The organism is Mycobacterium sp. IEC1808 (assembly GCF_002101935.1).
Classification (GTDB): Bacteria; Actinomycetota; Actinomycetes; order Mycobacteriales; family Mycobacteriaceae; genus Mycobacterium.
Genome location: NZ_LQPV01000028.1, coordinates 57,672 through 168,439, shown reverse-complemented (window position 1 = coordinate 168,439; position 110,768 = coordinate 57,672). Strand labels below are relative to the sequence as shown.

The window sequence follows — 110,768 nt, the reverse complement described above, 5'->3', positions numbered from 1 at the left end:
CCGACGTCCGCGTTTCCGCCTCGGTGGATCGGACGCCGGGCTTCGAGCGCACCTTCCTGGGGCGGGCGCTCGACTTCTGGAACGAAGAGGTCTACGAGCTGCGCGGCACGGAGTTGATCCGCATCGACGCGCCCACCGACGCGGGCCTGTCGATGCACCGCGAGTGGATCCTGATCGAGCTGCGCACCGACTGGTACCTCGGCGACGCGACATACGCCGCGGGTTCGCTGCTGGCCGCCGACTACGACGAATTCCTCGCGGGCACGGCGGAATTGCGCGTGGTGTTCGAGCCCGACGAGCACACCGCCCTGAACCACTACGCGTGGACGAAGGACCACCTGCTGATGGTCACGCTGGCCGACGTCGCCAGCCGGGTGGAGATCGTCACCCCGCCCGCGTCACGGGGCGAGTGGCGCCGCGAGCCGGTCGCGGGCATCCCGCCCGCGACCAATACCGTCGTCGCCGCCGCCGACGACAAGGGTGACGAGTTCTTCCTCGATTCCAGCGGATTCGTCACGCCGTCGCGCCTGATGCGGGGTACCGCCGACTCGCCGCTCGAGCCGATCAAATCTGCCCCGGCGTTCTTCGACGCCGAAAACCTCTCAGTTTCACAACATTTCGTCGCGTCCAAGGACGGCACGTCTATCCCGTACTTCGTCGTGCGGCGCGCGGGCTCAGACGGCCCCGGGCCCACGCTGCTGAGCGGATACGGCGGATTCGAAACCGCCAACACGCCTGCCTACAGCGGCGTGCTGGGCCGGCTGTGGCTGGCCCGCGGGGGCACCTACGCCTTGGCCAACATCCGCGGCGGCGGCGAGTACGGACCCGGTTGGCACACTCAGGCGATGCGCGAGAACCGGCACAAGGTCGCCGAGGACTTCGCCGCGGTGGCAACCGATTTGGTGGACCGCGGCATCACCACGGTCGGGCAGCTGGGCGCGCGGGGCGGCAGCAACGGGGGCCTGCTGATGGGCATCATGCTGACCCAGTACCCGGAGAAGTTCGGCGCGCTGGTGTGCGACGTGCCGCTGCTGGACATGAAGCGCTACCACCTGCTGCTGGCCGGGGCGTCGTGGATGGCCGAATACGGCGACCCGGACAATCCCGAGGACTGGGAGTTCATCTCCGAGTACTCCCCGTACCAAAACATTTCGGACACCCCCGACTATCCGCCCGTGCTGATGACCACGTCCACCCGCGACGACCGGGTGCATCCGGGCCACGCCCGCAAGATGACGGCCGCGCTCGAGGCCGCCGGCCACCAGGTCGCCTACTACGAGAACATCGAGGGCGGGCATGCCGGCGCGGCCGACAACGAGCAGGTCGCCTTCAAGTCCGCGCTCAGCTTCTCCTTCCTGTGGCGGATGCTGAGCAACGGTTAAGCTCGAAGGCGATCTAACTAATGTTGTCGAGGAGGGCGTGGATCATGGGAGCACTGAGGTTCATCGGCTTGGCGACAGTGACGGCGATCGCCCCGATCGCGATCGTCCTCGGAGCCGGCCCCGCGCACGCCGACACCGACCTCGGGAAGCCGTGCTCGCCGGCGGGAGCGAAGGTCTGGGGGGTCCCCGGCCCGATCTACTGCGAGCCACAGCCCGACGGGCAGGCGCACTGGGTGTCCATTCCCGTCGACGCCATGTGCGTGGCGTTCTGCGTCAATCATCCGTAGCGGCCTCATCCTCGCTCCGGTTGCGGCGCCCGATCAGCCAGGCGACCACGACCACGGCGATCGCGAGCCCGCCGTACCGCAGCGCCGAAGGCCACCAGGGTTCGGAGTGCGGGGCGGGCTGCTTGAGGGCGGCCAGCGCCGCGAGATAGCTGCCGTTGTCGGTCGGCCCCGCGGCCGGTAGCGACTGGGTCTTGGTGACCCTGATCTGGGCGGGGTTGCTGGGATCGTTCACCTGTCCCCAGGCCAGGGTGGTGTCGTCGAGCAGGAAGGTGTCCTGGCTGCCCGCGGGTTGGCCGGCGTCGTGCCCCAGGACCACGACCTGACCGACTTCGACGGTCTGGTTGTCCGCGGCGATATTGGCGGCGACGTGTTCGTACACCTCCGGGGGCGCCGGTGGGTTGTAGTTCGGCGGCGGCGGCCCGCTCGAGTCCGGCGGCGGTATCCACGCCCCGCCGTAGAAGCTGCCCGCCACCACGTGGCTGTAACCGACCCCGGTGAACGGGAACACGCCGGCGGCGGCGGCGTCGAGCACGATGCGGCCCCCGGCCGGCACGAACGCCTCCCGATAGGCGCCGTCGTAGAAGTAGCGGAACGTCATCGCCTCGCTGAGCGGGTTGAACAGGGCCGGACGGTGATTGTCGTCGTAGTCGACGTACTCCCAGTGCCGGGGGCGCACCAGTTCCTGGTTGTCCGCCTTCACCACGTCGACGTTGCCGTTATGCGCGTCGACCACGTTGCGCACCTGCTGATTGAAGTCGTACACCTGGCTCGGCGGCTCGAGTGGCCTGGCGGGGTTGATCCGCGTCGCCGGAGCGGCCTTGGCGTCCGCAACCTCGTTCGGCGGCACGTCCAGTCCCTTCGGCGGTGCCACCTCCGGGGCGCTTCCTCGCGCACTGGGCGGCAGTTTCGAGGTCTGCACCGGAATCGGGGTAGGGGACGTCGGACTCGGCGGAACGGCGCGGGGCGGCTGCACCGGCGGCGCCGGCTCCAGCGGAACAGGCTCCGGCTCGGGCACCGGCACTCGGGTCGGGGGCGGCTGGGCGGGCCGGGGCGGCGCGGCGCTGTAGCAGACGTTCGCGGTGTGGTACATCTCCACGTAAGACAGGCAGTTCTGGCAGGACACCGGGTTCGACCCATCGCCGGCGCACGGCGCCGCCTGAGCCACACCGGTTGTGGCGGCCGGCACGCCGAGGGGGGCCAGCGCTATCACGGCCGCGGCCACCGCCGGGATAACCTTGCCCATTGCGCACTGCCCGATCAGCCTCGGCAGACCTTCCGACACCCCCACCTGCTGGACATGCTAGCGGCCATAGGATCGTCGCGTGGCAGCCACCGAACGCATCGAACTCACCCTGCTGGCTACCGGTTTGATCTTCGTCGTGGCCGGGGCGGCGCAAGCGCGCTACCGGTTCATCAAAGAACGCCGCCCGGGTCGGCGGTTCTACTGGGCCACCTCGATCATCGGGATCGTCTCGTTCGCGGCCGGGGTGGGCAAGCTCTGGCCTAACGCCGTCGTCGTGGCGGCCATCTTCTCCGCCGTCGTCGCCTTCTCGGCCTACCTGACGACGCCCTATCTGAAGATCGGCGGCCGAATCTACGCGTCGTCGCCGGAAAACCGGCAGCCTGACCCCTAAGGAAGCCATGCCCGACTTCGAGACCCTGCTGTACGCGACGGCCGGCCCGGTCGCCACCATCACGCTGAACCGCCCCGAGCACCTCAACACCATCGTCCCGCCCATGCCCGACGAGATCGAGGCCGCCATCGGGCTGGCCGAGCGGGACCAGGGCGTCAAGGTCATCGTGTTGCGGGGCGCCGGCCGCGCGTTCTGCGCCGGCTACGACTTCGGCGGCGGCTTCCAGCGTTGGGGGGACGCCATGACGACCGACGGCAAATGGGACCCCGGAAAGGACTTCGCGGTGATCACGGCCCGCGAGACCGGACCGCATCAGAAGTTCATGGCCATCTGGCGGGCAACCAAACCGGTGATCGCGCAGGTGCACGGCTGGTGCGTCGGCGGGGGCAGCGACTACGCGCTGTGCGCCGACATCGTGATCGCCAGCGAGGACGCCGTGATCGGCACCCCGTACAGCCGGATGTGGGGCGCGTATCTGACCGGCATGTGGCTGTACCGGCTGAGCCTGGCCAAGGTCAAGTGGCACGCGCTGACCGGGCGGCCGCTGACGGGCGTCCAGGCCGCCGAGGTCGAGCTGATCAACGAGGCGGTGCCGTTCGAGCGGCTCGAGGCGCGCGTCGCCGAGATCGCCGCCGAGCTGGCGCGAATCCCGTTGTCGCAGTTGCGGGCGCAGAAGCTGGTCGTCAATCAGGCCTACGAGAACATGGGCCTGGCCTCGACTCAGCTGCTGGGCGGCATCCTCGACGGCCTGATGCGCAACACCCCCGAAGCGCTCGACTTCATCGAGACGTCCCAGACCCAGGGCGTGCGCGCGGCGGTCGAGCGTCGCGACGGCCCGTTCGGCGATTACAGCCAGGCCCCGCCGGAGCTGCGGCCCGATCCCCGCCACGTCATCGTGCCTGATCGCGATGGATAGTGAGCTCAACTACGAATTTGCCCCGGGCGCCCCATCGAGGCCGGAGAAAGTGCTACCGTAACGACTATGTCTCGGCTGAGTTCCGGCCTGCGCGCAGGCGTCGTTTTTGTTGCTTTCCTGGTAGCCATGAGCATCGCGGCTGCGACCTTCCCGAAGACGGCCGCGGCCGACTCCACGGAAGACTTCCCCGTCCCGCGCAGGCAGATCGAGACCACCTGCGACGCCGAGCAGTACCTGGCCGCCGTCCGGGACACCAGCCCGGTGTACTACCAGCGGTACATGATCGACTTCAACAACCACGCCAACCTTCAGCAGGCGACGATCGATAAGGCGCACTGGTTTTACTCGCTGTCGCCGGCGGACCGCAGGACTTATTCGGAAAACTTCTACAACGGCGATCCGCTGACCTTCGCCTGGGTCAATCACATGAAGATCTTCTTCAACAACAAGGGCGTCGTCGCCAAGGCCACCGACGTGTGCAACCAATACCCGCCCGGCGACATGTCGGTGTGGAACTGGTCCTAGATCCACTCTGGTCTTTATTCACGAGCCGGTTTAAGATCGGCGACTGTCGGGAATCGTTTATTTCCCCGCTTTAGGGGACAAATCAATAGTTCTTGACTGGCATTCCGTGCAATTGGGGATACCGGTCCGCTCGACCACCTTCTACAGGACTGACATGATGCTCATGCCGGGATGCCGCGGCCCCGTGGGGACGCGATGAGCGCGGTAGATCCGCAGTCGGACGCGCTGGCGACCCTCGACTGGCAGGACATCACGTGCCAATCCGAGGGCGGCTGCACCAACCGCGCGACGCACATCGTGTACCGGCACGCCGTGGACCAATGCAACCGGCCGAACCTCGACCCGTCCGGCAACATCGTCGAGATCCTGTGCATCGGCTGCCTGCGCCGCCTCAAGACCCAGGTGTTGGCGCAGGTCGACCGGATCAACCGCTGCCCGGGCGGCTACTGCCTGACGTGCGGCGCGCCGGTGCACAAGCTGAGCGACGTCATGCGCAAGATGGTGCAGCTCCGCACCTACGCCTGAGCGCGAATTCGGCACCGTGCCAACGATTGTGACCGCGGCGGTGCCGGCCGGCTAGTTCCCTGAGGCTGTCCCAGGTCACAGCTCGCAGACGATTTCGGGTTACGCACGTGATATGCGTTACACTCCAGGGCGCGAGGGGAAGGAGTCAACGGTCCCAGGGCGGGCGACACACCTGGCCGTGATTTACTTAGGTAAGCCTTGGCTGTTTTCCTACCGGGATCGGCGGACGGGCGCAGCGCGGCGATCCGTAGTTGCCACGTTCGGCGGCGACGGACCGCATGCAGAACTACCGACCGCTGAAAGGGATTCCAATTTTCAAGGTGCTGTCCCGAACGTGGATTCCACTGGTCATCCTGGCGGTCGTCATGGTCGGTGGCTTCATCGTGTATCGGGTCCACGGCTACTTCGGCTCGGAAAAACGGGAATCGTATGCCGACAGCAACCTGCAGAATCCCAAGCCGTTCAACCCGAAACGAATTGTCTACGAGGTCTTCGGGCCGCCCGGAACCCTCGCCGACATCAGCTATTTCGACGTGAACGCCGACCCGCAACGCGTCGACGGCGCACCGTTGCCGTGGACGCTGCGCGTCACCACCGACAAGGCGGCCATGATGGGAAACCTCACGGCGCGGGGCGATAGCGACAGCATCGGCTGCCGCATCACGGTGGACGACGTGGTCAAGGCCGAGCGCATTTCCAACGGCGTCCACGCCTTCACCTTCTGCGTGGTGAAGTCCGCGTGACCAGTCGATTCGCCGAATTCGCGCGCGACGCCCACCCCGAGCGGCCGTTCATCGCGCGGATGATTCACACCCTCGCGGTGCCCATCATCCTGTTCTGGGTGGGCGTGGCCATCGTCCTCAGCCTGTTCGTCCCGTCGCTGGAAGTGGTCGGGCAGGAGCGGTCGGTGTCGTTGAGCCCAAAGGACGCACCGTCATTCGTGGCGATGAAGCAGATCGGCCATGCGTTCAACGAGGGCGAGACCGACAGCTCGGCGATGATCGTGCTGGAGGGCAACCAGCCCCTCGGCGACGACGCCCACCGGTACTACGACACCGTGATCCGCAAGTTGCGCGAGGACAAGGCGCACGTGCTGAGCATCCAGGACTTCTGGGGCGATCCGCTCACGGCGGCGGGCGCGCAGAGCAACGACGGCAAGGCCGTGACCGTTCAGGTCAACCTCGCCGGTAATCAGGGCGAGCCGTTGGCCAACGAATCCGTCGAGTCCGTCCGCAACATCGTGAACAGTGTGCCCGCACCGCCCGGGGTCAAGGCGTACGTCACCGGGGTCTCGGCGATGGCCGCGGACTTGCACCACAGCGGCGACAAGTCCATGGTCAGGATCACGCTGACGACGGTCGCGGTGATCCTCATCGTGTTGCTGTTCGTCTACCGGTCGATCCTCACCGTGATCCTGTTGCTGATCACGGTGGGCTTCGAATTGACCGCGGCGCGCGGAGCCGTCGCGGTGATAGGGCACTTCGGGCTCATCGGGCTTTCCACCTTCGCGGTCAGCCTGCTCACCTCGCTGGCGATCGCGGCCGGGACGGACTACGGCATCTTCATCGTCGGCCGCTATCAGGAGGCCCGCCACGCCGGCGAAGACAAGGAATCGGCCTTCTACACCATGTACCGCGGGACGGCGCACGTCATCCTGGGCTCCGGCCTGACGATCGCCGGCGCCATGTTCTGCCTCAGCTTTGCGCGGATGCCGTACTTCCAGACCCTCGGTATTCCGTGCGCGGTGGGGATGCTGCTCGCGGTGCTGGTCGCGCTCACGCTGGGCCCCGCGATCCTCACCGTCGGCAGCCGGTTCGGCGTCTTCGACCCAAAGCGCAAGCTCGGGGTCCGCGGCTGGCGCCGGGTCGGCACCGCGGTGGTCCGCTGGCCGCTTCCGATCCTTGCCGTCACGTGTGCGGTCGCCCTGGTCGGCCTGCTGACGCTGCCCGGCTACCGGGCCAACTACAACGACCGCGAGTACCTGCCCAGCACCATCCCCGCCAACGCGGGGCTGACCGCGGCGGATCGCCACTTCTCCCAGGCGCGGATGAAGCCGGAGATCTTGATGATCCAGGCCAACCACGACATGCGTAACCCGACCGACTTCCTGGTCCTGGACAGGTTGGCAAAGGGCATCTTTCGGGTCCCGGGAATCTCCCGCGTGCAGGCGATCACCCGGCCGGACGGGACGACGATGGACCACACGTCGATCCCGTTCCAGATGAGCATGCAGAACGCCGCTCAGACGCAGACCATGAAATACCAGCGCGATCAGATGGACAACATGGTCAAGCAGGCCGACGAGATGACCAAGACGATCGCCAACATGCAGCGGATGTACGACTTGATGACGCAGCTCGTCGGCACCACACACCGCATGGTGGGCGACACCGAACAGATGCAGCAGATCACCAACGAGCTGCGGGACCGCATCTCGGACTTCGACGACTTCTGGCGGCCGATCCGCAGCTACTTCTATTGGGAGAGGCACTGTTTCGACATCCCGATCTGCTGGTCGATTCGCTCGATATTCGACGCGCTCGACGGCCTGGACCAGATCGACGAGAAACTCAACACGCTGGTCGGTGACATCAAGGATCTGGATCGGCTGATGCCGCAGATGGTCGCCCAGTTCCCGCCGATGATCCAGACCATGGTGAACATGCGGACCATGATGCTGGACATGCACAGCACGATGTCCGGGATCTTCGACCAGATGAACGAGATGAGCGACAACGCGACGGCGATGGGCCACGCCTTCGACGCCTCCAAGAACGACGACTCGTTCTATCTGCCGCCGGAAGTGTTCAAGAACAAAGACTTTCAGCGCGCCATGAAGAATTTCCTCTCCCCCGACGGGCACGCGGCGCGCATGATCATCCTGCATCGCGGCGATCCCGCGTCGGCCGAGGGCATCGCCAGCATTGACAAGATCCGCACCGCGGCCGAGGAGTCGCTCAAGGGCACCCCGCTGGAGGACGCGAAGATCTACGTGGCCGGCACGGGGGCCGTCTTCAAGGACATCGCCGAGGGCGCCAAGTGGGACCTGGTGATCGCCGGGGTTTCGTCGCTGTGCCTGATTTTCATCATCATGTTGATCCTGACCCGCGCGCTGGTCGCCGCCGCGGTCATCGTTGGCACGGTGGCGGTTTCGCTGGGCGCTTCGTTTGGGCTGTCAGTGCTCGTCTGGCAGCACATCCTCGGAATCGATTTGCACTGGATGGTGCTGGCCATGTCGGTGATCGTGTTGTTGGCCGTGGGCTCCGACTACAACCTGTTGCTGGTCTCCCGGTTCAAGCAGGAAATTCATGCCGGCCTGAACACCGGCATCATCCGGTCGATGGGCGGCACCGGCAAGGTGGTGACCAACGCGGGCCTGGTGTTCGCGTTCACGATGGCGTCCATGGTCGTCAGCGACGTGCGGATCGTCGGGCAGGTGGGCACCACGATCGGGCTGGGCCTGATGTTCGACACGCTGATCATCCGCGCGTTCATGACCCCGTCCATCGCCGCGCTGCTGGGCCGCTGGTTCTGGTGGCCGATGCGGGTGCGCTCGCGGCCCCTGCGGGTTCCGTCGCAGCCGGTGCAGCCCCAGCCGCCGGACCGCTCCCTGGCCTACAGCGACTGATCCGTAACTGCCGCGGCTCCGAATAACAACCATGCCCACAGTCGCGTTGATCGGATTCCTCGGCGGCCTGATCACCGGCGTCTCGCCGTGCATCCTGCCGGTGCTTCCGGTGGTGTTCTTCTCCGGGGCCGGCAACTCACGCGACGCCGCCCCGGCGGCCCGGCCGTACCTGGTGATCGCCGGGCTGGTCTTTAGCTTCAGCGTGGTCACCCTGGCCGGCTCGGCCCTGCTGTCGGCGCTGCATCTGCCGCAGGACGCGATCCGCTGGGCCGCGCTCGTGACGCTGACGCTCATCGGCCTCGGCTTGATCTTCCCGCCGCTGGCGCACCTGATCGAGCGCCCGTTCGCCCGCATCCCGCTGCCCCAGCTCGGCCCGAAGCGCTTGAGCGGCAACGGTTTCGGGCTGGGTCTGACGTTGGGCGCGCTGTATGTGCCGTGCGCGGGACCGGTGTTGGCCGCGATCGTCGTCGCGGGCGGCACCGCCTCCATCGGCCCGCCGGTGCTGGTGTTGACGGCGGCGTTCGCGATCGGCACCGCGCTGCCACTCCTGGTTTTCGCGCTGGCCGGGCGGCGCCTCACCGAGCAAGTCTCGGCATTCCGCCGCCGGCAACATGTGATCCGGGTCGCCGGCGGAATCACGATGATCGTGCTGGCCGCGGCGCTGGTCTTCAACCTGCCCGCCACCCTGCAGCGCGCCGTCCCCGACTACACCACCGCGATGCAAAAAGGGATCGGGGCCAACCAAATTCGCCATCAGCTGGGCGGCGCGGTGTCGGGCCAGCTGGCCGACTGCGTTGATGGTTCCAACCAATTGCAGCAGTGCGGCCCGGCCCCCGCCCTCACCGGGATCACCGGGTGGCTCAACACCCCGGGCGGCGCGCCGATCGACCTGGCTTCGCTGCGCGGCAAGGTGGTCCTGATCGACTTTTGGGCCTACTCCTGCATCAACTGCCAGCGCGCCATCCCGCACGCGGTGGGCTGGTACAACCGCTATCGCGACGACGGTTTGGTCGTCATCGGGGTGCACACCCCCGAGTACGCGTTCGAACGGGTTCCCGCCAACGTGGCCAGCGGTGCCGCCGCGTTGCACATCACCTATCCCGTTGCGCTGGACAACGACTACGCGACCTGGAACGGCTACCAGAACCTGTATTGGCCGGCCGAGTACCTCATCGACGCCAACGGCGCGATCCGCCACACCAAGTTCGGCGAGGGCGACTACGACACGACCGAACAGCTCATCCGCGACTTGCTGGTCGCCGCCAACCCGGACGTCAAGTTGCCCGCCGCGACGAACGCGGTGGACGACACCCCGCACGGCAGGCTCACGCCGGAGACCTATCTGGGCGCCGGCAAGGCCGTCAACTACGGCGGCGCCGGCGAATACAAGCCGGGCACCGCCACGTTCGCATACCCGGCGGCCTTGCCCGACGACCGGTTCGCGCTGCGCGGGCGCTGGACACTGGACGACCAGGGCGCCACCGCGGACAGCGATGACGCCGCCATCCGGCTGAACTACACCGGCAAAAGCGTCTACGTCGTCGTCGGCGGCACCGGCACGATCACGGTGACCAGGGGCGGCAAGACCACCGTGACAACGATCGGCGGGCCGCCCACCCTGCACCAGATCGCCTCCGATGACACCGCGCACCGCGACCAGCTCGACATGCAGGTCGGCGAAGGCCTGCAAGTGTTTTCGTTCACATTCGGTTGAGCCCATCCACTCGACCGGCGGCTCCGAATCACCGGTGTGGATCAGCCTGGTGCACGTGCTGCCGGAATACCGGGAGCGGGCGGCGTATTTCTTTCCCCGCCACCGGCATAGGCGCACCGATGACGGACGCTAGGCTACCGATCGATGAGCAACGAGCTCGACACCTTGCTGCGCCAGGTCGCGCGCGGGGACAGCGCCGCCTTCGCCACGATCTACGACCTCACCAAGGCTCGGGTGTATGGACTGGTGACGCGGGTGGTGCGTGATCCCGGCTACAGCGAAGAAACCACCCAGGAGGTCTATCTCGAGGTGTGGCGCTCGGCGTCGCAGTACGACCCGGCCAAAGGTTCGGCCCTGGCGTGGCTGCTGACCATGGCGCACCGGCGGGCCGTGGACCGGGTGCGCGCCGAACAGGCCGGCAGCAGGCGCGAATCCCGCTACGGCGCGGCCAATGTCGAAAGCGCAGCGGGTGCCGCGCACGATCCAGTCGCCGACTCGGCGATTTCCGGCGACGAGCGTCGCCGGGTGGCACAGTGCCTCGACGGGTTGAGCGACGCGCAGCGACAGTGCATCGAGCTGGCCTACTACCAGGGGCTGACGTACAGCGAGGTGTCGCAGCGGCTGGCTGCCAACTTGTCGACGATCAAATCGCGCATCCGCGACGCGCTGCGCGGCCTGCGTAACTGCCTGGACGTGCCATGATCGCGCCGGCGACGATGCAGAGCACAGCGATGCTGAGGAGCGGCGCTGATGACTGAGCCGACCGAATTCGAACTCCTCGAGCTGGCCACGCCGTATGCCCTGCACGCGGTGTCGGACGCGGAGCGCGCCGAGATCGAGCGCCTGCGCGCCGCGGCGCCGTCGTCGGTGGCGGCGGCCTTCGATGACGAGGTCCGTGCCGTCCGCGAGACGATGGCGGTCGTGTCGGCGGCCACCGCGAGCGAACCGCCGGCGCAGCTGCGGGACGCCACGCTGTCGGCCGTAAAGCCGAACAATGTCCGCCAAATACCTTGGCGCAGAGCCGTGTTGGCTTCCGCCGCGGCGGCGGTCGTGGTGGGCGCCGCGGCGTTCGGCGCCGGCGTGCTGATGCGCCCCCCGGCGAAGCCCACGGTCGCCGAACAGATCATGTCAGCCCCGGACGTCCAGACGGTCTCTCGTCCCCTGGCCAACGGGACAGCGACGGTGATGTTCTCCCGTGACCGCAACGCGGCGCTGCTGGTGATGAACAACGTGCCGCCCCCGTCCCCCGGCACCGTCTATCAGATGTGGCTGATCGGGGCCAACGGTCCGACCTCGGCCGGAACGATGGACGCGGCCGCGGTGTCGCCGTCGACCAAAGACACGCTCACCAACATCGGCGCCTCCACCGAGCTCGCGTTCACCGTCGAGCCCGGCAAGGGATCGCCGCAGCCGACCACCCCGATCCTGGCCGAGCTGCCGCTCAGCTAGGGCTTTTCCTCAGCCCGCCCAGGACCGCCGCGAGCACCCCAGCGGCGACCAGCGCTACCCCGGCGACCAGGGTCAGGTCGAGCCAGCCGCGCAGGCCGGCCTCGGCATGGGCGACCATCACCTCGGCGATCTGGCGGACGTTACCGGTGGTGCGGTTTAGCGCGTCATTGACGTAGCGGCCGCTCGCCTCGATGCAGGCCCAGCCCGCCCCGCCGACGAGCAGCGCGGAGACGCCCAGGCTGGTCAGCGCCTTGCCGCGGCCGCGCGCGGCGGCCAGCGTCAGGAGCGCACACAGACCGCTCAGGGCCGCCGCGCCGACGCTGATCCACGGCCCCCACCTGGCCAGCGCGCTCAGCCGCCCCGGCCGCACCGACGACGGCATCGACACCGTGAGCGGCACCGTCAGGTTCGCCGGCACGGTCACGTGGTGCCGGGCCAGCACCTGCTGCATAGCGGCGTCGTTGAGCATCGGGGCCACGTCGATCGCCCATTCCGCGGATCCGTCGGCGGTGAACAGGTAGCGGTGTGCTGCCCGATTCGCGCGGGCGAACAGCGGCGGGAACCCCGGCCCGGCCGTGAAGGCGGCGGCGACGTCGTGCACCTCCGAGCCGTCCACGGGATAACGCCCCCCGCCGTGCGCCGCGATCAGCGCCATGGCCCGGGTGGTGAGCTCGGCCGCCATCGCCGACTGCAGGGCGGGATCGCCGGCCGCGCGCTGCGCCAGCGCGGCGTAGCCGTCCTCGCTGACGAGGTTGCGCTGCGCCCACGACGCCGGGATCGCTACGGCCAGGGCGAGCGTGACGGCCAGCCACAGCAGCACGGTCGCGGCGAATCGCACGCCCTAGAACCTACTGAATGCCCCGCACATAGGCGGCCTGCCCGAGGTGCTGGGCGCAGTCGTCGATGATGCTCACCAGCCGGGCGCTGGCCGTCACCGGCGGGTCCCAATTGGTGTCGACGACGCGGGACAGCTCGCCGGCGGTCACGCTGGCGATGTATTCGAGGGTCAGCTTGTGCACCGCGTGGTAGTAGCCGGCCAGCAGCTCCGCCGGCGCCTTGACCTTCGCCACCTCGTCGGGGCCGTGCCCGTAGCCGGTGTCGTTGCGCGGCAGGTCCAGCCCGAAGCGGTCCACCCAGCCGTCGCGGGTCCACACCTGCTCGACGCCGGCCACGTGGGCCAGCTGAATGTCCTGCACCCGCGCGCTGTGCCAGATCAGCCAGGCGATGCTGTTGGCGTTCGGCGTCGGGCGGTAGTCGGCCACCTCGTCGGTCAGCCCGTCGACCAGTTCGTCGACGTGCTCGATCAACCGGGTGAACGCGTCGCGAAGCAGTTCCTGTGTGGCGGCGTCACTTTCAGCTCCCATACGGCCGACACTACGCGCCGTGCCAGACCGCCTCGAGGTTGTTGCCGTCGGGATCGCGCACGAAAGCGCCGAAATAGCCGGGGTGATATTCGGGCCACAGCCGCGGCTCGTGCAACGACTCGGCGCCCCGTTCCACGGCCGCCCGGTGAAAAGCACGCACCGCGTCCTCGTCGGCGGCCGCGAAGGCCAGGTGCACCTCCCGAGCCGGACCCATCCCCGCCCCGTCGGAGATCCAGAACGTGGGCTTGCCGTCGCGGCCGTACCCGATGGCCCGACCGAAATCCATTTGCCGCGAGAACCCGAGCACTCCCAGCACGCTGTCGTAAAAATCCTGCGATTTCGGATAATCGGCGCAATTGATTCCGACGTGATCGATCACGGAAGAGATCCTGGCACGACCCACCGGCGCGGTCGTAGATTATTTAGGGGTACGGCTATCCAGTTTGACCTGCGCTGCAGATGATCTAGACACACCACTGGACACGAGAACCGTGGTATCGTCCCTGGTCGTGGCATCCATCGCATCACAACCAAGCAAGCGTTTCCCGGATGGGCAAAAGGTCCGCTACCGGCACCCTGACGGCAGTGCGGGAGCAACCACTTTCCCCGACCTTCGCAGCGCCGAGAAGTTCGTCAGCCTGATTGACGCGCTCGGCGTGACTGAAGCCTTGGAGCGTGTCGGCAGGACTGCGCCGCAGCCGGTAGCACCGACCTCGCCTACGGTGGCCGACACGCTGGAACGCTACGCCGCGACACGCCCATCTCTGGACACTGCCAACAAGTACCGCATCATCGCAAAGCACACCATCAACCCCGTACTAGGCGAGGTGCCCATCGCCGAGCTAACGGTGGATGTTGTGCAGTCGTGGCTTAACGGATTGACCATCGCGGGCCGGTCAATCCAGCAGGCTCACATGGTCCTCAAGGCGTCACTGTCGGCCGCCATCGATCGCGGCGAGATCATCGTCAACCCGGCACGGAAAGCATCGCGCTCGGGCGGCTCAGGTGTGCGCCTCCCTCGCCGTCAGCCCGGCAAGCAAGCGGTGTTCCTGTCACGCGATGAAGCGGGCCTAGTACTGGCAGCCGTGCCCGTGCAGCATCGCGTGCTGATTGAGTTCCTGCTAGCCACCGGATGCCGGATCGGCGAAGCCTTGGCACTCACCCCTGCCGACATTGGTGCTGGGACGGTGACGTTCAACAAGTCCTACAGCAGGCGTGCCGACGCCAACGGTAACCGCCCGTTCGAACTCGGAGCCGCCAAGACGGCGGCCAGTGAGCGCACGATAGCGGTGCCGCGTGACGTGCTGGACAAGCTGAACCTGTCCGGCGCGTTGGTGTTCACCAACGACACGGGCGGCCCGATCAACGCCGACAGCTTCCGCAAGAACGTGTGGCTTCCGGCGATGGTCAAGAGCGGGCTGCCGAAGCACCGCCGTCCTGGGTTGCACGACCTGCGGCACACGCACGCCTCCCGGCTCATCGACGCAGGGATACCGATTGTTGCCGTCTCAAAGCGCCTGGGGCACTCGAACGTGTCGATCACCTTGTCGACCTACGCGCACGTTGCCAGTGACGCCGACGAGCGGATACTTGCGGCGCTGGCTTGACGTGGGCACCGGCAGGTCGTTACCCCCGGCGACTGTGCACGCCCCGATGATGTTCTCAATGTCGTCCACAGAGAAACGCAAATGACGGCAGACACGGCGGGCCGGAAACGCCCCGGAGCGCACACGGTCGACTAGCCAGTCTTCGCTGTCGCATTGGAGCAGTTCGCAGACTTCGGCAACGCTGTAGAGCCGAGGCGCTCCAACGGGTACTGCTGTCATGCCTGTAGCGTCGCGCTTCCCGGTTGACGGTCTAGAAGTTTGTTTTCCCGGTTGACGGTCGGATCACTATGCGAACATCCAATGTAAGCGGATCGCACTTCAACGACGCTCGGCGAAAACCATGAGATAATTGAGGTGTAGGAACCGAGACGCTCTGTCTCCCTGGCGAATCCGCCACTTGTATTTCCACTTCCGTTGGGGCAGACCAATGATTGACGAACTGTACGACCTGGACGGCGCTGCCGAGTACGTGAGCCGGACCGTGCCGGTCAAGCCGCGCACTCTGTACGCCTGGCGCTACCTGAACAAGGGGCCACGTTCCCACAAGATCGCGGGCCGCGTGTTCTGGTCACGGTTTGAGCTGGACCGCTGGCTAGCCTCCGAGCTGCTGGCCAGCTCGCGCGGTGGCGTGCAGTGAGTGTCCCCAACCCGTGGACCCGGCACTACCAGATCGCCTGGGAGGAACGCGCCAACGACCGCAACCTACCGCTGTGGCTCCGCGTGGCCTGCCTGGCCTATGCGCGTCACGAGGCCAACGGCCACGCCAACTTCCGACGCGGTCAACTGTCGTGGATACTCGGCACGCCGCCGCAGGGTGACGAGCCATTCAAGCGCGTAGACAGCTCCACTGTTGGCGACGCGATCAAGCGGGCCGCCAAGTACGGATGGCTATCCGACGAGTCGTGCGCCGAGTGTCTCGTGGTCCCCGGCCATGCCATTGAAGGACCGCAGGGCAATCCCCACAGGTCGTGCGCGGTCCATGAGCGGAAGTTGGCCCTAAAGCGCAGTAGGACAACGCGATTGCGTGTCGTGTCATGAGCATGAGAGAGACTCATAAGGGCGGAATCAAAGCCGCAGGTCAACGAGTTGGATGTACGTGCTCAGCACGTACCAGGTACGTGTCCAGCACGTACATTGAGCCCACTCGTACGTGCTCAGGACGTACATCGTGACGGACTGGCAGTATGGCGAAGCCCGAGTCATCGACGTACGCGGACGCTGGCTGGTGGTCCGCTGCTGCCACTGCGGCGCAACCCACTGTCACGACCGCACCAGCGCCGGATCACGCGAAGTTCTCGCCGTGTGCAGCGCACCAAACCGGCCACGCACCTACGCAATTCCGTCAACAGGAGAACACAGTGAGCGCACCAAGCCGCATCGAACATGTCAACATCCATCAGGTTTACGACCACGCCGCGGACGAGTCGTACCAAGTCGAGCTGCTGCGCCTACAGGACGGTAGCCAGCTCGCCTATCGCGTCGTCCCCGACGAGACAGGTGGGTATACGTTCGTGCCCGCAGAAGCCTGGCTCGTCGCGACACTCGCTCAGAACGCGTGAGGTCCAACGAGCTAACGCGGTTTGGCAATCTAACCGACCCCGCCACGTTCGTGGCCTACGGACCAATCTGGAGCCACTAGGGATGGTTTCCAAGCCGTGCCTTGCTTGCGGCGACGACGCCGAGCCGGGACAGTCCCGTTGTCGTGACTGCCGACCAGCACGCGACCGAAGCAACGAACCATCGGCAAGCCAACGCGGATACGACTCGCGGTATCGGACCGTCCGCGCCCGTGCGCTGCGGATGCAGCCCTGGTGTGAATGCGGAGCCACAACCAACTTGACTGTGGACCATTCGCCGGAAAGCTGGCGACTCATCCGAGAAGGTAACCGGCCAACACTCGAATGGTTCGCCAACGGACTGCTCACCGTGTGCTGTCAGCCCTGCAATCAGCACCGTGGAGCCGCCCGAGGTGCCAACGTCGCCCGCCAAGACTGACCGACCGACCAGCGGAAACGCGACCATCCCGACGCGAGTCGCGTCGTCGCAGGTCAAAGGGCCGACGCTGCAACACATTCCGACCAGGGGTCGGCCACCAGCCTGCCCCGACGCCGGGACGGATCGGGCAAAGCGCAGGGCCGATTACTCTGCGGTGCGTTCTTCGGCGGCACTGTGGATGCGGATGTCGAGCATCCGCTGGACCCAGGCCCAGTGCGGTTTGTAGTACCAACGGCGCAGCAATTTGCGTTTCATGATCTGTGATACCACGACGATTGTTCGGTCGGTGAGGTCTCGCGTATTACGCAGCTCAGTTTCAAGGAATCCGAAGGTCCAACCTAGCGACTGCTCAGTTTGGCCGTCGAGATTGCGAGTCCTGGCATCGTACGCATCGCTCCACTTTTTGTTTAATGCTTCGGCGGCGGCGATTACGCGGTCAATTCTCCACGCGCTCGGAGATACCAACGTTGTCTTTGACACGCGTAGCCTCGCAATCGCTTCGACGAGTTCGGGCGGTACGTCGGGCGGCACGGGAAAAAGTCCCTTACTCGCGTAGTGCGCGTTCGACACAATCCTGTCCAGATTTAATTCTGAATAAAGCGAGTCGGCGTGTTTCTTGATAGTCCACAAACCGTCATAGGTCTCCTGAAGTGGTAGCGCTTGGGCTTCTCGAACTGCTTTATCTCGGGCATACCAAACCGCGCCCGCACTAACTACCAGGCTCAACCCCGGTGCGATGTCCCTATAAATCTGTCCAAGCGACATGGAAAGGATCATAACTTGGCGGCGGGACCAAAACCGGCAGTCGATCAGTCACTGCTGCCATGGCGTTCAGACTCCACAGGAGCCCTTGGGTTTGCCGCCTTTTGCCGGAAGTTCATCCGCGTACCCAAGGGCACTGGTGCGCTATCGCCATTCAGGTTGCGGGACTGGCAGATCGGCCTGGTCGGCAGTGTCCTCGACGCTGATCCGACTCCACGCATTGCGGGCTGGTGCCTGCCGCGAGGCCAGGGAAAGAGCACTCTCGTTGCCGCACTTGGCTTGTACGAGCTGATGACCGGGGGCGAGGGGGCCACGGTCATCGTCGCGGCAGTGGACGAGCGCCAAGCGGGAATCGTGTTCCGCATCGCCTGCCGCATGGTCGAGCTGAACGACGAACTGAACTCGCGCGTCCAGGTCTTCAAGGATCGGCTCGTGGTGCCATGCCGTGGGGCCTCGTTCACCTGCCTACCTGCCTCCCCGGCGTCGTTGGAGGGCTTGGACTACAGCCTGGCCATCTGCGACGAGATCGGGCGAATTGACCCGGAGACGTGGCAGGTTATCGCCCTGGCGTCCGGCAAGCGTGAGCGCTCGACGCTGATCGGTATCGGAACACCTGGGCCGCGCGAGGACAACGTCCTGGCGCAGTTGCGGGAGTATGCGGCTGGGCATCCAGAGGACACATCTCAGGTCTACGTAGAGTTCAGCGCCGCAGGCTTCGAGGATCACCCCGTCGACTGCGAGCACTGTTGGGCCCTAGCCAATCCGGCACTCGGCGACTTTCTCTATGCCGACGCGCTCCGAGCCCTTCTGCCGCCTAAGACGACGGAGGGCAACTTCAGGCGGGCGCGGCTGTGCCAGTTCGTCAACACGAACGAGAACCCGTTCATTGCGCCAGAAATCTGGGAATCGCTGAACACGCACCATCCGGTGCCGGACGGGGCCGAGGTCGTAATCGCGCTTGATGGATCATGGGGTGGCGCGGATGCGGACGCCACCGCCCTCGTGGTCGGGACCATCAGCCCCACACCTCATTTCGACGTACTAGGTGTGTGGCAAAACGATGGATCGCCCGAGTGGCGAGTTCCGGTGCTAGAGGTGGAGGACAAGATCCGCCAGGCCCGCAATCGGTTCAAGGTGTGCGAGCTGGTTGCCGATCCGTTCCGGTGGGGCCGTTCGTTGCAGGTGCTGGCCGCAGAGGGATTGGGCGTCACGGAGTTCCCGTGGTCACCAGCGCGGACCACACGGGCCACCACCGATCTGTTCAGCGCGGCTACGGCGGGCAAGTTCACCCATAGCGGCGACGAGACCCTGACACGACACGTACTTTCCGCGACGGTCATTGAGTCCAACGGCGGCCTTCGTATCGGCAAGGCCAGCCGACGACGTAGCGCGGCCAAGATTGACTGCGCCGCCGCCCTTCTCATGTGCCATAGCCGCTGCGCTTGGCACGCCACTAAACCCGTAAAACGAAATGAAGCTTGGAGTTTCGCGTGAGTTCACCTCTCCTGGTCGAGATGCAGCAGCGACTTACGGCTGGCTTGCACCGCCGCACTGAGAACCGGGCGTATTGGGATGGGCGGCAGCCTCTCGCATACCTGGCGCCGGAAGCCGTTACGGCCCTGGGTAACCGGTTCGGCGTCCTCTCGGTTAACTACGCGCGAGTGGCTATCACTGCGCTCACAGAGCGCCTGAGGTTGAACGGGTTTGACGGTGCGCCCGTGTGGGACACGCTGCTGTCCCTCGACTATGACACCCTGGCCGACACGCTGCACCGCGAGGCCCTGCTGCAGGGCGAATCGTTCTGCCTCGTGTGGGCCGACGACCAAGGCAACCCCACGGTGACAATCGAATCCGGCGAGACCATGGCCGTGAAGCGTGACGATGTGACCCGCCAGGTTGTTGCCGCAATCAAGCAGGTCACCGTCAAGGAGTCGCCAGCCACCAAGGGCTACACCGACGTGTGGCTCTACCAGCCCGACACGGTCGAGCACTGGCGATCCACCACACCGAACAGCGGCGGCGAGTACGAGCTGATCGAGACACAGCCCAACAGCCTCGGAGTCGTCCCCGTCGTCTCATTCGTCAACGCCGACCTACTGCCATCGGCATGGCGAGGCCTGACCTACCTCGAATACGCGGGCGAGTCAGAGATTCAGCCCATCAAGTGCCTGATCGATGCCCTGTCGAAGACGACGGCAGACCTTCTCGTCGCCCAGGAGTTCACCGCTCGCCCACGCAGGTACGCGACCGGCATTGAGCCGATCTACCAGCCCGTCCTGGACGACGACGGCAACCCGGTTGTGGACGAAAACGGCGACCCGGTAACGCAGGCCGTCAACCCGATACCGGAAGGCAATCGGGCGATGCTGGCCAAGTCCGAACAGGCCCGCTTCGGCCAGCTTGAGGGCGCAAACCTGCAGGGCTTCAAGACATCGGTGGACATCCTGGTCCAGGCCATCATGACCGTGTCGGCGCTACCGGCACACATGTGCGGGATCACCACCGCGAACCCGAGCACCTCGGAGGCAATGCAGAGCGCCGAAGCGGGGCTGACTTCCCGCGCCGAGGCCAAGGCCAAGCTCTTCTCCAAGGCCCACGAACAGGTCGCCCGATTGGTCTACGCCATCGCGAACGCCATGGACCCGGCAAGCGTGAGTGTCCGCGCTCTGTGGGGACCGTTCGACGTGCGCAGCGAAGCGGCTGCCGCCGACGCCGCCACGAAGCTGTACAGCAGTGGTCTGCTATCACGTCGGGGAATGCTTGAGCGGCTTGGGCTCTCGCAAGACCAGATCGACCGAGAGATGTCGGCGATCAATCAGGATGCCGCCGTCGCCCGTGACATCACCGTGGGCCGCTACATGAGCGCCACGAAGGTTCCCTAGCCCATCTAGCTATCCCGACCCTAAAAGTCCGCGAGCGTGGCTCTCAGGCCCGCGAATCGCTATCACCAGGAGAACACCATGGCAGACGAGAACGCACCCGACGTGACCGAGCAGACCGACCAGCCCGACACCCCCGAGACGACCGAACCGACACAGGACGAGCCGAAGACTTTCGGGGCCGAGTACGTGAGCGAACTTCGTAACGAGGCCAAGGGCCACCGCGAAAAGGCGCAGGCCCTCGCCACCCGGCTACACACCGAGCTGGTGCGTCAGACTGGACGACTCGCCGATCCGACAGAGCTTGCCTTCGACGCCGCGCACCTGGAGGACCCCGAGGCGCTCAAGACGGCGATCGATGAATTGCTCACCCGCAAGCCGCATTACGCGGCACGCACCCCCCAGGGCAGCGTCGGGCAGGGAGTCAAGGACCAGGGCCAGCCAGGTGACTGGCTGTCGCAGCTCAAAACGCTGGTCTAGAGGTACAATTGAGATGGGCGGCGGATAGATTCCGCGCCACACTCTTTCGAGCTGATGCTCATTCTATCGGACCGATGTCCGCCGCAATGCAGGGCTTGATGCCCTAGTCGCTTGCGCTGTAAACGCTTGTTTCAGAGAGACATTCAACCATGGCTATTGCCATTCCATCGGCCAATCTGGCCGCGATCAACTCTCAGCTATCGGACGCTGTCCAGGCCCCACTGCAGCAGAAGTCCACATTTCTCAGCCTGCCCGGAATCACCGTCGTTGACACCGCCGCACCACTGCGCATTCCGAAGGCTGGCACCAGCTCCCCGGCAGCCGCGTTCACCGCACCGGGGGCACTGATCGCCGACCAGGACGTGGACCTGGACGAACTGACGCTAATGCCTACCGAGCGACTTTCGCTTAAGGGAATTACCAAGGTCAGCAACGAGCTGATCCGTATGGCGCAGTTGAACATTCAGTCGGTGCTGCAGCAGCGCATCGCCGAGGACCAGGCCGTCGTTCTGGATGCGAACCTGTGGAATGGGGCTGGCACCTCGAATTCCGTGACCGGCATCCTCAAGGCCGCCGGCATCACCATCTCCACGAGCGCCGACCTGCTGACCGACCCTGACGTGCTGATCGACGCGCTTGCGGCGATGGCCGAAGAGTACGTGACGCCATCCGTTCTCGTCATGCGTCCCACCACGTTTGCGGCCCTCCGCAAGATCAAGGTATCGACCACTGACAACCGTTACGTGTTCGATCCATCCGCCGCGTTCGCCGCTGGCACGCAGCAGCTCTTTGAATACCCCGTGGTCACCACCACAGCCGTCCCGGCGAACGCTGTCGCCATCCTGGACACTTCGAAGATCTGGGTCGGTCGCGACATCTCAGCGCAGGTGACCGTACTTACCGAGACGTTCGGCGACTACGACACAATCGGGATCCGCTGCGTCAGCCGCTACGACGTGGTGCTTACCACCCCGCTGGCCGTCAACCTGATCACCCAGTCGAGCTAACCATGGCCGCACCAACAGCGGCTGACTTGCAGACACTGTTGGGCAGCAACGTCAATGCGGAGCAGGCAGAAGCGGTGCTGTCCCTCATCGGTGCGTTCGTCGCCGCGTACACCAGGGGCCAAGGTTTCACCGCTGGCGCACCTGGACCTGCGGCGCGATCGGTGATCCTGTCGGCTAGCGCTCGACTCCTATCCAATGTGACAGGATTGAGCTACACCGAAACCGAAGGGCCCAGCACGATTTCGTACGCGAGCGCGTTCACCGGCTTCACTGTCGGCGAGACACTGGTCCTCGATTCGCTCCGCGTTACGGCGCTGTGATGCTGAGCGCCAACGTCTTTCGGGCCGCAGCGTTCAACGATGACGGCGACCCCATCGATGGGGATGGGAATGTCGTGCGAGACGATGCGGTCTCAATCGGCACCATTCGTGTCATCATCGGCGGCGACAGCGGATCAACCCGCAGCGTGGCTCAGGATAGCGGTCTACGCGGCGACGTGGTCAGCACGGCAGGCATGGTGGGCTACCCCATCGCCAGCGGTATCACGCTGCAGCCCAACGACATTCTGCAGGTTGGCGGTATGCGCCTAAGGGTGATCGGCCCGAGCCTGTGGCCTGACGCTCACAGCCTGTCAGGACGACCGCTGCGTTTCCGTTGGGTTGAGTACCAAGCCAACTAAAAACCTGCCCTCGTGGTTGTCGCCAAGCGAGGGCACCAAGCAACACCGCTGAGTGCGCCACTGGCGCAAGGAAGTAAGGCCCCTGCCATGCCCAGCGGTCGGCGAGGGGAGTCATTAACCCGCGCCACGGCCCCGCCGCCTTTGTGAGAGAGGGCGGACGGGGCCACCCAAACTTGCCGAGCCGTCTTCCTCGGCAACCAGTGCGCAGTTCCCTCGGAACGGTGGCTGCAGCACCAAAGACCCTCACGGTTGTCTCCTGACCTTGGGGGTCTTTGTCGTTAGTAAATAATGGTTTCGGGTGTCACAGCCACCGGACGCGTACCTATCTACGACTAGGTTGCGGGCGGTGCCGCTTCGCCCGACGGCTGAAGAGATGGGTACATGCCGAGGTAGGCGTCGATAAGGGGATGATTCGGGCCGTCACCGCCCATAGGCGCGGGGCCAAGCCCGCACTTGGCGCGATGTCGGTTCATAACAATCTGGGCGTATACCAATATCGCGGTCACGTACTCGTTAACCTGGTCGAAAGTGATCGAGACCAAATCCCCTTGAACATAACCGAGGTGGGGGGCCTCACTAACAAATTTGCGGTCTGCGATCCCCGCCTTGTGCGCCCAGACATTCCTGACCATCTGCGCCGCGTAGAAGCTGCTTTTGATCTCCTTTGCGATCTGCCCACCAAGTCCCAACAGTCCCAAAAGCTCCTCAAACCGATTAGTACCTGCTTTCCTACCCACGTGAACGTCCATGGCTTGGTAGACGTTGTCGAGCATTTCTTCCTGCGGTGCAACAAGTTCCGCGACCGGGATCTTGATTTTTTCAAATCTTTCATTGCCGACTATCGACATGTCGGCCTGCAAGACGCCCTTGCAGAAGTCTTCGATGCAAGCCTCGAAGGCACTCCATGAAGCGATCAGGACCAGTGCGTTGCGGAGCGAATCCTCACGGAGTGGGTCTAGGACCGATGAGATTCTTTCGGGCGTTGCGCCAGCACTCTCGGCCTTCTTTTTGGCCAACCAGCTCAATCCCTTGGTAACCAGTCCTCCCAGTGCACCACCAATGATGTTCATCACGACGCTCATCATGAAGTTGGTGTACGTAAGAACAGCCTGCGCGGCGGGTGTCTGATTCCATTCTTCTTCTGTCATGCGAATTCAGTATCTCCGGGCCTTCGAGGTTCGTTGGACCTTCGTCTCGGGTGGCGGCTCCATCGTGGCAGGCACGTATGAGTGAACGCGGTAGGACGCGCGGCGGGCGGTCAATGCCGCCCCGGATCGGCTTGATGCGGTATAAGCAATGCGCTGGGTGCACCGACACTGACATGGGTGACTCCAACGCCAGAACCCCCGCGCCTACCACGACGAGGCACGGGGGTTCTGGCGTTGGATGTCACGCAAAAGGGATCTGGAACGGTTTCTTCTTGCCCTCAACGGCTACCCAGGTGTTCTCCCGGTAGAGCTTGGTGTTCCCATCGCCCTGGTCGACCTCCAGCTTGCCGTCGCGCCTCTCGTCGTAGTTGGCGTCTTCGTGGTCGAACTTCTCCACCTTGTTGCCCACCAACGTGACCTTTACTGCCATAACATTTTCCTTCCTGCTTTCGACCGTACGTTCGAACGATCCGCTCCAGCTTGCCAGCCTTGGCCGACGGAATGCGGTAGGACACGCCGGGCGTTCAATGCCGCCCTTGTCCGGATTGATGCTGTATAAGCCAGGAGGTTGGCATGTGCGCGGAGTTAGGCTCCAGTGGTGGGCGCTAATTTCGGACCCTGGACGTTGTGTCCAATGGACACGTCCAAACCCATTTTCCCAGTTCATTGGCCCTACCTTCGCGGTACTCTCGGGCACACAACATGCGTTTGACCTGCTCAAACGGTTAAAGTAGGAGATTATTTAGATGACCTACGACCTGATCATCCGCAACGGCAGCATCGTCGACGGGCTGGGCGGTGAGCCGTACGTCGGCGACGTGGCGGTGAAAGACGGCGTCATCGCGGCCGTCGGGTCCGTGAACGGGGATGGCGCCACGCGGGAGATCGACGCGACCGGCCTGCTGGTCACGCCCGGCTTCGTCGACCTGCACACCCACTACGACGGCCAGTCCATCTGGTCGGAGCGGCTGACGCCGTCCTCCGCGCACGGGGTGACCACGGTGGTGATGGGCAACTGCGGGGTCGGGTTCGCGCCGTGCCGCCGCGAGGACCACGACGTGCTGGTCGACGTGATGGCCGGGGTCGAGGACATTCCCGGCGTCGTCATGACCGACGGCTTGCCGTGGAATTGGGAGACCTTCCCCGAATACATGGACGCGCTCGACGCGGGCAAGCGCGATATCGACGTGGCCGCCTATCTGCCGCACTCGCCGCTGCGCGTGTACGTGATGGGTCAGCGCGGCGCCGACCGCGATCCGGCCACGGCCGAAGACCTGGCCAAGATGCGGGCGCTGGCCAAGGAGGCGATCGAGGTCGGCGCGCTGGGCTTCGCGTCGTCGCGGCTGACGATCCACAAGACCGAAAGCGGTTCTCCCATACCGAGTTACGACGCCGCCCGCGAGGAGATCGAAGAGATCGCCCGGGGCGTGGTCGACGGCGGCGGCGGCCTGCTCCAGTTCGTGCCGGACATCCCGGCCGGCGGCTACCAGCCCGTCCTGCAGACGGTATTCGACGTGGCCGAGGACGTCGGGCTGCCGGTCACGTTCACGCTGGTCGTCGCCAACGCGGGCGACCCGACGTGGCCCGACGCCATCACCATGATCGAGAAGGCCAACTCGAGGACGGCCGGGGACGAGCCGCAGGTCACCGCGCAGCTGCTGCCCCGCCCGATCGGGTTGATCATCGGGCTGCAACTGTCCGCCAACCCGTTCGTGCTCTACCCCAGCTACCGCGAGATCGCGCACCTGCCGCTGGCCGAGCGGGTCGCCGAGATGCGCAAGCCGGAGGTCCGGGCCCGCATCCTCGCGGACAAGCCCGGCGTCGGCCACCCCATCCTGTACGTGGCCCAGATGTGGGACTGGATCTTCCCGTTGGGCGACAACCCCGACTATGAGCCCGACCCGTCGACCAGCGTCGGGGCCCGCGCCCGCGCCCGCGGGGTGGACCCGATGGAGGAGGCCTACGACCGGCTGCTCGACGACGACGGCCGCGCCATGCTGCTGGTCGCGACCAGCAACCTGCAGGGCAACACGCTGGACACCGTCGGCGAACTGCTGCACCGCGACGACGTCGTGCTCGGACTCGGCGACGGCGGCGCGCACTACGGGATGATCTGCGACGCAAGCTACACGACGTACTTCCTGGCCCACTGGGCCCGCGACCGCAAGTCCGGGCGGTTCACGGTGCCGGAGGCCGTGCGCGAGCTGACCTCCGTGCCGGCCCGCGTCGCAGGGCTGGGCGACCGCGGCCGGATTGCCGTCGGCTACAAGGCCGATCTCAACGTCATCGATCACGCCGCTCTGCGGCTGCACAAACCCGTAATCCGGCACGACCTACCCGCCGGGGGGCGGAGACTGGACCAGACCGCTGAAGGATATGTGACAACGGTGGTTTCCGGTGAAATAATTGCCGAAAATGGCGTTCCGACCGCCGCGCGGCCAGGGAAGTTGGTCCGGGGCCGAAAGCCTATTCCGGTACCTGGTCGATAACGCCACGAAGGGCGGCCCTTCCCGGTTAAGTTGGGTTAGTGACAAGCCCGCATTTTGCGTGGTTGCCGCCAGAAATCAACTCGGCACTTATCTTCGCCGGTCCCGGGGCGGCGCCGCTGCTTGCTGCGGCCGCCGCATGGGATGGGTTGGCCGAGGATCTGGCGTCTTCGGCTTCGTCATTCTTCTCGGTGACAAACGATCTGGCCAACGGTTCGTGGCAGGGCGCGTCGGCGGCCGCGATGATGACCGTGGCGACGCAGTATGTGAGCTGGCTCAGCGCCGCGGCCGCGCAGGCCGAGGCGGCATCGAGCCAGGCCGCGGCCATTGCGGCCGCGTTCGAGACGGCGGTCGCGGCCACTGTGCAGCCCGCGGTGGTGGCGGCCAACCGCGCCCTGGTGCAGGCCTTGGCGGCCACGGACTGGTTCGGTTTCAACATCCCCGCGATCATGGACACCGAGGCGGCCTACGAGGCGATGTGGGCAACCGACGTCGCCGCGATGTTCGGCTACCACGCCGACGCGTCCTCGGCCGTCGCACAATTGGCGCCGTGGCAGCAGGTCCTGCAGAAGCTCGGTTTCAGCTTCGCCAACGGCCGAATGAGTTTTGGCCCCATAACGATGGGCAATTCGAACATCGGTTTCGGAAACAGCGGCAGCCTGAATGTCGGTTCCGGCAATTCGGGTAACAACAACTTCGGCTTGGGCAACCTCGGAAATAACAACTTCGGCTTCGGCAACAGCGGCACCAACGACTTCGGGATCGGGCTGACCGGGAGCAATCAGATCGGCTTCGGCGGCTTCAACTCGGGCAGCGGCAACATCGGGTTGTTCAACTCGGGCACCGGCAACATCGGCTTTTTCAACTCCGGCAGCGGCAACTTCGGCATCGGGAATTCGGGCGTCTCGAATACCGGCTTGCTGAATTCCGGGTCGGTCAATGCCGGCGTTTTGAACACCGGCACCGCCAACACCGGTTTCTTCCAGGAGAACGGGCTGGGCAGCGCGGAGGCGCTCAACTCCAGCCACTACATGACGGGCGGCGTCAGCGCGGCCAACCTCAGCTCGGGTCTGCTCAACTCGGTCAGCGCGTCGACCGGCGGCCTGGCCCCGGTCGCCGGATCGAGCCTGCTCAGCAACGCGAGCTTCGCGGCGCCGGCCGACGCCAGCGCCCTCGCCAGCGGCCTCGAAGCCGGCCACGCGAATTCCTCGGTCAGCGCGGCGGGTGGTCCCACGCCCACCCCGCCGGCCCTGCGGACCACGACTGGCGCGACCGCACCGTCGGGCTTCTTCGCCGCCGGCAACGCCGACCCGGGTGTGCGGACGCTGACCGGCCGGGAGTCCAACATCCCCAGCTCCGGGTTCTTCAACAAGGGCGAGCGCGGTCCCGACGTCCCCGACCCCGGGACCAGGGAACCGCTCCTAACCGACTAGCGGCCTATCCTCGAAGCCATGCGCACGAAGAAAAAGGTCGACGTCAAGCGGCTGGCCGCGGCGCTCCCGGACTTCCCGTTCGCCTATCTGATCACCGTCGGCGAGGACTATCGCGTGCACACCGTGACGGTCGAGCCGCGGCTGCATGACGGCGCGGTCCTCGACGTCGGGCTCATCGGCGGCCGCACGCGCACCAACCTGGCCCACCGCCGCGACGTCACCCTGCTGTGGCCCCCGCGCGAGCCCGGGGGCTACTCGCTGATCGTCGACGGCAGCGCCGAGGTGACCGAGTCGGACGACGACACGGTCCGCCTGGGCGTCGTCCCGGAGCGCGCGCTGCTGCACCGCGAGGCCGACTCCCCCAGCGTCGCCAAGGGCTGCCTGCACGACTGCGTGGTGTTCTCGCTGCCGGCCTGATTCGCGCGCCGCGGCGTCGAGTGTGTGCTCAGGGCGTTGAGGGTGAAACCACGGCGGAAAAATCGCCGGAATCCCGCCATGGGTTCACACTGAAAGCCGTAGCTTCACAATCACCGGACACGAAAAAAGCCCGGCCCCCTCGGGTTTTCGAGGGACCGGGCTTTTTCGTTGACTTACTAGAAGTCCATGCCGCCCATGCCGCCGGTCGGGTCGCCCGCGGGAGCGGCCGCCTTCTCCGGCTTGTCGGCCACGACGGCCTCGGTCGTCAGGAACAGCCCCGCGATGGACGCCGCGTTCTGCAGCGCCGAACGGGTCACCTTCACCGGGTCGGCAACGCCGGCCTTGAGCAGGTCCTCGTACTCGCCGGTGGCGGCGTTCAAGCCGGTGCCGGCCTTCGAGTTGCGGACCTTCTCGGCGACAACGCCGGGCTCCAGCCCGGAGTTGAAGGCGATCTGCTTCAGCGGAGCCTCCAACGCCACCTTGACGATGTTGGCGCCGGTCGCCTCGTCGCCCTTGAGCTTGAGCTCGTCCAGGGCCGGTGCCGCCTGCAGCAGGGCCACACCGCCACCGGCGACGATGCCCTCCTCGACGGCCGCCTTGGCGTTGCGGACCGCGTCCTCGATGCGGTGCTTGCGCTCCTTGAGCTCCACCTCGGTGGCGGCGCCGGCCTTGATCACCGCAACACCGCCGGCCAGCTTGGCCAGGCGCTCCTGCAGCTTCTCGCGGTCGTAGTCGGAGTCGCTGTTCTCGATCTCGGTGCGGATCTGGGCCACCCGGCCGGCGATGGCGTCCGGGTCACCGGCGCCCTCGACGATGGTGGTCTCGTCCTTGGTGATGACCACCTTGCGGGCCTTGCCCAGCAGCGAGATGTCGGCGGTCTCGAGGGACAGGCCGACCTCTTCGCTGATGACCTGACCACCGGTGAGGATGGCCATGTCCTGCAGCATCGCCTTGCGCCGGTCACCGAAGCCGGGAGCCTTGACGGCCACCGACTTGAAGGTGCCGCGGATCTTGTTGACGACCAGGGTGCTCAACGCCTCGCCCTCGACGTCCTCGGCGATGATCAGCAGCGGCTTACCACCCTGAATGACCTTCTCCAGCAGCGGCAGCAAGTCCTTGACCGTCGACACCTTGGAGCTGACCAGCAGGATGTAGGGGTCCTCCAGGACCGCTTCCTGACGCTCGGCGTCGGTGACGAAGTAGCCCGAGATGTAGCCCTTGTCGAACCGCATGCCCTCGGTGAGCTCGAGCTGCAGGCCGAAGGTGTTGGACTCCTCGACGGTGATGACGCCCTCGTTGCCGACCTTGTCCATCGCCTCGGCGATCAGGTCGCCGATCGACTGGTCGCCCGCGGAGATGGCCGCGGTGGCCGCGATCTGCTCCTTGGTCTCGACGTCCTTGGCCGACTTCAGCAGGGTCTCGGTGATCTTCTCGACGGCCTTCTCGATGCCGCGCTTGAGGCCGAGCGGGTTGGCGCCCGCCGCGACGTTGCGCAGGCCCTCTTTCACCAGGGCCTGGGCCAGCACCGTGGCCGTCGTCGTGCCGTCACCGGCGACGTCGTCGGTCTTCTTGGCAACTTCCTTGACCAGCTCGGCGCCGATCTTCTCGTACGGGTCCTCCAGCTCGATCTCCTTGGCGATGGACACACCATCGTTGGTGATCGTGGGGGCACCCCACTTCTTCTCCAGGACGACGTTGCGGCCCTTGGGTCCCAACGTCACCTTTACCGCGTCGGCAAGGCTGTTCAGGCCTCGCTCGAGGCCGCGACGGGCCTCTTCGTCGTACGCAATTGTCTTGGCCATTGCGAAGTGATTCCTCCGGATAGGGGATGACACGTCCTGGCCGGGTGCAGTGCCCGCGACGGACGACCTAGCTGGTCTCACCGTCCCGACCTAGCACTCACCGGTGGCGAGTGCCAACGTCATTCTTAGCACTCGCCTATGCCGAGTGCAAGAACGGCCCGGCGTTATCGCTGCGCGCGTAAACCGTCGACGACGACGTCGGTCACCCGCCCGGCCAGCGCGGAGTCGTACGCCTCCATCGCCTGGCAGCCGACCAGGATCGCCTTCACATCCCGCATGTCGACGTCGCGCCGCGCGGTGCCCGCTTGCTGCGCGGCACGCAGCAGCTCGCCGAGCAGGGCCTTGAACGCGTCCTCGGCCTCGGGGGCGGCGCAGGCGATGTCGATTCCGTAGCCGGCCAGCGCATCGGCCAGGCCACGGTCCGCCGCGCCCCACTGCAACACCATGGAGCGCAGGAAGGTGAAGAGCGCTTCCCCCGGCCCCTCGGACTCCAGCAGGGCGCGCCCGTCGTCGACGAGGCGCTGCATCCGGTTTTCGATCACGGCCAGAAACAGCGCCTCCTTGGTCGGGAAGTGCCGGTAGACCGTGCCGGCCCCGACCCCGGCACGCCGGGCGATCTCGTCGATCGGCACCGCCAGGCCCTCGGCCGCGAACGTCTCGTAGGCGACTTCCAACACGCGCGCCCGGTTGCGCGCCGCGTCGGCGCGCAGCGGTCGCGCGGGTTGCGCCATAAGTTCACCTCGAGTCGGTTGACAAAGCGGGGCGCGCGTTCCGTATAGTAAAGAACAACCGGAGCGCTCGCCCCGTTTACCTTACTAGTTTAGGAGCTTTCCCATGGCCAAGTGGACCGCCGCGGACATTCCCGACCAGACCGGTCGCGTCGCCGTCATCACTGGAGCGAACACCGGACTGGGCTACGAGACCGCCCTGGCCCTCGCCGCCCACGGCGCGCATGTGGTGCTGGCCGTTCGGAACCTGGAGAAGGGCAAGGACGCCGCCGCCCGGATCGCCGCCACGAGCCCGCAGGCCGATGTGGCGCTGCAGGAGCTGGACCTGACGTCGCTGGAATCGGTCCGCGCCGCGGCCGAGCAGCTGCGCTCCGCGCACGACCGCATCGACCTGCTGATCAACAACGCGGGTGTGATGTGGACGCCGAAGTCCACTACGAAGGACGGCTTCGAGCTTCAGTTCGGCACCAACCACCTCGGCCACTTCGCGCTCACCGGCCTGCTGCTGGACCGGCTGCTGCCCGTCGCCGGATCGCGGGTGGTCACCGTCAGCAGCATGGGCCACCGCATCCTGGCCGACATCCACTTCGACGACCTGCAGTGGGAGCGCAGCTACAACCGCGTGGCAGCCTACGGGCAGGCCAAGCTGGCCAACCTGCTCTTCACCTACGAGCTGCAGCGGCGGCTCGCGCCGCACGGGACGACGATCGCCGCCGCCGCCCACCCCGGCGGGTCGCGGACCGAATTGACGCGCAACATTCCCCCGCTCGCCGAGCGCATCGTGACTCCGCTGTTCAGCCTCATCTCGCAGGACGCCGCCACGGGCGCCCTTCCGACGCTGCGCGCCGCGACCGACCCGGGTGTGCTCGGCGGCCAGTACTACGGGCCCGACGGCTTCGGCGAGATGCGCGGCTACCCCAAGCTGGTGGGCTCCAGCGCGAAGTCGCACGACGTCGACACGCAGCGGCGGCTGTGGGCCGTCTCCGAGGAGCTCACCGGGGTCGTCTATCCGCTGGATTAGACATCGAGCAGCTGCTCGTAGAACCCGCCGAAGCCGCGAACCCGATCGACCAGATGGATTTCGAGGATCCAGTGGCAAAGGCGGCCGGTCGGGTCCGTGCGCCGCATCGGCTTGCCCGAGCCGGGCTTGATGTACCACTCGACCCCGTCGCCGGCGATCTTCTTGTGCGGGAACTCGCCCAGCAGGTGGCCCGCGATGTGGCTGCCCCACTCGAAGCCCGCCGCGCGGGCCGCCCCTACGACATAGTCGAACAGCTGGGCGCCGGTGACATCCGGGTGGTCGTCGAAATAGCGACGCCCGGCGTCCCACACCCGCGGCAGCGCATCGCGGACGGCTACCTTCTGCGGATCGTCGCCCAACACGAACGTGCGCCCGAAGTCGGCCTCCCACTCCTCGAAGATGGGTCCCAGATCGAGGAAGACGATGTCGTCCTCGGCGATCGCGCGGTCCGGCGGGTGTTCCTTGAAGGGCTGCAACGTGTTCGGGCCGGCCCGCACGATCCGGCGATGCCAGTGCCGGGTCACGCCGAGCATGTCCTCGGCGAGGCGGGCGATGTCGTCGGACAACTCCTGTTCGCCGACGCCCGGGCGGATCATGCTGCGCCGTTCGATCTCGTCGAACAGTTGCGATGCCTTCGCCTGGGCGTCGAGAAGCCGTTCCACGCGCCGTTGTTCGTCGTCGGTCCGCCCCTCCACACCGGCGATGCTAACTGGCAAGCTGGAAAACGTGTCCCTCGTCGTGCCCCCATATCCGCCGCCCCGCTACACCAAGGACGAACCGGAGATCAGCGCCTGGCTCAGGCGAGCCGACTCGCCACCGGACTACGAGACCTCCGGGACGAAGTACCACTACCTGGCCAATCAGCAGGCCACCGACGGCGACTACGGCCTGTACCGGGTCGACATCGCGCCGGCCGGCGGCGGCCCCCCGGCGCACTATCACCGCGCGATGTCCGAGGCGTTCTTCGTCCTGTCCGGGACGATGAAGCTCTTCGACGGCAACGAGTGGGTCGACGGCCACCAGGGCGACTTCCTCTACGTCCCGCCCGGCGGCGTCCACGGTTTCCGCAACGAGGCGGACGCGCCGGCCTCGGTCCTGATGTTGTTCGCGCCCGGCGCGCCGCGCGAGGCCTACTTCGAGGGCCTCGCGGCGCTGGCCGACATGACCGACGACGAACGCCGGGAGTGGTTCATTCGCCACGACAACTACTGGGTGCAGTAGCCGGGTTAATGGTGGGCGAACATTCGGTGCCGGGCCGCGATGCGGGCCCCGGCTGCGACGTAGGGTTTGGCCGTGCAGGCTAAGAAGCCGCAGTCGAAGCGGGAAGCGGCGTGGGCGCGGACCAAGATCGAGATGGCGCGCAGCGCCCCGATCAGGGCAGCGGAGCGGGTCAAGCGGCTAAGGCAGGGCAGCCGGCCGGCATCGCCGGCGCCAAGCGCCTTGGGGCAGGCCGGAATTGGAGCGCCGGCCCGGCACCGGGGCGAGCGCGGGGTGCGCCGGGTTCACCGCCATCGGGACGCGCCGGCCGCTAGCAGGCGAATCGGTAATCGCCGTCGACCAGCTCGCGGGTCCGCTCGAAGAACGTCCGGCCGCTGTAGGGCAACTGGGTGACGACCTTGCCGCTGGGGTGCCGGAAGTAGTTGGTGCAGGCGAGCCAGACCTTGCCGACCATGGCGGCCTGGATCTCGTCGTTGTAGCGCCGCTGAACCGCGGATGTGACCTCGATCGTGCGCGCGCCGCGATCACCCATGACGTCGAGGATGTGGCGGACGAACGTCGTCTGCGCCTCGTGGATGTACAGGATCGAGTTGACGCCGTTGGTATTCGGGCCGTACAGCGTGAAGAAGTTCGGATACCCGGCGATCAGCGTGCCGAGGTAGGCCTCCGCGCCCCCGCTCCACTCGTCGCGCAGGTGGCGCCCGCCCGACCCGTACACGTCGATGCTCGACAGGTAGTCGGCCGCCTTGAACCCGGTGCCGTAGATGACCGTGTCGACGCGGTGCTCGACGCCGTCAACGGTGCGCACCCCGCGCTCGGTCAGCTCGGCGATGGCCGTCGTCTCCAGGCTGACGTTGGGCAAGGCGAACGTCGGGTACCAATCGCGCGACATCAGCGGCCGCTTGCAGCCGACGGGGTAGTCGGGCGTCAGCTTCGCGCGCAGCTCGGGGTCGGCGACCTTGCGCATCAGATAACTGCGGGCCAGCTCTGTCGCCTCGCGCGTCTGCGCGGCGTCGACGCCGAAGTCGGATGACTCGTAGGCGTCGAAGGCCTCGTCGCGCAGCTTGCGCGCCGTCTCGGGGTGGCGCTCGAACTCCGCGTGCTGCTCGGGGGTGAACGGGAAGTCGAACCGCGGCGCGATCCAGATCGGTGTCCGCTGAAACACGGTGAGGTGCGCGGTGTCTCGCGCGATCGCGGGCACATACTGGATGGCGCTGGCGCCCGTTCCGATGGACGCGACCCGCTCCCCGGCCGTCGGCTTGCTGTGATCCCAACGCGCCGAATGGAATTGGCGCCCGCGGAAGCGTCGCGCGCCGGGGATGTCGGGGATGTTGGGCACGTCGAGCATCCCGACGGCACTGACCACGACGTCGAAGTGGTGTTCGGCGCCGTCCTCGGTGCCCAGCGTCCAGCGCCGCTCCCGGTCGGACCAGCGCACCGTGGTGATCTCGGTGTGCGGGCGCAGATGCGAGGCCAGCCCGTGGTCGACGGCGACCTTCTCCAGGTACGCCAGGATCTCGGGTTGATTGGCGTAGGTCTTGCTCCACCGCGGGTTGGGCGCGAACGAATACGAGTACAGGTGCGAGGGCACGTCGCAGGCCGCGCCCGGAAACGTGTTGTGCCGCCAGGTTCCGCCGAATCCGTCGGCGCGGTCGAAGATGGTGAAGTCATAGCCACCGTCGGCCAGCTGGATGCCCATCGCGATGCCGCCGGCACCCGCGCCGATGATCCCGACTGTGATTTTTCGGGGCATCACGCCCCGTATTGCGCGAAGTACGGTCGCTCGGCCCGGCTTTTTTCCACCAGGATGAACACCACGCCCCAGGGGTCGACGAACCAGGTGGTACGCACCCGGGCGACGTCGGCGATCCCGCTGACCAGGAAGCGCACCCCCTTGCGCTCCAGCTCGGCGCGGGTGGCGTCGAGGTCCTCGCAGATCAGGCCCACGTGCGAAAGACCGTGATCGGTCAGGAGCCGCTCGGCAGGCAGGCCGTCGGCGTTGAGGTATTCGATCACCTCGAGCACCCGATCGCCGTCGCCCGGAAACCCGACGATGGCCGCCTTCATGCTCGGGTCGGCGACCAGCTCGCCCATGTCCTCGCGAATGGCATTACCGCTCATGACGTACGGCGGCGAGAGCACACGCAGGCCCAATACGTCTCGGTAGAAGGCCACCGCGGCCTCGCAGTCGGGCACGCACACCCCGGCGTGGGCCAACCCGGTAATCACGTTCTCAACCTTACGTCGGCGGCCGCCGATCGGGGAGGGCCGATAATGGCCGGGTGCGGTCTGTCGAGGAGCATCAGCGAGTCGTAGCGGAGATGATCCGCGCCCGCCCGGCGGTCGCGGTCGGGCTGGCCGAGGCCCAGGGGCTGGTGCTGGCCGACGACGTGGTCTCGTCGCTGGCGCTGCCGGTCTTCGACAACTCCGCGATGGACGGATACGCGGTGCGCGCCGAGGACGTCGCGGGCGCCACGCTTGAGCACCCCGTGCTGTTGGAAGTCGCCGAGGACATTCCGGCCGGGCGCATCGACGAGCTGACGCTGCAACCGAAAACGGCGCACCGCATCATGACGGGCGCGCCGCTGCCGGCCGGGGCGACGGCCGTGGTGCCGGTCGAGGACACCGACGGCGGCGTGCAGGCGGTGGCGATCCGGGCGCCGCGTCCGGAGGGCGCGCACATCCGGCGGGCCGGCGAGGACGTCGCGCCCGGCACCACCGTGCTGCGCCGGGGACAGGTGGTCACGCCGGCGGTGCTCGGCCTGGCGTCGGCGCTGGGCATGGCGGATCTCAAAGTGGTTCCGCGTCAACGTGTTCTGGTGATGTCGACGGGGTCCGAGCTGGTGGCGCCGGGAACGCCGCTGCGGCCGGGACAGATCTACGAGTCCAACTCGATCATGCTGGCCGGGGCCGCCCGAGAGGCCGGCGCCGAGGTGATCGCCGTCGCGACCGCCGAAGACGATGTCGCACAGTTCAGTTCGATCCTCGATCGCTACGCGGGCGACTGCGACCTGATCATCACCAGCGGCGGCGTCAGCGCAGGCGCCTACGAGGTAGTCAAGGACGCGTTCGGGCGGGACGGCGACCAGGGGGTGGAGTTCGTCAAGGTGGCGATGCAGCCGGGCATGCCGCAGGGCATCGGGCGGGTGGCCGGCACGACGATCGTCACGCTGCCGGGCAACCCGGTCAGCGCGCTGGTGTCCTTCGAGGTGTTCATCCGCCCCGCGCTGCGCCGGGCGATGGGCCTGCCCGACCCCGAGCGGCCGCACCGACCCGCAGTCCTCGCCGAATCGCTGACCTCGCCGCGCGGCAAACGTCAGTTCCGGCGGGCGATCCTCGACAGCGAAGCGGGGACCGTCACCAGCTACGGGCCGCCGGCCTCCCACCATTTGCGGTGGCTGGCGTCGGCGAACGGGCTGCTGGACATCCCGGAGGACGTCGTCGAGGTATCCGAGGGGACCAAGCTGGCGGTCTGGGACCTGACGTAGTCCGTAAGATGGCCGCCGTGGCAAGACGCCCCCAAACCGTCGGCCCGACCGCCGAGGACCCGGCCTTCAGCCCCCAGCACGCCCTCGAGTTGGTGCGTTCCGCCATTCCGCCGGTGCACCCGGCCGGGCGGCCGTTCATCGCCGCCGGCCTGGGCGTGGCGCTGGCCGGGCGAAACCACCGCTGGCTGCGCCGGGCGGGCCTGCTGGCCGCCGGCGCCTGCGCCGGATTCTTCCGCCATCCCCCGCGGGTGCCGCCCTCGCGGCCCGGCGCCGTCGTCGCCCCCGCCGACGGCGAAATCTGCGTGATCGACGAGGCGGCCCCGCCGGCCGAGCTCGGCATGGGCGAGGCGCCGCTGCCGCGGGTCAGCATCTTCCTGTCGCTCCTGGACGCCCACGTGCAGCGGGCCCCGGTGAGCGGCGAGGTGATCGACGTGCAGCACCGGCCGGGCCGGTTCGGGTCGGCCGACCTGCCCGCGGCGAGTACCGAGAACGAGCGCACCAGCCTGCGCATCCGCACCGACACCGGCGCCGACGTGGTGGCCGTGCAGGTCGCGGGACTGCTCGCGCGCCGCATCGTCTGCGACGCCCGCTCCGGGGACAAGCTGTCGATCGGCGACACCTACGGCCTGATCCGATTCGGCTCCCGGCTGGACACCTACCTCCCGGCCGGGACGGAGCCGCTGGTGAAGGTGGGCCAGCGGGCGGTGGCCGGCGAGACCGTTCTGGCCGAACTGCGATGACGGACAAGCGCCGCGATCGGCGAACCGCGAGCCTGCAACTGTTGCCCAGCGCGATGACGGTGCTGTCCATCTGCGCGGGCATGACGTCGATCAAGTTCGCCCTCGACGGCAAGCCGATTCCCGCGATGGCGCTGATCGCCGCGGCGGCGATCCTGGACGCGCTGGACGGACGGGTCGCCCGCATCCTGGGCGCCCAGTCGCGGCTCGGCGCCGAAATCGACTCCCTGGCCGACGCGGTGAACTTCGGGGTGACACCCGCCCTGGTGGTCTACGTGATGTTGCTGTCGAAGTGGCCGGTCGGCTGGGCGGTGGTGCTGCTGTACGCGGTGTGCGTCGTGCTACGCCTGGCCCGGTACAACGCGCAGCAGGACGACGAAACCCAGCACGCCTACCAGCATGAATTCTTCGTCGGGATGCCCGCCCCGGCGGGCGCGGTCTCCATGATCGGCACGATCGCCCTGAAGTTGCAGTTCGGCGAGGGCTGGTGGACGTCGGTGTGGTTCCTCGCGGTTTGGATCACCGGGACGTCGATGCTGATGGTCAGCGCGATCCCGATGAAGAAGCTGCACACCGTGGCGATTCCGCCTAACTGGGCGGTTCCCCTGCTGGCGGTGCTCGCGGCCGTCGCGGCGGCCGCGGTGCTACAGCCCTACATCCTGATCTGGGTGATCATCATCGCCTACCTGTGCCACGTGCCGTTCGCGGTGCGCACCAAGAGCTGGCTGGCCAAACACCCCGAGGTATGGGACGACAAGCCCAAGGAACGCCGCGCGGTGCGGCGCGCGGACCGCCGGGCGCAGCCGAGCCGCCGGTCGATGACGCGGCTGGGGCTGCGCAAGCCGGGCGGGCGCCTGCGATGATCCCGGCCTCCGGCAGTCAGCTCACGCTCACCGCCAGGCTGAACACCTCCGCCGTAGACTCCCGCCGCGGCGTCGTCCGTATCCACCCCAATGCCGTTGCCGCCCTTGGCATCCGGGAGTGGGACGCGGTGTCACTGACCGGATCGCGGACGACGGCGGCCGTCGTCGGGCTGGCCGGCCCGGACACCCCGGTCGGCATCGTGCTGCTCGACGACGTGACGCTGTCCAACGCCGGGCTGCGCGAGGGCACCGCGGTGATCGTCAGCGCGGTCACCGTCTACGGCGCGCGGTCGGTGACGCTGTCCGGCTCGTCGATGGCCACCACCTCGATCACGCCGGTGACGCTGCGACAGGCGTTGCTGGGCAAGGTGATGACCGTCGGCGACGCCGTGTCGCTGCTGCCGCGCGACCTGGGTCCCGGGACGTCGACGTCGGCCGCCACCCGCGCGCTGGCCTCGGCCGTCGGGATCAGCTGGACCTCGGAGCTATTGACCGTCACCGAGGTCGACCCGGAGGGGCCGGTCAGCGTGCAGCCGAACTCGTTGGTCAGCTGGGGAACCGGGGTCCCGGCCGCCGGGGGCCCGCACGAGCAGCTGCCCACCGGCACCCCGGAGATCCTCGTCGAGGAGCTCAAGGGCTCACAGCCGCAGGCCGCCAAACTCGCCGAGTGGCTCAAGCTCTCGCTCGACGAGCCGCACCTGCTCAAGAGCCTGGGCGCCGGCACCAACCTCGGTGTGCTGGTGTCGGGCCCGGCCGGCGTGGGCAAGGTGACGCTGGTGCGCGCGGTGTGCGACGGCCGCCGACTGGTCGAGCTCGACGGCCCGGAGGTGGGCGCGCTGGCCGCCGACGACCGGCTGAAAACCGTTGCCGCGGCGGTGAAGAAGGTTCGCGACGGCGGCGGCGTGCTGCTGATCGCCGACGTCGACGCGCTGCTGCCGGCCACCGCCGAGCCGGTGGCCGCCCTGATCCTCGGCGAGCTGCGCGCCGCCGTCGCCACCGGGGGCGTCGCGCTGATCGCCACCTCCGCCCACCCGGACCAGCTCGACGCCCGGCTGCGCGCCCCCGACCTGTGCGACCGGGAACTGGGCCTGCCGCTGCCCGACGCCGCCACCCGCAAGGCGCTGCTGGAGGCGCTGCTCAAACCGGTGCCCACCGGCGATCTCGATCTCGACGAGATCGCCCGGCGGACACCGGGTTTCGTCGTCGCCGACCTCGCCGCGCTGGTGCGCGAGGCCGCGCTGCGGGCGGCGTCGCGGGCCAGCGCCGACGGGCAGCCACCGAAGCTGAATCAGGACGACCTCGTCGGGGCGCTGACCGTCATCCGGCCGCTGTCCCGCTCGGCCACTGAGGAATTGACCGTCGGTAACGTCACGCTCGACGACGTCGGCGACATGGCCGAGGCCCGCCAGGCCCTGACTGAAGCGGTGTTGTGGCCGCTGCAGCACCCCGACACCTTCGCCCGGCTGGGCGTCGATCCCCCGCGCGGCGTGCTGCTGTACGGCCCGCCCGGCTGCGGCAAGACGTTCATCGTCCGCGCCCTGGCCAGCACGGGACAGCTGTCCGTGCACGCGGTCAAGGGCTCCGAGCTGATGGACAAGTGGGTGGGCAGCTCGGAAAAGGCTGTGCGGGAACTCTTTCGGAGGGCTCGCGATTCGGCGCCGTCACTGGTGTTCCTCGACGAGGTGGACGCGCTGGCGCCGCGGCGCGGGCAGAGCTTCGACTCCGGCGTCACCGACCGGGTGGTGGCCGCGCTGCTGACCGAGCTCGACGGCATCGACCCGCTGCGCGACGTTGTCGTGCTGGGCGCCACCAACCGGCCCGACCTGATCGACCCGGCGCTACTGCGCCCGGGCCGGCTGGAGCGGCTGGTATTCGTCGAACCGCCCGACGCCGCGGCCCGCGGCGAAATCCTGCGCACCGCAGGCAAGTCCATCCCGCTGAGCGACGACGTCGACCTCGACGCGGTGGCCGCCTCGCTCGACGGCTACAGCGCCGCCGACTGCGTCGCGCTGCTGCGGGAGGCCGCGCTGACCGCCATGCGACGCTCCCTGGACGCCTCCGACGTGACGGCCGCCGACCTCGACGCCGCGCGCAAGACCGTCCGCCCGTCGCTGGACCCCGCGCAGGTGGAGTCCCTACGCGCGTTCGGCAAAACGCTCTAACACCGCGCGGGCCGACGCCGCGACGTCGGCCTCCAGCCAGGGTGGCATCGGCTCGTCGTGCGCGTGGCGGCGGACGACGGCATACGGCAGGTCGGCCACCGCGCGCGCGACGGCGTCGACCGATCGCCGGTCGCGTCTTCCGTACAGCTGCTTCGCCAGATCCGAAAGCCGTTGGGTCAGGGGCGCATTCATCGTGGCGAGCGTCTCCCGGAACGCCGCGTCGGGCTCGTCGTCGAGCAGGTCGGTGGGCCGGATAGTCAACAACAGTCGGGCGTCCTCGGGGAGCTCGCGGGCGAATCCGACGGCGGCCACGGCCATCGCCACCGCCGTGTCGATGGCCGTCTCGCCCTCGGCGGCCAGCGCCCGCGCCTGGAAACGTTCGAGCGCCCGCAGCCACGCCGCCGTCAGGATGCCGTCGCGATTGCCGAACCGGTGATACAGCGTGCCGGCGGGCGCGCCGCTCGCCTCGGAGATCGCCGCGACGCTCGCCGCCCGCGGTCCCCCGTCGAGCACCAGCGCCCGGGCTGCGTCCAGGATCACATCGGTTTCGTGCTTCCGCGGAGGCGCCATGATCTAGTACATTCCTTCTATATGGAACGATTACCCTATATCGATGAGCATGCCATAACCGTGCCCGCGAATCGCGCCGACACGTGGTCGGCGCTGCTGCGGGTGATGTGCCGCGACCCGCTCGACCCGTCGACCGTGCCGACGGGCTTCGTGTTGGACGAGGCGCGGCGCCCGGAGCTGTTCGCGCTCAAGGGCCGCCACCCGTTCGCGATCTACCGGTGGGTGTTCGAGTTGGACGACGTGGCACCCGGCACCCGGGTGCGCTCCGCGACCTGGGCGGCCTTCCCCGGCATCCACGGCAAGGCCTATCGCGCGCTCGTCATCGGAACCGGCGCACACCGAATCGTGGTGCGCAGGGTGCTGAAACGCATCGCGGCGGCGGCGCTCGGCGGGAGCGAGGCCGACTATGCCGACGTCTTCGAGGCCCCTATCCCGCAAGGTGATTCACGCACCGCCGAACAGACGCTCCGCGACGCGGTGGGGCGCAGGCCGGGTGCGGGCGGTAACCTCGTGCGCTGCATCCACCGCCACGTGCTGAGGCTTCGCCTGGGTCCGTACTCCTCGCCGGACCACATCATCGGCTGGCCGATCACGCGTTCGGATCGCGAGGAGATCGTGCTGACGTCGGGCGGGCCGCTCATCCGCGGCCGGTTGACGCTGCGGCGCCGGGACGGCCGGGTGATGCTCATCACCGGCGTGCATTACAACCGCCTCGCCGCCCGAGCGGTGTGGGCCGCGGTCGGCCCGCTGCATCGGGCCGTGGCGCCGGGGCTCGTGAAACGCGTTGCGGCACACACCTGAACCGTTTGGCCCCTTCGTTCGTCCGAATTGGTGTAACCCGGATGCCTACAAACAGGCATCCGACAACCTCACCAGAAGAGCAGGACCGGTTTCGTGAAGTTCCCTGATGTCGCCCCGACGACGCGGGTCATGACGGTGGCGATCATGGTCTCGGCGGTCGTATTCCTCGACGGCACCGTCGTGAACCTGGCCCTGCCGGCCATGGGGCGCGACGTCGGCGGGGGCATGTGCACCCAACAGTGGGTGGTGGACGGCTACCTGCTGGCCGTGGCGGCCATGGTCCTGCCCGGCGGTGCCATCTCCGACCTGTTCGGTCGGATACGGGTGATGCGCTTGGCGCTGGCGGCCTTCGGGGTCGGCTCGGTGATGGCGGCGACCGCGGGCACCCCGTCGATGCTGATCGCCGGGCGCCTCGTCCAGGGACTGGGCGGCGCGTTTCTGGTGCCCGGCTCGCTGGCCCTGATCAACTCGACGTTCGAGCCGGCCGACCGGCCGGCCGCGATCGGATCGTGGACGGCCTGGACCGGAACCGCCTTCGCGGTGGGGCCGCTGCTCGGCGGGCTGGCCGTGGACTTTCTGGGCTGGCGCTGGATCTACGTCTTGTCGGCGGTTCCCGTGGCCGTCGGCTTTGCGTTGACGTACTGGCTGCGCGGGATTCCCGGACCGTCCGGACGCGCGCCCCTCGACATGGTCGGCGCAGCGCTGTCGGCGGTCGGGCTGGCCGCCACGGTGTACGCGCTGATCGAACAGGGCCGGCGGGGCTGGGCCGACGCACTGGTCAGGGCGGCGTTGGCGGTGGGCATCGCGGCACTGCTGGCGTTCGTGGCGTGGCAGCGCCGCACGCCCCACCCGATGGTGCCGTTGAGCCTGTTCGCCGCCCGCAACTTCGCCGGGGCCAACCTGGTCACCGCGTTCGTCTACGGCGGCATCACGATGGGTTCGTTGGCGATCGCGCTGTACCTGCAGGAGGTCGCGGGGTATTCGGCCACCGCCTCGGGCCTGATCACGCTGCCCAGCCCGATCATGTCGTTGCTGTTCGCCCGCGGCGTCGGCGGCATGGCCGCCTGGATCGGACCGCGCATCTTCCTGATGGCGGGCCCCGCGCTGGCCGGGCTCGGGCTGCTGCTCATTCGCCCCACCGCGCACGGATTGCACGCCCTCACCGACGTGCTGCCGGGCCGGATCGTGCTGGCCGTCGGCATGGTCCTTGCCGTCACCCCCCTGACCGTGGTCAATTTGTCCGCCGTCAAGTCCGCGCACAGCGGAATCGCCGCCGCGATACAGAACGCGACGGGGCGTACCTCCGCGCTGATCGCGGTGGCCTGCGTGGGAGTGATCACCGCCAACCGGCTCACCGACGCCAGCTTCGCCCGGCTCATGGGCGTCAGCGCGGCGTTGTTCTTCGTCGGCGCCGCGGTCGGCGGCCTCGCCATCCGCAACGGACACGCGGCGGCCGAGCCCGCCACCGACCTCCCGTTGGAGCTCAACCCCGCGCGCTAGCAGCTACTGTCATCGGGCATGAGCGAACGCCGCACCGCCCTGCAGGTCGTCGACGGAATCGAGTTGTCCGGCAAGACATGTGTGATCACGGGCGCGTCGTCCGGGCTGGGCCGCGAATCCGCACGCGCGCTCGCCTCCGCCGGCGCGCACGTCGTCCTGGCGGCGCGCAACCCCGGCGCCCTGGCGCAGACGGCCCGATGGGTGGAGGCCGAGGTGCCCGGCGCCCGGGCCTCGACGGTGGCGCTCGACCTCACGGCGCTGGCCAGCGTCCGCGCGGCGGCGGGCGCGATCCGCGACATCGCGCCGGTGATAGACGTGTTGATGAACAACGCCGGCGTCATGTTCACCCCGTTCGGCCGGACCGCCGACGGTTTCGAAACACAAATCGGCACAAACCATTTCGGGCACTTCGAACTCACCCGACTGCTGATCCCTCAACTGGCCGCCGCCGGGAGCGCGCGAATCGTCATCCTGTCCTCGGGCGGGCACGTCATGGGAGACGTCGACTTCGACGACCCAAACTGGGAGCGACGGGATTACGACAAGTTCGTCGCGTACGGCGCGTCCAAGACGGCGAACATCCTGCACGCGATCGAAGCGGACCGGCGGCTGCGGGGCTCGCGCATCCGCGCCTACGCCGTCCACCCCGGCACCGTGGCCACCTCCCTGGCGCGCTACATGTCCCGCGCCGACTTCTCCGAGTTACGCACGATGGTCGCCGCCCGCGCCGCCGCCCGCGGCGAATCGAGCGACGGCTCCCTGGAGCTCGCCACGCCCGAACAGGGCGCGGCCACCCAGGTGTGGGCCGTCGTCAGCCCCGAGCTTGCGGACAAAGGCGCGCTGTACCTGGAAGATTGCCGGATCAGCGACGCGGTCGCGCCCTACGCGCGCGACGAACGGCGCGCGGCGGACTGGTGGCTCCTGTCCGAAAAGCTATGTGACAGGGCCTGATTCACGGCTCGGGCAGCGGCGTCCAGTCGGCCGAGAGCCGCGAGCTGAATCGGGGCGGCCGCCGGTCCAGGAACGCGGTGACGCCCTCGCGGGCGTCGGCGGTGCCCATCACGCGGTGGTGCAGCTGGGTTTCCAGCGACGCGACCTCTCGCGGGCTGTAGTTGTGGATGGCGCTGTCCCACAGCAGCCGCTTGCACAACGCCGCGGACATCGGCGCCACGTGGGCCGCGATGTCGCGGGCCATCTCCACCGCGGACTCGAGCACTCGCTCGGACGGCAGCGCCCGGTTCGCGACGCCCAGCGCCACCGCCTCGGCGCCGGTGAAGGTGCGCCCGGTGAGCAGGACCTCGGCGGCCACCCCCAGGGTGGCCAGGTGCGCGAGCGTCCAGTGCGACATGCAGTCGGGGATCACGCCCCGGCGCACCTGCACCACACCGTATTTCGCGTCCTCGGCGACCAGACGGATGTCGGCCTGCAGCGCGATCGTCAGGCCGATCCCGATCGCGTGACCGTTGAGCGCGGCGATCACCGGCTTGCGCAACTCGAAGGCGGCCGGGTCGATCGGTGACGCCGAGAACGCGTCGCGGTCCGACGGGGCGTCGAACGGCGAGATGTTGCCCGAGAAATCCGCGCCGACGCAAAACGCCCTGCCCGCACCGGTCACCACGATGGCGCGGACGTCGTCGTCGGCGTCGCAGTCGCGGTAGGCCCGGCTCAGCAGCGCGCCCATCTCGGCGGTGTAGGCGTTGAGATGTTCGGGGCGGTTCAGCGTCAGCACCGCCACGCCCGCCTCGATGTCGATCGTCATGTCGGCGCTCATCGCCTTGCCCCCTACTCTGACAGCTGGAACTCCACCATGTCGGCAAGCGCGTCCACGGCCTCGCTGAGCGCGGCGAAGCGATCGGCGGCCGACGGCGCCGACAGCACGGCATAGCGATCGGCGGCGCCGATCGGGATGCGAGATGCCAACGCGAGCAGGCGTTGTCCGGCGTCGGCGGCGTCGCCCTCCCGGTAGCCCAGCAGCACCTCGCGGCCCGGCAGCCGGGCGTCGCGGGCCTCCGCGATCCGTTCGAACAGAGCGATCACCCGATCCTCGAGCTCGTGTAGCTGCGCGCCGGACACCGGGTCGCCCGGTTCGTCGGGCCAGCGCGTCACTATCGCGCGCGGATACGGGTCGTCGGGCAGCCACTGGCGCACCCGGATCCGCTCACCGGTCCGGCAGCGCAGCGCGTACCGGCCGGTGCCGTGGTCGGCGTGTTCGTCGATGCGCGACAGGACCCCGACGTCACAGCGCGCCTCGCCGCCGCCGACCTCGCGGCCCTGCGCGATCAGCACGACGCCGAACGGTTCGTCGCGGTCGAGGCAGCGCCGCACCAACGCGCCGTAACGGGGCTCGAAGATGCGCAGCGGCAACTCCTGGTCGGGTAGCAGCGCCGACTCCAGCGGAAACATCGCCAGCTCAAGGGTTTCGGGATCCGCCATGATGTTAAATGTCCAGCTCGGCCACCAGCGCGTCGACGACCGCGCGCAGGTCGCCGTCGTGCTCCTCAGCCACCCGCCGCTGCCGCTGGTATGACGCCCCGCTTTGGCAAATGTCGGAGACCGCGGCCAGTTCGTCGGCGCAATGCAGCGACTTCGCAATCGGTTCCAGCCGGGTCAGCACATCGTCGAGGTCCTCGGTGACCAGCCGCTCGTTGCTCTCGGCGTCCAGGATGATCACCGCGTCCAGGCCGTATCGCGCCGCGCGCCACTTGTTCTCCTGGACATGCCACGGCGGCATGATCGGCAACGAGTCGCCGGCGTCCAGCCGGCGGTCCAGGTCCACCACCAGGCAGTGCGTCAACGCGACCAGCGCACCGAGCTCACGCAGGTTGGGCACGCCGTCGCACACCCGCACCTCGAGTGTGCCCAGGTGCGGCGAAGGCCTGATGTCCCAACGGATTTCGTCCATGTGGTCGATGATGCCGGTCTTCTTCTGGTCGTAGACGAAGCCTTCGAACTCGGCCCAGGTCTGAAAGTGGAACGGCAAACCGGCCGTCGGCAGCTGCTGGAACATCATCGCGCGATTGCTCGCATACCCGGTGTCCTCCCCGGCCCACCACGGCGACGACGCCGACAGCGCGAGCAGGTGCGGGTAGTAGTTGAGCAGCGACGTCATGATCGGCATCACCTTGTTGGCCGACGAGATCCCAACGTGCACATGAACTCCCCAGATCAGCATCTGCCGGCCCCACCACTGGGTGCGCTTGATCAGCTCGGCGTAGCGCGGCGCGTCGGTGAGCTTCTGCGCGGACCACTTGGCGAACGGGTGGGTGCCCGCGCAGAACAGCTCCATGCCGCGGTCGCGGACGATCTTGCGGGCCGGGCCCAAGGTATCGCGCAGGTCCTGCATCGCCTCCGCGGAACATTCACAGATGCCGCTGACCACCTCGACGGTGTTGCGCAGCAATTCCTTGTGCACGCGCGGGTTTTGGCCGATCTCGGCGATCACGGCGGGGGCTTCGTTGCTCAGGTCGCGGGTCTGCGCGTCGATGAGCGCGAATTCCCATTCCACGCCGATGGTCGGCCGCGGTGAGCGGGCGAAATCGATGTGAGCGCGGGACCTGCTAGCCGGCACCGATGACACCGCACGCCACCCGCTTGCCGGCGTCACCGGTCGTCATCGTCATCTGGTCGGGGCCCGGCGTTCCGTTGGTCTGGTTGTAGCGATCCGATGGGATGTTCGCGAAATTGTCGGCGCCCGCGTGGATCACGATCGCGGTCTTCTCGCCGGTCAGCAGGTCCTCCATGGCGAAGGCGTCGGTGGTCGTCACCAACATCCCGACCCCGTCCTTGCGGACCTGCAGCGAGGTCAGGTCGCCGCTCTCCGGTGACCCGGAATGCCCCGGCGCCTGGAAATGCCCGCCGGCGGACAGGAAGTCGCCGGGCGCGCCGCCGGTCGGGGCCGTCGAATTGGCCTCGCACTTGCCGACCTTGTGGATGTGTACGCCGTGGAACCCCGGCGCGAGGTGGCCGGCGCCGCTCGTCGCGATCGTGATGGTGGCGTAGCCGTTGCTGAAATCGAACTTCGCGGTCGCCACCTCGACCCCGTCGGGTCCCTTCAGCCGGGTGATGATGCTGCGGCCCGCGGGCTGCTGTTGCTGATCGCCCTCGGCGCCCGCACTGGCCGTCGGCGCGCTCGACCCGGTCCACACCGCCGGAGTGGTGCCGGGGACCGACGAGGCGTGCTGGGGCGATGCGCACGCGCCCACCAAGGCGACGCAACCCACCGCGAATAGGGCGGGTATGGCGGCGGCGCTGCGGTGCTTAGGCATAGCGAGAGCCTATCCCGAGCACCCCCGAATTTCCGAGCAGCGACCCTCAGCCCGTCACCAGGACGATGACGCCGGGCGGCTGGTCCTTGAGCGCCGGAATCCGCGGCTGGACGGGCGCTCCCAACTTCTGGCCCACCGCGTCCGCGGTGGCGTGCTCGCCTTCGGCGTCGGTGTAGTACACCGTCGTCGCCGTGACGTCGGGGATCGTCAGGTTGCCGACGTCGGTCACCTTGAACCCGGCGGACGTGAGCTGATCCTTGGTCTTTGCGGCGACACCCTCTTTGGACGAGATGTTGTAGACGTGCACCTCGGCCTGGTTCGCGGGGGCGCTGCTGGTGGCGGCCGACGAGGTGGTGGTGCTGGTGACGCTGGACGCCGCCGAGGCCGACTCGTCATCGGACTTCCCGGAGGAACTGAGCGCCTGCCAGCCGAGCAGCAGGAAGATGACGCCCAGGAACAACAGCACCATCACCATGGCCCGAAGGGGAAGGCCCGTGGAGTCGGGCACGCGCTCTTTCATCGTGCCCCACTGTAGCGAGTTAGGTCACCTCGAAGCCGAGGCGGCGCGCGGCCCGCGCCTTCTGCCGGCTGGCGCGCAGCCGCCGCAGCCGCTTCACCAGCATCGGGTCGGCGGCGAGCGCCTCGGGCCGATCGACCAGCGCGTTGAGCACCTGGTAGTAACGCGTCGCCGACATCGAGAACAGCTCCTTGATGGCGTCCTCTTTCACCCCGGCGTACTTCCACCATTGGCGCTCGAACGCCAGGATGTCGTGCTCGCGACGGGTGAGGCCATCGGCGATTTCAGCGTCGTCCCCCGATCGATTTGCCCGCGCCATGGCGCTGTCCATATCCGCTTCCCCTGGACCCTTCCGGCGATTCTCGACGTGCTCGAATGACTTGACTTACGTAGGCGTTTCAAGGGCATGTTCGCGCGAATATTGAACCACGCCGCGAACCCTCAAGCCGTAATCCAGACCCGCGAGTCGGCCGATTCGCTGTGATTGCCCGGCTCCCCCGGAGGCCGCGGTGGCCCTTGAATAAGCTGACCGATCATGGCAGTCGTACCCATACGCATCGTCGGAGACCCGGTCCTGCACGCCCCGACGACGCCGGTGGCCGTCGCCGCCGACGGTTCGCTGCCGGCCGAGCTGCCCGAGCTGATCGCCACCATGTACGACACCATGGACGCCGCGCACGGCGTCGGGCTCGCCGCCAACCAGATCGGATACGGTCTGCGGCTCTTCGTCTACGACTGCTCCGAGGACCGCGGGCTGACCGACCGCCGGCGCGGCGTCGTCATCAACCCGGTCCTGGAGACCTCCGAGATTCCCGAGACCATGCCGGACCCGGGTGACGACGACGAGGGCTGCCTGTCGGTGCCGGGCGAGTCGTTCCCCACCGGCCGGGCGAAGTGGGCGCGGGTGACCGGGCTCGACGCCGACGGCAGCCCGATCGCCATCGAGGGCACCGGCCTGTTCGCGCGGATGCTGCAACACGAGACCGGGCACCTGGACGGCTTCCTGTACCTGGACCGCCTCATCGGCCGGCACGCGCGCGCCGCGAAACGCGCCGTGAAGTCACACGGTTGGGGCGTTCCGGGACTGTCGTGGCTGCCGGGCGAGGGGCCGGACCCGTTCGGTCACTGATGGTCGCGTGGCCGGACCTGGGAACGCGGGTGACGGTTCGCTATCGGCTCCCCGCCGGATCCGTTCCGCCGCTGACCGATGCGGTCGGACACCTGCTGGCGGTCGATCCGCTGGTACGGGTACGGACGAAAACCGGCGCGGTGGTGCAGTTCGCGCCCACCGACGTCGTCGCGCTCCGGGCGCTGACCGACGCGCCGGTGCGCACCTCCGACATCCGGGCGGTCGAGCACGCGGCCGCCGCGGCGTGGCCCGGCGCCGAACAGGCCTGGGTCGACGGCTGGCTGCTGCGCGCCGGGCCCGGGTCCTTCGCCAATTCGGCTTTACCACTTGATATCTCGGCCCAAATGACCGCCGTCCCGGCGATCGTCGACTGGTATCGACGCCGACACCTGACACCGCGGCTGGCCATCCCCGACCGCTTGCTCCCCATCCCGACCGGCGTGCCGAGTGAACGCACCGAACAGATCCTGGTGCGCGATCTCTCGGGCGTCACGCCGGGACAACGGCGCGACGGGGGCTGGCGCGCGGCGGTCACCGAAGCGCCCGACGGGACCCGGTGGCTGTGCCTGGCGGCCGACGGCCCGGCGCCTCCCGAGTGCGAGACGCTGTTGGCCTGGGGCGCCGGCCAAGGGGCGACCCGCGGTTGCCTGCAAGTCGGTGACGACGACGCCGACAACCTCGCCCTGGCCGCGGCACTCGGCTTCCGGCTACACCACCGCCGCCGCTATATCCGGGCGATCGATACCGTCTAGCCATGCCCGACGGCGCGATTCGCTTGGCCACCTGGAACGTGAATTCGATTCGCACGCGCCTCGACCGCGTCCTCGACTGGCTGGCCCGCGCCGACGTCGACGTGCTTGCCATGCAGGAGACCAAGTGCGCCGACGGCCAGTTCCCCACCCTGCCGTTCTTCGAACTGGGCTACGAGGTCGCACACGTCGGCTTCAACCAATGGAACGGCGTGGCCATCGCCTCACGCGTCGGCCTCGACGACGTCGCGATCGGCTTCGAGGGCCAGCCCACCTGGACGTCCAAGCCGGAGGTGGCCGCCACGGCGGAGGCCCGCGCGCTGGGCGCCACCTGCGCCGGGGTGCGGGTGTGGAGCCTGTACGTGCCCAACGGCCGCGCCGTCGGCGACCCGCACTACACGTACAAGCTGAATTGGCTTGCAGCGCTGCGGGATACGGCCGCGGGTTGGCTGCGCGACGACCCCGCGGCGCCGATCGCGCTGGTCGGCGACTGGAACATCGCCCCGACGGACGAGGACGTGTGGAGCACCGAATACTATGCCGGCGCGACCCACGTGTCCGAGCCCGAGCGGCGCGCGTTCGACGCCATCGTCGACGCGCAATTCACCGACGTGGTAAGGCCTTTCACGCCTGGCCCCGGCGTCTACACCTACTGGGACTACACCCAGCTGCGGTTCCCGAAGAACCGGGGCATGCGCATCGATTTCATCCTCGCGTCACCGGCGTTGGCCGGCCGCGTCACCGGCGCCCAGATCGCCCGCGACGAGCGCAAGGGCAAGGCCCCGAGCGATCACGCGCCGGTGCTGGTCGATGTGAGCCCGGTTTAAGCTCCATGTGAGCCCGGTTTAAGAAGTTGCTCGTTGTACGCGCGTTTGTAACGTGGCAGGCTTTCGCCCTATAGATGCAGAGAACTATTTCGTTGTTGCTGTTAACCTCGCGTTCAACGGGTATACGGGTTGCCACGCGGTTCCCAGTGAGAGCGATGAGATACCAGGGAGTGATCATGGGTGTCGTCGGCGGGGCAGTACGCAACGTGGGCAAGACGGTGGGACGCGCCGCGGACGCGACCACGGCGGCCGCCGGAGCCGTGGGCGGGGCCGCCGTCAACGGAGTCGTCGGCGGTGTCACGGGAGCCGCCGAGGGCATCAAGCGCGGGATCAACAGCGGCAGTCACTCGACGCCCGCGGCCGCGTTGGCGCTCGGCGCGATCGGCGTGGCCGGACTGGTCGAGTGGCCGGTGCTGCTGGCCGTCGGGGGCGGGGCGCTCCTGTTGCACAAGATGAATCGCAAACCGCAGAACGGCGCCGCGCCGAAGGCCAACCTCAAGCCGGTACCCTCCGAGCCGTCGAAGAAGGCGGCGCCGCAGAAGGCCGCCAGCAAGCCGGCGGCCAAGAAGGCGGCCGGGCGCCGCGCCGGTGCCGCCGAGCTGCGCAGCACCAACTAAGAATCGTCCGGGGAGCCCTTGAGCATTGTCACGTCGCTACCACGATCGACGCCGCTGCGGGGTCTCACCGGACTGGCACAAGAGGCCCTTCACATCGCGGCGATTCCGCTGCGCGAAGGCGCCAGGGCGCTCACCGGCGACCTCCCCGCCGAAACGCTGAGCCGGCGCTGTTGGCGCGGCGAGCAGCGCGCCTGGATCGAGGTGCGCGGCCTCGAAGACGCGAATGACGGCGGATTGGGCCGCGCCGTGCTCGACGGGCTGGGCGACCACCCCGGCGTCACGTCGGCCAGCCTGAACCACCCACTGTCCCGCGTCGTCGTCACCCTCGCCGATCCGGACATTTCGCTGCGTGACCTGTGCCGCGTTGTCGAGGACGCCGAAAAACGTTGCCGCGCAACCAACAAGGCGCCCGCGACGGCTTTGCCGGGCGACGGCGTGGTGGCGGCGACCCGGGCCGTGACCGTGGCCGCCAACGCGGCCGGGCTGGGCATCGCGCTGGCCGGGCGTGCGCTGCGCTGGCCACGACTGCCGATCGGGATCCAGGCGCCCGTCGTGGCGATCGACTACCAGCCCTGGCTACGACGCCTGCTCGAGGACCGCATCGGCGGACCCGCGACCGACACCGTGCTGACACTGGCCATGACGGCCGCCGAAACCGTCACGCTCGCGCCGGCGTCGCTGTCGGTGGGCCTGCTGATGCAGTCGCTGAAGGCCGCCGAATGCCGCGCCGAGGCACGCGCCTGGCGACGGCACGAACCTGAGCTGGCCCGCCACGCCGACCAGCCGCCCGGCGACGCGCCGTCGCCGCGGCCGCCGCGGGCCCGGGTGGTGGAACGCGGCGCAGCCGGCCGCTTCGCGCTCATCCAGGCGCTCGGCGCGGGCCTGGTCGGCGCCACCACCCGCAACCCGAACATGACCGCCACCGCCGTGCTGGTGACCGCCCCCAAGGCCAGCCGGACCACGCCGGAGGCTTTCGCCGCCGCCCTGGGACGCGGGTTGGCCGACCGGCACGCCGTCCTGTCGCTGCGGCCCGACGCGCTGCGCCGCCTGGACCGCGTCGACGCGATCGTCATCGACCCGCGGGTGCTGTGCACCACCGGCATGCGGGTGGCGCGCATCCGCGGCGCCGACGAGCGTGAACTGTCCGCCGCCTGGAACCGCGCCCAGCTGGTGCTGCAGAACAACGGCCAACGGCCGGGCTGGCACCGGGTGCCCGGGATGTCCGCCAGCGAGCCGCACGCGGCGGTCGAGGCGCTCTTCCGCCCCTCCCACGACCCGCTGGCGTCGGCCGTGGTCGCCGAGGCGCACCGCACGGGAGCGGAGCTGGTGTCGGTCGACGTCGATTCCCTGGGCGAGCTGCGCCCCGCGTTCGACGAGATCATCCCGCTCGCCAACGGCTCGATGGACGACGCGCTCGCGCGCGCCGTCGCGGACCTGCAACAGCAGGGCAGAACCGTCGCACTGCTGTCATCGTCCGGCGCACAAGCGCTTTCGTCGGCAGACGTGGGGCTGGGCGTGCTACCGCAGCCCGGCGGCGGCCCGCCGCCCTGGTGCGCGGACCTGCTGCTGCCCGACCTCGCGGCCGCCTGGCGGGTGCTGCACGCGCTTCCCGCGGCCAAGGCCGCCACCCAGCGCGGGGTCGGGATATCGGCCGGCGCGACGGCCATGGGATCGCTGCTGATGATTCCGGGCGTGCGCGGCCTGGGCCCCGGACCGGTGACCACCGGCGCCGCGGCGGGCGCGCTGTCCGGCTACCTGCTGGCCCGCGGGATCATGACGGCGGACGCGCCGCGGCCGGCGGCCGTTCACGAGTGGCACGCGATGTCCGTCGAGCAGGTGCGCAAGGCCCTGCCGCCGCCCGAGCCGGACGCGCAGGCCGAGCCCGAAGGGCGGGTCGAAGCGCCGCCGAACGCCGTGTGGCAACTCCTCAAGGCCGTGCGTGCCGAGCTGACCGACCCGCTGACCCCGGTGCTGGCGCTCGGGTCGGCGGCCAGCGCGGTGCTCGGTTCCCCCGTCGATGCCGTCCTGGTGTTCTCGGTCTTGACCGGCAACTCGATCCTGGCGGCCAGCCAGCGGCTGCGCGCCGAGAACCGCCTCGATCGCCTGCTGGCACAGCAGATCCCGCCGGCCCGCAGGGTCGACACCGGCCCGGACGGCGAGCGCAGCTACACCGACGTCATCGCGGCGCAGCTGCGGCCCGGCGACATCATCGAGATCCGGACGCACGAGGTGGTGCCCGCCGACGCGCGGATCCTCGAGGAGGTCGACGTCGAGGTCGACGAGTCGACGCTGACCGGCGAGTCGCTGTCGGTGGAGAAGCAGGTCGACGCCACGCCGGGCGCCGACCTCGCCGAGCGTCGCTGCATGCTGTACGCCGGGACCACCGTCGTGGCGGGCACCGCGGTCGCCGTGGTGACCGCGGTCGGCGCCGACACCCAGGAGCGCCGCGCCGCCGAGCTGGTGTCCGGCGACACCGCGTCCGACATCGGCCTGCAGCACCAGCTCAGCCAGCTCACCAACCGGGCGTTCCCCGTCAGCGTCACCGGCGGCGCGCTGGTCGGCGGGTTGGGGATGTTGCGCGGAACGGGCCTGCGCCAGGCGGTGGCCAGCGGCATCGCCATCGCCGTCGCCGCGGTCCCCGAAGGGATGCCCCTGGTGGCGACGCTGGCGCAGTCGGCCTCCGCGCGACGGTTGACCAAGTTCGGCGCGCTGGTCCGCGTTCCGCGCTCGGTGGAGGCGCTCGGCCGCATCGACGTCGTCTGCTTCGACAAGACGGGCACGCTGAGCGAGAACCGCCTGCGGGTGGCGGAGGTCCGTCCGGCGCCGGGGCACTCGCCGGAGGAGGTGCTGCGCCACGCGGCGCACGCCGCCCCCGCCGCCAACGGCAGCCCCCAGGCGCACGCCACCGACGCCGCGATCGTCGAGGCGGCGCAGCGTTCGCTCGACGGCTCGGCGCCGACCGGGGAAGCGGACGCGCACCTGCCCTTCCGCTCCGGGCGGTCGTTCTCCGCCTCGGTCACCGGCACGGAGCTGACCGTCAAGGGGGCGCCCGAAGTGGTGCTGGCCGCCTGTGAGAACACCGGCCCGAAGATCCAGAAAGCGGTCGGCGAACTGGCCGCCGGCGGTCTGCGGGTGATCGCGGTGGCGCAGCGCCGGCTGACGGCGCAACAGGCCGAGGCGATCCGCGACGACCCGGACGACATCGCGGACTTCTGCCGCGACGGGCTGACCCTGACCGGGTTCCTCGGCCTGTCCGACACCCCGCGCCCCGAGGCGGTCGACCTCCTGGCGAACCTGCGCCGCCAGGGCGTGGGCATCAAGCTGATCACCGGCGACCACCCCATCACCGCGCTGGCCATCGCCCGGGAGCTGGGCCTATCGGTGACCGACGAGCAGGTGATCAGCGGTTCCGAGTGGGACGCGTTGTCGCGCAAGGACCAAGAGCGCGTCGTGACCGAGCGGGTGATCTTCGCGCGGATGACGCCCGAGAACAAGGTGCAGGTGGTCCAGACACTGGAGGGCGCCGGCGTGCTGTGCGCGATGGTCGGCGACGGCTCCAACGACGCCGCCGCCATCCGGGCCGCCACCGTCGGCATCGGCGTGGTCGCGGGCGGCAGCGACCCGGCCCACATGGCGGCCGACGTGGTGCTGGTGGACGCCCGAATCGAGGCGCTGGTGCAGGCCATCGAGGAGGGGCGCCAGCTCTGGCAGCGGGTGCAGGCGGCGGTGTCGGTGCTGCTCGGCGGCAACGCCGGCGAGGTGCTGTTCGCCGTCATCGGCAGCGCGATCACCGGCACGTCGCCGCTGAACACCCGGCAGCTGCTGCTTGTGAACATGATGACCGACGCGCTGCCGGCCGCCGCCCTGGCGGTCAGCGAGCCCAGCACCCCGATGGACCCGGGCATTCGGGGCCCCGACCAGCCCGCGCTGTGGCGCGCGGTGGCCATCCGCGGCGTCACCACGGCCGCCGCGACGACGGTGGCGTGGGCGATGGCGAGCGTCACGGGACGCCCGCAGCGGGCCTCCACCGTGGCGCTGGTGGCGCTGGTGGGCGCCGAGCTCGGCCAGACGCTGCTGGACTCTCACGCCCCGCTGGTGGTGCTCACGGCGGTGGGTTCGCTCGGCGCGATGGGGACGCTGATCAGCATCCCGGTGGTCAGCCAGTTGCTCGGCTGCACACCGCTTGGTCCGGTCGGCTGGGGACAAGCTCTGGGCGCCGCCGCCGGGGCGACTGTCGCGATAGCGGTTCTGAACCGGTTTTCGGACGGTTGGGGCAGCCCGCACACGCTGCCACCAGGACCTGACGCGACGACCGATGCGCCGTCCGATCGGAATGGCGAATCTCAACCACCCCGGCCCGCCAAAGCAGCGCATAAAGTTGCACCAGAGGCACCTTCAGCACCAAAGCGATCGACGAAACCAGCGGATCGGACACGGAGTCGGTCGTCGACATAAGTCCGACGGTGGTCGGAGTACTCGGCGGGGCGGCAAACCCTTCGTTACCGAAAGGCGAATCATGGCCGAAAAGAAATCGCGCAAGGGGACCTCGCAGAGCGAAGCGGTGCAGAAGATCCGCGAGGGCGAAACGTTCGTGGTGAACGTGCCGGTGGTGGGTCAGGTGGAGATTCCGCGACCCGAGCAGCTGGCCTACTACGGCGGCCTGGCGGCCCTGGCGGCGTTCGAACTCATCGACTGGCCCGTCGCCCTGGTCATCGCCGCCGGCCACGTGCTCGCGAGCAACCACCACAACCGGCTCCTCGAGGAGCTGGGCGAGGCGATGGAAGAGGCTTAGCCGCTCACCGCGTTATCGAACTCCAGCGTGACCCGGGTGCCGCCCGGGGTGCGGTCGGTGGCGACGCGGTCGGCCAGCCCACCGATCAGGGTGAGCCCGCGCCCGCGCCGTCGGCTGCGCAGGCTGGCGGACGAATCGCCAGCCCAGCTCCCCGTGTCGCTGACGGTGACCGCGACGGTCTCCCCGTTTAGGAAGGCCTCGACGGAGACGGTACGGCGCGCCTCGCAGCGGCTGCCGTGCTCGATGGCGTTGGTGACCGCCTCGCCCGTCGCCAGCAGGACGTCCTCTTCGCGGTGCGGCGCCGCCGCGATGCTGTCCAGCCAGCCGCGCAGCTGGCGGCGCGCGACTGGGATCTGCGCCGGCACCGCCGGCAGCACGGTGGCGAAGCTGCGCGCGGCCGCGTGGCTCGGGCGCAGCGCGAGCACCACCACGTCGTCGCGGTAACCCCCCGGCGGGGCCATGCACGCCAGCAGCTCGGCACACACCGATTCGACCGGCAAGCCGGCGCAATCGGCGGCCGCGGCCTTCAGGCGGGCGAATCCCCGGTCCAGCGTCTCCCCGGCCCGCTCGATCAGTCCGTCGGTATAGAGCAGGAGCAGGCTTCCCGGTGCCAGCTCGGCCGTCGCGGTGACGTTGTCTGGGCCGTTATCCGGGCCGCTCTCCCAGACCGCCACCGGGGGCCGCCGACCCGACTCGAGGTAGACGGGGTCCCCGTCGGCTGGAACGACTAGCGGGTAGGGATGCCCGGCGCAGCTGTAGCTGACGGTGGCGCCGCCGCCATCCGTGGCCCCGATGTCGACGAGGGCGTAAGCCACCGTCGCGCAGCGGGCGCCCGTGACGCTGGCGGCGTACCGGTCCAACGCGCCCAGCACTGCGGCCGGCTCGGCCGCGCTGAGCGCCGAGGCGGCCACCGCGGCGCGCAGCCTGCTCATCACGATCGCGGCGGCCAAGCCGTGCCCGACGACGTCGCCGACCGAAATGCCGATCTGGCCGGCGCGCCCCAGCGGGGTGACCGAGTACCAGTCGCCGCCGACGCGCATCGCCTCCCCGGCCGGCTGGTACACGGCCGCCACGACGGCCGCGGTCGAGCCGCGATCCAAGTCGAGCAGGTGCTCCTGGAAGTCGACGGCGATCCGGTGCTCGCGCGCCATGATGCGCACCCGGTCCACCGCCGACTGAGTGAGGGCCGCCATCCGGCGGAACCTGTCGAGTTCGGCGGCGCCGAACCGGCGCGGCGTGGGCCACAGCAGCGCCAGCACGCCGACGACGCGACCACCGTTGTCCCGCAACGGATGAGCGACACAGGCGCGGACGCTCGCCGCGGTGTCACGCACCGCGTGCTCGTAGCGCGGGGGCAGGTCGAAGGTGTCGCCGACGACCATCGGCTCGCCGCTGTTCACGACGTCGACCCCGACCAGCGGGGCGTCGAGCGCGGCGACGTGGTAGCGGTCCCGCACCTCCGCGGGCACGTCGCCGGCGTACTCGAACCGGAGGTGGCGCTCGCCGTCGAACAACCCGATTGTCACGGCGGCGGCATCCCCCGGGCCCGAGCAGGTGTCGATCAGCGCGCGCAGTATTCCGGCCACCGAGTCGGTGGCCTGCAGAGCGGAGTCGAGCTGCACCAGGTCGAGCTGGGCCTCGCGGAACTGGCGGTCCCGCTCGCGGCCGACCGCGGACAACCGGGACGCCACCCGGTCGACCAGCTCCTGCGACCGGAAGGGTTTGGGCAGGTAGTCGTCGGCCCCGCCGGCGAAGCCCTCGTCGACGGCCTCCGGGCCGGCCCGCGCCGACAGCATCAGCACCGGCGTGGCCGCGAGCGCAGGGTCCGCGCGAATCGCCGCGACCAGGTCGAAGCCGCTGAGGCCCGGCATCATGACGTCGGTCACGATCGCGTCCGGGCGCAGCTCCCTCGTTGCGGCCAGTGCCGACTCCCCGTCGGCCACCAAAACCGTTTGCCAATGGGGCGATAGCACCCGCTCCAGGTGGGCTCGCATGTCGGCGTTGTCGTCGGCCACCAACACCAATTGGCGCGGCCGGTCCTGGGCGGCGGCGGCCGGATCCGCAACGGCCGTCAGCCACTGCTGCGCCTCGGCCACGTACGGGTTGCTCACGTCCGGCGTGCCCGCGGGGATCTGCTCGACCGGTGCGTCGGCGACCGACCGCGGCAGCCGGATGGTGACCGTGGTTCCGCGATCCGGTTCGCTCTCGATCTCCACCGTTCCGCGTTGCAGCTCGACGAGCCCACGCACCAGCGACAGCCCGATGCCGGCGCCCTCCACACTGCGGCCGCGGATGTTGTCGGCCCGGTAGAAGCGTTCGAACAGGCGGTCCAGGTCCTCCGGCGAGATGCCCACCCCGGTGTCCCGCAATGCGATTCGACAACCGTCGCCCTCGGCGCGCACCTCGATCGTGATCGATCCGCGCAGCGTGTACTTGACGGCGTTGGAGAGCAGGTTGAGCACGATGGTTTCCCACATGGCCGGATCGACGTCGGCAAGCACCGGGCCGCAGTCCAACACGAGCTCCAGGCCCGCCCGCCGGCACAGCTCGGTGAACGACGACGCGATGTGCTCGGTGAGCGCGCCGACGTCGGTGCAGACCAGGTTCGCGTTCGCCCGGCCCGCCTCGATGCGGGAGAAATCGAGCAACGAGTCCACCAGGCGCTGCAGGCGCCGCGCGTTACGCCCGGCGGTGGTCAGGCGATCCGCCAGTACGCTTTCGGGCGGCGCGTCGGACAGCGCGTCCTCGATCGGCCCCAGCAAAAGGGTTAGCGGCGTGCGGAATTCGTGGCTGACGTTGGTCAGAAAAGCCGTCTTGGCGCGGTCCAGCTCGGCCAGCGCGTCGGCCCGCAGCCGCTGCTGTTCGTAGGACGCTATCCGCGCGAACGTCGACGACAGCTGGTCGGCCAACAGCTGACAGAAGCCGCGGTACTGGTCGTCGAGCGGGCAGCGCGGATTGACGCCGACGACCAATGCCCCGGCGGCGGAGCCCTCGCCCAGCGGCAACACCAGCGCCCGCTCCGGACAGTCCGCACCGAGGATCGCATCGAGCCCCGACAGCGCCGCCCCGACGTCATCGGTGAACGCCCGAAGCGATCGCGGCAGGACCGGCAGCACCGACGCCGTCGCGCCGCGCAGCACGACGTCGGCGTCGGCGCCGTAGACGGCGATGAATGGCAGGTCCGCGGGCTGGGCCGCACACACCGTGACGGCCGCGCCGACGGCGTCATCGATGCTCTGAGTTCCGATGACGGCGGCGGCCAGGTCGTTGAGCAGGCGCAGGCGCCGCTCCCCCAGCACCCGCTCGGTCGTTTCGTTCACCGCGCAGAAAATCCCGGAGACGTCGCCGCCGTCGCCGATCAACGGGCCGTAGGTGAAGGTGAAATACCGATCCAGCCGCCGGCCTTCGACCACCATCGTCAGCAGCAGGTCGTCGGACCAGGTGGCCTTGCCCGTCTCGACGACGCTCGCCAGCATGGGCGAGATCGATTCCCAGATGTCCCACCACACTTCCCGGCCGGGCCGGCCGAGCGCGGACGGGTGCTTGTCGGCCAGCGCCGATATGTAGGCGTCGTTGTAGACCAGGAACAACTCTTGCGCCCCCAGCCACAGCACGATCGGGAATCGCGACGTCAGCGCCGTCACCGCCGCCGCGCGGAATTCGGCCGGCCACCGCTGCGGCGGACCCAAAGGGTGCGCGTCCCAGTCGAACTCGGCAAACCGGCGGCCCATCTCGCCGCCCAGGGCGACCGCGGCCGCGAGGTCGGCCGGCAGCGGGTTCATTGCCGGCGGTCGCGTTGCAGGGCGTCGGAAAGCGTCGGGTAGATCTCGAGGATGCGATCGAGCTCGGTCACCTGGATCGGTCGAAGAACCTGGTCGTTGTCCGCGACCAGCCGCACCGACGTGCCGGTTTCCTTGCCACCTTCGTGGCAGTCGAGGACCGCGTTCAACGCCGCGCTGCCGAAGAAGGTCACCGGTTGCAGGTCGACGATCACCAACCGGGCCGGGTGCTTCGCGGCCACCTGCAGCGCGGCGACCAGGTGGGGCGTGAGCTGGTCGACGGTGCTGGAATCGACATCGCCTTTGACCCGAACGAGTACAGCGTCCTCGCGGGCCTCGTGGTCAACCGCCAACAATTCCATGCCTTTCACCGCCTCGAACACTCCGAATCCCTTCCCTGGGCGTCACTGCGGCGCCCCGAATATGCAGCATGCCCAGGAAAGAATGTTTCGAAGCCTAGCGATTTACCCGGACGGCTCCGCGGGAATGCGTTCGTGCACCGTCAGCAGCAAATGGTCGAACTGATTTTGGGCCGAGGCGGTCGGTACGGGCAGCGTCACGACCTCGGTCAGCAATTGCTTCGCCAGGGAGCGCAGCTTCACATTCGTCTCCTGCGAGCGCCACTGCAGCACGCGAAATGCCTGCTCGGCGCTGACCCGGTAGACGTACATCAGCACGCCCTTGGCCTGTTCGATGGCCGCGCGATTCTCGAACAGGTCCGGCAGCGCCTCGTCGAGCACTTCCTGCCGCGCCTCGTCGAAGGTGTTGGCGAGGTCGATGTAATACCCCGCCGTGCCCAGCACCGCGCCGGAGTCGTCCAGCATGCGGTCGGCCACCACGATCGCGTCGTGCACGTTGCCCGCGGTGTCGAGGAACCGGTGGCGGCTCGAAAACGACTCCTCGGACTGCAGCGCGAAGTCCAGCAGGTCCTGGACGTGGGCACGGTCATCGGGATGCTTGTGCGACAGCAGCAGTTTGGTCGTCGGCTCCACTTGCCCGGGTTCGTAACCGTGCATCCTGGCGACCTCGTCGGACCATTCCCAGCGCTGGCCGACGAACCAGAAGCGGAAGGCCCCGACGTTCAGGTACCTGCTCGCGGCCGCGGCCGCTCCGACCGGCTGCGTCGGGCTCTCGGCGGGTTGCACGTTTTGCATCCTCCCACCCGGTGGGTACTCCCGGCTACCGCTCAGGGGGTAACGTCGCGGGCGGACCCATCCACAACACGCGGGAGCGCACGCCGAGTGCGCTGAGAGGACGGCTCGGGGCCGTCGACCGTACGAACCTGACCGGGTAATGCCGGCGTAGGGAGCACAGAATGACCGACACCCTGTCAACAGCGGCGCCGTCCGTCACCACCGGACCCATCGCGGGCAGCAGCAAGGCCTATCGCGAGCTGGAGGGGGTGCCCGGCGCGCGCGTGCCTTTCCGGCGGGTCAACCTCTCCACCGGGGACCACTTCGACCTCTACGACACCTCCGGGCCCTACACCGACCCGGACGCGGTGATCGACCTGACGGCCGGGCTGCCGGCGCGGCCCGGCGTGGTCCGCGACCGCGGCACCCAGCTGCAGCGGGCCCGGGCCGGCGAGATCACGGCCGAGATGGCGTTCATCGCCGCCCGCGAGGGCGTGGCCGCCGAACTGGTGCGCGACGAGGTCGCCCGCGGCCGCGCGGTGATCCCGGCCAACCACAACCACCCCGAGAGCGAGCCGATGATCATCGGCAAGGCGTTCGCGGTCAAGGTCAATGCCAACATCGGCAATTCGGCGGTGACGTCGTCGATCGCCGAAGAGGTCGACAAGATGGTGTGGGCCACCCGCTGGGGCGCCGACACCATCATGGACCTGTCCACGGGCAAGAACATTCACGAGACCCGCGAGTGGATCCTGCGCAATTCGCCGGTGCCGGTGGGCACCGTGCCGATCTATCAGGCGCTGGAGAAGGTCACCGGCGATCCGACCCGGTTGACCTGGGAGATTTACCGCGACACCGTGATCGAGCAGTGCGAGCAGGGCGTGGACTACATGACCGTGCACGCCGGCGTGCTGCTGCGGTACGTGCCGCTGACCGCCAAGCGGGTCACCGGGATCGTGTCGCGCGGCGGCTCGATCATGGCGGCCTGGTGTCTGGCCCATCACCAGGAGTCGTTCCTGTACACGAACTTTGCCGAATTGTGTGAGATCTTCGCGCGCTACGACGTCACCTTCTCGCTCGGAGACGGGTTGCGGCCCGGTTCGATCGCCGACGCCAACGACGCCGCCCAGTTCGCCGAGCTGCGCACCCTGGGCGAGCTGACCAAGATCGCGAAAGCCCATGGCGCACAGGTGATGATCGAGGGCCCCGGGCACATCCCGATGCACAAGATCGTCGAGAACGTGCGGCTGGAAGAGGAGCTGTGCGAGGAGGCCCCGTTCTACACGCTGGGTCCCCTGGCGACCGACATCGCGCCGGCCTACGACCACATCACGTCGGCGATCGGCGCGGCGATCATCGCCCAGGCCGGCACCGCGATGCTGTGCTACGTGACGCCCAAGGAACACCTGGGGCTGCCGGACCGCAAGGACGTCAAGGACGGCGTGATCGCCTACAAGATCGCCGCCCACTCCGCCGACCTGGCCAAGGGACACCCGCGCGCGCAGGAGCGCGACGACGAGCTGTCCAAGGCGCGCTTCGAGTTCCGCTGGCACGACCAATTCGCACTGTCGCTGGACCCCGACACCGCGCGCGAATACCACGACGAGACCCTGCCCGCCGAACCCGCCAAGACCGCGCACTTCTGCTCGATGTGCGGCCCGAAGTTCTGCTCGATGCGCATCACGCAGGACGTCCGCGACTATGCCGCCGCGCACGGCCTCGACAGCGAGGAGGCGATCGAGGCCGCGATGGCCGAGAAGTCGCAGGAGTTCGCCGAGCACGGCAATCGGGTGTATCTGCCGATCACGCAGTGAATTTCCTGCCCCTAGCCGCGCCCGGCGCCACGCCGTTGCGCGTGCTGACCATCGCCGGCTCGGACTCGGGGGGCGGCGCGGGCATCCAGGCCGACATGCGCACCATGGCGCTGCTGGGCGTGCACGCCTGCGTGGCGGTCACCGCGGTCACCGTGCAGAACACGTTGGGAGTCAAGAGCTTCCACGAGGTGCCCGACGACGTCGTCGCCGATCAGATCGAGGCCGTGGTCACCGACATCGGCATCCAGGCCGCCAAGACCGGGATGCTGGCGTCCTCGGCCATCATCGCGGCGGTGGCCGCCACCTGGCGCCGGCTGGGGCTGACGGTGCCACTCGTCGTCGACCCGGTGTGCGCGTCCATGCACGGCGACGCGCTGCTCGCGGCGTCGGCCCTGGATTCACTGCGCGGCCAACTGTTTCCGCTCGCCACGCTGGTGACGCCGAACCTGGACGAAGTGCGGCTGCTGGTGGACGTCGACGTAGTGGATGCGGGGTCCCAGCGGGAGGCGGCCAAGGCGCTGCACGCGCTGGGCCCGCGCTGGGTGCTGGTCAAGGGCGGCCACCTGCGCTCCTCGGACCGCAGTTGCGACTTGCTCTATGACGGCGCCGAGTTCCACGAGTTCGACTCGCAGCGGCTGCCCACCGGCAACGACCACGGCGGCGGCGACACGCTGGCGACCGCGGTCGCGTGCGCGCTGGCGCACGGCTTCACCGTGCCCGAGGCGGTCGGGTTCGGCAAGCGCTGGGTCACCGAATCCCTGCGCGCCGCCTACCCGTTGGGCGCCGGCCACGGACCCGTCTCACCGCTGTTTCGGCTGTCATGAACCTGGAGGCGATCGCGGGCGTCGCTCACGAACCCGACGGAGCACCGGCCGGTGTCGTGGTGTTGACACACGGCGCCGGCGGTGACCGGGAATCGCCTCTGCTGCAACAGGTCTGCGACGAGTGGGCGCGGCGCGGCTGGCTCGCGGTGCGCTACAACCTGCCCTACCGCCGGCGCCGGCCCATGGGGCCGCCGTCCGGGTCCGCGGCCGGTGACCGCGAGGGCATCGTCGAGGCGATCACGTTGTGCCGCAGCCTATCCGGCGGCCCGCTGATTGCCGGCGGTCACTCCTACGGCGGGCGGCAGACGTCCATGGTCGTGGCCGAGGGTGACGTTCCGGTGGACGTGCTGACGCTGTTCTCGTATCCGGTTCATCCCCCGGGCAAGCCGGACCGTCCCCGCACCGAGCACCTTCCCGACATCCGGGTGCCCACCGTGTTCACCCACGGGACGTCCGACCCGTTCGGCACGCCCGACGAACTGCGCGCCGCCGCAGCGCTGATCACCGCGCCGACCGAGGTCGTCGAGATCACCGGCGCGCGCCACGACCTGCGCTCCAAAACCCTCGACGTGCCCGCCCTCGCGATCGAGGCCGCGCTGCGGCTGGTTCGATTAGCATAATCGGCAACAATGTTGGAAAAACTTCGCCGAGTGCTCGAATACCGGCTGAGCATCGCCCAGCTGATGGCCATCGCGCTCATCCTCGGCACCCCCTACCTGCTGGTGGGAACCATCTGGTCGACGACCCACACCGAGCATCTGCATCAGATGCACGGCATCGACCTGGCGGTGTCGTTCCTGGGGTCGATCGTGTCGTGGCCCGTCCTGCTCTTCGCCAACGTCTGCATGACGTGACGCCTTAGTCAGTTGAAACTGGACAGTTTCAACTGACTAATTTAGGGTGGTGTCATGGACGGCATCAGTGACTCGGCCGTGGCGGCCGCCCGCGATCTGCGGGTGCTGTTCAGCCGGCTGCGACGCCGGCTGCGGAGTCTGGGGGTCGACGAGGACCTCACGCCGTCCCAGACCGCGGTGCTCACCCGGCTCTGGAAAGAGGGCGCGTCGTCGGCCAGCGCGCTGGCCGGCGCCGAAGGGGTGCGACCGCAGTCGATGGCCACGATCGTGGCCGCGCTCGAGCAACGCGGGCTCATCCAACGCACGCCGGACCCCGAAGACGGTCGGCGCCAGGTGATTTCGTTGACCGCCGCGGGCCGGCGGCGCGCCGAGAGCGACCGCCGGGTGCGGGAGGAGTGGCTGGCGCGCGCCATCCAGGAGCGGTATTCCGAACGGGAACGCCGCGTCATCCTCGATGCGCTGTCGCTGCTCGAGCGTCTGACCGACTGACGAAAAAGAGGGGAAACTGCAATGGAATACGCCGTTCACTTCATCGACTTCCTGCCGGGCGATCCGGCGAGGCTGGGTCCGACGCTGGCCGACGCGGCCAAGGCCGCCGAGCAGGGCGGCGCCACGCTGTTCACCCTGGCCGACCATTTCTTTCAGATGGAAAACGTTGGGCGAGCTGAGGATCCATTCCTCGAGGGCTACACCTCGCTAGGCTTCCTGGCCGGGCAGACCACGACGATCGAGCTGGCCCTGCTGGTCACCGGGGTCACCTATCGCTACCCGGGCGTGCTGGCCAAGACGGTGACGACCCTGGACGTGCTGTCGGCGGGCCGGTCGATGCTGGGCCTGGGCGCGGCGTGGTACGACCGCGAACACATCGCCCTCGGCGTCCCGTATCCGCCGCTGAGCACACGGTTCGAGATGCTGGAAGAGACGTTGCAGATCTGCCTGCAGATGTGGAGCGACAACGACGGCCCGTACGCCGGCACCCACTACCAGTTGGCCGAGACAATCTGTGTGCCGCAACCGATTCGGCGGCCCCCGATCCTGATCGGCGGCGACGGCGAGAAGAAGACGCTGCGGCTGGTGGCACAGTACGCCGACGTCTGGAACAGCACGACGAGCGATGTCGAGGCACTCAAGCACAAGGTCGACGTGCTGAACCGCCACTGCGACGCGGCCGGCAGAGATCCCGGCGAGATCCGCAAAACGGTCGGATTTTTCGACGACCCCTTCGCGGACACCGACGCGTACCTGAAGACGGTCGAGCGGTGCGCCGAGCTTGGCTTCGAGATGATCAACACGGGTCCCGTGCCCGGCAACCCCGACCCCGTCGGCTTCATCCGCCGGTTCGGCGACGAGGTGGCGCCCAGGATCGCCGAAATCGCCTGAGCCTAGCCAGGATAGCGCGAGTAGCAGGCGTCCATGTTGCCGGCGACGCCGCCGCGGAAGGCCGCGATCCGGGTGAACCCGGCCGGCACGCTGGTGCCATCGGCGTCGCTGGCGACCAGGTGGTTGATCAGCAGGCCGGAGACGGCTTCGTCGAGATCACCGGCCGTCAGCACGAGTTGCTTCTGGGACGCCAGCTCGATCGGTTCGGCCATCTTGCGATGCACGACACCGGTCAGGCACGCGGTGCGCAGCGCGGTCCAGGGACTCTGCATCGCCAGGCCGCGTTCGTGCTGCACCGCCAGGGCGTACCTGGACATCACCATCGACAGCGCGGTGTCGTCGCCCTGCGGCAGCGTGCGCTCGCTCTCGGCTGAAACCTTGCCGGCCTGCGCTAGCCCGGGCAGGTCGACGACGATCGTGTTGGTGGCCGGGCAGTAAGACGCGGGCGGGCTGGGCTTAGCGTCGGGGCAGTCGGCCGGCTTGTACGACAGCGTCGGTGGACTCTTGGGGGAGAAGATCTTCCCCAGGAGTTCCATCAGCGTCGACAACGTGTCTTCGTTGATCGGGACCTCACCGGTCTCGGGATCCCCGCTGGAGTCGGTCCGAAGGGCGGTCGGCAGGTCGCCGCGACGCTGGGCGATTTCCTGCTTGTTGATCGCCGCGCACGCCGAGGCGCCGTTGATGAAGCCCATCTGGAAGGCGCTGATCCGGTCCAGCGCCGACCCGTGTTCGTCGTCGTTGGTGGTGTCGGCGTCCAGGACCGGGTCCCGTGTGGTGATGATCCCGGCCAGCACGTGGTCGAGCCCGTCGGCGGTGCTCAGCGTGAAACGCGGCGACTTGCCGTCGGCCACCCAGTACATGTAGACGCCGGCGAAGCAATCGGCCTGCTGTTCGCGGACGATGGTTGGGTCCGTACGGGTCACCAATTTCGCCATCTGCTGCAATGCATGGCCGAATTCGTGTGCCAACACACCGTTCACGGACATGTCACCGAAATAGCGTTGCGCGACGGCCATGAACACCCCGCGGTCCCAGGCGATGAGGTTGCAGCGGGACGTGAAAAAGGCGTTGACGAGCTTATAGGTTTCGCTATGGCAAACGATCGGGCTATTCGGATTGTCGGAGTCGTAGGACACCATCTTGGCGACCGGGATGAAAGTACCTTTCAACGATTCGCTGTACACCGACTTCCAGTAGTCCTCGATGTCGTTGATGGACAGCAGGGACAGCTTGTCGATCGGCCCGTTGTCGGTGTTGATCACCGTGCCGGTGGGGTCCGGTGCGTTCGCGCGGATCCCGCTGGGACCGCTGGTCGCGGGCAGGCCGCCCACCCGGAAGGGGTCGTTGAGCATCGACAGCGCCCGCCCGTCGACCATCGTGGTGCAGCCCGCCACCACGAGCACGACGCCTGCGCAGGCGATTGCCGCCTTCAGACGTCGTCTCCGCCCGCGCACATTCATGACAAACCTCATCCCGACCGGGCTGCAAGGCAGCATCAAAGGGATCTCATTCTAGATGCCCTGGCTAACTCTGACAGCCCAAATTTCTTCGGGCCGGGCGGTATTCACCCGGTAAATTGCCGGTGCCCCGATGATCCCTTAAAAGGGCGGCGGTTCTTCGTCGTCGGCCGGTGGGGCTGGCCCGACGTAACTCCAGGCTTCGGGTGGGCGAGCTTCGCGGGCTTGGCGGTTGTGTCGGCGTTCGGTAGCTATGCGCGCGGCGTGGTTTTGGGCGCGAGTCTTGGAGCGCAACGGCATCCTCGCGGTGCGCTCCCCGCGGCGCTCGGCCGGGGTGACCCGGTGGCATGACCGGGTCGGTGCGCACAGGCTGGGGAACAGCAGGGCGCTGCCCGGGGTGGTCACATAGGTGTGCCCGCCGGGAAGCCGCCAGATGACCGTGCCGTCGGGCAGCTGTGTGTCCTCCCAGCCCCAAAAGGTCTTCAGCAGATGATGCAGGCGGCAAAGGCATTTGAGGTTCGACGCGTGGGTTGCCCCGCCGTCGGCGTAGGGGATGGTGTGGTCGATGTCGCAGTGGGTGGCGGGCCGGTCACAGCCCGGGGCCCGGCAGGTCAAATCCCGGCACCGCACAAAGTCGGCCAGCTTGGTCGACGGGGTGTAGCCGGGCTCCGGATCGGTCGGCGCGAAAAGTGGCCTCAGTGTGGCGGTTTTGGCCAGTTCGGCGACAAGCTCGGCGGGAATCAGCTCCTCCGCGCCCAGGAGGGCCGCCGGAGTTGTCCCACGACCCTCGACGGTGGCCTGCGCGGCGACGACACGGATAACCACCGGCCCCGGCACACGCCCACCCGCGGCGCAGTCGGGCGTGCCGCACCGGCACCCCAGCCGAACGGCCCCGGTGGCCAGCGCCCCCAGCGCGTCGGCGCGCCGCTGATCACGAGTGCGCGGATCGGCCTCGCACACGGTGGCGGCCAGTGCCTCTAGACGCTGCTCGAGCGCGTTGGCGTCGGTGCTGAACAATCGGCCATAAACCTCCGACATCCCGGGCTCGGTCTCCCAGATCGTCACCTCGCGCCGCTGGACGCGGTCCTTGTTGCGGCGCACGGCATCCGGGTCTGCCGCCGCGACAAGCCGATCAATCTCGCCGGCCAGCCGACCCCGGGTCATCGACGGCCACCGCGCAGCGCGCACCGCCAATTCGGCATCCACTCGGGACAGCACCTCGGGATCGGTGATCAAGTCGGTGCGATACACCAATGTCTGAAACAACCGGTAATCGATGTCGCCTGCGCGAAATGCAGCCGCCGTCATCGGCAGCCGCTCCCGCATCGCCAACGCGTAGCGTAGATAACTGCCCGCCATCGCAAGGCTGGTCCGGAACGCGGCAGCCACCTCCGCGCCCACCGCCGCCCAGGTGTCCACGGCCCAATCGGCCTCCTCCCCACGCTGGGCGCGACGCAGCTCGAACAGCTCCCCGATCGCGTCCAACCGATCCGCCGCCGCGCGGGCCTCCGCCCGCCACGACGCGCACATGCGCCCGATCAGCGCGGCAGAGCGCTCGGTCTGCGGGGGCTCCCAGTACTCATGAAGCCGAGTATCGAACATACGTTCGAGTATGCCACGGCCGTCCGACACCCGATGAACAGCTAGGGCACCCGGGTGCGATGCCGCTTGTCGTGCGGCGGGACGCCGTTGACGCCGCCGATCGACTCCGCGTAGGTGCCCACCGCGAACGCCGCGCCAGAACCCATGACCGCCAACGCGTCTCGATTGACGGTGTCGACGGTGTCGCGGGGGCTCTGGAAGTTGGGGTCGAACGGGACGCCCGCCTGACCGCCCCACAGCCGCGCCTGCACCGTGGTCTTGATCTGCGAAGCACCGGCGGTCAGGCCCCCGACCGGCACGCCCGCGACCATGAACGGGTGGTAGTCGGCCATGGTGGCCAACGGCATGTCGGCGGGCCGCTTGCCGGCCAGGTTCAGGTAGCCGCCGAGGGTGCGCTCGATGCCGGCCGAACCCTCGGGCACGTCGCCGAATGCGATTCCCGGCGTGGGCGGACCGGACTGGTCGCCGTCGTCGGTGAAGAAGCCGGCGTTCGGCGAACCGAGCATGGTGAAGTCGAGGTACATCGCGATGTCGTTGAGCTGATCGCGGTCCATGCCGAAGACGTAATCCATCACGCCGCCCCGGCCGTCCTCGTCGGCGCCCCAGAACGCGAACCGCACCGCGTTGTTCACCGCCGCCAACGGTCCCAGCTGCAGCGCCGTTTCCAGCACCGCCGCCACGCCGGTGCCGTCGTCGTTGATGCCCGGACCGTCGCGCGGACTGTCCAGATGCGCGCCGACCACGATCGTCTCGTGCGGGGAGCCGGTTTCGGTCTGCGCCAACACGTTTCGTGACGAGATCGTGCGGTTCTCGGCGTCCAGCACCAGACGGACCGGCGCGGTGTCGTGCGCGAGCGCCGCGGCGCCGTTGGCCCCGACTACGGCGACCGGCACGGTCAGCTGCTTGAAATAGCCGGGGCCGAACAGCGTCGGCGGAGCGCCCTGCCCGTTGGGTGCGCTGAGCACGATCAGCCCCGCGGCGCCCCGGGCCACGGCGCTGTTCTGCTTGTCGACAACCGAGCAGCCCGCGTCGTCGACGACGGCGATCGCGCCCGCGGGCAGCGCGGCCGGGTAATCGCCGGAGGTGCAGCCCGACGGCCGCGCGGGGTGAACCGCCGGTCCGGTCAGGCCGCCGGGCGCCGTGCGAACCAGCATCGACGCCTGGTCGACCTGATACGTGCGTCCGGCCACCGTCAGCGCGGGTTTACCGGGCGAGACATTGTAGAGCCGGTCGAACTGCGGGGTCGAGACCTTAAAGCCCCTGTCGCGCAACGCCTTCGCCACGTAGTCGACGCTGGCGTCGTAGCCCGGCGTGCCGTCGGCGCGGCTGCCGCGGTTGGCGTTGGCGATGCCCTGCAGCGCGCGCAGGTGCGCGACCATCCGGTCGGCGGTCACTTTCGCCGCCAGTCCCCGGGCCAGATCCGGCGCCGCCGACGACGGGGGCGCCGGCCGCGGTGACGAGCACCCCGCCACCAACCCGATCAGCGCCAGCGCCGCGGCCAGCCGACGGATCATGGCTTGTTGAGCACGTGACGCGTGCGATCGGCCAACACGGGCACGCCATTTCGGCCGCCGAGGTCCTGCGCGTAGAGGGCCACCGCGTAGGCCACGCCGCCGCCGTTGATGCCCAGTGAGATGCGATCGATGTGGTCGAGCGTGTCGGTCTTCTGATGATAGTTGGGGTCGAAGGGCGCGTCGGCGGTGCCGCCCCAGAGCTTGGCCTGATCGGCGGACATCTTGGTCTCGGCGCCCGAGAACAGCCCACCCGCCGGGATGCCGGCCAGCGTGAATCCGTCGTAGTCCGAACGCCCGTCGAACGAGGTGTCCTGCGCGATCTTGCCCGCAGACTTCAAATAGGCGACCAGGGTGCGCTCGATGCCGGCCGAGCCTTCCGGCACCACCGGCTGACCGCGGGCGTCCGCGGGCAGCGATTGGTCCCCGTCATAGGTGAAGTAGCCCGGGTTCGGCGATGCGAGCATGTCGAAGTTCAGGTACAGCGCAATGTCTTTGAGCGCTTCGAGGTTCAGCGATTCCACATAGTTGCGCGAGCCGATCAGCCCGAGTTCCTCCGCGCCCCAAAAGCCGAACCGCACCGCGTTGTGCACCGGCGGCGAATTCCCCAGCTGCGCCGCGGTTTCCAGGACGGCGGCCACTCCGGACCCGTTGTCGTTGATGCCGGGGCCCTCGGGCACGCTGTCCAGGTGCGCGCCCGCCATCACCACGTCGGTAGTCGACCCGGTCTTGGTCTGCGCAATGACGTTGCGGGCCTTGAAGGTTTGGACGCTGGCGTTGAGCTTGATCGTGGTCGGTCCCGGCTGCCCGCGTAGTTGCAGCCCGGTGGACTTGGTGACGCTGACCACCGGGATCTTCACGTCGGTGTCGGGCCCGAGGGTGCCGCCCATCTGCTGCTCGTCGACGTTGTCGGCGATGATCATCGCCACGGCGCCGCGCTGCACCGCCGCGTCCTCCTTCTGGGCGAACGGGCAGGTGCCGCGGTCGACCAGCACCACTGCGCCCCGCGCCCCGTCGAAGTCGGAGGGATGGCAGCCCGGGTCGGCCCCTGCCGGCACCGCCACCAGCGGCCCGCTCACCCCGTCGGGCGGGGTGCCGAGGCTGAAGTCCAGTGGCCGCGCCTCCACGGCCACCCCGCCGACCGTCACCGTCGGCTTGTCGCCGTGAAAGACCCGGGCCGAGAATTCGGGCGTCTGAACGTCAAAGCCGCTGTGGCGCAGCGTGTTCACCACGTAGTCGACGCTGGCGTCGTAGCCGGGGGTGCCCACCGCGCGGGTGCCATTGTTGGCGTTGGCGATGTCCTGGAGTTTCGACAGGTGCGCCATCATGGCGTCGGTAGTGACCTTGTCGTGCACCGAGGTCGCGAACTCGGCCGCGTCACCGGCGGCCGGCTGCGAGCCGTTGCGGCCATGCGAGCAACCCGCCAGAAACGCGGTCAGGGCGACCACGGCGAGCAGGGGCCTGAGGCTAAACATAAAGCGCGGTGAATGGCGCAAAGGGCAGATTGCGCACCACGAACCAGGCCGCCACCAGCACCAGCGTCACCGCGGCCGCCCAGCGCTGGTGCTGCCAGCCCCGGACCGGCCGGCCCGTCACCCGGCCGAAGGTCCACGCGCCGTACGCCCACACCAGCAACACCAGCGCCACCAGGCCCAGCGCGTTGAACCTGGCGGCCGCCAACACGTTGCCGTGCATCAGCGAATACAACATCCGGGCACTGCCACACCCCGGGCAGTCGATGCCCAACAGGGCCTTGGTGGGACACACCGGCAGAGGCCCACCCGGGGTCGTCGGATCACCCACCCAGGTCGCGGCGCAGACCAGGGTGGTGGACGCCGCAACCAGGAGCGGCGCACCCAAACTCAGGCGCACCGACCCTGGGCGGGTCACCATGATCGCGACGCCGGCTTAGAACATCGCGGCAAGCGCCGCATTCGTGTTGGTGTTCAGCGCACCAACCGCCATCAAGATGGCGTAGATGACACCCACGACCACACCGATGACGGCGGACCAGATCACCCATTTCTTGGCGCTGTCGGCGGACGCCTGAGCCTCTGCGTACCGGCCCTGTGCCCACAAACCATTGACCTGGCTGGACTTGACGATCGCCACGATCCCGAACGGCAGACAGCAGAAGAGCGTCACCAGAATCGACCACACCAAGTAGTTGTTCGGCGCTTGCCCCGCAGGTTGCTGTGGCGGGTATCCGGGCGGAGGGGGCGGCTGTGTCATGGATTCTCCAGTCGAGGCGAGTTAGCTGGCGTCGAGCGGTGCTTACCATACCGGAGCGGCGCCGCGAGGGCACTATCTCGGCGAAATTCGCCGTTTCCGCCGGCCGCGCGCCCGTTCCGCCGGGGCCGCTCGCGTTGCCGCCCATCGGGCGAGTAGCCCCGGACGAACCCGAAAGTCGCTGGCTGGCAACCGGTTTGCTGACCCGATAACTTTCGTCGCCGAATCCGACAATAATGCCCAGACAGATAATTTCCAGCGGAATGTGTTGCATGGACAGGACATAGCCCTACGATCCCTTTAGCGGATGCACTATTTCCGGTGAGCGACGCACCGTTAGGAGCCAATGATGCCTCAACTCAGCAGGGCGCTGCGCGCCGCGGCGGCCACCGTGGCCGCGGGCAGTTGCGCGTTCGCCGGTGCCAGCACGGCGGCCGCGGACCCCACCAATACCGGTAGCTCGGCGGACATCAACACGCTGGCCGCCAATCTGTCGAAAGGCTACGGGCTCAACAACTGCACGGCCGGAAACCTCGACGCCGGTGAACTCGCCGTGCTCACCTGCGGGCAGAGCCCCGACCCGAGCGGCCCGATTCAGGCCAGGTACATCCTGTTCAACAACACCGACAACCTGACCGGTTCGTTCAAGACCAGCATCAAGGACGACGTGCTCACCGCGTGCGGGGACGCCGGCCAGTCGCCCACCACCTGGCACCAGGGCAGCAACAACGCCAACTCCGGATCGGTGGCGTGCGGGACATACCAGAATGCCGCGGAGATCATCTGGACCACGGACGCCAAGAACATCTTGAGCCTCATCCGTGGGTCGAACAACGACGTCCCCGCGCTCTACCAGTGGTGGCGTGCGAACGGCTGAGGCCCGAAAGACGCTCGGTCGCTTGGTTTTCCAACACAACAAAGGAGTTCAGAATGTCCCCTCTCACCAAGGCGTTGCGGGCGGCGTCGGCCGCGGCGCTCATGGGCGCTTCGGTCATCGTCGGCACCGCCACGGCGACCGCGGATCCCGGCACGGGTAGCTCGGCGGACATCAACACGCTGGCCGCCAATCTGTCGAAGGGCTACGGCCTCAACACTTGCCAGCCGGCCCCGCTGTCCGGCCCGATCCTGGCCGAGCTCGACTGCGGGCAGAGCCCCGACCCCAACGGCCCGGCCGCCGGCGTCTACCAGCTCTACAGCAACGGCAGCGACCTGGCCGCCGCGTTCACCGGCGGCATCAACGGCGTATCGCTGAGCCCGTGCGGGGACAACGGCCAGTCACCGGGCACCTGGCACACGGGCAGCACCGGCGCGACGGCGGGCCAGGTGGCGTGCGGGACCTATAAGAACGCGGCGGTCATCACCTGGACCACCGACGCCAAGAACGTGTTGAGCCACATCCGCGCGTCCAACACCGACGTCAACGCGCTCTACCAGTGGTGGCGCACCAACGGCTGAGCTTTTACAGTTGCGCGGCAAGTAAATCCGCGACGGCGCGCATCCCGGCGTCGTTGGGATGCAGCGGGGCGGGGCGCCCGGGCAGGGACACGCCGTAGCGCGCCGGGGTGGTCGTCCACGGCTCGGCGGACCAGGCGTGGTGGTCCCGGCTGGCCGCGGCGGCGCCGACGATCTCGCACCCGGTCGCCGCGGCCGCGTCGGCGGTGCGGCGTTCGAGGGTCGCGGCCACGTGCCGCCCGAGGTCGGCGTCCGCCTGACGCAGCGGCGGGGCCGGAGCGTCGGCGGGCGGCAGGATGGTCAGGTAGTCGACGAAGACGACCCGGGCCTTCGGGGAGCGCTGCCGCACCGCCGCCCCGACCGCGCACAACGAATCGAACACGTCGGCCAGCGCCCGATCGCGCGTTTCACGGTCCAGCAGTTCGGATATCAGCCCGCCCAGCAGCGGCAGGCGCCGCGCGGCGTGCGGCAGCGACGCGGCCATCAAGAGCGGAACGTAGCCGACGTCGTTGCCGCCGATGGTCACCGTGACCACGGCCTCCGAGCCGTCCAGCGCGGTGATCTGCGGCGGCCAGCCGCGCTGGTGATCGGCGAGCACGTGGGCGGTGGTCGCGCCGGAAAAGGTGACGTCGACCAGCTTGAGGCTCAGCCGTTCGGCGACCAGGTGCGGGTAGTTGCGGGCGGATCGGCCCGACCAGAGCGGGGCGCCCTCGGCGCGGGGCCGGATGCCGGGGCCGGCGGCCATCGAACTGCCCAGCGCGACATAACGTTTCATGGCTCGGGGGACGACGCCTGGGCCCAGAACCGTTTGGGGATCCGCCCGGCCCGCCGCGCCAGGTATCCCGCGGTGACGGCCGCGGCCATGGCGGCGGCCATAGCGGGCGGGTCCGCGGCGCGGGTCACCGCGGTCGCCAACAGCACCGCGTCGCAACCCAATTCCATCGCCAGCGCGGCGTCGCTCGCGGTGCCGATGCCGGCGTCGAGCACCACCGGGACGCCGGCCCGCGCGACGATCATCTCGATGTTGTGCGGGTTCGTGATGCCCAGGCCGGTGCCGATGGGCGCGCCCAGTGGCATCACCGCCGCGCACCCGGCGTCTTCGAGCCGGCGGGCGAGCGCCGGGTCATCGTTGGTGTACGGCAGCACGACGAACCCGTCGTCCACCAATTGCTCTGCCGCGCGGACCAATTCGACGGCGTCCGGCAGCAGCGTGCGTTCGTCGGCGATCACCTCGAGCTTGACCCAGTTGGTGTCCAGCGCCTCGCGGGCCAGCTGGGCGGTGAGCACGGCCTCGGCGGCGCCGCGGCAGCCCGCGGTGTTGGGCAGCGGCGTGATGCCCAGCCGGTTGAGCAGGTCCAGCAGCCCGGTCCCGCCCTCGGCGTCGACGCGGCGGATCGCCACGGTGGTCAGCTCGGTGCCCGACGCGATCAGCGCCTCTTCGAGCACCGCCAGGTTCGTCGCTCCCCCGGTGCCCATGATGAGCCGCGAGGCGAAGCTGCGATCCGCGATCGTCAGTTTCGCTTCCGTGCCCTGAGGATGCGGGCCAGGTTGGCCCGAGGAGGAAGGGGACAATTCGCCTCTAGCCACCCTGCACCGCCGTCACCACCTCGAGTCGGGCACCATCAAAAAGTATTGCCGTCCAGTCGGATCGCGGGAGTACGGCGTCGTCCATCGCCACTGCGATGCCGCGGGCGGGGAACCCCAGCGACTCCAGCAGCGCGGCCACGGTGGTCTGCTCGTCGACCTCGACCGTTTTCTCGTTGACCGTGACGATCATGACCGCGCCCCGACCGGAACCAGCTCGGCGACAACCTGTTCGGCGGTCCACGGCGCTAGCAGGAACCCGGACCGGCCGTGGCCCGCCGCGACCAGGGTTCGCTCGTCGACGCGCTGCACGAGGGGCAGGTTATCGGGCGTCATCGGGCGCAGCCCGGCCGCGCACTCAGCCAGCTCGTACTCGCCGAGCGCCGGCAGCACCGCGCACGCGTCGTCAAGCAGGTCCCGCACCCCCGACACCACCGGGGCCGTGTCGCGGCCGTGCTCGTATTGGGTGGCGCCGACGACCACCCCGTCCCCGCGCGGCACCAGGTACACCTGTCGCCCGTGCACGCGGGCGCGAATCACCCGCTGCAGCAACGGCATACATCCCTTTCGCCAGCGCAGGCGCAGCACCTCGCCCTTCACCGGCCGCACCGGCAGCCCCGGCCACAACGCAGGCGCGTCGATGCCGTTGGCGATCACCACCGCGTCCGCCTCGACCCGCTTGAGGTCGTTCACCGGCCCGGCCCACCGCACCCCGAGGCTCTCGCAGTCCCGGCCCAGCGCGCCCAGCACGGCGCGGTTGTCCACCGCCAGCTCGGTGGGCGCGCGAAAGCCGTGCCGGATCCCTTGCGCCAGCAGCGGTTCGACCTCGCGGGCGGCCGGCTCCCACACCACCGGATGGCCCTGCTCGGACAACCAGTCGGCGACGGTGCGCAGGTCCGCGACATCGGCGCGGTCGACGGCCACCACCAGCGACTCGCGGGCGGTGATCACCCCCGGCGGCCAGCCGTCGGTGAAGCCGCCCTCGCGCCACAGCCGCAACGACTCCAGGCCCAGCCGCAGCAACCGCTCTTCGCCGGGCCAACCCTCGCTGTGCGGGGCGAGCATCCCGCCCGCCACCCATGACGCACCCGGTTCCCCGGTGTGGTGCACGACGACCGACCATCCGGCCCGCGCCGCGCGGCGCGCCACCGACAGCCCGATGACACCGCCGCCGATGACGGCCAGTGAGTCTTGCATCCTTTGCTCCCTTCGCCGGCATGACCCGGATCAGGTGTGACGGTAAGGGCGTGCGCGCCCACTCTCAGTCCCCGGTCGCTAGGACTCCCGTGCTCTTCGGGTTCCACGCTAGCGCGCTAGCGTCGCGGTGTGCACCAACCGTCCACCCGCCTGGCGGCGGCCAGGCTGTATCTGTGTACCGACGCGCGCCGCGAGCGCGGCGACCTGGCCGAGTTCGTCGACGCCGCGCTGGCCGGCGGGGTCGACATCGTCCAGCTGCGCGACAAGGGGTCGCCGGGTGAGCAGCGGTTCGGTCCGCTCGAGGCCCGCGCCGAGCTGGCCGCGCTCGAGGTCCTGGCCGACGCGGCCCGCCGGCACGGCGCCCTGTTCGCAGTCAACGACCGCGCCGATATCGCCCGCGCGGCCAGCGCCGACGTGCTGCACCTGGGCCAGGGGGACCTGCCGCCGGCCGTGGCCCGCGACATCGTCGGGCCGGAGGTGCTGATCGGCCTGTCCAGCCACGACACTTGCCAGATGACCGCCGCCGCCGGCGCGGCCGACTACTTCTGCGTCGGGCCGTGCTGGCCCACCCCGACCAAGCCCGGCCGTGCCGCGCCGGGGCTGGACCTGGTGCGTGCGGCCGCCCAGCTCGGTGGGGACAAGCCGTGGTTCGCGATCGGCGGCATCGACGGCCCGCGGCTGCCCGAGGTGCTCGACGCCGGTGCCCGCCGGATCGTGGTGGTGCGGGCGATCACCGCGGCCGAGGATCCGCGGGCCGCGGCCGAGGCGCTCAGGTCGGCGCTTGCAGCAGCGAGCTGACCAGGCGGCTCAGCTGCGACGGCTCCTCGTCGGCATCACCCGGCATGCACCACACGAAGACCCCGGCCTCGACCTCGAGTGTCCGCGGCAGGTGCTGGCGCCGTTCGTCGCCGTAGTCCAGCGGCAACAACGCGGGCGAAGTGCGCAGCCGCTGCCAGCTGGCCGCGAAGCCGGGATGCAGCGGCAGGTCGGCCACCTCGCTCTCGGCGACCCAGCGCATCTCGGCGCTTTCCCGATTGGGGACGGTGTCCAGCAACTCGGCCGCATCGGCGACGACGGTCGTGTAAGTCCAGCTGGTGCCGCCGAGCCCGGTCACCTCGGCGGTGACGACCGCGGCGCGCACGGCGAGCCGCTCGGCCCGCAGGCCGGCCTCCTCGTGCGCCTCGCGGACGGCGGTTTGCTCCGGCGTCTCGTGGCTGTCCCGCGCGCCGCCCGGCAGGCCCCACGTCCCGCCCTGGTGACTCCACACCGCCCGGTGCTGCAGCAGGACCGCGGGCGTGCCGTCGGGCCGCGGCGCGCGCAACAGCAAGCCGGCCGCGCCGTAGCGGCCCCAGTAGTGGGCGCCGCTGTCGGATACCACCCATCCGTCGCCGTCGCCCTGCACGAGATCAGGATATGCAGGCGACCCCGCCGGTCAATTGACTCGCCTCCCCCCATCCGCCCGAACATTCTCTTAGAATTCGCTTATCCAGGTTCGTGGGCCGAAAGTTATGAGGGCTGAGTAGACGTGACGGTTGAGCTGGCGCACCCGTCGACCGAACCAAAGGGGTCGCGGTCCCCGGCCGAACCGGCACACCCGCGCTGGTGGTTCATCTCCACGACGCCGGGCCGCATCCTGACCATCGGGATCGTGCTGGCGGCCCTCGGCGTCTCCAGCGCGTTCGCCACCTCGACGACCATCAACCACCGGCAGCAGGTGCTGTCCACGGTGCTCAACCACACCGAGCCGCTGTCGTTCGCCGCCGGACGGCTCTACACCACGCTGTCGGTGGCCGACGCCGCGGCGGCCACCGCGTTCATCGCGCAGGCCGAACCGCGCCCGGTCCGGCAGCGCTACGAGCAGGCCATCACCGACGCCGCGGTGGCCGTGACGAGGGCGTCGAGCGGGCTGACCGACGAACCCCTGGTGCAGTTACTGGGCCGGCTCAACGCCGAGTTGGCCGTCTACACCGGGCTGATCGAGATCGCGCGGACCAACAACCGGGAAGGCAATCCCGTCGGGTCGTCGTACCTGTCGGAGGCCTCCGGGCTGATGCAGTCGCAGATCCTGCCCGACGCGGCGCAGCTGTATCAGGCGACCTCCGATCGGGTGGACAGCGAAACCACCGCGTCCACTCACTTCCCCGCCCCGGTGATCCTCGTCGTCGCCAGCACGGTGGTCTTCGGCGCGTTCTCGCATCGCTGGCTGGCCCGCCGCACCCGGCGCCGAATCAACCCGGGGCTGGTCGTCGGCGCCCTCGGTATCCTCGTCATGGTGGTATGGGTCGGAACCGCGCTGACCATTTCGACGACCGCGAGTCGCAGCGCCAAGGACACCGCCGCGGAGTCGCTGCGGACCGTCACCAACGTCGCCATCACCGCCCAGCAGGCGCGGGCCGACGAGACGCTTTCGCTGATCCGCCGCGGTGACGAGGAGATGCGCAAGCAGTCGTTCTACCAGCGCATCGACTCCATGCACTCCCAGCTCGACCAGTACATGTCGCGCAGCGACGCCGTCGACAAGCCGGACCTGCAGGGTGCGGATCAGCTCCTGCTGCGCTGGCGGCAGGCCAACGACCGGATCAACTCCTACATCTCGGTGGGCAACTACCGCGCCGCCACCCAGGTCGCGCTCGGCAGCGGCGAGGACGACTCCACCCCGGCGTTCGACAAACTCGAGGACGAGCTCGGCAAGGCGATGGATCAGAGCCGCACCCACCTGCGAAACGACGTGCTCAGCGCGCGCAGCGGGTTGTCCGGCGCCCAGGTGGGCGGCGTGGTGCTGTCCCTCGGCGCGGCCATCGCCGTGGCGCTGGGCCTGTGGCCGCGGCTCAGGGAGTACCGGTGATCAGGCGCTGCCTGGTGGCACTCGCGGCGGTCGGCCTGCTCGCGGGCTGCAGCCATACCGAGACGCTGACCGTGGCCACCGCGCCGACGCTGCCGCCGCCCACGCCGGTCGGCATGCAGCAGTTGCCCCCGGAGCCGCCGCTGCCGCCGGACGACCCGAGCCAGGGCTGCGACCTGACCGCGAGCCTGCGCCCCTTCCCCAACAAGGCCGAGGCGGACGCCGCCGTCGCCGACATCCGGGCCCGCGGCAGGCTGATCGTCGGGCTCGACATCGGCAGCAACCTGTTCAGCTTCCGCGACCCGATCACCGGCGAGATCACCGGCTTCGACGTCGACATCGCCGGCGAGATCGCACGCGACATCTTCGGCGCCCCCTCGCACGTCGAGTACCGCATCCTGTCGTCGGAGGAACGCGTCACCGCGCTGCAGCGCAACGAGGTCGACGTCGTCGTCAAGACCATGACGATCACCTGCGAGCGGCGCAAGCTGGTGAACTTCTCCACCGTCTACCTCGACGCCAACCAGCGCATCCTGGCCCCGCGCGACTCGCCGATCGTCCGGGCGGCCGACCTGTCCGGCAAGCGGGTCTGCGTGGCCCGGGGCACGACGTCGCTGCATCGGATCCAGCAGATCGATCCGGCGCCGGTCATCGTGTCGGTGGTGAACTGGGCCGACTGCCTGGTGGCCATGCAGCAGCGTGAGATCGACGCCGTCAGCACCGACGACTCCATCCTGGCCGGGCTGGTGGAGGAGGACCCGTACCTGCACATCGTCGGACCGAACATGGCCACCCAGCCGTACGGCATCGGCGTCAACCTCAACAATCCCGGGCTGGTCCGGTTCGTCAACGGCACGCTGGAGCGCATCCGTCGTGACGGGACGTGGAACACGTTGTACCGCAAGTGGTTGACGGTTCTGGGGCCGGCACCCGCCCCGCCCACGCCGAGGTATCTGGACTGATGGCCGAGCCGATGGATTCCGAGGACGTCGGCACCCAGGCGCCCGACGTGCAAACCGGTGCGGCGGCGGAGTCGCGGCCGCAGGCCACTCAGGCGTTGTTCCGCCCCGACTTCGACGACGATGACGACGACGATTTCCTCATCCCGGGCATAGACATCGAGGCGCCGGAGCGGATGACGGTGGCCACCCGGGTGCTGCCGCCGACCCGTCAGCTCGGCGGCGGGCTGGTCGAGATCCCGCGCGTGCGCGACATCGATCCGCTCGAGGCGCTGATGACCAATCCGGTGGTGCCGGAGTCCAAGCGCTTCTGCTGGAACTGCGGAAAGCCCGTCGGCCGGTCGGGCTCCGAGGGCAAGGGCGCGTCGGAGGGCTGGTGCCCCGCCTGTGGCAGCCCGTATTCGTTTCTGCCGCAGCTGAATCCGGGCGATATCGTCGCGGGCCAGTACGAGGTGAAGGGCTGCATCGCGCACGGCGGGCTGGGCTGGGTCTACCTGGCGGTCGACCACAACGTCAACGACCGCCCGGTGGTGCTCAAGGGCCTGGTGCATTCCGGTGACGCCGAAGCGCAGGCGATCGCGATGGCCGAGCGCCAGTTCCTGGCCGAGGTGGTGCACCCGCAGATCGTGCAGATCTTCAACTTCGTCGAGCACACCGACCGGCACGGGGAGCCGGTCGGCTACATCGTCATGGAGTACATCGGCGGGCAGTCGCTGCGGCGCAACCTCAAGGACGGCAAGTCCGAGAAGTTGCCCGTCTCCGAGGCCATCGCCTACCTGCTCGAGATCATGCCCGCGCTGAGCTACCTGCATTCGATCGGCCTGGTCTACAACGACCTGAAGCCGGAGAACATCATGCTCACCGAGGAGCAGCTCAAGCTGATCGACCTGGGCGCGGTGTCGCGGATCAATTCGTTCGGATATCTTTACGGCACACCGGGTTTCCAGGCGCCGGAGATCGTGCGGACCGGCCCGACGGTGGCCACCGACATCTACACGGTGGGGCGCACGCTGGCGGCGCTGACGTTGAACCTGCGCACCCGCAACGGCCGCTACGTCGACGGGTTGCCGGACGACGATCCCGTGCTGAAGACCTACGACTCGTACGGCCGGCTGCTGCGCCGCGCGACCGACCCCGACCCGAGGCGCCGGTTTTCCACCGCCGAGGAGATGTCGGCGCAGTTGATGGGTGTGCTCCGGGAGGTGGTCGCCCAGGACACCCGGATCCCGCGGCCCGGCCTGTCGACGATCTTCTCCCCCAGCCGGTCGACGTTCGGGGTCGATCTGCTGGTCGCGCACACCGACGTGTACCTGGACGGCCAGGTCCATTCGGAGAAGCTGACGGCCCGGGAGATCGTGACCGCGCTGCCGGTGCCACTGGTCGATCCGACCGACGTCGCCGCCCCGGTGCTGCAGGCGACGGTGCTCTCCCAGCCGGTGCAGACGCTGGACTCGCTGCGCGCCGCGCGGCACGGTTCGCTGGACGCCGACGGCATCGAGGTGGCCGAGTCGATCGAGCTGCCGCTGATGGAGGTCCGCGCGCTGCTGGACCTGGGCGACGTGGCCAAGGCCACCCGCAAGCTCGACGACCTCGCCGAGCGGGTCGGCTGGCGGTGGCGGCTGGTGTGGTATCGGGCCGTCTCCGAGCTGCTGACCGGCGACTACGAGTCGGCCACAAAGCATTTCACCGAGGTGCTGGACACCTTCCCCGGCGAGCTCGCGCCCAAGCTGGCGCTGGCCGCCACTGCCGAGCTGGCCGGCAATCCCGACGAGCACAAGTTCTACGAGACGGTGTGGAAGACCAACGACGGCGTGATCTCCGCCGCCTTCGGTCTGGCCAGAGCCCTTTCGGCCGAGGGCAATCGTGAAGAGGCGGTCAACACGCTGGACGAAGTCCCGCCCACCTCAAGGCATTTCACCACCGCGCGGCTGACCAGCGCGGTGACGCTGATGTCCGGCCGCTCCACCCGCGAGATCACCGAGGCGCAGATCCGCGACGCCGCCCGCCGCGTCGAGGCGCTCCCGCCCACCGAGCCGCGGGTGCTACAGATCCGCGCCCTGGTGCTTGGCGGCGCGATGGACTGGCTGCAGGACAACGAGGCCAGCACCAATCACATCCTCGGCTTCCCGTTCACCGAGCACGGCCTGCGACTGGGCGTCGAGGCGTCGCTGCGCAGCCTGGCCCGCGTCGCGCCCACGCAGCGGCACCGCTACACACTGGTGGACATGGCGAACAAGGTGCGGCCCACGAGCACGTTCTAGCTTCTTTGTGGGTTTGCCTTCGTGTGAATCGTGGGCTTTCCGTGTGAATCCTGGGCGGCAAAATCGCCCGGATCCCTCCACCACTTCACACTGAAAGCCGTCAGTTCACACTCAACGGCCGATGAGTTCGAGTGTGAATCGTGGGCTTTCAGTGTGAATCCTGGGCGGGAAAATCGCCGGGATCCCGCCGCCGGCTCACACTCAAAACCCAGAGCTCACACTCAACGGGTCAGCATGCAGCCCAACCGCGTTCGATCAGCGCCGCGCGCACTCGGCGCACAATATTCGCGCGGTGATCCTCAGCGACGACCCGGACGATGATCCAGCCCATTCGCTCGAGCGTCTCCAAGCGCTGGATGTCGTAGACGTACCGGCGACGATCGGTCTGGTGTTGATCACCGTCATATTCGACGCCGACCATGTACTCGTCCCAACCCACATCGATGTGGGCGACCGGCAGGCCGTCCACGCCGAGCACCGGTATCTGGGTCTGCGGCCGTGGCAACCCGGCATCGATGAGCAACAGCCGCAGGTAGCTCTCCCTGGGTGACGCTGAGCCCGGGTCGACCAGCTCCAGCGCGGTCTCCAGTCGCCGCAACCCGGGCGCGTGGGGATGGCACTTCGCGATGCGCAGCACGTCCTCGGTCTTGAAACCCGTTGCGCGCGCGAGCGCGTCGAGCCGGACGACCGCCGAGCGGATGGCGCCGCGCCGGCCGACGTCGAACGCCGTCCGCTCGGGCGTGGTGACGGCGCGCCCGTCCATGACTTGCGTCTCGCCCTCGAGCAGGGCATCGCGCCGGGTCAGCACGCCGAGGGGCGGTCGGGTGTTGGCGTGATTGAGCTCGATCGGAACATTGTCGGGGATCCACTTGGAGCCGTGCAGCGCCGCGGCGGCCGCGCCCACGATCGTCGCCTGGCGTCGCGACCACAGCCAGGCCGCGGCGATCCGCTGCTCAAGGGACGGCTCGGCGCCGTTGTGTAGGTAGACGTTCGGAAAGACCGCGCTATAACGCGTGCGCAGTTGATGCCGGTTCAACGCCCCGGAAGCCAGTGCCTCGCTGCCGATGAACGGTTTTCCCAATTCCATGTCGGAACGGTCGCACTCCGACGGGTGACGGTGTTTACAGCTATCCACAGGGCGGCTGAGTGTGAATGGGCGGCTTTTCGTGTGCGTACACGGCGGGAAAATCGCCCGAATCCCGCCGTCAGCTCAGACGCAAGGCCACAGGCAGACACACAGCGCAGACATAGGTTCGTATCGCACAGTTATGGACATGCCGGGGCAGTCCACGCGGTGGATCACCACGGCCCGCGCGCTGCGTCGGGCCGGGTTCGGGGTGACCGGGCCCGAGGTCGACGCGGTGGCCACCCGCGACTGGCCGGAATACGTCGACGCCATCCTGGCCACCGACCCCAACGCGGACGCCGGCGCCGTGGCCACCCCGATGCCCAGCCTGGAGGCGCCGCGCGCGCCCGGCAAGGGCGCGCCGCAGGCGGCCCGCAAGCAGTACAACGCCGCATTGTCCGAGCAGCAGCGCGTGTTGTCGGATTGGTGGCTGAGCCGCATGGTCGCCGTCGGACAGCCGGTCCACGAGAAGCTAACCCTGTTGTGGCACAACCACTTCGCCACCTCCGCGCAGAAGGTCCGGGTGGCCGCGTACATGGGCGCGCAAAACCAGAAGCTGCGCGCCGGGGCGCTCGGCGATTTCCGCAAGCTGGCCTACGCGATGCTGACCGACGCGGCGATGCTGCGCTGGCTCGACGGGCAGACCAACACGGCCAAGGCCCCCAACGAAAACCTGGCCCGCGAGTTCATGGAGCTGTTCGCGCTGGGCCACGGCAACGGCTACACCGAGGACGACGTGCGGGCCGGCGCGCGCGCGCTGACCGGATGGGTGATCGGCGCCGACGGCCAAACCGCGGTGCTCCCCAAACGCCACGACCCGACGGCCAAGACGCTGTTCGGGTCCACCCGCGACTTCGACGCCGCGGCGTTCTGCGACGCCGTGCTGGCACAGCCCAAATCGGCCGAATACGTCGCGGGGCGCCTGTGGCAGCAGCTGGCCTCCGACGACCCGCCGTCACCGCAGGCGCTCGACCGCCTGATCGCCGCGTACGGCCCGGGACGCGACCTGCGGGCGCTGACCCGGGCGATCCTGACCGACGGCGAGTTCACCGGCGCGCGGTCCACGCGAGTCAACGCCCCGGTCGAATGGCTCGTCGGCGTGCTGCGGACACTGCGCGTGCCCGTCGACAACCCCACGCAGCGCAAGCTCGCCGACGCGACCCTGCGGGCGCTGGGGCAGCGCCCGTTCTACCCGCCGAACGTCGGCGGCTGGCCCCGCGGCCAGGTGTGGCTGTCCACCGCCAGCGCGGGGGCGCGCCTGCGGGCCGCGACGCAGTTGGCGCACGCGGGCGACCTCTCGAGCGTCGAAGACGCCGCCCCCCGCGACCGCATCGACGCGGTCGGTTACCTGATCGGCGTCGGCGACTGGTCGGACCGGACCGCCGACGCGCTGGCGCCGCTGGTGCGCACGCCGCCGCAGTTGGTCGCCGCCGCGGTCAACACACCCGAATACCTGACGTCCTGAGTGAGACCGCGCATGCCCGAGATCAATCGCCGCAAATTCCTGATCGCCAGCGCGGGCGTCGGCGCGGCCGGCCTGCTCTCGACGGCGGTGGCCGTCGAATGGCCCGACCTGATGCGGGCGGCCCACGACCGGCCCCTGCCCGAGGGCGCCGGCGTGCTGGTAGTCATTACGCTGTACGGCGGCAACGACGGCATCAACACGCTGATCCCGTACGGCGACAACGCATATCACGACGCGCGCCCGGAGCTCGCCTACGCCCCGGGCGACGTGATCCACCTCGACGAGCGGCTCGGGCTCAACCCGGCGATGAAGGGGCTGGCCCAACTGTGGGACCAACGCCGGCTCGCCATCGTGCGCGGCGTCGGCTACTCCAAGCCCGACCACAGCCACTTCCGGTCGATGGACATCTGGCAGACGGCGTCGCCAACCGAACCGGTCTCGACCGGCTGGATCGGCCGCTGGCTCGACGCCACCGGCGACGACCCGCTGCGCGCGGTCAACGTCGGTCCCGTGCTGCCGCCGCTGGCGGTCGGCGAAAAGTGCACGGCGGCAGCGCTTTCGCCGGGCGGGGCGGCCGGCAAGGCCCAGCAATTCGACGGCATCATGGCCGCGCTGGGCGCCGACGACCCCGATGACACCCCGGCGATGGCCGCCGTGCGCAAGGCGTACCGCGCCGCGCGGACCGCCAACAGCGCGTTCGAATCGGTCAAACCCGCTGCCAAGGGCCGCAATTCGCTCGCCGCGCAGCTGGACGTGGTCGCCGGCGCGGTGAAGGCCCGCGTCCCGACGCGGGTCTACACGGTGCAACTCGGCGGCTTCGACACCCACGCCGACGAGCGCGAAACCCAGCAGCGCCTCTTGCAGAGCTTCGACGAGGCGGTCGCGCCATTCCTGCAGCAGGTGGGCGATCCGAACGTGGTCGTGATGGCGTACTCGGAGTTCGGCCGCCGCGTCCACGCCAACGCCTCGCAGGGCACCGACCACGGCACCGCCGGTCCGGTCTTCGTCGCGGGGGCGCGCGGCGGACCCGTTAAAGGCGGGTTCTACGGCGAGGAACCCAGCCTCACCGACCTCGACAACGGGGACCTAAAGTACACCACGGACTTTCGCGACGTCTACCACGAACTGCTGGACCGAACCGTCGGGACCGATCCCACACCCTCGGTCGGGGCCGGACGAAAGAGCCTGGGGTTCCTAACCGCTTAGCGCGCGCACGCAGTCGCGGGCGATGGCCAGTTCTTCGTTGGTCGGTATCACCAGCACGGCGATCGGCGACGATTCCTTAGAGATCTGCCGCGCGCCCCGGCCCCCGCTGAGGTTGCGGCGCTCGTCCAGCACCACGCCCAGCTCTTCCAGGCCCGCCACGGCATCGCGACGCACCGCCGGGTCGTTTTCGCCGATCCCGGCGGTGAAGCTAATGACGTCGGTGTGCCCCAGCACCGCCAGGTAGGCACCGATGTACTTGCGCAACCGGTGAATGAACACGCTGTAGGCCAATTGCGCTGCGCCGTCGCCGGATTCGATCATGGATCGCAGACGCCGGAAGTCCCGCTCGCCGGCCAGCCCGAGAACCCCGGACCGCTCGTTGAGCATGGCCTCGACCTCGTCGACGCCCATCTGGGCCCGGTGCCACAGGTAGCTGACGATACTGGGGTCGATGTCGCCGCTGCGGGTGCCCATCACCAGGCCCTCCAGCGGTGTCAGGCCCATCGAGGTGTCGATCGGCCGGGTGCCGGCGATGGCCGACGCCGAGGAACCGTTACCCAGATGCAGCACAATCTGTTTCAGGCGCCCGAGCGGCCGGTCCAGGAAGGCCGCGGCCTGTTCGCTGACGTAGCGATGCGACGTGCCGTGGAACCCGTAGCGGCGGATCTGCCAACGCTCGGCCACGTCGCGGTCGATGGCGTAGGTCGCCGCGGCCGGAGGCATGTCGTGGAAGAACGCCGTGTCGAACACCGCCACGTGGGGAAAGTCGGGCAGTAGCTTGCGCGCCACCTCGATTCCCTTGAGCGCGGGCGGATTGTGCAGCGGGGCCAGTTCGGACAGCTTGCCCAGCGCGGCGATCCGCGCGTCGTCCATCAGCGTCGGCCGGTAGAACTCGTTGCCACCGTGCACCACCCGGTGCCCGACCGCCAGCAGCCCGCAGGTCCGCAGGTCGATGCCGTCCCCGGCCAGGGTGTCGAAGGCGCGATGCAGCGCGGCCTCGTGGTCGGGAACCCCGGAGCCGTCCTCGCCGATCCGCTCGATGTGGCCCGATGCCCGCGCCGTGCCCGAATCCGGTTCCACCAGTTGGTATTTCAGGGACGACGAGCCGGAGTTGATCACCAGCACGAGGCGGCCCGTGTCAGCCATGGACGGCCTGCGCCTGGATCGCGGTGATCGCCACGGTGTTCACGATGTCTTCTACCAGCGCGCCGCGGGACAGGTCGTTGACGGGCTTGCGCAGCCCCTGCAGCACCGGGCCGATCGCGATGGCCCCGGCGCTGCGCTGCACCGCCTTGTAGGTGTTGTTGCCGGTGTTGAGGTCCGGAAAGATCAGCACCGTGGCGTGACCGGCCACCGGCGAATCCCGCAGCTTGGTGGCCGCGACCGACGGCTCGATCGCGGCGTCGTACTGGATGGGCCCCTCGACCAGCAGCTTCGGATCCCGCTGGCGCACCAAATCCGTTGCCGTCCTGACCTTGTCAACGTCCGCGCCGCTGCCGGAGTCGCCGGTCGAGTACGACAGCATGGCCACCCTCGGCTCAATGCCGAACTGCGCGGCGGTGCGGGCCGAGCTGATCGCGATGTCGGCGAGCTGCTCGGAGGTCGGGTTCGGGATGATCGCGCAGTCGCCGTACACCAGGACACGGTCGGGCAGGCACATGAAGAAGACGCTGGAGACCGTGGAGACGTCCGGAACCGTCTTGATGATCTCGAACGCCGGCCGGACGGTGTGCGCGGTGGTGTGGGCGGCGCCCGACACCATGCCGTCGACGGCGCCGTTATGCACCAGCATGGTGCCGAAATACGTGGCGTCGCGCATGATCTCGCGGGCGTGCTCGGCGGTGATGCCCTTCGCCTTGCGCAGCTCCGCGTACTGGTCGGCGAACTGACCAAGCAGCTCGCTCGCCAGCGGGTCGATCACCTGCGCGCCGTCGAGGTTCACCCCGAGTTCGGCCGAGCGCAGCCGGATTTGGGCCTCGTCGCCCAGGATGGTCAGGTCGGCGACGCCGCGTTGCAGCAGGCGGCCGGCGGAGCGCAGGATGCGGTCGTCGTCGCCCTCGGGCAGCACGATGTGCCTGCGGTCCGCCCTGGCCCGCAGCCGCAATTGGTAGGTGAACATCTGCGGGGTGATCACGGTCGGCACCGAAATCGTCAGCTGGGTAAGCAGATCCGCGATGTCGACGTGGCGGTCCATCAACTCGAGCGCGGTGTCGATCTTGCGCTGCGACATCGCGGTGACCCGGCCACGGGCCGAGGCGGCCGCGCTGGCCGTGTCGTAGGTGCCCAGCGCGGTGGCGATGATGGGCAGCCGCAGCCGCAGGCCGGAGACCAGCGCCGCGATGGACGGGTGCAGCTCGAACCCGCCGTTGAGCACCAGGCACGACAGCGACGGAAACCCTTCCGCCGCATGGGCACTGGCCACGGCGAGCACCACGTCGGAGCGGTCGCCCGGGGTGATTACCGCCATGCCGTCGCGCAGCCTTTCCAGAACGTGGTCGGCGGTCATCCCGGCGACCAGCACGTCGGTGACCTCGCGCTCGCGTAGCGACGCCTCGCCACTGACCGGCGTCCCGCCCACCGCCCGCTCCAGCTCGGCCACCGTCGGCGCGCACAGCAGGGGCGCCTCGGGCAGCACGTAGCTGCGCTGGGTGAACGCGCACAACGCTTCCGCCACGTCCGCCAGGTCCGCCGGATCGCACCGGTTGGCCACCACCGCCGCGGTGTGGGCGTGCTGGGCGGCGAGCTCGGCGAGACAAACCTCGACGACGCCGGCGATCTCCGTCGGGGTCCGGCCCTTGCCGCTGACCGCCAGCAGCACCGGCGCCCCGAGGTTCGCCGCGATGCGCGCGTTGACGGAGAGCTCGGCGGGCCGCGTCACGTCGGTGTAGTCGCTCCCGACGATCACCACCACGTCGCAGGACTGGGCCATCGCGTGATAGGAGTCGACGATGCCGGCGATCGCGGCGTCGCTGTCGGCGTGCAGCTGCTGGTAGGTCACGCCGACGCACTGCTCGTAGGACAGGCCCGCGGTGGTGTGCTCGAGCAGCAGCTCGAGGATGTAGTCGCGGTCCTCGCCGAGGCGGGTGATGGGGCGGAACACGCCGACCCTGGCGACGGTCGCGGTCAGCCGGTGCAGCAGCCCCAGGGCGATCGTCGACTTGCCGGTCTCCGGCTCTGGCGCGGCGATGTAGATGGCCTTCGAAGAAGGCCCGGTTTCAGCCAAGTCGGCGCAGCCTGGGGGCCAGGTCCTTTTCGAAGAGGTCCAGGAACCGGCGCTGGTCGTGGCCCGGCGCGTGGAACACCAGATGGTTGAGGCCCCACGCCACGTATTGCCCGACCTTTTCGACCGCCTCGTCGGGGTCCGACGCCACGATCCAGCGCTTGGCGACCTGCTCGATCGGCAGCGCGTCGGCGGCCTTCTCCATCTCGATCGGGTCGTCGATGCTGTGCTTCTGCTCGGCCGTCAGCGACAGCGGCGCCCAGAACCGGGTGTTCTCCAGCGCCAGGTCGGGGTCCGGGTCGTAGGAGATCTTGATCTCGATCATCTTGTCGATGTCGTCGACGTTGCGGTCGGCGGCCGCGGCGCCCTCCTGCACGGCCGGGATCAGCTTGTCCTTGTACAGCTCCTCGCCCTTGCCGGAGGTGCAGATGAACCCGTCGCCGGCCCGTCCCGCGTACTTGGCCACCGCTGGTCCGCCGGCGGCGACGTAGATCGGGACGCCGCCCTCGGGCACGTCGTAGATCGAGGCGCCCTTGAGCCGGTAGTACTCGCCGTCGAAGTCGACGCGGTCGCCGCGCCACAGCTCCCGCATCAACCGCACCGACTCGCGCAGCCGCGCGAACCGCTCCTTGAACTCCGGCCAGTCGCCCTCGTATCCGGTGGCGATCTCGTTCAGCGCCTCGCCGGTGCCGACCCCGAGGAAGACGCGGTTGGGGTACAGGCAGGCCATGGTGGCGAAGGCCTGCGCGATGACGGCGGGGTTGTACCGGAACGTCGGGGTGAGCACCGAGGTGCCCAGGACGATCCGCTTGGTGCGTTCGCCGACGGCGGTCATCCAGGCCAGCGAGAACGGGGCGTGCCCGCCCTCGTGCCGCCACGGCTGGAAATGGTCACTGACGGTTGCACTGTCCATGCCGTGACCTTCGGCGGCGACAGCGAGTTCGACGAGCTCACGCGGTGCGAATTGTTCGGCGGACGCCTTGTATCCAAGTTTGAGTTCAGCCACGGGTTATTTCTACTCCTCCCCGGGCTCCTAGACTCGCCTGCATGGTGCAGCTCGTCCAAGTCACCGACACGGTGTACCTCGCCCAGGGCCCGGCGGTTAACTGGACGCTGGTGGTCGACGGGGCGGGCGTGATGTTGATCGACGCCGGCTACCCCGGGGACCGCGAGGACGTGCTGGCCTCGCTGCGCCAGCTGGGCTACGCGCCGGGCGACGTGCGCGCCATCTTGCTGACGCACGCCCACATCGACCACCTGGGCTCGGCGATCGGGTTCGCCGCCGAGCACGGCACCCCGGTGTACTGCCATGCCGACGAGGTGGGCCACGCCAAGCGGGAGTATTTGGAGCAGGTCTCGGTTTTCGAAGTGGCGCTTCGCATTTGGCGGCCGCGCTGGGCGGTGTGGGGTTTGCACGTGGTGCGCAGCGGGGGGCTGATCCGCGACGGCATCCCCTCGACGCGGCCGCTGACCGCCGAGGTGGCGGCCGGGCTGCCGGGCCACCCGACGGCCGTCCCCACGCCGGGGCACACCAGCGGGCACTGCTCGTATGTCGTCGACGGCGTGCTGGTGAGCGGCGACGCGCTGATCACCGGCCACCCGCTGCTGCGGCACCGCGGGCCGCAGCTGCTGCCGGCGGTGTTCAGCCACAGCCAGGCGAACTGCCTGCGCAGCCTGAACGCGCTGGCCCTGTTGAACACCGAGGCGCTGCTGCCCGGTCACGGCGACGTGTGGCGCGGCCCGATCCGCGAGGCGACGGAAGCTGCGCTGAAGCGGGCGCAATGACGCAGACCCGCGTCGTCCGGCGCATCCGCGCCTCGCCGGAGGCGGTGTACCGGGCGCTCGTCGACGCGGACGCCGTTGCGGCGTGGCGAGTCCCCGACGGCATGAGCGCCGTCGTGCACGAATTCGACGCCCGCGTAGGGGGCCGGTTCCGGATGTCGCTGACGTACGAATCGCCCGACCGGCGGGGCAAGACCGCCGCGGCCACCGACACCTACCACGGTCGGTTCGTCGAGCTGGTGCCCGACGAGCGGGTGGTCGAGGAGCTTGAGTTCGAGACGGCCGATCCGGCCCTGGGCGGGCTGATGCGGATCACCACGACCCTGGCCGAGGCCGACGGCGGCACCGACGTGGCGATGCTGCATCAGGGCCTCCCGGCCGGAGTTGCCCCGCAGGACAACGAGCTGGGCACCCGGATCGCGCTGGACAAGCTCGCCGCGCTGGTCGAGCCGCAATGACTTGCGGGCCGATCGGGTATCCGAGGGACATGGCAGACAACGAAAGTTTCCCGCAAGCGGCCGAACGCATTTACCACGAGTGGGACAAGGCGCTCAGCGAGGACGACGTCGACGCGCTGCTGGCGCTCTACGCCCCCGATGCCGTTTTGGAGAGTCCCGCGGTGCCGCTGACCTTGGGCACCGAAACCGGAATAGTCCGCGGGCACAGCGAGTTGCGGCCGCTGCTCGAGCGCGTCGCCGCCCGTAAGCCACCGTTGCGCACCTACTACCGCAGCGGCTATCTCACCGACGGTGCGCGAACGATGATCTTCGAATACCCGCGGGAAACGCCCGACGGGGAGCAAATGGATTTCGTCGAGGTCATGGAGATCGCCGACGGGCTCATCCAGCGCCATTGCGTCTATTGGGGCTGGCGCGGCGTGAAGGTCATCCAGGACGACGCCTACCACAAGTAGCGCTACAGCCCCAGGTGCTCTCGCAGCGTCTCGCCGGAGTACTCGGTGCGGAACGCGCCGCGCTCCTGCAGCACCGGCACCACCCGGTCGACGAACTCGTCGAGGCCGTGCGGCGTCAGGTGCGGCACCAGGATGAAACCGTCACACGCGTCGGCCTGGATGTAGGTGTCGATCTCGTCGGCGATTCGCGTTGGCGTGCCGACGAACTGCTGGCGGCTGGTGACCGCGATGACCAGCTCGCGGATCGAGAGGTTCTCGGCTAAAGCGCGTTCGCGCCAACTGCGGGCGACGGCAACGGGGTCGCCGTGCCGCACCCGGCCCTGGGTGATGGCACTGTCGACCACGGGGTCGAAGTCCGGCAGCGGGCCGTCCGGGTCGTGGTCGGATAGCTCGCGGCCCCACACCTGCTCGAGCATCGCGATCGCCGTCGCGCCGCTGACCTGTTGGTAGCGGATGTGCCGCGCCCGGTCCTGCGCCTCGGCATCGGTGTCGCCGATGACGAACGTCGCCGCGGGAAAGACCTTGAGCCGGTTGGGATCCCGGCCGAACGACGCGGCGCGGCCCTTGACGTCGGCGTAGTAGCGCTGCCCGTCCTGAAGCGACGAGTGCAGCGTGAACAGGGCGTCGGCGTTGCGGGCGCCGAACGCGCGGCCGTCGGCGGAGTCGCCGGCCTGCAGCAATATCGGATGACCCTGCGGCCCCGCCGGCAGCGTGGCGAACCCGCGCACGTCGAACTGGGGGCCGCGGTGTTCGACGCTTCGGATCCGGTCGGGATCGGCATAGGCCCCCGCCCCGACGTCGGCCAGCACGGCGTCGGCCTGCCAGCTGTCCCAGAACTGGCGGGCCACGGCGAGGAACTCCTCGGCCCGCGAGTACCGATCGGCATGGTCCAGGAAACCGCCGCGGCGGAAGTTGGCGCCGGTGAAGGCGTCCGACGAGGTCACCATGTTCCAGCCGGCGCGGCCGCCGGAGAGGTGGTCGAGCGAGGCGAATTGCCTTGCCACCTCGAAGGGTTCGTTGAAGGTGGTGTTGATGGTTCCGGTCAGCCCGATCCGGTCGGTGACACCCGCGAGCGCGGCCAGCACGGTGAAGGTGTCCGGGCGGCCCACCACGTCCAGGTCGTAGATGCGGCCGCGGTGCTCCCGCAGCCGCAGCCCCTCGGCGAGGAAGAAGAAGTCGAAGAACCCGCGTTCGGCGGTGCGGGCCAGGTGCACGAAAGACTCGAACTCGATCTGGCTGCCCGAACTCGGGTCGGTCCACACCGTGGTGTTGTTGACGCCCGGGAAGTGGGCGGCCAGGTGAATCGGCTTGCGCTGCTTGCCCTTCCGCACGCTCATCCGCTGATCCCCCACCGCTTGGCGATCAGTTCGTGCGAGCGCAGCCGGTCGGAGTGCCGGTGGGTGACGGAGGTGACGACGAGTTCGTCGGCACCGGTGACGCGTTGCAGCGCGGACAGCCGCTCGGCGACCTCGTCCGGATCGCCGACGAACTGCGTTTCCAGCCGGTCTTTGACCACCGGCAGCTGCTCCTCGGTGAGCGGGGGGCAGTCGTCGGGATCGGGATAGGGTACGGCGCCCACCCCCGTCCGGATGGAATAGACCCAATGCCCGTAGCTGGACGCCAGATGCCTTGCGGTGGCGGTGTCGTCGGCCACCACGATGTCGGCGGAGACCACGACGTAGGGCCGCTCGAACGCGACCGACGGGACGAAGGCGGCCCGGTAGGCCTCGATCGCCTCCAGCGCCGTCGCCGGGGTGATGTGGTAGCTGGCGACGAACGGTAAACCCCGCGCACCGGCAAGCTTGGCGCTTTCACCCCGGGTGCTGCCGAAGATCCACGGGGTCAACCCGGATCGCTCTCCCGGAACCGCGTGCACGTCGAAACCCTCGACCTCGTAGGTGCCGTCCAGCATCGCGATGATGTCGGCGAGCTGCTCGGCGAAGCCGGGCGCCACCGCCCCGGGCTGTTGCAGGATTCCCATGGTCGCCTGCACCCGTTCCTTGTCGAGGAGCCCGCGGAGGTCGAACGGCAGCGGGACCACCACGCCGTCGACCTCGTGCCACTGCCGCGGCGGGCGGGACTTGGCCGACGGCGACTTCGGCTTGAACCCGGTGTCGCGTCGCTGTCCCCGTCCGACGCCCAGGTCGATGCGGCCCGGATAGAAGGCCTCGAGCATCCCGAAGCTCTCGACCACCGCGACCGGAGTGGTGTACCCGAGCTGAATGGCGGCCGATCCGACCCGAATGCTGTTGGTGGCGGCCGCGATCTGGCCGATCAGCACGGCCGTCGCTGAGCTGGCCACGCCCACGAAGTGGTGTTCGGCGAGCCAGTACCGGCGGTAGCCCCACCGCTCGGCGCGCTGGGCCAGGTCGATGGTGTTGCGCAGGGCGGTCGCGGCGTCGCTGCCCGCGCTGATCGGGGCCAGGTCCAGGATCGACAGGGGTACCGGGGTCATCGGTTTACCGCCGCATAGCGATTGGGCGCCACCGGCAGGCCGAGGCGAGCGCGCAGGGTCTCACCCTCGCGATAGCCGGTGCGGAAAAGCCCGGCCCGCTGCAGCAGCGGCACCACCTCGTCGACGATCACCGGCAGGTCGATCGCGTTGACCGCGGGGCGGAGGCGTGCGCCGTCGACGCCCAGCCGCTGCCAATCCAGCAGCAGCTCAACCAATTCCGTTGCGCCCCCGGTGAACACGAGCGCGTCGGAGCGGAAGTCGGCCGCGCGGTTGAACGAAACCACCACGTCGGCAAGGACTTTCAGGTGGGTGCCGCCCGCCGCGCGCACCTCCGCGATGATCCGTTGCACCGACTCGCCGTCGGTGGGGGTGACGAAGACGACGTCGGCGCCGGACGCGGCGAACTCGTAGGCGGGGCCGACATGCGCCAGCGCGGCCACCACGGGCTGGCCCTGAGGTGGGCGCGGCGTGATCGAAGGCCCCTTGACCGAGAAGTACTTTCCGGTGAAGTCGATGTAGTGCAGCTTATCCACGTCGACGTAGCGCCCGGTGCTCACGTCGCGGATGATTGCGTCGTCCTCCCAGCTGTCCCATAACCGGCGGACCACGTCGACGTACTCGACGGCCTCCTCGAAGAGGGGGAACTCGGACACGTCACGGCGGCCGAATAGCGCCGCCTCGTGCGCGGTGGCGCTCACCCGCGGCTGCCAGCCGGCCCGCCCGTGCGACACAAAGTCAAGCGTGGCAACGGATTTGGAGACATGAAAAGGCTCGGTATGGGTGACCGTGGCCACGGGGACCAGCCCGATGTGTCGCGTGGCGGGGGCGATGCGGGCCGCGACCAGGACGGCGTCGGCGCGGCCGGTGAGCCGGTCCGGATGGATCCGGGAGCTTCGCCCGACCTGGGGCATCAAGCTGTCGTCGATGGTGAGGAAGTCCAGCAGCCCGCGCTCCGCCGTGGCCGCCAAGTCGGCCCAGTAAGGACCGCCGAGCACCGACGGCGTCTCCGGGTCGGCGGCGAGGGTGACCTGCCACGCGTGCGGGTCCCAGCCGTATCCGTCGAGCGCGACGCCCAGGTGAAATTGACCCGTCATGGCAGCCGCTTCTCGAAGGCGATCGGCCGGAACGGTCCCCAGTCGGGCAGCGGCTCGGCGGGGGCGATGCGGGTGTACCCCGTCGCGTCGTACAGCGCCTCGGCCTCGGGCTGGCGATTGCCGGTGATCAAATACAGCCGCCGGTAACCCCGCGCGGCGGTCTCCGCCTCCAGCGCCGCCAGCAGCGCCCGCGCATACCCGCGGCGCCGATGGGCGCTGTCGGTCCAGATCCGCTTGAGCTCGGCGGTGTCGGCGTCGAAGCGCCGGAACGCCCCGCCGGTGACCGCCACGCCACCCACGACACCGATGAGCAAGCCGCCGTCGGGCGGCGCCAGCTCACCCGCCGGCACCGGCAGCCACGCCAGGTGCCTGTCCGGCGTACCTCCGTAGCGCTCCGCGTACTCGACGGCCAGCTCGGCCAGCAGCGGCCGCGCCAAGGGGTCGTCGTGGGTGGCCGCGACGAACTCGAGCCGGGTAGTGGGCGTCACGTATTCATCTAACGTTTCCGACGCGCGCCCATTCCACCCAGCGGGGGGTCTGCCCTATTGCCTATTGGCCGGGGGGCATCAGCACCGTGTCGATCATGTAGACCGTCGCGTTGGACGTGTGCACCCCACCGCAGACCAGGCCCGCGTTGTTCACCCTCAGGTCGTTGCCTTGACCGGCCACGGTGAGGGGCGCGCCCTGCACCGTCGGGTGGACGCCGCCGATCACCGCCGGGCTGAGCTGCCCCTGGACGACGTGATACGTCAGGATGCTGGTCAGCAGCTGCGAGTCCGTCTTCAGCTTGTCGACGCTCCCCGCCGGCAGCTTGTCGAACGCGGCGTTGGTGGGCGCGAACACCGTGTACTGGCCGTTGTTGAGGGTCGAGACCAGGTTCACGTTCGGATTCAGCTTCCCCGACAGCGCCGCGGCCAGGGTCGTCAACATCGGGTTGTTCGACGTCGCCGTCGCCACCGGGTCGCGCGACATTCCCATCACGGACCCCGGACCGCTCGGATTCTGCTTGGCATAGTCCGCGCAACCCGTCCCGATCAGGTCACTCGGGTTGTCAGCTGTGGCCGTAACCGTCGGCCCCGCGGCGACGGCGATGGCCGCAAGACCCGCCGCGGCAAGCGTTTTCGCGCTGGTGCTCATCATTGCGTTTCGACTCCTTCGTCTTCGGACGCCCATGGGCGCCGTCTTCGGCTTGAACACAAGTCATTCGGAGCGACGGCAGGCGCGGATGGAACTTCAGCAAGTGAACCTTTAATCCACTTAACGAGCTGGCCGGTCGCCGGAATAGCTAAACGCGCGATGCCGTGACATACCCGGGGAGCAGTTCCACGTGCTCCGGGCGGCCGCGCCACAATTCGGCCAACCCCAGGCCGGCGAACAACTCGACCACATTCCGCTTGGCCGTCTTCCAGCCGTGCGCCGCCAGATATTCGGGGACAAAGCGGTATTCGCCCGGGTAGGTCAGGCTGGCCAGGTCGATGTCCAGGCCGCGCCGTCGCCAGCCGTCCACGAAGGCCTGCCGCGCCGCCTGCCGTTCCGGTGTCCAGCTCGCCATGTGATCGGCGGAGAAGCGGCTGCCGGGCGCGCTCGCCTCGGTGACGACCTGCAGCAACCGGTGCTGGGTGTCCGGCGGCAGGTAGCCGACGAGTAGTTGCTCGGCGATCCAGACCGTGGGCGTCGCGGCGTCGAAACCGGCCCGGCGCAGCGCCGCCAGCCAATCATGGCGAAGGTCGACGCCGATCTCGCGGCGGTGCGCGCCCGGCCGCGCGTCCAGCCCCCGCAGCACCCCGGCCTTGAAATCGAGGACGTCCGGGCGATCGATCTCGTACACCGTCGTGCCCGGCGGCCACCACAGTCGGTACGGCCGGGTGTCCAGGCCCGATCCCAGGATCACCACCTGGCGAATGCCGGAGCGGCCGGCATCGGCGAGAAACTCGTCGAGGAACCGTCCGTACGCGGCCTGGACGTGGATGAGCCCCGTCGTGATGGGGTGACCGCCGTCGTCGGTGGCGTATCGCTCGTCGTCGATGACCTGGGTGAAGTACGGCACGCCGGTGGCGCGCACCAGCGGCTCGGCGAACGGGTCCTCGAGGAGGCCCTTGTTCGTGGCCACGGCCCTAACGACGGCGTCGAACGTGGTGGTCAGGCCGTCGCCGGCGGCCGGGTTCCAGCTGGCGGGTGCCATGATCCGCTCAGGCGTTGGAGCGGCGCCGCAGGGCCGCGCCCACGGCGGCCCGCCAGCCGAGCAACAGGACCGCGGTTACCGACGCGGCGACCACTACGAAGCTCGCCGCCACGCCCGCCGAGCTGGCTTTGCGCAGCAGCATGCCGATCGCGACGGTGCACAGCCAGACGATCACGCCGGTGGGGGCGACGGCGGTCGGCCGCCGCCAACCGCGGGAGAGCAGCCACCCGACGACGGTTCCCGCCAGAAACGGCCAGGCCGTGGTCGCGAGGCCGCCCAGGGTGAGCCCTTCGGCGTGGCTGCGGCGTCCGGCGGCGCAGAACACGAGCACGGCGACGACATCGACGAACAGGTAGGCCATCCACCGGAGCCTCCGCATGCCGCGAGACTACCGGGTGGCAGGCTGGTCCCATGAGCACTGACGCACCTCCGGCGTTCGACCGGGACGACCCGCTGGGCCTGGACGCCTCCCTGTCCGAGGACGAGCTCGCCGTGCGCGACACGGTGCGCAAGTTCTGCGCCGAGCACGTCCTCCCCTATATCGCCGAGTGGTTCGAGATCGGCGATCTTCCGGTCCGCCAGCTGGCCAAGCAGTTCGGCCAGCTCGGGCTGCTCGGCATGCATCTGCACGGCTACGGCTGTGGCGGCGCCTCGGCCGTGCACTACGGCCTGGCCTGTACCGAGCTGGAGGCCGCCGACTCCGGCATCCGGTCGATGGTCTCCGTGCAGGGGTCGCTGGCGATGTTCGCGATCTGGAAGTTCGGGTCGGAGGAGCAGAAGCAGCAGTGGCTGCCCGGCATGGCCGCCGGCGAACTGCTGGGCTGCTTCGGGCTGACCGAACCCGATGTCGGCAGCGATCCGGCGGCGATGAAAACCCGTGCGCGCCAAGATGGTTCGGACTGGGTGCTGAACGGGCGAAAGTTGTGGATCACCAACGGCTCGGTCGCCGACGTGGCGATCGTGTGGGCCGGCACGGACGAGGGCGAATCCCGTGGGATTCGGGGATTTCTAGTGCCGACCAAGACGCCGGGCTTCGCCGCCAACACCATCCACCACAAGCTGTCCCTGCGCGCGTCGATCACCAGCGAGCTGGTGCTCGACGACGTGCGGCTGCCCGCCGACGCGCTGCTGCCCGCGGCGACGGGGTTGCGCGGCCCGCTGTCGTGCCTGTCGGAGGCGCGCTACGGAATCATCTGGGGATCGATGGGCGCGGCGCGGTCGGCCTGGCAGGCCGCGCTCGACTACGCCACGCAGCGCACCCAGTTCGGGCGCCCGATCGCCGGATTCCAGCTGACGCAGGCCAAACTCGTCGACATGGCGGTCGAACTGCACAAGGGGCAGCTGCTGTCGCTGCACCTCGGCCGCCTCAAGGACAGCGTCGGGCTGCGCCCCGAACAGGTCAGCTTCGGCAAGCTCAACAACACCCGCGAGGCGATCAAGATCTGCCGCACCGCCCGAACCATATTGGGCGGCAACGGGATATCGCTGGAATATCCCGTCATCCGGCACATGGTCAACCTGGAATCGGTGCTGACCTACGAGGGCACACCCGAGATGCACCAGCTCGTCCTCGGCCAAGCGTTCACCGGCAGCGACGCGTTCCGCTGAGAGGAGTCCCGCTATGAGATCTGCCCTGTACCGGTTCGGCGTTCTGTTCGCCGCCTGCGGACTGGCCCTGTCCGCTCCCGTCGCAACCGCCGATCCCGTCACGCTGCCCGCGCTGACGACCGGCGGCGGCGGACCGATCATCGGCGGGGGCAACAACACCGGGATCGCGCAGCAGCTGACCGGCCTCGGCAACCCGAATGTCCAGGAGGTCGACGGCTCGGACGCGGCCCAATTCATCACGGCTTCGGCCGGGGTCAGCAATCCGCAGCTTGCCGCCCCCTTCGGGCTGCTCAAGCGGGCGCTGGCCTGCCAGACCAACAACGCGGGATTCGGGGCGCGCGCCTACCGGCGCAATGACGGGCTGTGGGGCGGCGCGATGCTCGTCGCCGCGAAGAGCGCCACCCCCAACGTCGACGCCCTGAACGCCTGCGCCAAGACCAATTGGCGCAAGCCCACCACGGGTTCGGACACCGCGGCGTGCAACAGCGGCTGGACGACGCCCAATTCCTTCGACAGCCGCCGCAGCAATGCGGAGGCCTATTACATCTTCCTGGCCGGCACCAACGACGACTTCTGCAACCAACTCAACGGGAAGTACAAGACCAACGCCGCGGCGTGGCCGTTCTAGGTGGGACCATTTCCTGATGGACGGGTTGCGGGGTCGTCCTGGTAGGCCATCGCGCATAGGGGCGTGGGTCACCGTGGTGCTCGGCGGCATTTGTGTGTTCGCGGGGCTGGCCTTCGGTATCGAGTTAGGTGTGATGCACGCCGTTGCCTATCGGCTCGGCACACCTACGACGGTGACGATCGATCATTGTGAGGCGCACACCTCGCTGCACGGGGACCACGAAAGGTGCTACGGCAGGTCGGGCGTCGGCGGAAAGTCGAACACGGTCCCGATCGTCGGAGACTACGACCGACGTCATGGAGTCGGATCACAGATGGATGTTCATCTTTTTCGCAGTCGCGGCGGCACCGACGTGGCCTATACGGCGAGCGAAGCGAGGCCGAACTATCTGTGGACGTCCGGTGGCGTCCTCGCGATCGGTGCGGGCTCGGTTCTGATGTGGTCTGCTCGGCGCAAGATCAAGACTGGAAGCTGGCCGTGGTCGGGCCCGCCGACCACATAGGCTGGTGACGGGCCGCGGGGACCACGACACGAAGGGGTAGGCATGTCGCGCCATCACGTCGTCATCATCGGGAGCGGATTCGGGGGGTTGAACGCGGCGCGGTCGCTCAAGCGGGCCGATGTCGACGTCACCCTGATCTCGATGACCACCACTCACCTTTTCCAGCCGCTGCTCTACCAGGTGGCCACCGGGATCCTGTCCGAAGGCGACATCGCGCCCACCACCCGGCTGATCCTGCGCAAGCAGAAGAACGTCCGGGTGTTGTGGGGTGAGGTCGAGGCGATCGACCTGAAGGCGCAGACGGTCACGTCGCACCTGATGGGGATGGAGACCGTCACGCACTACGACAGCCTGATCGTGGCCGCCGGCGCGCAGCAGTCCTATTTCGGCAACGACGACTACGCCGCGTTCGCGCCCGGCATGAAGTCGATCGACGACGCCCTGGAGCTACGCAGCCGAATCCTCGGCGCCTTCGAGGCCGCCGAGGTCGCCACCGACCCGGCCGAGCGGCAACGCCGGCTGACGTTCGTGGTGGTCGGGGCGGGGCCGACGGGAGTCGAGCTGGCCGGCGAGATCGTCCAACTCGCCGAGCGCACGCTGGCCGGCGCCTTTCGGACCATCACGCCCAGCGATTGCCGGGTCATCCTGCTCGACGCGGCGCCCGCGGTGCTGCCGCCCATGGGTGAAAAGCTGGGCCTCAAGGCGCAGCGGCGGCTGGAGAAGATGGGCGTCGAGGTCCAGCTCAACGCCATGGTGACCGCGGTCGACTACATGGGCATCACGGTCAAGGACTCCGACGGCAGCGAGCGCCGCATCGAATGCGCGTGCAAGGTGTGGGCGGCCGGCGTGCAGGCCAGCCCGCTGGGCAAGATGATCGCCGAACAGTCCGACGGCACCGAAACCGACCGCGCCGGCCGGGTGATCGTCGAGCCCGACCTCACCGTCAAGGGCCACCCGTACGTGTTCGTGGTCGGCGACCTGATGTCGGTGCCCGGCGTACCGGGCATGGCCCAGGGCGCGATTCAGGGGGCGCACTACGCCACCGCGCTGATCAAGCAGGCCGTCAAGGGCCACGACGACCCGGCCAACCGCAAGCCGTTCAACTACTTCGACAAGGGCAGCATGGCGCTGATCTCTCGCTACAGCGCCGTCGCCAGGGTCGGCAAGCTGGCGTTCGGCGGCTTCATCGCCTGGCTGGCGTGGCTGCTGCTGCACCTGCTGTACCTGGTCGGGTTCCGCAACCGCATTGCCGCCATGTTTTCCTGGGGCATCTCCTTCCTGGGCCGCACGCGGGGCCAGATGGCCATCACCAGCCAGATGATGTACGCCCGGCCGGTGGTGGACTGGGTGGAGAAGCAGGCGCAGGAGGGAACGCTGGCCGCGGCCGAACGCATCGAGGCCGCCGAGAAGCAGGCCGGCTAGCTCAGGGCCTGATCGATATCGGCGATCAGGTCGTCGGTGCCTTCCAGCCCGACGGAGATGCGAACCACGTTGTCGCCCAGCCCGATCGCGGCGCGACCCTCCGGGCCCATGGCGCGGTGCGTCGTGGTCGCCGGGTGCGTGATAAGGGATTTCGCGTCGCCCAGGTTGTTGGAGATGTCGATCAGCCGCAGTTTGTCCAGCACCTCGAAAGCCCGCTGTTTGGCGGCACTTTCGGCGCAGTCGAGCGCGAAGGTGATCACCGTCCCGCCGCCGGTCATCTGGCGCTTGGCCAGGTCGTATTGCGGGTGCGACGTCAGGTAGGGGTAGCGCACCCAACTCACCGCGGGATGGGTCTCGAGGAACTCCGCGATGCGGTGCGCGGACGCGTTGCTGTGCTCGACCCGAACCGCCATGGTCTCAAGGCCTTTCAGCAACACCCAGGCGTTGAACGCGCTCATCGCCGGGCCGGTGTGCCGCATCAGCTTTTGCACCGGGCCGTCGATGTACTCCTTGTCGCCCAGGATGGCGCCGCCCAGCACCCGGCCCTGTCCGTCGATGTGCTTGGTACCGGAGTACACCACCACGTCCACCCCGAGCGGGAAACCCTGCTGCAGCAGCGGGGTGGCAAAGACGTTGTCCAGCACCACTTTCGCGCCCGCTGCGTGAGCGAGGTCGGTCACAGCGGCGATGTCGACCAGTGACTGCATCGGGTTGGACGGGGTCTCGAAGAACACCGCCTGAGTGGGCACCGACAGGGCCCGCTCCCACTGCGCGAGGTCGTCGCCGTCGACGAAGACGGTCTCGACCCCCCACCGCGGCAGGATCTCGTTGCACACCACGAAGCACGACCCGAACAGGCTGCGCGCCGCGACCAGCCGGTCACCGGCGGCCAGCAGCGCGCCCAGCGAGGTGAATACCGCGGCCATGCCGCTCGCGGTGGCGAACGCCGCGGGCGCCCCCTCGATCAGGCGCAACCTCTCCTCGAACATCGTGACGGTCGGGTTGCCGTAGCGGGAGTAGACGAAATGGTCCAGCTCGCCGGTGAACGACCGCTCGGCGACGGCCGCCGACTCGTAGACGTAGCCGGAGGTCAGGTACATCGCCTCGGCGGTCTCTTCGAAACCGGATCGGAGCAGACCGCCGCGCACGCCGATGGTGGCCTGGCTGACGCCGTCGGGCAGCGCCTTGGGCGTGCGGACCGATTGGTCGTCGGCCATCGCTGCTACCCCTGCTTCCAGGGCAATCCGAGCGCGCGCCAACCGTTTCCACCGCGATGTCCGCTGGCGTCGAGCTGGCCCTCGAAACCGTCCAGCACGTTGTAGGCGGGGGTCAGGCCCACCTGGGTCGCCACCTCGGCCGCGCCGATGGAGCGGTTACCCGAGCGACACAGGAAGATGACGGGGCGCTCTTCGTCCGCCGGGGGGACGTGGCTCTTCAGCTCGTCGGCGAAGTTCGCGTTGGGGACGCCGTTGGCGGTGACCCACTCGATGTACACCACGTCGCGCCCCAGGCTGGACAGGTCTGGCACGCCGACGAACCGCCATTCGGCATCGGTGCGGACGTCGACCAGCACCGCGTTGGGGTTGTCGCTCAGTAGCTTCCACGCCTCGAGGGGCGTGATGTCTCCTGCGTAACTCATCCGCGTGAGTCTCGCATATTCAGGGCGTTCGCGGCCTCGCGGGCACGGTCGCGGGCCGCCGCCACCTCCGGCGCCGTGGCCAGCGCCACGCCCCGTCCGGCTGGCCCGGCGCCCCGCGCGAAGATGCGCAGATCGCTTTCCGGCACCCGCAGCGCGCGGGTCAGCGCGTCGGTGGCCGACGGCCCGCCGTCGAGCCCGGGATTGATCGCGTGGGCGGCGGCCGGCGACATCATCATGGTGTCCACCGGCAGTCCCAGAATGGTCCGGGCCTGCAGTTCGAACGCCGAAAGCCGCTGGCTGCGCAGGGTCACCCAGACGCTGGGGTGCGGGCGCGCGCTGACGTCGGCGAAGTACACCTCGTCGCCCTTGATCATCAGCTCGACGCCGAAGACGCCGCGCCCGCCGAGTGCCTTGACGATTCGCGCGGCGATCGACTTGGCCGCGTCCACCGCGGCCTCGTTCATCTGCTGGGGCTGCCAGGATTCCAGCACGGCGCCGTCGACGTCGCGGTGGCCGATGGGTGAGCAGAACTCGATCAGCGGACCGTTCGGGCCCTCGCTTCGCACGACGAGCAGGGTGACGTCGAAGTCGACCTCGACCACCGTCTCTGCCAGTACCCGCCCGGTCGGACTTCCCTGCGCGCGCTGCCAGGCCGGTTCGATGTCGTCGGGCCCGGAGACCACCGAGTGCCCCCGCCCCGACACGGGCTTCACCAGCAGCGGGTAGCCGGCGTGGGCGGCCACCGCCTGCAGTTCGCCGACCGAGCCGGCGAACCAGAACGGCGCGGTCGGCAGCCCCAGCTCGTCGGCGGCCATCCGGCGTAGGGCCTCGCGGTCGGAGGTGAGCCGGACGGTGCGGGCGTTGGGGACCAGCTGGGTGCGCTCCGCGGGCAGCGCCTCGAGGGCCTGGGCGGCGACCGCGTCCGTCGCGGTCACCACGAAGTCCGGGTGGAGCTGTTGGATCGCCCTGGCGAGCTCGCCGCCGTCGGTGAGCGGGAGCGTCAGCGACTGGTCGGCCACGGCGTGTGCGGGCGCGTTTGGCTGCCCGTCCGCCGCGACCACCCGCGCGCCCAGGTGGCGCAGCGCGACCGCCAGCTCCCTGCTCAGCTCGCCAGAGCCGAGCAGCAGGACCGTCGGCCTGCGGTCTTCGGGCGGTTGGGGGGCAGCGTGGGGCGACACGGCGAGCGCGGTCGTCTTGTCGTCCTGTCCTTGGGTCAAGCCGTCAGTCACCGCTCAAGGATAGGTCGGTTCGGCAAACCCTAGGGCTGGCCGGGAAGCAGCCGCACCATCAGGCCGTTGGCCTCGGCCAGCAAGGCGTCGTCGCCGTCGACCAGCTCCGCGGCGACGAACGCCTTGCGGCCCTCGGTGCTGGTGACGCGCCCGCGCACCAGCAACGGCGTGTCGATCGGCGTGACCTTGCGGTAGTCGACGTGCAGGAAGGCGGTGCGGCTGATCGGGCGCCCGGCGGCGTGCGAGATCATCCCGAACATGTGGTCGAACAGCAGCGGCAGCACGCCGCCGTGCACGGCGTGGTTGCCGCCGACGTGAAACCGGCTGAAGTACCCGGTCATTTCGACGCCGTCGGGCGCATACCGGGTCAATGTCCAGGGCGGCAACAGCAGGCTGCCCATGCCGGGCAGGTCGGGCGTGCGCCCGGCCGGAGCCTTGCCCTCCTCGGCCTGGAAGGTGCCCAGCACCTCGACCAGTGCGGCGGCGCGGTCGGCGGCGTCGTCCCAGACGTCGTCACCGGGGTCGGCGGACACCGCGAGGTCCTGGAGTTGGCGCATGGCCGCGACGAATCGGCCGAATCCGGGGCCGGGGCTGGCCGGGCCGTATTCGGGGAAACCGCCGTGGTGTTCGTATTCCGGGTCGAGTTCTTTGGGGTCGGGTTCCGTCACGGGCGGGCCGCCAGGACGTCGCGGCGCACGATGGTCTGCTCGCGCCCGGGACCGACGCCGATGCACGAAACATGTGCTCCCGCAAGCTCTTCCAGCCGCAACACGTAATCGCGCGCCTTGGCCGGCAGGTCATCGAACTCCCGCGCGTCCGAGATGTCCTCCCACCAGCCGGGCAGCTCCTCGTAGATCGGTTCGGCGCGGGCGAGGTCGCTCTGGGTCATCGGCATGTCGTTGATGCTCGCCCCGTCGATCCGGTAGCCGACGCAGACCGGCACCGTCTCCAGGCTGGACAGCACGTCGAGCTTGGTCAGGAAGAAGTCGGTGATGCCGTTGACACGGGTGGCGTAGCGGGCGATCACGGCGTCGAACCAGCCGCAGCGCCGGCGCCGCCCCGTGGTGACACCGAATTCACCGCCGGTCTTGGACAGGTATTCGCCCTTCTCGTCGAATAGCTCGGTGGGGAACGGGCCGGAGCCGACCCGGGTGGTGTAGGCCTTGAGGATCCCGAGCACGGCGGTGATCCGGGTCGGCCCGATCCCGGAGCCGACGGCCGCGCCGCCCGCAGTCGGATTCGACGACGTGACGTAGGGGTAGGTGCCGTGGTCGACGTCGAGCAGCGTGCCCTGGGAGCCCTCCAGCAGAACCGTTTCGCCCTCCTCCAGCGCGGTATTGAGCAGCCGCCGGGTGTCGGCGATGCGGTGCCGGAACCCCTCGGCCTGCGCCAGCAGGGCGTCCACCACCTGGTGCGGGTCGAGCGCCTTGCGGTTGTAGATCTTGACCAGGATCTGGTTCTTCAGCTCGAGGGCGGCTTCGACCTTGTGGGTCAGCTGATCGGGGTCGAGCACGTCGGCGACCCGGATGCCCTGGCGGGCGATCTTGTCCTGGTAGCACGGACCGATGCCGCGGCCGGTGGTGCCGATCTTCTTGTTGCCCATGTAGCGCTCGGTGACCTTGTCGATGGCGACGTGGTAGGGCAGCAGCAGGTGGGCGTCGGCCGAGATCAACAGCCTGGAGGTGTCGACGCCGCGGTCCTCGAGGCCCTTCAGCTCGTCGAGCAGCACACCGGGGTCGACCACCACGCCGTTGCCGATGACGTTGGTGACCCCGGGCGTGAGCACCCCGGACGGGATCAGGTGCAGGGCGAAGTGTTCGCCGGTGGGCAGGACGACGGTGTGCCCGGCGTTGTTGCCACCCTGATAGCGCACCACCCACTGCACGCGCCCGCCGAGCAGGTCAGTGGCCTTACCTTTGCCCTCGTCGCCCCATTGGGCGCCGATGAGGACGATTGCCGGCATGACGTTGCTCCCACCTGATCGAGCCTGCTTATTGTGGTCCAGCCGGTGACACACCCTATCCCAGCCCCGTCCCAGGAGGTTGCGACCGAGCATGGAAGCCGTCGGGGTGTTGGTCTTCGGCGAGCGGCGGGTGCCGCGTGCGCTGACCGGCCTGCCGGTCCAGATGGGCGATGTCGACGCCGCGATCGAGCAATACCGGCGGCTGGTGGTCGTCGGCGCCGACGCGGACCTGGCCGCGGTGCTGACCCGGTTGCTGCGCGCCGAGCGGCTCGACGTCGAGCTGGCCTACGTGCCGACCCGGCGCACGCCCGCCACCCGGATCTACCGGATCCCGGCCGGACGGCGCGCGGCGCGGCGCGCCCGGCGCGGCTCCGCCCGGCGGGTCACGCTGATCCGTGACGAGACCGGGTCGGTGATCGTGGGCCGCGGGCGCTGGCTGCCGCCCGACGGCGCGCCGGTGGTGCACGGCGAGGCCGTCGTCGACGACACCACGCTGTTCGACGGCGACGTCGCAGCCGCGCGGATCGAGCCGACGCTGGCCATGCCGGGCCTGCGGGCCTCGGTACGCAGGGGCCGCTGGGTGTCCGGCCGCGCCGCGCAGCTCGGCAGCACCGGCGTCACCGTCGTGCGTGACGGGGTCGCGGCGCCGCGGGCGGCACGCCGATCGACGTTCTACCGCAACGTCGAAGGGTGGCTCCTGGTCCGCTAGCACCGGCTGCCACCGGTCACACTTTTGGCCCGCGGGGTGTCGACGTGGTGAGGAGGCTTTGCCGATGACACCTTCCGTCCGCCGCAACTGGATCTACTGGACGACGACCAGCCTGCTCGCCGCCGAGTGTTTTGTGGGCGGGGTGATGGGCGCGCTGCGCCTGCAACCGTTCGCGGGAGTGGTGACGCACCTGGGCTATCCGCTGTACTTCATGACCATCCTCGGCGTCTGCTACGTATCGGCCGGGGTGGTGCTGCTGGCACCGCGCCTGGCGCTGGTCAAGGAATGGGCGTACGCGGGCCTGATGTTTATCTACGCCGGCGCGACGGCGTCGCATCTCTGGGTCGGCGATGCCGCCACGACGCTGGTCGGTCCGCTGATACTCATGGGCCTGACCGTCGCCTCCTGGTCGCTGCGGCCGCAACCGAGGCGGGTATCAAGGTAATTTCAAGCGGTGAGCTTTCCCGCCCGGCAACACGAATCGGTGCGGCCCAGCCCGCTCTTCCTTGCCCTGGTCGCGTTGACGGCGGCCGGCGGCGTGCTGGCCTGGCTGGCCGGGTCAAGCGTGCGGCCGCTGTCCTATGCCGGAGTGTTCGTCTTCGTGATCGCCGGCTGGCTGGTGTCGCTGTGCCTGCACGAATTCGGGCACGCGGTGACGGCCTGGCGATTCGGCGACCACGACGTCGCGGTGCGCGGGTACCTGACCCTGGACCCGCGGCGCTACAGCCACCCCGCGCTCTCGCTGCTGCTGCCGATCGTGGTCGTCGCGCTGGGCGGGATCGGCCTACCCGGCGCGGCGGTGTACGTCCGGACGTGGTTCATGACGCCCGCCCGCCGGACCATCGTCAGCCTGGCGGGGCCGGCGGCCAATCTCGTGCTGGCGGTGCTGCTGCTGGTGGCGACGCGGTTGCTGTACGACCCGAAACACGCGGTGCTGTGGGCGGGCGTGGCCTTCCTGGGCTTCCTCCAACTCACCGCGGTGTTGCTGAACCTGCTGCCGGTCCCGGGCCTGGACGGGTACGACGCCCTCGAACCGCACCTGAGCCCCGAGACGCAGCGCGCGCTGGCCCCGGCCAAGCAGTGGGGCTTTTTCATCCTGCTGTTCCTGCTGTTGGCGGGCAGCCAGTGGTTCTTCGGCGTGGTGCTCTGGCTGTTCGATTTCTCCGGCATCCCGCACTGGCTGGTCGCCGCGGGCAACTCGCTGACCCGATTCTGGAGCGCCTGGCTCTGACCCTTGCAATATATGCGCGATTACGCATATATTGCTGGCTATGGGCGCCGGCCACAACCACACCCCCGCCGAGGGCGACTCGTCGCGGATGATCCCCCGCATGATCGCCGCGGCGGCGATCCTCGCGGGGTTCTTCGTCGTTGAGCTCACGACCTCGCTGCTGATCAACTCGATCGCGCTGCTGGCCGACGCCGGGCACATGCTCACCGACGTCGTCGCGGTGTTCATGGGCCTGGCCGCCGTCATGCTGGCCAAGCGCGGCAGCTCGTCGCCCGCGCGCACCTACGGCTGGCATCGCGCCGAGGTGTTCACCGCCGTCGCCAACGCCGGGTTGCTGATCGGGGTGGCCCTGTTCATCCTGTGGGAGGCGATCCAGCGACTCAAGGAAACCCCGTCGGTCCCGGGCGTGCCGATGATCGTCGTCGCCCTGCTCGGCCTGCTGGCCAACCTGGTCGTCGCGGTGCTGCTGCGGGCGCACTCGGAGAGCAGCCTGGCCGTCAAGGGCGCCTACATGGAGGTGGTCGCCGACAGCGTCGGCAGCCTGGGCGTGCTGATCGCCGGCATCGTCACCGTGACGACACGGTGGCCGTATGCCGACGTCGTGGTCGCGGTGCTGGTCGCGCTGTGGGTGGCGCCCCGGGCCGTCTCGCTGGCCCGCGACGCGCTGCGGATCCTGTCCGAGGCCTCGCCGGCCCACATCGACGTCGAGGAGCTGCGCGGCGCGCTCGGTGCCGTCGACGGCGTCACCGACGTGCACGACCTACATGTGTGGACGCTGTCGCCCGGCAAGGACATGTGCACCGCGCACCTCACCAGCGACGGCGACTCCGCCCGGGTGCTGCAGGACGCGCGCGCGGTGCTGTCCGCGCGCGGGCTGGACCACGCCACCGTCCAGATCGAGCCGCCGGACCGGCACGGCGACTGTGAGGAAGGCTTTTAGAGGCCAAGCGCTTGGCGCGCCGCGGGGTCGCAGTCGTCGAGCAGATCCAGGCAGCGCAGGTTCTCCTCGGTCTCGCCGATGGCGTCGGCAGCCTTGGCCAGCGCCGCCACGCAACGCAGGAAGCCGCGGTTGGGCTCGTGCGCGTACGGCACCGGGCCGAAGCCCTTCCAGCCGTTTCGCCGCAGCTGGTCCAGGCCGCGGTGGTAGCCGGTGCGCGCGTAGGCGTAGGCGGTGACGGCCTTGTCCTCCGCGAGGGCCTCCTCCGCGAGCGCGGCCCAGGCCACCGACGCCGACGGGTGCGCGGCGGCGACGGCGGTCGGGTTCTCGTTGGCCAGCAGCTCTGCCTCGGCGTCGCTATCGCCCGGCAGCAGAATCGGATCGGGTCCGAGAAGATCTCCCATCGACGTCATGGCGTCTATTTTGCCGTTCCCCCGCGGCGGGTCGCTAAGCTCCCTCTATGCCCAATCCACCGG

General features: G+C 68.9%; 116 protein-coding genes, 1 pseudogene and 2 riboswitches (2 of these 119 cut by a window edge). Of the genes and pseudogenes, 65 read left to right on the top strand and 52 right to left on the bottom strand.

Annotation, left to right across the window (positions count from 1 at the left end):
* A protein-coding gene (locus AWB92_RS17285) for a prolyl oligopeptidase family protein (RefSeq protein ID WP_085187690.1) crosses the window boundary here: on the top strand, positions 1 to 1,382 show its 3' portion. It extends 667 nt beyond the left edge of the window; 1,382 of the gene's 2,049 nt are visible here — the last part of the coding sequence; its start codon lies beyond the left edge, outside the window; the stop codon is at positions 1,380 to 1,382.
* Between the two features lie 44 nt (positions 1,383 to 1,426).
* Positions 1,427 to 1,669: a hypothetical protein gene (locus AWB92_RS17280; RefSeq protein ID WP_085187687.1), complete on the top strand. Its 243-nt coding sequence runs from the start codon at positions 1,427 to 1,429 to the stop codon at positions 1,667 to 1,669.
* Here AWB92_RS17280 and AWB92_RS17275 read toward each other — a convergent pair.
* Positions 1,656 to 2,912 (bottom strand): hypothetical protein, encoded by a 1,257-nt coding sequence (locus AWB92_RS17275; RefSeq protein ID WP_085187684.1) that lies wholly within the window; start codon positions 2,910 to 2,912, stop codon positions 1,656 to 1,658. The two genes, AWB92_RS17280 and AWB92_RS17275, sit on opposite strands and share 14 nt — an antisense overlap.
* 79 nt (positions 2,913 to 2,991) lie before the next feature.
* Here AWB92_RS17275 and AWB92_RS17270 point away from each other — a divergent pair, with 79 nt between their 5' ends.
* From AWB92_RS17270 to AWB92_RS17230, 9 genes are all read left to right on the top strand, one after another.
* Positions 2,992 to 3,303 (top strand): hypothetical protein, encoded by a 312-nt coding sequence (locus AWB92_RS17270; protein WP_068103140.1) that lies wholly within the window; start codon positions 2,992 to 2,994, stop codon positions 3,301 to 3,303.
* 7 nt (positions 3,304 to 3,310) lie between these two features.
* Positions 3,311 to 4,219, top strand: coding sequence for a crotonase/enoyl-CoA hydratase family protein (locus AWB92_RS17265; protein WP_085187681.1), 909 nt, complete (start codon positions 3,311 to 3,313; stop codon positions 4,217 to 4,219).
* Positions 4,220 to 4,285: 66 nt separating this feature from the next.
* Complete coding sequence (locus AWB92_RS17260; RefSeq protein ID WP_068181455.1) at positions 4,286 to 4,744, top strand: DUF5078 domain-containing protein; 459 nt, start codon at positions 4,286 to 4,288, stop codon at positions 4,742 to 4,744.
* A 195-nt stretch (positions 4,745 to 4,939) separates the two neighbouring features.
* The gene (locus tag AWB92_RS17255) at positions 4,940 to 5,269 is read left to right on the top strand and encodes a hypothetical protein (RefSeq protein WP_068103170.1); all 330 of its coding nucleotides are present in this window, start codon (positions 4,940 to 4,942) and stop codon (positions 5,267 to 5,269) included.
* A gap of 278 nt (positions 5,270 to 5,547) precedes the next feature.
* Complete coding sequence (locus tag AWB92_RS17250; RefSeq protein WP_085187678.1) at positions 5,548 to 6,012, top strand: MmpS family protein; 465 nt, start codon at positions 5,548 to 5,550, stop codon at positions 6,010 to 6,012.
* Between the two features lie 59 nt (positions 6,013 to 6,071).
* Positions 6,072 to 8,897, top strand: coding sequence for an RND family transporter (locus AWB92_RS17245; RefSeq protein ID WP_173817437.1), 2,826 nt, complete (start codon positions 6,072 to 6,074; stop codon positions 8,895 to 8,897).
* A 31-nt stretch (positions 8,898 to 8,928) separates the two neighbouring features.
* Positions 8,929 to 10,611, top strand: a complete 1,683-nt coding sequence (locus AWB92_RS17240) for a cytochrome c biogenesis protein DipZ (protein WP_085187671.1) — start codon at positions 8,929 to 8,931, stop codon at positions 10,609 to 10,611.
* Between the two features lie 144 nt (positions 10,612 to 10,755).
* Complete coding sequence (locus AWB92_RS17235; protein WP_085187668.1) at positions 10,756 to 11,313, top strand: sigma-70 family RNA polymerase sigma factor; 558 nt, start codon at positions 10,756 to 10,758, stop codon at positions 11,311 to 11,313.
* A gap of 48 nt (positions 11,314 to 11,361) precedes the next feature.
* On the top strand, positions 11,362 to 12,060 hold the full coding sequence (locus AWB92_RS17230) for an anti-sigma factor (protein ID WP_068111343.1): 699 nt from the start codon (positions 11,362 to 11,364) through the stop codon (positions 12,058 to 12,060).
* On the opposite strand, the gene AWB92_RS17225 is transcribed toward AWB92_RS17230, so the two are convergent.
* The 3 genes from AWB92_RS17225 to AWB92_RS17215 are packed head-to-tail and all read right to left on the bottom strand — an operon-like array spanning position 12,053 to position 13,803.
* On the bottom strand, positions 12,053 to 12,898 hold the full coding sequence (locus AWB92_RS17225; RefSeq protein ID WP_085187665.1) for a hypothetical protein: 846 nt from the start codon (positions 12,896 to 12,898) through the stop codon (positions 12,053 to 12,055). The two genes, AWB92_RS17230 and AWB92_RS17225, sit on opposite strands and share 8 nt — an antisense overlap.
* 10 nt (positions 12,899 to 12,908) lie before the next feature.
* Positions 12,909 to 13,424 (bottom strand): mycothiol transferase, encoded by a 516-nt coding sequence (locus tag AWB92_RS17220; RefSeq protein WP_068111350.1) that lies wholly within the window; start codon positions 13,422 to 13,424, stop codon positions 12,909 to 12,911.
* A gap of 10 nt (positions 13,425 to 13,434) precedes the next feature.
* Entirely contained in the window at positions 13,435 to 13,803 is a 369-nt protein-coding gene (locus AWB92_RS17215; RefSeq protein WP_085187662.1) for a VOC family protein, read from the bottom strand.
* A 130-nt stretch (positions 13,804 to 13,933) separates the two neighbouring features.
* On the opposite strand from AWB92_RS17215, the gene AWB92_RS17210 reads away from it, so the two are divergent.
* The 4 genes from AWB92_RS17210 (at position 13,934) to AWB92_RS17200 (ending at position 16,590) form a co-directional block, all read left to right on the top strand.
* The gene (locus AWB92_RS17210) at positions 13,934 to 15,031 is read left to right on the top strand and encodes a site-specific integrase (RefSeq protein ID WP_142282140.1); all 1,098 of its coding nucleotides are present in this window, start codon (positions 13,934 to 13,936) and stop codon (positions 15,029 to 15,031) included.
* 427 nt (positions 15,032 to 15,458) lie between these two features.
* Positions 15,459 to 15,668 carry a hypothetical protein gene (locus AWB92_RS17205; protein WP_085187656.1) on the top strand — a complete coding sequence of 70 codons (210 nt, stop codon included), beginning with the start codon at positions 15,459 to 15,461 and terminating at the stop codon, positions 15,666 to 15,668.
* Positions 15,665 to 16,069, top strand: a complete 405-nt coding sequence (locus AWB92_RS29450) for a hypothetical protein (protein WP_142282138.1) — start codon at positions 15,665 to 15,667, stop codon at positions 16,067 to 16,069. The genes AWB92_RS17205 and AWB92_RS29450 overlap by 4 nt, the downstream gene beginning before the upstream one ends.
* A gap of 320 nt (positions 16,070 to 16,389) precedes the next feature.
* On the top strand, positions 16,390 to 16,590 hold the full coding sequence (locus AWB92_RS17200) for a hypothetical protein (protein ID WP_085187653.1): 201 nt from the start codon (positions 16,390 to 16,392) through the stop codon (positions 16,588 to 16,590).
* Between the two features lie 580 nt (positions 16,591 to 17,170).
* Here AWB92_RS17200 and AWB92_RS29445 read toward each other — a convergent pair.
* A complete protein-coding gene (locus AWB92_RS29445; protein WP_142282137.1) occupies positions 17,171 to 17,791 on the bottom strand; it encodes a hypothetical protein in 621 nt (206 codons plus the stop codon).
* A gap of 15 nt (positions 17,792 to 17,806) precedes the next feature.
* On the opposite strand from AWB92_RS29445, the gene AWB92_RS17195 reads away from it, so the two are divergent.
* From AWB92_RS17195 to AWB92_RS17170, 6 genes are all read left to right on the top strand, one after another.
* Positions 17,807 to 19,282 (top strand): terminase large subunit, encoded by a 1,476-nt coding sequence (locus tag AWB92_RS17195; RefSeq protein WP_085187650.1) that lies wholly within the window; start codon positions 17,807 to 17,809, stop codon positions 19,280 to 19,282.
* Complete coding sequence (locus AWB92_RS17190) at positions 19,279 to 20,670, top strand: phage portal protein (RefSeq protein ID WP_085187647.1); 1,392 nt, start codon at positions 19,279 to 19,281, stop codon at positions 20,668 to 20,670. The genes AWB92_RS17195 and AWB92_RS17190 overlap by 4 nt, the downstream gene beginning before the upstream one ends.
* 78 nt (positions 20,671 to 20,748) lie before the next feature.
* Positions 20,749 to 21,147: a hypothetical protein gene (locus AWB92_RS17185; protein WP_085187644.1), complete on the top strand. Its 399-nt coding sequence runs from the start codon at positions 20,749 to 20,751 to the stop codon at positions 21,145 to 21,147.
* A 149-nt stretch (positions 21,148 to 21,296) separates the two neighbouring features.
* Complete coding sequence (locus AWB92_RS17180) at positions 21,297 to 22,154, top strand: phage major capsid protein (RefSeq protein WP_085187641.1); 858 nt, start codon at positions 21,297 to 21,299, stop codon at positions 22,152 to 22,154.
* 2 nt (positions 22,155 to 22,156) lie between these two features.
* Positions 22,157 to 22,474, top strand: a complete 318-nt coding sequence (locus AWB92_RS17175) for a hypothetical protein (protein WP_085187638.1) — start codon at positions 22,157 to 22,159, stop codon at positions 22,472 to 22,474.
* Entirely contained in the window at positions 22,474 to 22,833 is a 360-nt protein-coding gene (locus AWB92_RS17170; protein WP_085187635.1) for a hypothetical protein, read from the top strand. Before AWB92_RS17175 ends, AWB92_RS17170 begins: the two co-directional genes overlap by 1 nt.
* 332 nt (positions 22,834 to 23,165) lie before the next feature.
* Here AWB92_RS17170 and AWB92_RS17165 read toward each other — a convergent pair whose 3' ends face one another.
* Both AWB92_RS17165 and AWB92_RS17160 read right to left on the bottom strand, forming a co-directional pair.
* On the bottom strand, positions 23,166 to 23,981 hold the full coding sequence (locus AWB92_RS17165) for a hypothetical protein (RefSeq protein WP_085187632.1): 816 nt from the start codon (positions 23,979 to 23,981) through the stop codon (positions 23,166 to 23,168).
* A gap of 241 nt (positions 23,982 to 24,222) precedes the next feature.
* Positions 24,223 to 24,411 carry a hypothetical protein gene (locus tag AWB92_RS17160; protein ID WP_085187629.1) on the bottom strand — a complete coding sequence of 63 codons (189 nt, stop codon included), beginning with the start codon at positions 24,409 to 24,411 and terminating at the stop codon, positions 24,223 to 24,225.
* Positions 24,412 to 24,727: 316 nt separating this feature from the next.
* On the opposite strand from AWB92_RS17160, the gene AWB92_RS17155 reads away from it, so the two are divergent.
* The 3 genes from AWB92_RS17155 to AWB92_RS17145 are packed head-to-tail and all read left to right on the top strand — an operon-like array spanning position 24,728 to position 28,317.
* The gene (locus AWB92_RS17155; protein WP_085187627.1) at positions 24,728 to 26,470 is read left to right on the top strand and encodes an amidohydrolase family protein; all 1,743 of its coding nucleotides are present in this window, start codon (positions 24,728 to 24,730) and stop codon (positions 26,468 to 26,470) included.
* 38 nt (positions 26,471 to 26,508) lie between these two features.
* Positions 26,509 to 27,900: a PPE family protein gene (locus tag AWB92_RS17150; protein WP_085187625.1), complete on the top strand. Its 1,392-nt coding sequence runs from the start codon at positions 26,509 to 26,511 to the stop codon at positions 27,898 to 27,900.
* Between the two features lie 18 nt (positions 27,901 to 27,918).
* Positions 27,919 to 28,317, top strand: a complete 399-nt coding sequence (locus AWB92_RS17145) for a hypothetical protein (protein WP_085187622.1) — start codon at positions 27,919 to 27,921, stop codon at positions 28,315 to 28,317.
* A 176-nt stretch (positions 28,318 to 28,493) separates the two neighbouring features.
* Here AWB92_RS17145 and groL read toward each other — a convergent pair whose 3' ends face one another.
* Positions 28,494 to 30,119 (bottom strand): chaperonin GroEL, encoded by a 1,626-nt coding sequence (groL, locus tag AWB92_RS17140; protein ID WP_068111372.1) that lies wholly within the window; start codon positions 30,117 to 30,119, stop codon positions 28,494 to 28,496.
* A gap of 164 nt (positions 30,120 to 30,283) precedes the next feature.
* Complete coding sequence (locus AWB92_RS17135; protein ID WP_085187619.1) at positions 30,284 to 30,850, bottom strand: TetR/AcrR family transcriptional regulator; 567 nt, start codon at positions 30,848 to 30,850, stop codon at positions 30,284 to 30,286.
* A 103-nt stretch (positions 30,851 to 30,953) separates the two neighbouring features.
* Here AWB92_RS17135 and AWB92_RS17130 point away from each other — a divergent pair, with 103 nt between their 5' ends.
* Positions 30,954 to 31,868: an SDR family NAD(P)-dependent oxidoreductase gene (locus tag AWB92_RS17130; RefSeq protein WP_085187616.1), complete on the top strand. Its 915-nt coding sequence runs from the start codon at positions 30,954 to 30,956 to the stop codon at positions 31,866 to 31,868.
* Here AWB92_RS17130 and AWB92_RS17125 read toward each other — a convergent pair.
* Positions 31,865 to 32,563, bottom strand: a complete 699-nt coding sequence (locus AWB92_RS17125) for a M24 family metallopeptidase (protein WP_085187613.1) — start codon at positions 32,561 to 32,563, stop codon at positions 31,865 to 31,867. The two genes, AWB92_RS17130 and AWB92_RS17125, sit on opposite strands and share 4 nt — an antisense overlap.
* Positions 32,564 to 32,594: 31 nt before the next feature.
* On the opposite strand from AWB92_RS17125, the gene AWB92_RS17120 reads away from it, so the two are divergent.
* Entirely contained in the window at positions 32,595 to 33,089 is a 495-nt protein-coding gene (locus AWB92_RS17120) for a cupin domain-containing protein (protein WP_085187762.1), read from the top strand.
* 5 nt (positions 33,090 to 33,094) lie between these two features.
* On the opposite strand, the gene AWB92_RS29830 is transcribed toward AWB92_RS17120, so the two are convergent.
* The 3 genes from AWB92_RS29830 to AWB92_RS17110 form a co-directional block, all read right to left on the bottom strand.
* Positions 33,095 to 33,262 carry a hypothetical protein gene (locus tag AWB92_RS29830; RefSeq protein WP_156766762.1) on the bottom strand — a complete coding sequence of 56 codons (168 nt, stop codon included), beginning with the start codon at positions 33,260 to 33,262 and terminating at the stop codon, positions 33,095 to 33,097.
* A gap of 134 nt (positions 33,263 to 33,396) precedes the next feature.
* Positions 33,397 to 34,839 carry an NAD(P)/FAD-dependent oxidoreductase gene (locus tag AWB92_RS17115; RefSeq protein ID WP_085187611.1) on the bottom strand — a complete coding sequence of 481 codons (1,443 nt, stop codon included), beginning with the start codon at positions 34,837 to 34,839 and terminating at the stop codon, positions 33,397 to 33,399.
* Entirely contained in the window at positions 34,839 to 35,315 is a 477-nt protein-coding gene (locus AWB92_RS17110; protein ID WP_085187608.1) for a VOC family protein, read from the bottom strand. The genes AWB92_RS17115 and AWB92_RS17110 overlap by 1 nt, the downstream gene beginning before the upstream one ends.
* Before the next feature lie 53 nt (positions 35,316 to 35,368).
* On the opposite strand from AWB92_RS17110, the gene glp reads away from it, so the two are divergent.
* From glp to AWB92_RS17090, 4 genes are read left to right on the top strand one after another with little or no spacing between them, the layout of a single operon-like run.
* Entirely contained in the window at positions 35,369 to 36,574 is a 1,206-nt protein-coding gene (gene glp, locus AWB92_RS17105; RefSeq protein WP_085187605.1) for a gephyrin-like molybdotransferase Glp, read from the top strand.
* Positions 36,575 to 36,591: 17 nt separating this feature from the next.
* Positions 36,592 to 37,314: a phosphatidylserine decarboxylase gene (locus AWB92_RS17100; protein WP_241523492.1), complete on the top strand. Its 723-nt coding sequence runs from the start codon at positions 36,592 to 36,594 to the stop codon at positions 37,312 to 37,314.
* Entirely contained in the window at positions 37,311 to 38,174 is an 864-nt protein-coding gene (pssA, locus tag AWB92_RS17095) for a CDP-diacylglycerol--serine O-phosphatidyltransferase (protein WP_068181407.1), read from the top strand. Before AWB92_RS17100 ends, pssA begins: the two co-directional genes overlap by 4 nt.
* Complete coding sequence (locus tag AWB92_RS17090) at positions 38,171 to 40,336, top strand: AAA family ATPase (protein ID WP_085187598.1); 2,166 nt, start codon at positions 38,171 to 38,173, stop codon at positions 40,334 to 40,336. The genes pssA and AWB92_RS17090 overlap by 4 nt, the downstream gene beginning before the upstream one ends.
* Here AWB92_RS17090 and AWB92_RS17085 read toward each other — a convergent pair.
* A complete protein-coding gene (locus tag AWB92_RS17085; RefSeq protein ID WP_085187595.1) occupies positions 40,310 to 40,906 on the bottom strand; it encodes a TetR/AcrR family transcriptional regulator in 597 nt (198 codons plus the stop codon). The two genes, AWB92_RS17090 and AWB92_RS17085, sit on opposite strands and share 27 nt — an antisense overlap.
* A gap of 21 nt (positions 40,907 to 40,927) precedes the next feature.
* Here AWB92_RS17085 and AWB92_RS17080 point away from each other — a divergent pair, with 21 nt between their 5' ends.
* The 3 genes from AWB92_RS17080 to AWB92_RS17070 all read left to right on the top strand — a co-directional run bounded on the left by AWB92_RS17080 (position 40,928) and on the right by AWB92_RS17070 (position 44,158).
* On the top strand, positions 40,928 to 41,707 hold the full coding sequence (locus AWB92_RS17080) for a DUF2867 domain-containing protein (RefSeq protein WP_085187592.1): 780 nt from the start codon (positions 40,928 to 40,930) through the stop codon (positions 41,705 to 41,707).
* Positions 41,708 to 41,800: 93 nt separating this feature from the next.
* Complete coding sequence (locus AWB92_RS17075) at positions 41,801 to 43,207, top strand: MFS transporter (RefSeq protein ID WP_241523490.1); 1,407 nt, start codon at positions 41,801 to 41,803, stop codon at positions 43,205 to 43,207.
* An 18-nt stretch (positions 43,208 to 43,225) separates the two neighbouring features.
* A complete protein-coding gene (locus AWB92_RS17070; RefSeq protein ID WP_085187586.1) occupies positions 43,226 to 44,158 on the top strand; it encodes an SDR family NAD(P)-dependent oxidoreductase in 933 nt (310 codons plus the stop codon).
* Position 44,159: 1 nt separating this feature from the next.
* Here the strand turns inward: AWB92_RS17070 and AWB92_RS17065 are convergent, their stop codons facing one another.
* Genes AWB92_RS17065 through AWB92_RS17040 form a run of 6 tightly spaced genes read right to left on the bottom strand, consistent with a single transcriptional unit; the run spans position 44,160 to position 48,320 of the window.
* Positions 44,160 to 44,978, bottom strand: coding sequence for an enoyl-CoA hydratase-related protein (locus AWB92_RS17065; RefSeq protein WP_085187583.1), 819 nt, complete (start codon positions 44,976 to 44,978; stop codon positions 44,160 to 44,162).
* A gap of 11 nt (positions 44,979 to 44,989) precedes the next feature.
* Positions 44,990 to 45,640, bottom strand: coding sequence for an LON peptidase substrate-binding domain-containing protein (locus AWB92_RS17060; protein ID WP_085187580.1), 651 nt, complete (start codon positions 45,638 to 45,640; stop codon positions 44,990 to 44,992).
* 4 nt (positions 45,641 to 45,644) lie between these two features.
* Positions 45,645 to 46,775, bottom strand: coding sequence for a glutamate--cysteine ligase (locus AWB92_RS17055; protein ID WP_085187577.1), 1,131 nt, complete (start codon positions 46,773 to 46,775; stop codon positions 45,645 to 45,647).
* A complete protein-coding gene (locus AWB92_RS17050) occupies positions 46,765 to 47,472 on the bottom strand; it encodes a superoxide dismutase family protein (RefSeq protein ID WP_085187574.1) in 708 nt (235 codons plus the stop codon). Before AWB92_RS17050 ends, AWB92_RS17055 begins: the two co-directional genes overlap by 11 nt.
* Positions 47,473 to 47,518: 46 nt before the next feature.
* The gene (locus AWB92_RS17045) at positions 47,519 to 47,992 is read right to left on the bottom strand and encodes a LytR C-terminal domain-containing protein (protein WP_068111424.1); all 474 of its coding nucleotides are present in this window, start codon (positions 47,990 to 47,992) and stop codon (positions 47,519 to 47,521) included.
* Between the two features lie 19 nt (positions 47,993 to 48,011).
* Positions 48,012 to 48,320 (bottom strand): DUF3263 domain-containing protein, encoded by a 309-nt coding sequence (locus AWB92_RS17040; RefSeq protein WP_066931013.1) that lies wholly within the window; start codon positions 48,318 to 48,320, stop codon positions 48,012 to 48,014.
* A 204-nt stretch (positions 48,321 to 48,524) separates the two neighbouring features.
* Between AWB92_RS17040 and AWB92_RS17035 the strand changes: the two genes are divergently transcribed.
* The 5 genes and pseudogenes from AWB92_RS17035 to AWB92_RS17020 form a co-directional block, all read left to right on the top strand.
* Positions 48,525 to 49,118 carry a peptide deformylase gene (locus tag AWB92_RS17035; protein WP_068111428.1) on the top strand — a complete coding sequence of 198 codons (594 nt, stop codon included), beginning with the start codon at positions 48,525 to 48,527 and terminating at the stop codon, positions 49,116 to 49,118.
* Positions 49,118 to 49,870: a GNAT family N-acetyltransferase gene (locus AWB92_RS17030; protein WP_085187571.1), complete on the top strand. Its 753-nt coding sequence runs from the start codon at positions 49,118 to 49,120 to the stop codon at positions 49,868 to 49,870. Before AWB92_RS17035 ends, AWB92_RS17030 begins: the two co-directional genes overlap by 1 nt.
* 17 nt (positions 49,871 to 49,887) lie before the next feature.
* A complete protein-coding gene (locus AWB92_RS17025; protein ID WP_173817436.1) occupies positions 49,888 to 50,694 on the top strand; it encodes an exodeoxyribonuclease III in 807 nt (268 codons plus the stop codon).
* A gap of 176 nt (positions 50,695 to 50,870) precedes the next feature.
* Complete coding sequence (locus AWB92_RS29440) at positions 50,871 to 51,311, top strand: hypothetical protein (protein ID WP_142282145.1); 441 nt, start codon at positions 50,871 to 50,873, stop codon at positions 51,309 to 51,311.
* Between the two features lie 54 nt (positions 51,312 to 51,365).
* A pseudogene (locus tag AWB92_RS17020) lies at positions 51,366 to 55,568 on the top strand (cation-translocating P-type ATPase); the annotation flags it as partial.
* Here the strand turns inward: AWB92_RS17020 and AWB92_RS30590 are convergent.
* Entirely contained in the window at positions 55,468 to 55,764 is a 297-nt protein-coding gene (locus AWB92_RS30590) for an Rv1535 domain-containing protein (protein ID WP_241523497.1), read from the bottom strand. The pseudogene AWB92_RS17020 and the gene AWB92_RS30590 overlap by 101 nt on opposite strands.
* 63 nt (positions 55,765 to 55,827) lie before the next feature.
* On the opposite strand from AWB92_RS30590, the gene AWB92_RS17015 reads away from it, so the two are divergent.
* A complete protein-coding gene (locus tag AWB92_RS17015) occupies positions 55,828 to 56,103 on the top strand; it encodes a hypothetical protein (protein ID WP_142282135.1) in 276 nt (91 codons plus the stop codon).
* Here AWB92_RS17015 and AWB92_RS17010 read toward each other — a convergent pair.
* From AWB92_RS17010 to AWB92_RS17000, 3 genes are all read right to left on the bottom strand, one after another.
* Complete coding sequence (locus AWB92_RS17010; protein ID WP_085187565.1) at positions 56,100 to 59,885, bottom strand: SpoIIE family protein phosphatase; 3,786 nt, start codon at positions 59,883 to 59,885, stop codon at positions 56,100 to 56,102. The two genes, AWB92_RS17015 and AWB92_RS17010, sit on opposite strands and share 4 nt — an antisense overlap.
* A complete protein-coding gene (locus AWB92_RS17005) occupies positions 59,882 to 60,244 on the bottom strand; it encodes an STAS domain-containing protein (RefSeq protein ID WP_068188042.1) in 363 nt (120 codons plus the stop codon). The genes AWB92_RS17010 and AWB92_RS17005 overlap by 4 nt, the downstream gene beginning before the upstream one ends.
* A gap of 102 nt (positions 60,245 to 60,346) precedes the next feature.
* Positions 60,347 to 61,027 carry a PAS and ANTAR domain-containing protein gene (locus AWB92_RS17000; protein ID WP_241523489.1) on the bottom strand — a complete coding sequence of 227 codons (681 nt, stop codon included), beginning with the start codon at positions 61,025 to 61,027 and terminating at the stop codon, positions 60,347 to 60,349.
* A 69-nt stretch (positions 61,028 to 61,096) separates the two neighbouring features.
* A riboswitch (TPP riboswitch) is annotated at positions 61,097 to 61,207 on the top strand.
* On the opposite strand from AWB92_RS17000, the gene thiC reads away from it, so the two are divergent.
* The 6 genes from thiC (at position 61,198) to AWB92_RS16970 (ending at position 65,887) form a co-directional block, all read left to right on the top strand.
* Positions 61,198 to 62,829 carry a phosphomethylpyrimidine synthase ThiC gene (gene thiC, locus AWB92_RS16995; protein ID WP_085187559.1) on the top strand — a complete coding sequence of 544 codons (1,632 nt, stop codon included), beginning with the start codon at positions 61,198 to 61,200 and terminating at the stop codon, positions 62,827 to 62,829. It overlaps the preceding riboswitch by 10 nt.
* Positions 62,826 to 63,653 (top strand): bifunctional hydroxymethylpyrimidine kinase/phosphomethylpyrimidine kinase, encoded by an 828-nt coding sequence (gene thiD / locus AWB92_RS16990; protein ID WP_085187556.1) that lies wholly within the window; start codon positions 62,826 to 62,828, stop codon positions 63,651 to 63,653. Before thiC ends, thiD begins: the two co-directional genes overlap by 4 nt.
* Entirely contained in the window at positions 63,650 to 64,273 is a 624-nt protein-coding gene (locus AWB92_RS16985) for an alpha/beta family hydrolase (protein WP_085187553.1), read from the top strand. The genes thiD and AWB92_RS16985 overlap by 4 nt, the downstream gene beginning before the upstream one ends.
* 9 nt (positions 64,274 to 64,282) lie before the next feature.
* Positions 64,283 to 64,507 carry a hypothetical protein gene (locus AWB92_RS16980; protein ID WP_068188036.1) on the top strand — a complete coding sequence of 75 codons (225 nt, stop codon included), beginning with the start codon at positions 64,283 to 64,285 and terminating at the stop codon, positions 64,505 to 64,507.
* Positions 64,508 to 64,561: 54 nt separating this feature from the next.
* Positions 64,562 to 64,996, top strand: a complete 435-nt coding sequence (locus AWB92_RS16975; protein ID WP_085187550.1) for a MarR family transcriptional regulator — start codon at positions 64,562 to 64,564, stop codon at positions 64,994 to 64,996.
* Between the two features lie 21 nt (positions 64,997 to 65,017).
* Entirely contained in the window at positions 65,018 to 65,887 is an 870-nt protein-coding gene (locus tag AWB92_RS16970) for an LLM class F420-dependent oxidoreductase (protein WP_085187547.1), read from the top strand.
* Positions 65,888 to 65,889: 2 nt separating this feature from the next.
* Here AWB92_RS16970 and AWB92_RS16965 read toward each other — a convergent pair whose 3' ends face one another.
* The 6 genes from AWB92_RS16965 to AWB92_RS16940 all read right to left on the bottom strand — a co-directional run bounded on the left by AWB92_RS16965 (position 65,890) and on the right by AWB92_RS16940 (position 72,689).
* Positions 65,890 to 67,347, bottom strand: coding sequence for a peptidase (locus AWB92_RS16965; protein ID WP_085187543.1), 1,458 nt, complete (start codon positions 67,345 to 67,347; stop codon positions 65,890 to 65,892).
* 138 nt (positions 67,348 to 67,485) lie between these two features.
* A complete protein-coding gene (locus AWB92_RS16960; RefSeq protein WP_085187540.1) occupies positions 67,486 to 68,946 on the bottom strand; it encodes an HNH endonuclease signature motif containing protein in 1,461 nt (486 codons plus the stop codon).
* A 41-nt stretch (positions 68,947 to 68,987) separates the two neighbouring features.
* A complete protein-coding gene (locus AWB92_RS16955; RefSeq protein ID WP_085187537.1) occupies positions 68,988 to 70,460 on the bottom strand; it encodes a M28 family peptidase in 1,473 nt (490 codons plus the stop codon).
* Positions 70,457 to 71,932, bottom strand: coding sequence for a M28 family metallopeptidase (locus AWB92_RS16950; protein WP_085187534.1), 1,476 nt, complete (start codon positions 71,930 to 71,932; stop codon positions 70,457 to 70,459). The genes AWB92_RS16955 and AWB92_RS16950 overlap by 4 nt, the downstream gene beginning before the upstream one ends.
* Positions 71,925 to 72,350 (bottom strand): DUF2752 domain-containing protein, encoded by a 426-nt coding sequence (locus tag AWB92_RS16945; RefSeq protein ID WP_085187531.1) that lies wholly within the window; start codon positions 72,348 to 72,350, stop codon positions 71,925 to 71,927. Before AWB92_RS16945 ends, AWB92_RS16950 begins: the two co-directional genes overlap by 8 nt.
* Before the next feature lie 15 nt (positions 72,351 to 72,365).
* Positions 72,366 to 72,689, bottom strand: coding sequence for a CD225/dispanin family protein (locus tag AWB92_RS16940; RefSeq protein WP_068101329.1), 324 nt, complete (start codon positions 72,687 to 72,689; stop codon positions 72,366 to 72,368).
* 346 nt (positions 72,690 to 73,035) lie between these two features.
* Between AWB92_RS16940 and AWB92_RS16935 the strand changes: the two genes are divergently transcribed.
* A complete protein-coding gene (locus AWB92_RS16935) occupies positions 73,036 to 73,563 on the top strand; it encodes a serine/threonine protein kinase (RefSeq protein WP_085187756.1) in 528 nt (175 codons plus the stop codon).
* 53 nt (positions 73,564 to 73,616) lie between these two features.
* Entirely contained in the window at positions 73,617 to 74,141 is a 525-nt protein-coding gene (locus AWB92_RS16930) for a serine/threonine protein kinase (RefSeq protein WP_068101516.1), read from the top strand.
* Between the two features lie 4 nt (positions 74,142 to 74,145).
* Here the strand turns inward: AWB92_RS16930 and AWB92_RS16925 are convergent, their stop codons facing one another.
* The 4 genes from AWB92_RS16925 to thiO form a co-directional block, all read right to left on the bottom strand.
* Entirely contained in the window at positions 74,146 to 74,913 is a 768-nt protein-coding gene (locus AWB92_RS16925) for an SGNH/GDSL hydrolase family protein (RefSeq protein WP_085187528.1), read from the bottom strand.
* Positions 74,910 to 75,614 carry a thiazole synthase gene (locus AWB92_RS16920; RefSeq protein WP_241523496.1) on the bottom strand — a complete coding sequence of 235 codons (705 nt, stop codon included), beginning with the start codon at positions 75,612 to 75,614 and terminating at the stop codon, positions 74,910 to 74,912. Before AWB92_RS16920 ends, AWB92_RS16925 begins: the two co-directional genes overlap by 4 nt.
* A 103-nt stretch (positions 75,615 to 75,717) precedes the next feature.
* The gene (gene thiS, locus AWB92_RS16915; RefSeq protein ID WP_085187525.1) at positions 75,718 to 75,915 is read right to left on the bottom strand and encodes a sulfur carrier protein ThiS; all 198 of its coding nucleotides are present in this window, start codon (positions 75,913 to 75,915) and stop codon (positions 75,718 to 75,720) included.
* On the bottom strand, positions 75,912 to 76,919 hold the full coding sequence (gene thiO, locus AWB92_RS16910) for a glycine oxidase ThiO (RefSeq protein ID WP_085187522.1): 1,008 nt from the start codon (positions 76,917 to 76,919) through the stop codon (positions 75,912 to 75,914). Before thiO ends, thiS begins: the two co-directional genes overlap by 4 nt.
* A riboswitch (TPP riboswitch) is annotated at positions 76,910 to 77,020 on the bottom strand. (Overlaps the previous gene by 10 nt.)
* A 28-nt stretch (positions 77,021 to 77,048) precedes the next feature.
* Here thiO and thiE point away from each other — a divergent pair.
* Entirely contained in the window at positions 77,049 to 77,717 is a 669-nt protein-coding gene (gene thiE / locus AWB92_RS16905) for a thiamine phosphate synthase (RefSeq protein WP_085187519.1), read from the top strand.
* Here the strand turns inward: thiE and AWB92_RS16900 are convergent.
* Complete coding sequence (locus AWB92_RS16900; protein ID WP_085187516.1) at positions 77,689 to 78,321, bottom strand: NUDIX hydrolase; 633 nt, start codon at positions 78,319 to 78,321, stop codon at positions 77,689 to 77,691. The genes thiE and AWB92_RS16900 overlap by 29 nt on opposite strands.
* A 123-nt stretch (positions 78,322 to 78,444) precedes the next feature.
* Here AWB92_RS16900 and glnX point away from each other — a divergent pair, with 123 nt between their 5' ends.
* Genes glnX through AWB92_RS16885 form a run of 3 tightly spaced genes read left to right on the top strand, consistent with a single transcriptional unit; the run spans position 78,445 to position 82,981 of the window.
* On the top strand, positions 78,445 to 79,764 hold the full coding sequence (glnX, locus tag AWB92_RS16895; protein WP_068101351.1) for a protein kinase G-activating protein GlnX: 1,320 nt from the start codon (positions 78,445 to 78,447) through the stop codon (positions 79,762 to 79,764).
* The gene (locus AWB92_RS16890; RefSeq protein WP_241523488.1) at positions 79,761 to 80,723 is read left to right on the top strand and encodes a glutamate ABC transporter substrate-binding protein; all 963 of its coding nucleotides are present in this window, start codon (positions 79,761 to 79,763) and stop codon (positions 80,721 to 80,723) included. The genes glnX and AWB92_RS16890 overlap by 4 nt, the downstream gene beginning before the upstream one ends.
* The gene (locus AWB92_RS16885) at positions 80,723 to 82,981 is read left to right on the top strand and encodes a serine/threonine-protein kinase PknG (protein ID WP_068188832.1); all 2,259 of its coding nucleotides are present in this window, start codon (positions 80,723 to 80,725) and stop codon (positions 82,979 to 82,981) included. The genes AWB92_RS16890 and AWB92_RS16885 overlap by 1 nt, the downstream gene beginning before the upstream one ends.
* 229 nt (positions 82,982 to 83,210) lie before the next feature.
* Here the strand turns inward: AWB92_RS16885 and AWB92_RS16880 are convergent, their stop codons facing one another.
* On the bottom strand, positions 83,211 to 84,062 hold the full coding sequence (locus tag AWB92_RS16880) for a hypothetical protein (RefSeq protein WP_173817435.1): 852 nt from the start codon (positions 84,060 to 84,062) through the stop codon (positions 83,211 to 83,213).
* Between the two features lie 193 nt (positions 84,063 to 84,255).
* Here AWB92_RS16880 and AWB92_RS16875 point away from each other — a divergent pair, with 193 nt between their 5' ends.
* Both AWB92_RS16875 and AWB92_RS16870 read left to right on the top strand, forming a co-directional pair.
* Entirely contained in the window at positions 84,256 to 85,572 is a 1,317-nt protein-coding gene (locus AWB92_RS16875) for a DUF1800 domain-containing protein (protein ID WP_085187748.1), read from the top strand.
* A gap of 12 nt (positions 85,573 to 85,584) precedes the next feature.
* Positions 85,585 to 86,778 carry a DUF1501 domain-containing protein gene (locus AWB92_RS16870; protein WP_085187507.1) on the top strand — a complete coding sequence of 398 codons (1,194 nt, stop codon included), beginning with the start codon at positions 85,585 to 85,587 and terminating at the stop codon, positions 86,776 to 86,778.
* Here AWB92_RS16870 and AWB92_RS16865 read toward each other — a convergent pair.
* Genes AWB92_RS16865 through fgd form a run of 3 tightly spaced genes read right to left on the bottom strand, consistent with a single transcriptional unit; the run spans position 86,767 to position 91,004 of the window.
* On the bottom strand, positions 86,767 to 87,924 hold the full coding sequence (locus AWB92_RS16865) for an acetate kinase (RefSeq protein WP_085187504.1): 1,158 nt from the start codon (positions 87,922 to 87,924) through the stop codon (positions 86,767 to 86,769). The two genes, AWB92_RS16870 and AWB92_RS16865, sit on opposite strands and share 12 nt — an antisense overlap.
* Complete coding sequence (gene pta, locus AWB92_RS16860) at positions 87,917 to 90,001, bottom strand: phosphate acetyltransferase (protein WP_085187501.1); 2,085 nt, start codon at positions 89,999 to 90,001, stop codon at positions 87,917 to 87,919. Before pta ends, AWB92_RS16865 begins: the two co-directional genes overlap by 8 nt.
* Positions 89,994 to 91,004 (bottom strand): glucose-6-phosphate dehydrogenase (coenzyme-F420), encoded by a 1,011-nt coding sequence (gene fgd / locus AWB92_RS16855; RefSeq protein ID WP_085187498.1) that lies wholly within the window; start codon positions 91,002 to 91,004, stop codon positions 89,994 to 89,996. Before fgd ends, pta begins: the two co-directional genes overlap by 8 nt.
* A gap of 41 nt (positions 91,005 to 91,045) precedes the next feature.
* Here fgd and AWB92_RS16850 point away from each other — a divergent pair, with 41 nt between their 5' ends.
* The 3 genes from AWB92_RS16850 to AWB92_RS16840 are packed head-to-tail and all read left to right on the top strand — an operon-like array spanning position 91,046 to position 92,693.
* Positions 91,046 to 91,783, top strand: coding sequence for an MBL fold metallo-hydrolase (locus AWB92_RS16850; RefSeq protein ID WP_085187495.1), 738 nt, complete (start codon positions 91,046 to 91,048; stop codon positions 91,781 to 91,783).
* Positions 91,780 to 92,238: an SRPBCC domain-containing protein gene (locus AWB92_RS16845; RefSeq protein WP_085187492.1), complete on the top strand. Its 459-nt coding sequence runs from the start codon at positions 91,780 to 91,782 to the stop codon at positions 92,236 to 92,238. Before AWB92_RS16850 ends, AWB92_RS16845 begins: the two co-directional genes overlap by 4 nt.
* 29 nt (positions 92,239 to 92,267) lie before the next feature.
* Positions 92,268 to 92,693: a nuclear transport factor 2 family protein gene (locus AWB92_RS16840; RefSeq protein WP_085187489.1), complete on the top strand. Its 426-nt coding sequence runs from the start codon at positions 92,268 to 92,270 to the stop codon at positions 92,691 to 92,693.
* A 2-nt stretch (positions 92,694 to 92,695) separates the two neighbouring features.
* Here the strand turns inward: AWB92_RS16840 and AWB92_RS16835 are convergent, their stop codons facing one another.
* From AWB92_RS16835 to AWB92_RS16805, 7 genes are all read right to left on the bottom strand, one after another.
* Positions 92,696 to 94,030, bottom strand: coding sequence for an NtaA/DmoA family FMN-dependent monooxygenase (locus tag AWB92_RS16835; protein WP_085187486.1), 1,335 nt, complete (start codon positions 94,028 to 94,030; stop codon positions 92,696 to 92,698).
* A complete protein-coding gene (locus AWB92_RS16830) occupies positions 94,027 to 95,148 on the bottom strand; it encodes an LLM class flavin-dependent oxidoreductase (RefSeq protein ID WP_085187483.1) in 1,122 nt (373 codons plus the stop codon). The genes AWB92_RS16835 and AWB92_RS16830 overlap by 4 nt, the downstream gene beginning before the upstream one ends.
* Positions 95,145 to 96,242 (bottom strand): LLM class flavin-dependent oxidoreductase, encoded by a 1,098-nt coding sequence (locus tag AWB92_RS16825; RefSeq protein WP_085187480.1) that lies wholly within the window; start codon positions 96,240 to 96,242, stop codon positions 95,145 to 95,147. Before AWB92_RS16825 ends, AWB92_RS16830 begins: the two co-directional genes overlap by 4 nt.
* A complete protein-coding gene (locus AWB92_RS16820; protein WP_085187476.1) occupies positions 96,239 to 96,730 on the bottom strand; it encodes a GNAT family N-acetyltransferase in 492 nt (163 codons plus the stop codon). The genes AWB92_RS16825 and AWB92_RS16820 overlap by 4 nt, the downstream gene beginning before the upstream one ends.
* 61 nt (positions 96,731 to 96,791) lie before the next feature.
* Positions 96,792 to 97,382, bottom strand: coding sequence for a fasciclin domain-containing protein (locus tag AWB92_RS16815; RefSeq protein WP_085187473.1), 591 nt, complete (start codon positions 97,380 to 97,382; stop codon positions 96,792 to 96,794).
* Positions 97,383 to 97,527: 145 nt separating this feature from the next.
* Positions 97,528 to 98,424, bottom strand: coding sequence for an SAM-dependent methyltransferase (locus tag AWB92_RS16810; protein ID WP_085187470.1), 897 nt, complete (start codon positions 98,422 to 98,424; stop codon positions 97,528 to 97,530).
* 7 nt (positions 98,425 to 98,431) lie between these two features.
* Positions 98,432 to 98,803, bottom strand: a complete 372-nt coding sequence (locus AWB92_RS16805; RefSeq protein WP_085187467.1) for a DUF3054 domain-containing protein — start codon at positions 98,801 to 98,803, stop codon at positions 98,432 to 98,434.
* 32 nt (positions 98,804 to 98,835) lie between these two features.
* On the opposite strand from AWB92_RS16805, the gene AWB92_RS16800 reads away from it, so the two are divergent.
* The 4 genes from AWB92_RS16800 to AWB92_RS16785 all read left to right on the top strand — a co-directional run bounded on the left by AWB92_RS16800 (position 98,836) and on the right by AWB92_RS16785 (position 102,584).
* Entirely contained in the window at positions 98,836 to 100,032 is a 1,197-nt protein-coding gene (locus tag AWB92_RS16800) for an acyl-CoA dehydrogenase (RefSeq protein WP_085187464.1), read from the top strand.
* A gap of 13 nt (positions 100,033 to 100,045) precedes the next feature.
* The gene (locus tag AWB92_RS16795; protein ID WP_085187461.1) at positions 100,046 to 100,660 is read left to right on the top strand and encodes a hypothetical protein; all 615 of its coding nucleotides are present in this window, start codon (positions 100,046 to 100,048) and stop codon (positions 100,658 to 100,660) included.
* Between the two features lie 73 nt (positions 100,661 to 100,733).
* Positions 100,734 to 101,162, top strand: a complete 429-nt coding sequence (locus tag AWB92_RS16790; protein ID WP_085187458.1) for a hypothetical protein — start codon at positions 100,734 to 100,736, stop codon at positions 101,160 to 101,162.
* A gap of 42 nt (positions 101,163 to 101,204) precedes the next feature.
* Positions 101,205 to 102,584 carry an NAD(P)/FAD-dependent oxidoreductase gene (locus AWB92_RS16785; RefSeq protein WP_085187455.1) on the top strand — a complete coding sequence of 460 codons (1,380 nt, stop codon included), beginning with the start codon at positions 101,205 to 101,207 and terminating at the stop codon, positions 102,582 to 102,584.
* Here the strand turns inward: AWB92_RS16785 and AWB92_RS16780 are convergent.
* The 5 genes from AWB92_RS16780 to AWB92_RS16760 form a co-directional block, all read right to left on the bottom strand.
* Complete coding sequence (locus tag AWB92_RS16780) at positions 102,581 to 103,801, bottom strand: O-succinylhomoserine sulfhydrylase (protein WP_085187452.1); 1,221 nt, start codon at positions 103,799 to 103,801, stop codon at positions 102,581 to 102,583. The two genes, AWB92_RS16785 and AWB92_RS16780, sit on opposite strands and share 4 nt — an antisense overlap.
* Before the next feature lie 5 nt (positions 103,802 to 103,806).
* A complete protein-coding gene (locus tag AWB92_RS16775; RefSeq protein WP_085187449.1) occupies positions 103,807 to 104,223 on the bottom strand; it encodes a rhodanese-like domain-containing protein in 417 nt (138 codons plus the stop codon).
* Entirely contained in the window at positions 104,220 to 105,401 is a 1,182-nt protein-coding gene (purT, locus tag AWB92_RS16770; protein ID WP_241523495.1) for a formate-dependent phosphoribosylglycinamide formyltransferase, read from the bottom strand. Before purT ends, AWB92_RS16775 begins: the two co-directional genes overlap by 4 nt.
* 80 nt (positions 105,402 to 105,481) lie before the next feature.
* Positions 105,482 to 106,120 (bottom strand): PaaI family thioesterase, encoded by a 639-nt coding sequence (locus tag AWB92_RS16765; protein ID WP_085187443.1) that lies wholly within the window; start codon positions 106,118 to 106,120, stop codon positions 105,482 to 105,484.
* Positions 106,117 to 107,415 (bottom strand): adenylosuccinate synthase, encoded by a 1,299-nt coding sequence (locus AWB92_RS16760; RefSeq protein ID WP_068184799.1) that lies wholly within the window; start codon positions 107,413 to 107,415, stop codon positions 106,117 to 106,119. The genes AWB92_RS16765 and AWB92_RS16760 overlap by 4 nt, the downstream gene beginning before the upstream one ends.
* A 91-nt stretch (positions 107,416 to 107,506) precedes the next feature.
* Here AWB92_RS16760 and AWB92_RS16755 point away from each other — a divergent pair, with 91 nt between their 5' ends.
* The 4 genes from AWB92_RS16755 (at position 107,507) to AWB92_RS16740 (ending at position 110,295) form a co-directional block, all read left to right on the top strand.
* Entirely contained in the window at positions 107,507 to 108,124 is a 618-nt protein-coding gene (locus AWB92_RS16755; protein ID WP_085187440.1) for a peptidase M50, read from the top strand.
* 64 nt (positions 108,125 to 108,188) lie between these two features.
* On the top strand, positions 108,189 to 108,569 hold the full coding sequence (locus AWB92_RS16750; RefSeq protein ID WP_085187437.1) for a DoxX family protein: 381 nt from the start codon (positions 108,189 to 108,191) through the stop codon (positions 108,567 to 108,569).
* A 9-nt stretch (positions 108,570 to 108,578) separates the two neighbouring features.
* The gene (locus AWB92_RS16745) at positions 108,579 to 109,355 is read left to right on the top strand and encodes a site-2 protease family protein (RefSeq protein ID WP_085187434.1); all 777 of its coding nucleotides are present in this window, start codon (positions 108,579 to 108,581) and stop codon (positions 109,353 to 109,355) included.
* Between the two features lie 40 nt (positions 109,356 to 109,395).
* On the top strand, positions 109,396 to 110,295 hold the full coding sequence (locus AWB92_RS16740) for a cation diffusion facilitator family transporter (RefSeq protein WP_085187431.1): 900 nt from the start codon (positions 109,396 to 109,398) through the stop codon (positions 110,293 to 110,295).
* On the opposite strand, the gene AWB92_RS16735 is transcribed toward AWB92_RS16740, so the two are convergent.
* On the bottom strand, positions 110,292 to 110,705 hold the full coding sequence (locus AWB92_RS16735; protein WP_068184818.1) for a DUF3151 domain-containing protein: 414 nt from the start codon (positions 110,703 to 110,705) through the stop codon (positions 110,292 to 110,294). The two genes, AWB92_RS16740 and AWB92_RS16735, sit on opposite strands and share 4 nt — an antisense overlap.
* Before the next feature lie 47 nt (positions 110,706 to 110,752).
* Here AWB92_RS16735 and AWB92_RS16730 point away from each other — a divergent pair, with 47 nt between their 5' ends.
* On the top strand, positions 110,753 to 110,768 hold the 5' portion of the coding sequence (locus tag AWB92_RS16730; RefSeq protein ID WP_085187429.1) for a hypothetical protein. The gene runs 770 nt beyond the window's last position; only the first 16 of its 786 coding nucleotides appear in the window; the start codon lies at positions 110,753 to 110,755; its stop codon lies off the right edge, out of view.

Coding starts and splice junctions, on each gene's coding strand:
- AWB92_RS16815 (WP_085187473.1), bottom strand. CDS start 97,382: ATGATGAGCACCAGCGCGAAAACGCTTGCCGCGGCGGGTCTTGCGGCC.
- AWB92_RS17090 (WP_085187598.1), top strand. CDS start 38,171: ATGATCCCGGCCTCCGGCAGTCAGCTCACGCTCACCGCCAGGCTGAAC.
- AWB92_RS17050 (WP_085187574.1), bottom strand. CDS start 47,472: ATGCCTAAGCACCGCAGCGCCGCCGCCATACCCGCCCTATTCGCGGTG.
- AWB92_RS16845 (WP_085187492.1), top strand. CDS start 91,780: ATGACGCAGACCCGCGTCGTCCGGCGCATCCGCGCCTCGCCGGAGGCG.
- AWB92_RS17245 (WP_173817437.1), top strand. CDS start 6,072: ATGATTCACACCCTCGCGGTGCCCATCATCCTGTTCTGGGTGGGCGTG.
- AWB92_RS17060 (WP_085187580.1), bottom strand. CDS start 45,640: ATGGCGGATCCCGAAACCCTTGAGCTGGCGATGTTTCCGCTGGAGTCG.
- AWB92_RS17010 (WP_085187565.1), bottom strand. CDS start 59,885: ATGAACCCGCTGCCGGCCGACCTCGCGGCCGCGGTCGCCCTGGGCGGC.
- AWB92_RS16965 (WP_085187543.1), bottom strand. CDS start 67,347: ATGAATGTGCGCGGGCGGAGACGACGTCTGAAGGCGGCAATCGCCTGC.
- AWB92_RS17035 (WP_068111428.1), top strand. CDS start 48,525: ATGGCAGTCGTACCCATACGCATCGTCGGAGACCCGGTCCTGCACGCC.
- AWB92_RS29445 (WP_142282137.1), bottom strand. CDS start 17,791: ATGTCGCTTGGACAGATTTATAGGGACATCGCACCGGGGTTGAGCCTG.
- AWB92_RS16810 (WP_085187470.1), bottom strand. CDS start 98,424: ATGGCACCCGCCAGCTGGAACCCGGCCGCCGGCGACGGCCTGACCACC.
- AWB92_RS17160 (WP_085187629.1), bottom strand. CDS start 24,411: ATGGCAGTAAAGGTCACGTTGGTGGGCAACAAGGTGGAGAAGTTCGAC.
- AWB92_RS16850 (WP_085187495.1), top strand. CDS start 91,046: ATGGTGCAGCTCGTCCAAGTCACCGACACGGTGTACCTCGCCCAGGGC.
- AWB92_RS17015 (WP_142282135.1), top strand. CDS start 55,828: ATGGCCGAAAAGAAATCGCGCAAGGGGACCTCGCAGAGCGAAGCGGTG.
- AWB92_RS16775 (WP_085187449.1), bottom strand. CDS start 104,223: ATGAGTTACGCAGGAGACATCACGCCCCTCGAGGCGTGGAAGCTACTG.
- AWB92_RS16830 (WP_085187483.1), bottom strand. CDS start 95,148: ATGACCCCGGTACCCCTGTCGATCCTGGACCTGGCCCCGATCAGCGCG.
- AWB92_RS16840 (WP_085187489.1), top strand. CDS start 92,268: ATGGCAGACAACGAAAGTTTCCCGCAAGCGGCCGAACGCATTTACCAC.
- AWB92_RS16930 (WP_068101516.1), top strand. CDS start 73,617: ATGTCCCCTCTCACCAAGGCGTTGCGGGCGGCGTCGGCCGCGGCGCTC.
- AWB92_RS17175 (WP_085187638.1), top strand. CDS start 22,157: ATGGCCGCACCAACAGCGGCTGACTTGCAGACACTGTTGGGCAGCAAC.
- AWB92_RS16870 (WP_085187507.1), top strand. CDS start 85,585: ATGCCCGAGATCAATCGCCGCAAATTCCTGATCGCCAGCGCGGGCGTC.
- AWB92_RS17205 (WP_085187656.1), top strand. CDS start 15,459: ATGATTGACGAACTGTACGACCTGGACGGCGCTGCCGAGTACGTGAGC.
- AWB92_RS17115 (WP_085187611.1), bottom strand. CDS start 34,839: ATGCCCCGAAAAATCACAGTCGGGATCATCGGCGCGGGTGCCGGCGGC.
- AWB92_RS16975 (WP_085187550.1), top strand. CDS start 64,562: ATGGACGGCATCAGTGACTCGGCCGTGGCGGCCGCCCGCGATCTGCGG.
- AWB92_RS17135 (WP_085187619.1), bottom strand. CDS start 30,850: ATGGCGCAACCCGCGCGACCGCTGCGCGCCGACGCGGCGCGCAACCGG.
- AWB92_RS16780 (WP_085187452.1), bottom strand. CDS start 103,801: ATGGCCGACGACCAATCGGTCCGCACGCCCAAGGCGCTGCCCGACGGC.
- AWB92_RS16980 (WP_068188036.1), top strand. CDS start 64,283: ATGTTGGAAAAACTTCGCCGAGTGCTCGAATACCGGCTGAGCATCGCC.
- AWB92_RS16795 (WP_085187461.1), top strand. CDS start 100,046: ATGAGATCTGCCCTGTACCGGTTCGGCGTTCTGTTCGCCGCCTGCGGA.
- AWB92_RS16785 (WP_085187455.1), top strand. CDS start 101,205: ATGTCGCGCCATCACGTCGTCATCATCGGGAGCGGATTCGGGGGGTTG.
- AWB92_RS16925 (WP_085187528.1), bottom strand. CDS start 74,913: ATGAAACGTTATGTCGCGCTGGGCAGTTCGATGGCCGCCGGCCCCGGC.
- AWB92_RS17165 (WP_085187632.1), bottom strand. CDS start 23,981: ATGACAGAAGAAGAATGGAATCAGACACCCGCCGCGCAGGCTGTTCTT.
- AWB92_RS30590 (WP_241523497.1), bottom strand. CDS start 55,764: ATGTCGACGACCGACTCCGTGTCCGATCCGCTGGTTTCGTCGATCGCT.
- AWB92_RS17255 (WP_068103170.1), top strand. CDS start 4,940: ATGAGCGCGGTAGATCCGCAGTCGGACGCGCTGGCGACCCTCGACTGG.
- AWB92_RS16940 (WP_068101329.1), bottom strand. CDS start 72,689: ATGACACAGCCGCCCCCTCCGCCCGGATACCCGCCACAGCAACCTGCG.
- AWB92_RS17065 (WP_085187583.1), bottom strand. CDS start 44,978: ATGAGCGCCGACATGACGATCGACATCGAGGCGGGCGTGGCGGTGCTG.
- AWB92_RS17180 (WP_085187641.1), top strand. CDS start 21,297: ATGGCTATTGCCATTCCATCGGCCAATCTGGCCGCGATCAACTCTCAG.
- AWB92_RS17280 (WP_085187687.1), top strand. CDS start 1,427: ATGGGAGCACTGAGGTTCATCGGCTTGGCGACAGTGACGGCGATCGCC.
- AWB92_RS17275 (WP_085187684.1), bottom strand. CDS start 2,912: ATGGGCAAGGTTATCCCGGCGGTGGCCGCGGCCGTGATAGCGCTGGCC.
- AWB92_RS16945 (WP_085187531.1), bottom strand. CDS start 72,350: ATGGTGACCCGCCCAGGGTCGGTGCGCCTGAGTTTGGGTGCGCCGCTC.
- AWB92_RS16735 (WP_068184818.1), bottom strand. CDS start 110,705: ATGACGTCGATGGGAGATCTTCTCGGACCCGATCCGATTCTGCTGCCG.
- AWB92_RS17130 (WP_085187616.1), top strand. CDS start 30,954: ATGGCCAAGTGGACCGCCGCGGACATTCCCGACCAGACCGGTCGCGTC.
- AWB92_RS17005 (WP_068188042.1), bottom strand. CDS start 60,244: ATGGAATTGTTGGCGGTTGACCACGAGGCCCGCGAGGACGCTGTACTC.
- AWB92_RS17265 (WP_085187681.1), top strand. CDS start 3,311: ATGCCCGACTTCGAGACCCTGCTGTACGCGACGGCCGGCCCGGTCGCC.
- groL (WP_068111372.1), bottom strand. CDS start 30,119: ATGGCCAAGACAATTGCGTACGACGAAGAGGCCCGTCGCGGCCTCGAG.
- AWB92_RS16960 (WP_085187540.1), bottom strand. CDS start 68,946: ATGTTCGATACTCGGCTTCATGAGTACTGGGAGCCCCCGCAGACCGAG.
- AWB92_RS17250 (WP_085187678.1), top strand. CDS start 5,548: ATGCAGAACTACCGACCGCTGAAAGGGATTCCAATTTTCAAGGTGCTG.
- AWB92_RS16885 (WP_068188832.1), top strand. CDS start 80,723: ATGGCCGAGCCGATGGATTCCGAGGACGTCGGCACCCAGGCGCCCGAC.
- pssA (WP_068181407.1), top strand. CDS start 37,311: ATGACGGACAAGCGCCGCGATCGGCGAACCGCGAGCCTGCAACTGTTG.
- AWB92_RS17040 (WP_066931013.1), bottom strand. CDS start 48,320: ATGGACAGCGCCATGGCGCGGGCAAATCGATCGGGGGACGACGCTGAA.
- AWB92_RS16750 (WP_085187437.1), top strand. CDS start 108,189: ATGACACCTTCCGTCCGCCGCAACTGGATCTACTGGACGACGACCAGC.
- AWB92_RS16955 (WP_085187537.1), bottom strand. CDS start 70,460: ATGATCCGTCGGCTGGCCGCGGCGCTGGCGCTGATCGGGTTGGTGGCG.
- AWB92_RS16865 (WP_085187504.1), bottom strand. CDS start 87,924: ATGGCTGACACGGGCCGCCTCGTGCTGGTGATCAACTCCGGCTCGTCG.
- AWB92_RS17220 (WP_068111350.1), bottom strand. CDS start 13,424: ATGGGAGCTGAAAGTGACGCCGCCACACAGGAACTGCTTCGCGACGCG.
- AWB92_RS17145 (WP_085187622.1), top strand. CDS start 27,919: ATGCGCACGAAGAAAAAGGTCGACGTCAAGCGGCTGGCCGCGGCGCTC.
- AWB92_RS29440 (WP_142282145.1), top strand. CDS start 50,871: ATGGGTGTCGTCGGCGGGGCAGTACGCAACGTGGGCAAGACGGTGGGA.
- AWB92_RS16805 (WP_085187467.1), bottom strand. CDS start 98,803: ATGCGGAGGCTCCGGTGGATGGCCTACCTGTTCGTCGATGTCGTCGCC.
- AWB92_RS16800 (WP_085187464.1), top strand. CDS start 98,836: ATGAGCACTGACGCACCTCCGGCGTTCGACCGGGACGACCCGCTGGGC.
- AWB92_RS17230 (WP_068111343.1), top strand. CDS start 11,362: ATGACTGAGCCGACCGAATTCGAACTCCTCGAGCTGGCCACGCCGTAT.
- AWB92_RS16755 (WP_085187440.1), top strand. CDS start 107,507: ATGGAAGCCGTCGGGGTGTTGGTCTTCGGCGAGCGGCGGGTGCCGCGT.
- AWB92_RS17155 (WP_085187627.1), top strand. CDS start 24,728: ATGACCTACGACCTGATCATCCGCAACGGCAGCATCGTCGACGGGCTG.
- AWB92_RS17045 (WP_068111424.1), bottom strand. CDS start 47,992: ATGAAAGAGCGCGTGCCCGACTCCACGGGCCTTCCCCTTCGGGCCATG.
- AWB92_RS16875 (WP_085187748.1), top strand. CDS start 84,256: ATGCCGGGGCAGTCCACGCGGTGGATCACCACGGCCCGCGCGCTGCGT.
- AWB92_RS17170 (WP_085187635.1), top strand. CDS start 22,474: ATGCTGAGCGCCAACGTCTTTCGGGCCGCAGCGTTCAACGATGACGGC.
- AWB92_RS16760 (WP_068184799.1), bottom strand. CDS start 107,415: ATGCCGGCAATCGTCCTCATCGGCGCCCAATGGGGCGACGAGGGCAAA.
- AWB92_RS17240 (WP_085187671.1), top strand. CDS start 8,929: ATGCCCACAGTCGCGTTGATCGGATTCCTCGGCGGCCTGATCACCGGC.
- AWB92_RS16825 (WP_085187480.1), bottom strand. CDS start 96,242: ATGACGGGTCAATTTCACCTGGGCGTCGCGCTCGACGGATACGGCTGG.
- thiS (WP_085187525.1), bottom strand. CDS start 75,915: ATGATCGTCACGGTCAACGAGAAAACGGTCGAGGTCGACGAGCAGACC.
- AWB92_RS16950 (WP_085187534.1), bottom strand. CDS start 71,932: ATGTTTAGCCTCAGGCCCCTGCTCGCCGTGGTCGCCCTGACCGCGTTT.
- AWB92_RS16935 (WP_085187756.1), top strand. CDS start 73,036: ATGCCTCAACTCAGCAGGGCGCTGCGCGCCGCGGCGGCCACCGTGGCC.
- AWB92_RS17085 (WP_085187595.1), bottom strand. CDS start 40,906: ATGGCGCCTCCGCGGAAGCACGAAACCGATGTGATCCTGGACGCAGCC.
- AWB92_RS17030 (WP_085187571.1), top strand. CDS start 49,118: ATGGTCGCGTGGCCGGACCTGGGAACGCGGGTGACGGTTCGCTATCGG.
- AWB92_RS16835 (WP_085187486.1), bottom strand. CDS start 94,030: ATGAGCGTGCGGAAGGGCAAGCAGCGCAAGCCGATTCACCTGGCCGCC.
- AWB92_RS17260 (WP_068181455.1), top strand. CDS start 4,286: ATGTCTCGGCTGAGTTCCGGCCTGCGCGCAGGCGTCGTTTTTGTTGCT.
- AWB92_RS17185 (WP_085187644.1), top strand. CDS start 20,749: ATGGCAGACGAGAACGCACCCGACGTGACCGAGCAGACCGACCAGCCC.
- AWB92_RS17070 (WP_085187586.1), top strand. CDS start 43,226: ATGAGCGAACGCCGCACCGCCCTGCAGGTCGTCGACGGAATCGAGTTG.
- thiC (WP_085187559.1), top strand. CDS start 61,198: ATGACCGACACCCTGTCAACAGCGGCGCCGTCCGTCACCACCGGACCC.
- AWB92_RS16740 (WP_085187431.1), top strand. CDS start 109,396: ATGGGCGCCGGCCACAACCACACCCCCGCCGAGGGCGACTCGTCGCGG.
- thiO (WP_085187522.1), bottom strand. CDS start 76,919: ATGCAAGACTCACTGGCCGTCATCGGCGGCGGTGTCATCGGGCTGTCG.
- AWB92_RS17235 (WP_085187668.1), top strand. CDS start 10,756: ATGAGCAACGAGCTCGACACCTTGCTGCGCCAGGTCGCGCGCGGGGAC.
- AWB92_RS16985 (WP_085187553.1), top strand. CDS start 63,650: ATGAACCTGGAGGCGATCGCGGGCGTCGCTCACGAACCCGACGGAGCA.
- AWB92_RS16920 (WP_241523496.1), bottom strand. CDS start 75,614: ATGGGCACCGGGGGAGCGACGAACCTGGCGGTGCTCGAAGAGGCGCTG.
- AWB92_RS17080 (WP_085187592.1), top strand. CDS start 40,928: ATGGAACGATTACCCTATATCGATGAGCATGCCATAACCGTGCCCGCG.
- AWB92_RS16970 (WP_085187547.1), top strand. CDS start 65,018: ATGGAATACGCCGTTCACTTCATCGACTTCCTGCCGGGCGATCCGGCG.